Here is a 112,425-nt window from a genome sequence, read left to right as displayed (position 1 = left end):
CGGGCTGTCCTGGAAACTGATGGACACCGAGCTGGCCGACCTGCAAAGCGTGACCCCGGAAGATATCCAGAAGGCCGCACGTACTTATTTCACCCGCGAACGTTTGAGCGTCGCCCATGTTTTGCCTGAGGAGACCGCTCATGAGTGATCGTAAAAGCAGCCGCCTGATCTTTCCTGGCCTGGTCGTCGTTACCCTGATCGCCGCCAGTGCCGTGTACTTGCTGCGCCCGAGCGAATCTGTCGCCAGCCAGGCGTTGGATAAAGCTGAATCGGCCAACAAGCTACAATCCCTGGCGGAGCTGGACGGCAAGGCGCCGACCAACCGCAAGCTCGACGTGCAAACCTGGACCACCGCCGAAGGCGCCAAGGTGCTGTTCGTCGAAGCCCATGAATTGCCAATGTTCGACATGCGCATCCTGTTCGCCGCCGGCAGCAGCCAGGACGGCAACACGCCCGGCGTGGCGCTGCTGACCAACGCCATGCTCAACGAAGGTGTGCCGGGCAAGGATGTCAGCCAGATCGCCAGCGGCTTTGAAGGCCTGGGCGCCGACTTCGGCAATGGCGCTTACCGCGACATGGCGCTGGTGTCCCTGCGCGGCCTGAGCGACAGCGATAAACGCGACGCGGCCTTGGCGCTGTTTGACGACGTGATCGGCAAGCCGACCTTCCCGGCCGACTCCCTGGCGCGGATCAAGAACCAGATCCTCGCCGGCTTCGAGTACCAGAAGCAGAACCCGGCCAAGCTGGCCAGCCTTGAGCTGTTCAAGCGCCTGTACGGCGACCACCCTTACGCTCACCCGAGCGAAGGCACGCCTGAAAGCGTACCGAAGATTACCCTCGCGCAATTGCAGGCGTTCCACGCCAAGGCGTATGCCGCAGGCAACGCGGTGATTGCCGTGGTCGGCGACCTGACGCGCGCCGAGGCCGAGGCCATGACCGCCAAGGTGTCGGCATCGCTGCCCAAAGGCCCGGCACTGGCGAAAATCGCCCAGCCGACCGAACCGAAAGCCGGCCTGAGCCATATCGAGTTCCCGTCCAAGCAGACGCACTTGCTGTTCGCCCAATTGGGTATCGACCGTGCCGACCCCGACTATGCAGCCTTGTCACTGGGCAACCAGATCCTCGGCGGCGGTGGCTTCGGCACCCGTTTGATGAGCGAAGTACGTGAAAAGCGCGGCCTGACCTACGGCGTGTATTCCGGCTTCTCGCCGATGCAGGTACGCGGCCCGTTCATGATCAACCTGCAGACCCGCGCCGAAATGAGTGGCGGCACCTTGCGCCTGGTTGAAGATGTGCTGGCCGACTACCTCAAAACCGGCCCGACGCAAAAGGAACTGGACGACGCCAAGCGTGAGCTGGCCGGCAGCTTCCCGCTGTCCACCGCGAGTAACGCCGATATCGTCGGGCAGCTGGGCGCCATGGGTTTCTACAACCTGCCGCTGAGCTATCTGGAAGATTTCATGAAACAATCCCAGGCCCTGACCGTAGAGCAGGTCAAGGCTGCAATGAACAAACACTTGAGCGCCGACAAGATGGTCATCGTGACCGCCGGCCCGACGATTGCGCAAAAGCCACTACCGCCCCCCACTGATAAACCTGCCGAGCAGCCGCTCGGGGTTCCGGAGCATTAATGGCCAGTTCATCTCGCCCGAAAAAACCCGTCCACAACGTGCATAACGGTGTGGGCCAACTGCGCATCATTGGCGGTGAATGGGGCAGCCGCAAGCTGAGCTTCCCCGACGTCGTAGGCCTGCGCCCGACGCCGGACCGCGTGCGTGAAACCCTGTTCAACTGGCTCGCGCCGTACATCGGCGGGGCCAAGGTGCTGGACCCGTTCGCCGGCAGCGGCGCGCTGTTCCTGGAGGCGCTGTCCCGTGGCGCGGCCCAGGGCCAGGCGCTGGATGCCAGCAACGTGGCGGTGTCCAGCCTCAAGGAACACCTTGGCACACTGCGTTGCACCACCGGCCAGGTTCAAACTGCCGATGCGCTGCGCTACCTGGAAACCCAGGCAGCCACCGAATACGACGTGGTGTTTCTCGATCCGCCGTTCAACCAGAATCTGTTGCCGACCGTGTGTGCATTGCTGGAAGACCGCCAATGGCTGGCACCGGATGCCTGGATCTACACTGAAAGCGAGACCGCGCCTTCTACCCTCGGCCTGCCGGGCGCCTGGCGCCTGCACCGGGAGCAGAAGTCCGGGCGGGTGTATTACGCGCTGTGGCATCGGTTGGTCGAAGGTGTTGCCTGATCTGTAGTGAGTTGTTGTGGTGACAGGGCTTGCTGTGGCGAGCGGGCTTGCCCCGCGTTGGGCTGCGAAGCAGCCCCAATAAAGTCACCGCATTCTTTCAGTCGGACCGCGGGGCTTGGACCAGGGCCGCTACGCAGCCCAACGCGGGGCAAGCCCGCTCGCCACAACAGCGCGCTCACCACAGAGAGTCGTTCGCGACAGAGATTCCCATGACACCTGCCTCAGACCTCTTCAAACCCGCCTTCGGCCTCGGCAACCCCCACTTGCAAACACTGTGGGGGCCGTTGTGGCGCCCCACCACCCATATCGAACGCCAACGCGAACGCCTGTGGCTGGACGACGGTGACTTTCTCGACCTTGACTGGCACGGCCCCCATGACGCGCAAGCGCCGCTGGTGCTGGTGCTGCACGGTTTGACGGGCTCGTCCAATTCCCCCTACGTAGCCGGCCTGCAAAAAGCCCTCGCCACCCAAGGCTGGGCCAGCGCAGCGTTGAACTGGCGCGGCTGCTCGGGCGAGCCAAACCTGTTGGCGCGCAGTTACCACTCGGGCGCCAGCGAAGACCTGGCGGCGGCGATTGCCCATCTGCGTGCCAAGCGGCCTTTGGCGCCGCTGTATGCCGTGGGTTATTCACTGGGCGGCAACGTGCTGCTCAAGCACTTGGGGGAAACCGGCGCGACCTCCGGGCTGCAAGGCGCAGCGGCGGTGTCGGTGCCGTTCCGGCTGGACCAATGTGCCGACCGCATCGGCCTGGGGTTTTCGCGGGTTTATCAAAAGCACTTCATGCGCGAGATGCTGGCGTATATCCGCGTCAAGCAAAGCCGCTTTTTGCTGGACGGTCGTGCGGACGGACTGAAAACCCTGGAGTCACTGGGCTCTCTGGAGAAGATGCGCACGTTCTGGGATTTCGACGGGCGGGTGACGGCGCCGTTGCACGGTTTCCTCAGCGCCGAAGACTATTACCGTCGTGCGTCGAGCCGGTATTACTTGGGTGACATTCGCACACCCACACTGATCATCCACGCCGCCGATGACCCGTTTGTGTTCGCCCACAGCCTGCCGGAGGCCAGCGAACTGTCGGACTGCACCGAGTTTGAGCTGCTGGCCAAGGGTGGGCATGTGGGGTTTGTCGATGGCTCGTTGAAGCGCCCCGGCTATTACCTTGAACGCCGAATCCCACAATGGCTACTGTCACAACACGGTTAAAAAATGTGGGAGCTGGCTTGCCTGCGATAACGGTGGGTCAGCCAATTATCAGCTGACTGACACAGCCTCATCGCAGGCAAGCCAGCTCCCACAGTTTGATTGGGTTTGCTCAGTCGCCCGTCGCAATCCCCCGCGCCGGATCGGTAATCCACTCGCTCCACGACCCCGCATACAGCTTGCCCAGCGGGTAACCCGCCAGGCTCAGGGCGAACAGGTTATGGCACGCCGTCACACCCGAACCGCAATACGCCACCAACTTATCCGGCGAACGGCCCTGCAACTGCGCGGCGAAACGCTGTTTAAGCTGCTCAGCCGGCAGGAAGCGACCATCACTGCCCAGGTTTTCGTTGAATGCCGCACATTGCGCGCCGGGAATATGCCCGGCAATCGGGTCGATGGGCTCCACGTCACCCCGGAAACGCGGCTGGGCGCGAGCATCGATCAAGGTCATGCCCGGTTCGCCGAGGCGTTTTTGCAGGTGTTCGGCGTCCAGCACCAAGTGATTGTCCGGCGAACCGGCAAACGTCCCCGGCTCAACCACTGGCGCGTCCAGGCTCAGCGGGAAACCGGCGGCGTGCCAGGCCTTGAGGCCACCGTCCAGAATAAACACGCCATCACGTTTGCCCAGCCAGGCCAGCAACCACCACGCGCGGGCGGCATAGGCGCCAGGGCCGTCGTCATACAGCACGATGTCGGTGTCGGCATTGATGCCCCAGGCTCGCAGCTGCGTAATGAACGTGTCCGCATCAGGCAATGGGTGTCGGCCAGTCACGCCTTTGGTCACCGGGCCACTGAGGTGGCGTTCCAGGTCAGCATATTGCGCGCCTTCGATATGCCCTTCGGCATAGCTGCAAAGCCCGTAGTCCGGGTCTTCGAGGGCAAAGCGGCAATCCAGGATCACCAGCCTGCCGGCCTTCTGGCGCTCGGCGAGTTGCTGGGGGCTGATCAGTTGGGCAAGCGGCATGACGGACTCCTGTGAACAGATTCGGGAAAGGTCCTACTTCACTTCTTCCAGTGCCTGGTTCAACGGCACGTAAAACTCTTTGAACAAGGCATCCACCGCCTCTTTCGCCTGCGGCGTGACAAACCCCGCCTCCAGCACCAGCACCTGATACACCCCGCGCTTGATCGCCTCGGCGCTCAAGTGGGTGGAGTTTTCATTGGTGGTGCACAGGAAACGCACCCACGAGGTGAGGATGATCCAGGCATTGAGCGTCAGGGCTTCGGTTTGCACCGGGTCCATCGTGAGGATGCCCGCGTCGACAAACCCTTGGTAAATGGCGTTGCCCTGGGTCAGGCAGCGCTGGGAAAAACGCCGATAGCCGGTGGCCAGCTCCGGGTCGCTTTCCAGCAGGTGTTCGAGGTCACGGTGCAGGAAGCGGTAGCGCCACATTCCGGCCAGTACGGCCTGCAGGTAGAAACGTTTGTCTTCGACGGTGACCGCGCGGCCTTGGGGCGGGCGCAGGAAAGTGTCCACCAGGGCTTCATATTCGCGAAACAGCACGGCGATGATCGCCTGCTTATTGGGGAAGTGGTAGTACAGGTTGCCCGGGGAAATTTCCATATGGGCGGCAATGTGGTTGGTGCTGACACTGCGCTCGCCCTGCTGGTTAAAAAGCTCCAGGCTGGTTTGCACAATGCGCTCGCTGGTCTTTACTCGTGGTGCCATAGGGGATCAGCTTCTATACACGTGATGGGGCATCTTACGGCCTATCCTTGTTTGGATAAAACCGCATGTTGCTGCAATGACATTTGACAATTTAGAGTAATGACTCTAAAAATCCAGGCAGACCTATAACAATTGGGAACTGCGCCATGTCTGCCACCATTGCTTACCTGCAAGATTCCCAGGCGCTGGATCACCTCCAGGACCTGTTCGACGCCCAACGCCGCGCCTATGCCGCCAACCCGATGCCACCGGCGGCGCAGCGCCAGCAATGGCTCAAGGCCTTGCGCGATGTGCTCAGCGACGAACGCCAGGCCCTGATCAACGCGATCAGCCAGGACTTCAGCCACCGCAGCGCAGACGAAACCCTGTTCGCCGAACTGATGCCCAGCCTGCATGGCATTCACTACGCCAGCAAACACCTCAAAGGCTGGATGAAACCTTCCCGTCGCGCTGTAGGCATTGCCTTCCAGCCGGCGTCGGCCAAAGTCATCTATCAACCACTGGGCGTGGTCGGGGTGATCGTGCCGTGGAACTACCCGCTGTATCTGGCCATTGGCCCGTTGGTCGGTGCGTTGGCGGCGGGCAACCGGGTGATGCTCAAGCTCAGCGAGTCCACGCCCGCCACGGGTGAATTGCTCAAGACACTCTTGGCGAAAATCTTTCCCGAAGACCTGGTGTGTGTGGTGCTGGGTGAAGCCGAAGTGGGCATGGCGTTTTCCAAGTTGCGCTTCGATCACTTGCTGTTTACCGGCGCCACCAGCATCGGCAAGCACGTAATGCGTGCGGCGGCCGAACATCTCACGCCGGTAACGCTGGAGCTGGGCGGCAAATCACCGGCCATCGTTTCCGCCGACGTACCGCTCAAGGACGCCGCCGAACGCATCGCCTTCGGCAAATGCCTGAATGCCGGGCAAACCTGCGTGGCACCGGACTACGTGCTGGTGCCCGAAGATCGCGTTGAAGGCTTCGTCGAGGCCTACAGCAAGGCGGTTCGCGGGTTCTATCCGACTCTGGCCGACAACCCGGACTACACCGCCATCATCAACGAGCGGCAACAGGCCCGGCTGAATGCCTACGTCAAAGACGCCACCGACAAAGGCGCCACGCTGATTCCGCTGTACGACCAGGGCCAGGCACGGCGCATGGCCCACAGCCTGCTGCTCAATGTCAGCGATGAAATGACCGTGATGCAGGACGAAATCTTCGGCCCGGTGCTGCCGATCGTGCCGTATCGCGGCATCGATCAGGCCTTTGCCTACATCAACCAACGCCCTCGCCCACTGGCCCTGTATTACTTCGGCTACAACAAGAGCGAGCAAAACCGCGTACTCCACGAAACCCACTCCGGCGGCGTGTGCCTGAATGACACCCTGCTGCACGTGGCCCAGGACGATATGCCCTTCGGCGGCATCGGCCCTTCGGGCATGGGCCACTACCACGGCCACGAAGGCTTCCTCACGTTCAGCAAGGCCAAGGGCGTGCTGGTGAAACAGCGCTTGAACGCGGCGAAGTTGATCTACCCGCCCTATGGCAAATCGATCCAGAAGTTGATTCAAAAGTTGTTTGTTCGCTGATTCCGCCACTCACGGGATAACAATAACAATGAACCCCAGCCTGACTGAAACACCCGAATTGTCGCGGCGCGGCGTCCTCAAAATCGGCCTGTGCGCCAGCGCCTTCCTGGCCACTGCCGGGTTGGGCGCCAGCCTCAGCGGCTGCTCCAGCAGCACCCCGGCCAGCGGCTTTGCGATGCTGCGCAGCAGTGACTTGCCGTTCCTGCGCGCGGTGATCCCGGTGCTGCTCGAAGGCGCGGCCAGCGCCCAGGACGTGGTCGCCGGCATTGAAGACACCCTGAAAAAGCTCGATTACAGCCTGCAGCACCTGTCGCCGGAGATGTTCAAGCTCACCCAGCAACTGTTCGATGTACTCGGCATGGGGATTACGCGCGGGCCGTTGACCGGCATCTGGGGCAGTTGGGAAAACGCCAGCAGCGATCAGATCCGCAACTTCCTGCACCGCTGGGAAAACAGTTACCTGAACCTGCTGCGCATGGGCCAGGGCTCGCTGCTCAAGCTGGTGATCATGGCCTGGTACTTCCGGCCGCAGTCCTGGGCCCAATGCGGCTACCCCGGCCCGCCGAAGATTTAGGCCTGACAACCCGATTGGAAAATGTGGGAGCTGGCTTGCCCGCTCCCACACTGGTCGCAACTTCGTACAAAAAAAAATAAGAGTGCACTCCTATGCCCGTACCCGATCTGTTCCGCGACGGCCTGGCCCGCGGCTGGAAAACCCACAATGGCGCCGCGCTCGACAGCGACCTGACCCTGGAAGCCGACGTGGCGATCATTGGCAGCGGTGCCGGTGGTGGCACCACCGCCGAAATCCTCAGCGCTGCGGGCTACAAAGTGCTGCTGATCGAAGAAGGGCCGCTCAAGACCAGCAGTGACTTCAAGCTGCTCGAGGACGAGGCCTACGCCAGCCTGTATCAGGAAGGCATCGGCCGCATGAGCAAGGACGGCGCGATCACCATCCTGCAAGGTCGAGCCGTGGGCGGCACCACGTTGATCAACTGGACGTCGAGTTTTCGCACGCCCGACGCCACGCTTTCCCACTGGGCCAGTGAATACGCGGTGAAAGGCCACAGCAGCGCCGAGATGGCGCCGTGGTTCGAGAAGATGGAACAGCGCCTGGGCATCGCGCCGTGGGCCATCCCACCGAATGCCAATAACGATGTGATCCGCAAAGGCTGCGAAAAGCTCGGTTACAGCTGGCACGTTATCCCGCGCAACGTACGCGGCTGCTTCAACCTGGGTTATTGCGGCATGGGCTGCCCGGTCAACGCCAAGCAATCGATGCTGGTGACCACCATCCCGTCCACGTTGGAAAAAGGCGGCGAGCTGCTGTACCTGGCCCGCGCCGAACGCTTGAAATACAGCGGCGATACCATCAGCAGCCTGGAATGCGTGGCGATGGACGAACGCTGCGTGGCACCCACCGGGCGCAAGATCACGGTCAAGGCCCGGCATTACGTACTGGCGGGCGGCGGCATCAACAGCCCGGCGCTGTTGCTGCGCTCGGACGCGCCCGACCCGCATTCGCGCGTGGGCAAGCGCACGTTCCTGCACTTGGTGAACTTCTCCGCCGGGCAGTTCGATGAGGTGATCAACCCGTTCTACGGCGCCCCGCAGTCGATCTATTCCGACCACTTCCAGTGGCAGGACGGCACCACCGGCAAAATGTCCTACAAGCTGGAGGCACCGCCCTTACACCCAGGATTGGCCAGCACTTTGTTCGGCGGTTACGGCACCGGGAACGCGCTGGACATGAGCCAACTGCCCCACACCCACGCCATGCTTGCGCTGCTGCGCGATGGCTTCCACCCCGACAGCCCGGGAGGCGCCGTGGACTTGCGCGGGGACGGCACGCCGGTGCTGGATTATCAGGTGTCACCCTACGCATGGGATGGCCTGCGCCGTGCCTTCCACAGCATGGCCGAGATCCAGTTCGCGGCGGGCGCCAAGTCGGTCAAACCGCTGCACCACGATGCGCGCTACGTGAACACCCTGGCCGAAGCGCGCAGCCAGATTGACGGCCTGAGCCTGGAATTGCACCGCACCACGCTGGGCAGCGCCCATGTGATGGGCGGTTGTGCCATGGGCGAAGACCCGAAAAACGCGGTGGCCGACAGCCTGGGACGCCATCACCAACTGCGCAACCTGTCGATCCACGACGGCTCGTTATTCCCCACCAGTATTGGGGCTAACCCGCAATTGTCGGTGTATGGGTTAACCGCGCAACTGGCGACAGCCTTGGCCGAACGTCTGAAAACAGCGTGAAAAAACAGGTTATTCGCGGTGTCTATAGTGCTTTCTTATGCATAAGTTGACTTGGCCGACCGGGATGGCTGCGATACCATCCGGTTCCCCAACGGACTCCGCCAGGACGACGCGATGAACCGAGTGTTGTACCCAGGTACTTTCGACCCGATTACCAAAGGCCATGGCGATTTGGTCGAACGCGCCTCTCGCTTGTTCGACCATGTGATCATCGCGGTCGCTGCCAGCCCCAAGAAAAACCCGCTGTTTCCCCTGGAACAGCGCGTGGAGCTGGCGCGTGAGGTCACCAAGCACCTGCCCAACGTAGAAGTGGTAGGTTTCTCGACCTTGCTGGCGCACTTTGCCAAAGAGCAGAACGCCAATGTGTTCCTGCGTGGCCTGCGTGCAGTGTCGGACTTCGAGTACGAATTCCAGCTGGCCAACATGAACCGCCAACTGGCGCCGGACGTGGAAAGCCTGTTCCTCACGCCGTCGGAGCGTTACTCGTTCATTTCCTCGACATTGGTCCGTGAAATCGCCGCTTTGGGCGGGGATATCACCAAGTTCGTGCACCCGGCTGTCGCGGATGCGCTGACGCTGCGCTTCAAGAAGTAAGACCGCTCAATCGGCGCCCGCTCGCACTGCGGGCGCCAATGCGGCACAATTGCGCGCATTAGTTTTCAGATGCCCTGGCTGACGGCCCTGGCAGGAGTTTCCATGTCCCTGATCATCACCGACGATTGCATCAACTGCGACGTCTGCGAACCCGAGTGCCCGAACGCTGCGATTTCCCAGGGCGAAGAGATCTACGTGATCGACCCCAACCTGTGCACCCAGTGCGTCGGCCACTACGACGAGCCTCAGTGCCAGCAAGTGTGCCCGGTGGATTGCATTCCGCTGGATGAGGCACACCCTGAGACGCAAGAGCAGTTGATGGAGAAGTACCGGTTGATTACCGGTAAAGCCTGAGACTTTGTGGCGCCCATCAGGGCCTCATCGCAGGCAAGCCAGCGCCCACATTTGGATGTGTGAATACAGTCAAGTGTGGGAGCTGGCTTGCCTGCGATGGCTAGATCAGCCATCACACAACACTCAGCTCTGGCACTTGGGGCAAAACACACTCGCCCGCTGCCCCAACACCACATTGCGCAACTCGCTGCCGCACACCTTGCACGCCTCGCCGCCCCGCCCGTAGACGAACAGCTCCTGCTGGAAATACCCCGGCTGCCCATCACCGCCGATAAAATCGCGCAAGGTGGTGCCGCCACGCTCGATGGCCGCCGCCAACACACGCTTGATCTCAATCGCCAGCTTCAGGTAACGCCCGCGTGAAATACCGCCAGCGGCCCGACGCGGATCAATTCCGGCGGCAAACAACGCTTCCGTCGCATAGATATTGCCCACGCCCACCACCACCGCGTTGTCCATGATGAACGGCTTCACTGCCATCGACTTGCCACGGGACAGTTGAAACAGCCGCTCACCGTCAAACAAGTCGGTCAACGGCTCCGGGCCCAGGCGAATCAGCAGCTCATGATTGTGCGGGTCCTGGCTCCACAGCATCGCGCCGAAGCGCCGTGGGTCGGTGTAGCGCAGGGCCATGCCGGATTCCAGCTCGATGTCTACATGCTCATGCTTGGCCGCCGGCAGGCCGACTTCCACCAGACGCAAATTACCCGACATGCCCAAGTGGCTGATCAGCGTGCCGACTTCGGCATTGATCAACAGGTACTTGGCTCGCCGTTCCACCAACACGATGCGCTGCCCGGACAGGCGCACATCGAGGTCTTCCGGGATCGGCCAGCGCAGGCGCCGCTCACGCACGACCACACGGCTGACGCGCTGGCCTTCCAGGTGCGGCGCAATCCCGCGCCGGGTGGTTTCGACTTCTGGTAACTCGGGCATGTGTACCTCGTGAAGAAAGGGTCAGTGCGCGCCCAGTTCGCGGATCGACAACTTCATGCTTTCAAAGTCGTAGTCCGACAGGCCCACGTAATCCAGCACCAGATGGCCGATGGCATTCCACTCATGGTCCACGGTCTGGTTGCCCAGCACGCGATAGGACGAGCAGATATGCTCGGCCATCTTCAGGATCGCCAGCAGGTTTTTCAGCTGCGGATTGCGTGCCGATTCATCACTGAAAATCGCCAGGGCGTTGTGGTGGTTAGCGATGGCGTCGGTCACATGCTCCGGCAGGCGCCAGGATTTGGCTGTGTAATAACCCACCACGGCGTGGTTGGTGTTGAACGCGTTGTTCTCGGTATCGACCACACGGCAGTCGGGGCCGGCATTCGCGTAGGCTTCTTCCAGCACCGCCATGTAATTGGGGAAGCGCTTGAGCATCAACGGCACGCCGCAATCATGGAACAGGCCCAAGGCATACGCCTCGTCGACGGCTTGCGAACCGGTGCGCTTGGCCAGGGTCAGGCAGGTCATGGCCACATCCTGGGCAGTGTCCCAGAAGCGGTTGAGGGTGACGATGGTGTCGTCGCTCATCTCGCCTTTGATCGACTGCGCGTTGATCAGGTTGATGATCGAGCGGCTGCCCAGCAGGTTCACGGCGCGCTGGATCGAGGCGATTTTGTTGCTCAGGCCGTAATACGGCGAGTTGACGATTTTCAGCAAGGCGCCGGACAGGCCTGGGTCCTGGGAGATCAGCCGCGCGATCACTTCCAGGTCCGGGTCGGGCATGTACTGCTCCATCTGCAAATCCACCATGATTTGCGGTTGAGGCGGCACGCTGATGCCTTGCAGGGCCTGTTGGATCTGCTCGGCGGAAAGCTCTTGGGACATAAGTACACACTCTGGGCTAGGCGGGGATTCTAACCTCTAAGCAAAGCTGACTGACACCTCAAAAACCCGAATTGAAACCCGATCAAATGTGGGAGCTGGCTTGCCTGCGATTGCACCACCGCCGTACGTCAGATACACCGCGCCGTCTGCATCGCAGGCAAGCCAGCGCCCACATGAACCGATGCGCAACAGGTATACTCCCGCTCTTTTTTCCGGAGCGACGTCATGTCCCTGCCAAGCCTGCGTCTCAAAGCCAACGCCGATCGTCGTTTGCGCAACGGCCACCTGTGGGTCTACAGCAACGAAATCGACGTGGCCGCCACCCCACTTCACGGCTTCCAGGCAGGCGACCAGGCTATCCTGGAAGCGGCCGGCGGCAAGACCCTGGGCATCGTGGCCATGAGCCCGAACAACCTGATCTGCGCACGCCTGCTGTCGCGCGACATCAAGTTGCCGCTGGACAAGTCGCTGCTGGTGCACCGCATCAACGTCGCGCTGTCCCTGCGTGATCGCCTGTTCGACAAGCCGTTCTACCGCTTGGTCTATGGCGATTCCGACCTGCTGCCGGGCCTGGTAGTCGACCGTTTCGGCGACATCCTGGTGGTGCAGATCGCGTCGGCGACCATGGAAGCGCACAAAGAAGACGTGATCGCCGCCCTGACTCAAGTGCTCAAGCCGAGCGGCATCCTGTTCAAGAACGACTCCGCCGCACGTGACGCCGAAGGCCTCAACCGCTACGTCGAAACCGTATTCGGCCTGGTGCCGGAATGGGTCGCGCTGGAAGAAAACGGCGTGAAATTCGAAGCCCCGGTGATCCAGGGCCAGAAGACCGGCTGGTTCTACGACCACCGCATGAACCGCGCCCGCCTGGCCCCGTATGCCAAAGGCAAACGCGTGCTCGACCTGTACAGCTATATCGGCGGCTGGGGTGTGCAAGCGGCCGCCTTTGGCGCCAGTGAAGTGTTCTGCGTCGACGCCTCCGCCTTCGCCCTCGACGGCGTGGAGCGCAACGCGGCGCTGAACGGCGTTGCCGAGAAGATGACCTGCATCGAAGGCGACGTGTTCGAAGCCCTCAAAGAACTGAAAGCCAGCGAAGAACGTTTCGACGTGATCGTCGCCGACCCACCGGCCTTCATCAAACGCAAAAAAGACATGAAAAACGGCGAAGGCGCCTACCGCCGCCTGAACGAGCAAGCCATGCGCCTGCTCAGCAAGGACGGCATCCTGGTCAGCGCTTCGTGCTCGATGCACTTGCCGGAAGACGACCTGCAAAACATCTTGCTGACCAGCGCCCGCCACCTGGACCGCAATATCCAGATGCTCGAACGCGGCGGCCAGGGCCCGGATCACCCGGTACACCCGGCGATTGCCGAGACGCGCTATATCAAGAGCATTACGTGCCGGTTGTTGCCCAATAGCTAAGTAGCAAGCGCAGATCAAAATGTGGGAGCGGGCTTGCCCGCGAAAGCGGTGTATCAGGTACAGATGTTTAACCTGTTGCACCGCTATCGCAGGCAAGCCAGCTCCCACAGTTTTTTGTGCTGTGCCAGGAGCAGGCCGCGCGCCAGGCAACGCCCCTCAACGGCTTTGATTGAATTCCCCATTTCGCAGACTAGTATCGGTTTCTGGGCGACGTAAAACGCCAACAGCAGGATCGGGCGCCGCTAAGGCTCCCGGATCACGGGGGTCAGCAACATATCGCGGGTCTGCAGCTGCCGGTATCGCGGCTTGACCAACGATATGTTGCCCTCGCGGATGTCGTGGATCAGCATCTCGGTGTCCACGTGACCGCTGGGCAGTTGTGTCCATAGCAGCGGGCCGCGATCGTCCCATTGGCCTTTTTCATCCAGGGCATAAATGCGCGGGACCTTGTACTCGTTGCGAAAACTCGTCAGGGGCACCACCAGCACCTCGCTTTGGCCGTCCCCGTCGAGGTCGACCGCCCACAACACACAGCCCGACTCGCAAGGTGAGTCTGCGATCTCACTCATATCCACAAACTGCTCGCTGCCTTTGGGTTTGGGGCCGATCCATTCCAGCTCGGGCTTGGGCGCCAGAGCCCGCTCCTTGGCCAACTGCTCGTCAAAACTCAGCGACGTGTCGTCCATTCTCGCGCGCAGGGCGCGGCGCGATTCCGGGTTCAGAATGCGCTCCTGATCCACGTCCATCTGCAACTGGGCATAAGCCTGCTCGCCGGCCTTCCCCAAGCCGAAGCGCAGGTAATGGGCATCAAATGCTTCAGGGTTAGTGCGCCCATCGAGCAAACGCCGCACCTGATCGTCGGCGCTGAGCCGTATCGGGTTGAGTACCGGCGTATTCACCAACACCAACAATACGCAAAACAGCAACGCCAGTACCGGGTTGGTCACGCGCAGGTTGCTTAGCCAGGCCGGCGAACGCAAGGCCACCGCCCACATCGCCGCCAGGCCATACAAACTGCACAGCAGAGCCAGCGCCAGCGCGATGAAACGTTGCGGCGACAAGGCGTATTGCTCGACGCGCAGCCAACTGGAGTAGAACGCCAGCGCCGCGAGAATCGGCAGGCACACCACGCTGAATTCAACAAAGCGCACCAGCCACTTGGGGTATGGCCGAGGTTGCCCGCCCTCTTGAAAGACGCCATTGAGCAAGAACAGCTGGGCGCCGGCCAATACAAGTAAAATCGGCGTGGAGTAGCCCGTCGCCCAAATCCGGTCGAGGCCGGTGAAGGGCAACGTCAGGGTAAACAGCACACTGATCAGTGCGATCAACGGCAACAACAGCCCACAGGCGCCAAACAGCATGCCACGCATCTGCCCGATAACCTTTTCACTGCGCCCCGCCATGTACATACCCAGCGCGAACACCAGCGGCACGCTGAAACACATGAACGTCTGGCTCCAGAAGTGGAGCTCAAAGAATTCGATGCCCAGCATCAGGAACAGACGGCTCCAGAGCTTGAGCAACAACAGGAAAAGACCGACGAGCATCAGGGCGTACAGCACGATGAACACACTGTTCCAGGCTTGCTGAAACAGGTTCTCATACCGCCAGCGCTGCCCCTTCGCGGCGGGCCAGGCGCACAGAAAGCTGGCGCCGATGTAGCTCAGCAGCACCAGGCTGAGGCACCAGGCGTCCACCTCCCGTCGGCTAATCAGGAGGAGTTCGGCTCGATAAAAGACCCACGCCGTCATGCCGCTCATCAGCAAAATGAACGCCAGCGTAGGCAGCAAAGCGCGCCATTGCCGGGTTTTGTCCCCCAGCAGTTGCAACGTGGTCCCGCCCACCAAGGCCACGGCCATAAAGCCGGTAAACAGCGCCTGGTTCGAATTGAAGAACCGGTCGGCGTAATTAAACACCACGCCCTGAAGCAGGCCGATCAGCAGGTAAAACCCAAGAAAACGATTAAGGCCAGGCATTCCAATTCCTTTGGAGTGGGGTGAAGGCAAAGGGCCGCAAGTCTAAACAAAGCCCGTGCCCTTGGGTAATACGCCTTCACATCCCCGGTTCCCTCCCGCTGCCAGCGGTGTAGAATCGACCCTATTCATCGCCAGTCATCCCCCGGCGGGTTTATGAGCTCGAGGCCCAAGCAAGCGGCGATCCCGCGACGCGAGTGGCAACTTTTGGACACGCGGCCATTTTCTGAGTGTTCCAGACGTCAATAGAAGCTCACTCCCCATTAGTACCTGATTAGAAGTACCTGATTAGCCGCCCGGAGTGCTCCATGCCAGATTACCGCTCGAAAACATCCACCCACGGCCGCAACATGGCCGGCGCGCGCGCACTGTGGCGTGCCACGGGGATGAAAGATGACGACTTCAAGAAGCCGATCATCGCGATTGCCAACTCGTTCACCCAGTTCGTACCCGGCCACGTCCACCTCAAGGACCTGGGCCAACTGGTCGCCCGTGAGATCGAACGCGCCGGTGGCGTGGCCAAGGAATTCAACACCATCGCCGTGGATGACGGCATCGCCATGGGCCATGACGGCATGCTGTATTCCCTGCCGAGCCGCGAGATCATCGCCGACTCCGTGGAATACATGGTCAACGCCCACTGCGCCGACGCCATCGTGTGTATTTCCAACTGCGACAAGATCACCCCCGGCATGCTGATGGCCGCCCTGCGCCTGAACATCCCGGTGATCTTCGTCTCCGGCGGCCCGATGGAAGCCGGCAAGACCAAGCTCGCTTCCCACGGCCTCGACCTGGTAGACGCCATGGTGATCGCCGCCGATTCCAGCGCTTCTGACGAGAAGGTCGCGGAATACGAGCGCAGCGCCTGCCCGACCTGCGGTTCGTGCTCCGGCATGTTCACCGCCAACTCGATGAACTGCCTGGTGGAAGCCCTGGGCCTGGCCTTGCCGGGCAACGGTTCGACGCTGGCCACCCACAGCGACCGCGAGCAGCTGTTCCTGCAGGCCGGCCGCACCATCGTCGAGCTGTGCAAGCGTTACTACACCGAGAACGATGAGTCGGTGTTGCCACGCAACATCGCCAACTTCAAGGCGTTCGAAAACGCGATGACCCTGGACATCGCCATGGGCGGTTCCACCAACACCATCCTGCACTTGCTGGCCGCCGCGCAGGAAGCCGAGATCGATTTCGACCTGCGCGACATCGACCGCCTGTCCCGTCACGTGCCGCAGCTGTGCAAGGTCGCGCCGAACATCCAGAAGTACCACATGGAAGACGTGCACCGCGCCGGCGGGATCTTCTCGATCCTCGGTTCGCTGGCCCGTGGCGGCCTGCTGCACACCGACCTGCCGACCGTGCACAGCAAATCCATCGCCGAAGGCATCGCCAAGTGGGACATCACCCAGACTGACGACGAAGCCGTGCATACCTTCTTCAAGGCCGGCCCGGCCGGCATCCCGACGCAAACCGCGTTCAGCCAGTCGACTCGTTGGGACACCCTGGACGACGACCGTGAAAACGGCTGCATCCGCAGTGTCGAGCACGCCTACTCGCAAGAAGGCGGCCTGGCCGTGCTGTACGGCAACATCGCGCTGGATGGCTGCGTGGTGAAAACCGCCGGTGTGGATGAGTCGATCCATGTGTTCGAAGGCAACGCCAAGATCTTCGAAAGCCAGGACAGCGCCGTGCGCGGCATCCTTGCTGACGAAGTGAAAGAAGGTGACATCGTCATCATCCGTTACGAAGGCCCGAAAGGCGGCCCGGGCATGCAAGAGATGCTCTATCCGACGTCGTACCTGAAATCCAAAGGCCTGGGCAAAGCCTGCGCCTTGCTGACCGACGGCCGTTTCTCCGGCGGTACTTCGGGCCTGTCCATCGGCCACGCTTCGCCAGAAGCTGCTGCCGGTGGCGCGATTGGCCTGGTGCAGGATGGCGATAAAGTGCTGATCGACATTCCGAACCGCTCGATCAACCTGTTGATCAGCGATGAAGAACTGGCCGCGCGCCGGGTCGAGCAGGACAAGAAAGGCTGGAAGCCGGTCGAGAAGCGCCCGCGCAAAGTCACCACCGCGTTGAAGGCTTACGCGTTGCTGGCTACCAGTGCCGACAAGGGCGCGGTGCGTAACAAGGCGATGCTCGACGGCCTGTAAACCCCGCCCATAAAAATGCCCCGCCATGTGCGGGGCATTTTTTTGCCTGGCTAACGCTCCAACCGATCGTTCCCACGCTCCGCGTGGAAATGCCTCCGGTGACGCTCCGCGTCACGCAGTCAAGGGCGGACGCAGAGCGTCCAGGGCTGCATTCCCACGCAGAGCGTGGGAATGATCAGTACGGTGTTACTGAATCTCCTCAGGCTTCACGATTACCCAGTTCTTGTCCGCCGTCACCGGTAACCCTTCTTTGGCTTGTGCGGCAGCGTGCTTGGCCATCATGCCGTTGAGTTGGGTCATGTACTTGTCCTTGCGGTTGATCCACAGGTGGATGCCGCCCTTGGCCACGTCCACATCGTGGAACAGCATGTAGCCGTCGCTGGTCGGTGTATCACCACCAACGATCACCGGTTTTTTCCACTCGTCGATGTAGGTCAGGATCGCCGCGTGTTTGCCGGCCATCCAGGTTGCCGGGGTCCACAGGTAAGGAGTCAGCTCCAGGCCGAGGTTGGCCTTCTCGTCATATTTACCGGCGGTGATCTGTTTGCGCGCAGTGGTCAGTTCGCCGGTCTTGCGGTCCTTGAGCAGCGTGCTCACACCGATGACGTTTTCGGGTTTGACGTTGTAGCCGTACTTCGGATCGGCAGCGACCATGCGCACCAGCTCCTCGGACGCGGCGGTCATCACATACACCTCGATGCCGTTTTCCATCAGCTTGTTGAACAGCTCAGCCTGGCCGGTGAAGACTTTCGGCGGCTGCACCTCCATGTTCTTCACCACGTCACCGTCGTAATAGGTGACCGGCACCGGCTTGCCCGACGCCATCATCTCGTCGACGTAGCCCTTGAGTTCCTTGAGCGTGAAACCGGAAAAAATCTGCGCGACCCACGGGTAGCAGACCATGTCGTCGACTTCGCAGAGGCGGTAGTAATAGCTGAACAGGCTTTCCTTGTGGTCGGCGGTGTCCTTGAACGGGATCAGTTTCAGGGACGGGTCCATCGTGTCGCGGGTGATCAGGCCCTTGTTCTCCAGGTACGGCAGCAAGGACTCTTCGAGGTCGTAGCGGTAGCTGGTGTTGTCCATGTCGAACACCGCGAAGTTACCTTTGTTGGCATTCGCGGCGATCATCTTGTTCAGTTGCTCGGCGGCAGGCGCCGGCCAGTGTTTCAACTCGGTGGCGGCGAATGCCTGGCTGGCGAGGCCGAAGCAGAAGGCAGCGGCAAGTAGTGTTGGCGCGAGCTTCATAAGCGTTTTCTCCCTGAGTGAAAGACATCGACGCTAACAAATCTGTGTGACAGTTATCGCCCGAGCGCGACCGCTTGCGTCGTGATTGCGCCAAAGGCATGTGCCTGAGCGTCAAACGCTTATTCCAAAAACGACAGTCACCATTCCATATCGGTATTAAATCAATATATTTCAAGCTGTTAGCATTTCCGGTTCGCAATCGCAGGCTCACGCGATTGGCTGCCTTCTCAACGGAGCTTCAATGAATCTGCCCCTGATTCTCAACTTACTGGTGTTCGTTGCCCTGCTTTTAGGCCTGGCACAAACCCGCCGAACAAACTGGAGCCTAGCCAAAAAGGTGCTGTTCGCGCTGGTGCTCGGCGTGCTGTTCGGTGCGGCGTTGCACACTATTTATGGCGACGGAAACCCGGTGCTCAAAGCCTCGATCAGCTGGTTTGATCTGGTCGGCAACGGTTATGTGCAACTGCTGCAAATGATCGTGATCCCGCTGGTGTTCGCCTCGATCCTCAGTGCCGTGGCGCGCCTGCATAACGCCTCGTCCCTGGGCAAGATCAGCTTCCTGACCATCGGCACGCTGCTGTTCACCACCGCCATTGCGGCGCTGATCGGTATCGGCCTGACCAACCTGTTCGGCCTCACCGCCGAAGGTCTGGTGGCCGGCACCCAGGAAATGGCGCGCCTGCAGGTGATCCAGAGTGATTACGCGGGCAAGGTCGCCGACCTGAATATCCCGCAGTTGCTGCTGTCGTTCGTGCCGGCGAACCCCTTCGCCGACCTGGCCCGCGCCAAGCCGACGTCGATTATCAGCGTGGTGATTTTCGCCGCATTCCTGGGGGTTGCCGCGCTGCAACTGCTCAAGGATGACGTGGAAAAAGGCCAGAAAGTGCTCAACGCCATCGACACCCTGCAAGCCTGGGTGATGCGCCTGGTGCGCCTGGTGATGAAGCTGACGCCCTACGGCGTGCTGGCGCTGATGACCAAAGTGGTCGCCGGTTCCAACCTGCAAGACATCATCAAGCTCGGCAGTTTTGTGGTGGTGTCGTACCTGGCGCTGGGTTTGATGTTTGTGGTGCACGGCCTGCTGCTGTCGCTGGCCGGGGTCAACCCGCTGCGTTTCTTCCGCAAGGTCTGGCCGGTGCTGACCTTTGCCTTCACCAGCCGCTCCAGCGCAGCGGCCATCCCGTTGAGCATCGAAGCGCAGACCCGCCGCCTGGGCATCCCGCAATCCATCGCCGGTTTCGCCGCCTCGTTTGGCGCGACGATTGGCCAGAACGGTTGCGCCGGTCTCTACCCGGCCATGCTGGCGGTGATGGTTGCACCGACCGTGGGCATCAACCCGCTGGACCCGCTGTGGATCGCGACCCTGGTGGCAATTGTGACCTTGAGTTCAGCCGGTGTGGCCGGTGTGGGCGGCGGTGCGACCTTTGCCGCGCTGATCGTGCTGCCGGCGATGGGCTTGCCGGTGTCACTGGTGGCGCTGCTGATTTCCGTTGAGCCGCTGATCGACATGGGCCGTACGGCACTGAACGTGAACGGTTCGATGACGGCGGGCGCGATTACCAGCCAGGTCATGGGGCAGACGGATAAGGCGTTGTTGGATGCCGATGAGCATGCTGAGTTAGCGCAGGTCTAAAGCCCTGGATCGTTCCCACGCTCCGCGTGGGTATGCAGCCCAGGACGCTCTGCGTCCGTTCCTGAAGGCCGTGACGCGGAGCGTCACAGGAGGCATTCCCACGCGGAGCGTGGGAACGATCTTGATGCTCTTAGGCTTTTTCCCAAACCTCAAAGTTGTACGCCGGCTTATCACCCTCAGCCGCATTCTCGACATTCGACACCAGCGTCCACTGGTTCAAATCAAACTCGGGAAACCACGCATCCCCTTCCGGGCTCAACGCAACCCGCGTCAAATACAGGCGGTCCGCCTGCTCCAGCCCCTGCGCATACAACTGCGCACCGCCGATCAGCATCAGCTCATCCACGCCCTGCTCCAGCGCCCACGCCTCTGCGCGTTCGACTGCTGCGTCCAGTGACGGAAAAACTTCCGCACCTTCAAGCGCCAAATCGGTCTGACGGCTGACCACAATGTTCAAGCGCCCCGGCAACGGTCGGCCCAGGGAATCCCAGGTTTTGCGCCCCATGATGATCGGCTTGCCGAGCGTGGTGGCTTTGAAATATTTGAAATCCCCCGGCAAATGCCAGGGCATGCTGTTGTCGACGCCGATCACACGGTTTTCACCGAGGGCTGCGATCAGGCTTAAAGGGAGAGTTTTTTTCATGTCGACGAGAATACCAGAGCCGCGAGTCTGCGGTTATGCTCCAAGCTCACTGGCTCAACAGGACGACGCGTGACTGCACTGACCCCGCTGCACAAACTCTGGCTGACGGAAACCGTGCGCCTGCGTGAAGAACACGCCGGTCCCCTGGAAGACCTGGAAGCCAACCGCCTGGCCCGCTCCGCCGGTGGCGACTTGCCGACGCGCATCCAACAGCGCGCCCTGCAGTTGGCCGAACGCGATGGCTTGACCGCCGCCCTCACCCGCTGGCTGCAAGGTGCGCGTTTGGCGTTGGTACTGCTGGCCATCTTCGCAGTGATCAGCGGCGCCGGCCTGGCCTTTGCCGCACTGGGCAACGGTTTGACGCCGGTTAATGTGTTCTGGGCCTTGGGCAGCCTGCTCGGCTTGAACCTCATTCTGCTGTTGAGCTGGGCCTTGGGCTTGCTGTTTGCCGGCGAGCACAGCACCAGCCTCGGCCGCCTGTGGCTGTGGCTCAGCGAAAAACTCGCGCGTGACGCCAAGGCCGCACAGCTGGCCCCTGCGTTATTGCTATTGCTGCAACGCCAGAAACTCAATCGCTGGGCCGTCGGTGTGCTGGTCAACAGCCTGTGGTTGCTGGCGTTGCTCAGCGCCATGGCGATTTTGCTGACACTGCTGGCCACGCGGCGCTACGGCTTTGTGTGGGAAACCACAATCCTCGGCGCCGACACCTTTGTTGCCGTGACCCAAGCCCTCGGCAGCCTGCCTGCGCTGCTGGGCTTCAACGTGCCGACGGTCGAAATGATCCGCGCCAGCGGCGACTCGGCGCTGAATATCGAAAGCGCCCGCCAAGCCTGGGCCGCCTGGCTGGTAGGCGTGCTGCTGGTCTATGGCCTGCTGCCGCGGCTGATCCTCGCGCTGCTGTGCCTGTGGCGCTGGAAACGTGGGCGCGCGGCGCTGCGTCTGGACCTGAACTTGCCCGGCTACAGTCAACTGCGCGAGCGTTTGATGCCGAGCAGCGAACGCCTTGGCGTCAACGACGCCGCCCCCGAACAGTTGCACTCCGTGACCGGCGGCGTCAGCGAATTGGAAAGCGACGGCGCCCTGCTGGTGGCCATCGAACTGGATGACCAACACGCCTGGCCGCCCACACTGCCGGCCAGCGTTAAAAACGCCGGCGTCCTCGACAGCCGCGAATCGCGCAACAAGCTGCTGGAACAACTCACGCGTTTTCCGCCCGCGCGCCTGGCCATTGCCTGCGACCCCCGCCGCTCGCCCGACCGTGGCAGCCTGGCGTTGATCGCCGAGCTGGCCCGCAGCGCCACCGCCACCCGCGTGTGGCTGCTGCAAGCCCCGCCCGGCCAGGCGCTGGACGCTGAACGCTTGGGCGATTGGCATGCGGCGCTGCAACAGCTTGAGGTGCCCTTCGCCGACTGCGCGCCGCTGACGTGGCTGGAGACGGGTCATGACTAAGCCGCTGAAACTCGCCGTGGTCGGCCACACCAACGTCGGCAAGACCTCGCTGCTGCGCACGCTGACCCGAGATGTCGGCTTTGGCGAAGTCTCCCATCGCCCCAGCACCACGCGGCATGTCGAAGGCGCGCGCTTGTCAGTCGACGGCGAAGCCTTGCTCGAACTGTACGACACGCCCGGCCTCGAAGACGCCATCGCCCTGCTTGATTACCTGGAACGCCTGGACCGTCCCGGCGAACGCCTCGACGGCCCGGCACGTCTGGCGCGCTTTCTGGACGGCAGCGAAGCACGCCAGCGTTTCGAGCAGGAAGCCAAAGTGCTGCGCCAGTTGCTGGCCTCGGACGCCGGCCTGTATGTGATCGACGCCCGCGAGCCGGTTTTGGCCAAGTACCGCGACGAGCTGCAAGTGCTGGCCAGTTGCGGCAAACCGTTACTGCCGGTACTCAATTTTGTCAGCAGCAGTGACCACCGCGAGCCGGACTGGCGCGAAGCCCTGGCCCGCCTGGGCCTGCATGCGCTGGTGCGTTTCGACAGCGTGGCGCCACCGGAAGACGGCGAGCGGCGCTTATATGAAAGCCTGGCCCTGCTGCTGGAAAACGCGCGGCCGCAGTTGGAGCGCTTGATGCTCGACCAGCAGGCCCAGCGCGTCGCACGCCAGCAAAGCGCCGCGCAGCTGATCGCCGAGTTGCTGATCGACTGCGCCGCGTGCCGGCGCAGTGTGGTCACTGAACAGGAGCAGCAAGCTATCAGCGACTTGCGCAAAGCCGTGCGCCAGCGCGAACAAAAGTGTGTGGAAGCCCTACTCAAACTGTTCGGCTTCCGCCCACAGGACGCCGCCGCCAGCGATTTACCCTTGCTGGACGGGCGCTGGGGCGATGACCTGTTCAACCCTGAAACCCTCAAGCAACTCGGCGTGCGCGTCGGCGGTGGGATTGCCGCAGGCGCGGCCGCCGGTGCCGGTGTGGACCTGCTGGTCGGCGGCCTGACCCTCGGCGCCGCTGCGATTGCCGGCGCGATTGCCGGTGGCGCGCTGCAAACCGCGCGCAGCTACGGCAGCCGCCTGCTGGGCAAGATCAAGGGCCAACGCGAGCTGACCGTCGACGACAGCGTGCTACGCCTGCTCGCCTTGCGCCAACGCCAGTTGCTCAAGGCCCTGAACCTGCGCGGCCACGCGGCGATGCACAGCATCAAGCTCGATACGCCCCAGGACAAGACCTGGCGCGAAGGGAAACTGCCGGATGCGTTGCACAAAGCCCGTGCTCACCCACAATGGTCGTCGCTCAACCCGCACGCCAAATTGAGCCAGGCTGAGCGCCAGGAACAGGTCGAGGCACTGGCAACCCGCCTGGACGACGCGTAACGCCGTTAAACCTCATACCACGCCAAGGCCAGGAACGCGGTGCAGAGCGAGCGGATCAATTCCTTATCGGCTTGGTCAGCCACCCCGTTGCGGTCGACATCACTGCTGGTAAACGACTCCAACACCCCATCGCCATCGCCGTCATAGGCAGCGGCTTTGTAGATCAGCGACGCTCTGCCTCTTGGCGCAATGCTTTCATAAAAGTCGAGCTTTACCGCGTTCGGCCGTTGGGTTTTGCTGAAATGATCGACATAGAGGGTCAGTGCGCGCTGCGAATGGCCCTTTGAGTTAAACCAGTTGAGCTTGAAGAAGCTGTTGGCGAAGGCCTCAAGCTGACGTTTATCCACGTCCAACGCTTCAGGGTGGGCATCGGGTTTCGGATCTGCCAGCCGCAAAAAATCTACCTCCCCCTGGCCCGTCGTATCCACACCGATGAACTCGTGGATCATTTCATCCGGGCAGTCAGCATGATGCTGGTAAAACTGCAAAGTAACCGTATCAGCAGGGCCGTGGCAGCCCTTGCCGTGGGCGGTGGCTTTCAAGTAACGCATCAGTGTTGCTCCTTAGAGTTAAGAAGCAAGCACCTTAGTGATCTGCCAACCCAGGCTCTAGGCGCTGTGTCTGCGTGTTGCGTAAGGCTTGTCTACGCTGCCAGTAGCCGCGAAGCCTTGGCCCTGAGCAGTTGCAAGTCCAGCAACGGCACGTGCATTTCCTTGGCCTGTTCATCCCAGTGACGCATGCGCAGGCTGACCTGGCAGAGCGGGTCTTGCTCAAAAGCCTGGGCCTCTTCAGCGCTCATAACGCCGCCTTGATACCCCAGCGTGCGACGGCTGGCTTCACTCAACCGGGCGTAATACTCCGGCTGGCTGAAGGTCAGGTAACGCTTGGCTTGCACGTGATACTCCACCAGCTTGGCCATGCGCTCGCTGAAGCCTGCGCGGCGCAAGTAATCCGCGCCCAACCGTTCGTGGCTGACCACGCCATAACCGCCCATGTTCTCCCCGCCGTGACCGCAGAGGTGGCCGATGTCGTGGAAAAACGCCGCCAGCACCACTTCATCATCAAAGCCTTCAGCCATCGCCAGCTGCGCCGCCTGGGACATGTGTTCGATCTGCGACACCGGCTCGCCGATGTAATCCGCCGTGCCGTGCTGCTCATACAAACCGAAGATTTCGGCTATTGCCTGTTCCGGGCTCATGTTTGCGCTCCCCACAATGCGCTGATATTTCGCTCGGCCAGTGCCGGCCCCACACTCATGCCTACACCACTGTGCATCAATGCTGCGCTCACGCCCGGCGCCGCGCGCAGGAATGAAAACGGTGCCGGCCCGCGTGAGCCGTACACACCTTGCCAGCGCTCCACCACCTGGATCTTGCAGCCCAGGGTTTGCTCGGCCAGTTCGATCAACCAGTCATCAATCTGCTCGGCGTTGAACGGCGAGGCATCGCTGCCGTAGTCGTGGGAGTCGCCGATGATCAGTTCGCCATGGGGCGTCGGGCTGATCAGCAGGTGAATGCCGTGTTCATGCAAGTGCGGCGCTTCACGCAGGATCTGCGCCTGCACCGGCGCAGCTTCCGGCAGGTCGGCAAAGGCGCCGTAATGCACGCAACTCAAGCCCGTGAGCAAGGCGTGTTGCAGGTTCAGATTGATCGCGGGCCGCGCGCGCAGCATTTGCAGGCGGCAGATACTCGGGTTGAGTGCGGCAATCGATTCGGCCAGCAGGGTTTGGTAATCATGGCCGGAGCACACAATGATCTGCTCGCCGCGAAAGCTGCCTGCCGTGCTGTGCAGTTGGCCCGGTTCGACGTCGCGTACCAACGTGGAGAAGTGAAACTCCACCTTCAATTCACGGCGAAGGTAGTTGATCAGCGCCGGGATCGCTTCGCGCGAATACAACTGTTGATCATCCTTGCCGTGCAGCGCCGCGCGGTGATGACGGAACTGGCCGCCATACAAATCCCGCAGCGCCGCGCCTTGCAGCAGCTCGACGTTATAGCCGTGCGCCTGGGCGCGATCGGCGCAAAAAGCTTCCAACAAATGTTCTTCCGCCTCAGTACGCGCAAACAGGTACGAGCCATTGCGCTTGAGCTGCAAGCCGGCCACTTGCGCCCAGTCCCGCCAGATATCACGGCTTTCCCGGGCCAGGTCGAGCATCGGCCCTGGTGGTTGGCCGGTGACCAGTGCCTGGCCAAAGTTGCGCACCGAGGCGCCCAGCGGCGTGGCGCTGCGCTCGAAGACTTTGACCTTGAGGCCGCGTTTGGCGGCGGCGTAGGCGTGGGACAGGCCGAGGATGCCGGCGCCGATGACTAACAGATCACTACTCATGCGTTCCTCTCGTTCCCACGCTCCGCGTGGGAATGCATCCGGTGACGCTCTGCATCACGACGTTCAAGAGCGGACGCGGAGCGTCCAGGGCGGCATTCCCACGCGGAGCGCGGGAACGATCAATCACTGTTTTTCCGACTTACCGTCATAGCGCTTGCGCCACTCGGTCAGGATGCTGTCGCGGTTTTTCGAGGCCCAGGCGAAGTCATTCTTGATCAGGCGCTGCTCGTAGTCGGCTGGCAATTCAGTCTGCGGCTTGGCGATACCCGGCTGGGCGAGCACGGCAAAGTTGTCTTTGTAGAGGTCCATCGCCGCAGCGCTGGCGGAGAAATCAGCGAGCTTTTTAGCCGCGTCGGCGTGGGCAGTGCCCTTGATCACCGCTGTCGCTTCGATGTCCCAGCCCAGGCCTTCTTTGGGCAGGATGATGTCCAGCGGCGCGCCCTGGCGTTTCAGCTGAACCGCCGGGTATTCAAACGAAATGCCAATCGGGAATTCACCCGAAGCCGCCAGCTTGCACGGCTTGGAGCCGGAGTGAACGTACTGGCCGATGTTCTGGTGCAAGTCGTCCATGTACTGCCAGCCCTGCTTCTCGCCGAAAGTTTGCAACCAGGCACTGACATCCAGGAAACCGGTGCCGGACGACGCCGGGTTGGGCATCACGATTTTGCCTTTGTACTCAGGCTTGGTCAGGTCCTGCCAGCTCACCGGCTTGGTCAGGCCTTGTTTCTCGGCTTCGACGGTGTTGAAGCAGATGGTCGCCGCCCACACGTCCATGCCGACCCACGCCGGTGGGTTGGCGACGTCGCGGTAGTTTTTGCCGATCTTGTCCAGGTCCTTCGGCGCGTAGTTTTCCAGCATGCCTTGCTGATCGAGAATCGCCAGGCTCGAGGCGGCCAGGCCCCACACGACGTCAGCTTGCGGGCGATCTTTCTCGGCCAGCAGCTTCGCGGTGATGATGCCGGTGGAGTCGCGAACCCATTTGATCTCCACATCGGGGTTGGCTTTCTCGAAAGCCTGTTTATAAGTCTTCAACTGCTCGGCTTCGAGGGCCGTGTACACGGTCAGCTCGGTCTTGGCGAAGGCATTCAGGCTGAATGCAGTGAGTACCGCAGCGACCAGCGCCAGGGGCTTGAACATGGAACACCTCCTACAAGGACGATTATTGGCCGGGCGCGGTCTGGCGCCAGGCTTGGGAGCGGCGCAGCGCGCCACGTGAGGCCCACGCCAGCAGCAGCGAGACGCCGGCTGAGGTGAACAGGATCAAGGTAGACATGGCTGCAGCGCCGCCCACATTGCCGGCGTCGTCCATGTTCAACACGGCGACGGCGGCGAGGATGGTGTCGGGGCTGTAGAGGAAGATCGCGGCGGACACGGTGGTCATCGCCGACACAAACAGGTAGCGCACGATGTCCAGCAGCGCGGGCAGGCAGATCGGCACTGTCACGCGCAAGTAATGGCGATACAGCGGCGCCTTCAGGGACAGCGCGGCGGCCTCGAATTCACTGTCCAGTTGGCGCAGCGCCGTGGTCGCGCTCATCTGTGCAGTGGTCAAATAGTGCGCAATGGTGCACACCACCAGCAACGTCATGGTTCCGTAGAACACATGCAGCGGGTTGCCGTTGAGGTTGAAAAAGAACACGTAGCCCAGGCCCAACACCAGGCCCGGCACGGCCATCGGCACAAAGCTGAGCATGCGCAGCGCCAGGTTCAGGCCCTTCTGGGTCTTGGTTTTTTCCATCAGGTAGGCGCCGGTGAAGATCAGCACGCTGCCGATCAGTGCCGTGCACAGCGCCATGGTCAGGCTGTTGCGATAGGCCAGCCAGCCGCCGCCCGCCGTGTCTTCGAATTGATAGTGGTTGAGCGACAGCGACAGGTTGTACGGCCAGAACTTCACCAGCGACGAGTACACCGCCATGCCGAACACCAGCAGCAACACTGCGCAAATCAGCAGCACGATGGCCAGGTAGCAGCCATCACGCAGTCGCGACGGTGCCGGTTGAAATACCTGGGCGCGGCCACTCATGGAATCACCGTGACGGCGACGCAACCACGCATCGACGCCAAAGCTGAACAGCGCCGGCAGCAGCAGGACCATGCCGATCAACGCGCCGCGACCGAACTGTTGCTGGCCGACCACCGCCTTGTAGGCTTCCAGCGCCAGCACTTGGTAATCGCCACCCACCACCACGGGCACGCCGAAGTCGGTGATGGTCAAGGTGAACACCAGGCAAAACGCCGCGAACACGGCTTGGCGCGTGGCGGGCCAGGTGATGCTGCGAAACGCTCGCGCAGGGCTGGCGCCCATGCTCGATGCCGCATCGAACAGTCGCGCATCCGCCAGCGACAGCGCCGACAGCAGAATCATCAACGCGTGTGGGAAGGTGTAGATCACCTCGCCCAGCACAATGCCCCAGAAGCCGTAAATATTGTCCGAGAGCAGCCCGCGCAGCATGCCCTGGTTGCCAAACAGGTACACCAGTGCAATGCCCGGCAGCATCGACGGCGCCATCAATGGCAACAGTGACAGGCCGCGCCAGATCGCCTTGCCGGGAATCAGCGTGCGTTGCAGGGCGTAGGCAAACAGGTAGGCCAGCGGTACGACGATGGCCGCCACGCTGAGGGAAACTTTCAGGCTATTGCCCAGCAGCCAGTGGAAGTTGGCACTGGTCAGCAGTTCTCGCGCCGCGACCAGCCCACCGCCCTGCCCGGCCTCGCTGCTGAAACCACGCCAGAAGATCGCCAGTAACGGCAGCAATACGGCAATGCTCAACAGCACCAGCCACAGCAGTTTGCCGCCGAGCACAAAAAGGCGGTCGCCGTGCTCGGCGCGGGAGACTTGGCGCGGCAATGTCATCACAGCCGCCATCTCAGGCAAACACCTGCAGGCTGCGCGGCGGCAAGGCCACCCAGATGTCCTGGGCACCCAGGCGCGGCATGGCTTCAGGGGCTAATTCGGCCAGCAGCGGGTGGCCGGGCAGTTGCTCCAGTTCAAAGCTCATGCGGCAGCGGTTGCCGAGGAACGTAATTTCGCGGACTTTGGCCGGGAACAGGTTTTCTTCATGCACCGGCGGGTTGACGCTGATGGCTTCCGGGCGGCAGAACAGGCGCCCGGATTTGGCCACGCCGGCATCGTCGGCCAAGCGCATGTTCATGCCGCCGACCTGGGCGTGGCTGGCGCTGTTGCGGCTGAACGGCAGCCAATTGCCCTGGCCGACAAACTCCGCCACAAACGGCGTGGCCGGGCGGTCGTAGATTTCCTGGGGCGTGGCGTATTGCTCGACCTTGCCGTTGTTCATCACGGCAATACGGTCGGCCATCAACATGGCCTCGTCCTGGTTGTGGGTGACCATCAACGTGGTGATGCCCAGGCGCCGTTGCAGCTGGCGCAGCTCGGTGCAAAGGTGCTCGCGGACGCGGGCGTCGAGGGCCGACATGGGTTCGTCGAGGAGTAACAGCGAAGGCGCCGGTGCCAGGGCGCGAGCCAGGGCGACACGTTGTTGTTGGCCGCCGGAGAGCTGGCCGGGGAATTTCTTTTCGCTGCCAACCAGGCCGACCAGTTCGAGCATCTGGCCAACACGCTTGCGCACTTCATCGCGGCCACTGCCGGTGAGGCCGTAGCCGATGTTGGCTTCAACGGTCAGGTTGGGAAACAGCGCGTAGGACTGGAACAGAATGCCGTAGTCCCGCGCTTGGGGCGGCAGTAGGGAAACGTCGCGATTACCGAGGCGCAGCTCACCGCTGTCCTGGCGTTCCAGGCCGGCGATACAGCGCAGCAAGGTGGTTTTGCCGCATCCGGACGGGCCCAGCAGGCACACCAGTTCGCCAGCGGCGACGTCCAGGGACACATTGTCCAGCGCGGTAAAGGCGCCGAAGCGTTTCTGGATACCGCGCACCGTCATCGGCGCGCCGGGGTTGGTCAGGGCTGTGTTCATGGAGGCACCTCATCAAACTGATGAAGGCCATGCTAGAGGGGCAATGCTTCCCGGATGTGGCAGGAAGGCAAAAGGCAGTGATAGTGGTATTGGTGGATTTTGGTGTAACCGATCATTCCCACGCTCTGCGTGGGAATGCATCTTGTAACGCTCCGCGTTACGGGACGCGGAGCGTCCAGGGCGGCATTCCCACGCGGAGCGTGGGAACGATCAGCCTCAGAGGGGTGACATTTCCTGCGCTAGCCCGAGAAAAGCGGCCGGCAACCGAGCGCCTTTTCTCTCCTTGAGGCAGTACAAATACTCCGCAATCTGCGGCGCATTCTCGATGGTCAGCACCCGCAACTGCGGGTCATGGGGCACTTCCTGGCGGGCAATGATGCTGATGCCGATGTTGCGCAGCACCGCTTCGCGAATCGACTCACGGCTGCCGATCTCCAGCAGCGGCCCATAACTCACACCCGCGCCCTGCAGCATTTCTTCGGTCAGCCGCCGGGTGGTGGAACCCACTTCACGCATCAACAACGTGTGCCCGGCCAACGCATTGAGCGGCACGTGATCGAGCTTGGCCAACGGGTGATTACGGTGCACTGCCAGCACCAGCGGATCGGTGCCGAGTACGCGGCGAATCAGGCGCGGGTCTTCGAGCAGTTGCGAGGACGCAGCAACATCGACGCGGTAGTCGTCCAGCGCTTCGAGCACCTGCTGGGAGTTGCCGATTTCCACCGACACGTCCACTTGAGGCAGACGTTCGCGGAAGGCTTTGACCAGGTCGAGGATGTAATAAGGCGCCGTTGCGGCAATCCTCAAAGCACCTTGGACCTGGCCGTTGTTGCGCAGGAAAAACTCGATATCGGCTTCCTGTTGCAACAGCGCCTTGACCATCGGCAGCAGGCGCGCGCCGTCGTCGCTGACGGTGAGGCGGCGCCCGCCACGGTAGAACAACTCAACGCCGTACTGGCTTTCCAGGTTGCGAATCTGGGTGGTGACCGTGGGCTGGCTCAGGCCGAGCTTTTTCGCCGCCTGGGTAATGCTGCCCAGGCGGGCGACCATAAAAAACGCCTTCAGCTCGGCACTCAGCACACCACCCTCTCATCATCTATTTGCGCAACAGGCGCAGGCCATTGAATACCACCAGCAGGCTCACGCCCATGTCAGCGAACACCGCCATCCACATGGTCGCCATGCCCAGGAAAGTGACCGCGAGGAAGATCGCCTTGATCACCAGCGCCAGGGCGATGTTCTGCTTGAGGATACTCGACGTTTGCCGCGACAGACGAATGAATGCCGGAATCTTGCGCAAGTCATCGTCCATCAGCGCCACATCGGCGGTCTCAATGGCGGTGTCGGTGCCGGCAGCGGCCATGGCAAAACCAATCTCTGCACGGGCCAGGGCCGGCGCGTCGTTGATGCCGTCGCCGACCATGCCCACGCGGTAGCCTTGGCCGTAGAGGGTTTCGATGGCTTGCAGTTTGTCGGTGGGCAACAAGTCGCCCTGGGCCTGGTCGATGCCGACCTGGGCCGCAATCGCCTGGGCGGTGTGGGTATTGTCGCCGGTGAGCATCAGGGTTTTGATGCCCAGCTCGTGCAGTTGCTGGATGGCTTCGCGGCTGCTGTCTTTGACCGTGTCGGCCACGGCGAACAGCGCCAGCGGGCCGGATTTATCGAGCAGCAACACCACGGACTTGCCTTGTTTCTCCAGGGCGAAGAGTTTTTCTTCCAGCTCGGGCGAGCACAGGCCGAGGTCTTCCACCAAGCGGTGGTTGCCCAGGTGGTAGGTTTCGCCGTTGATATCACCACGCACGCCACGACCGGCCAGGGCTTCAAAGTTATCCACAACGTGGCTTGGCAGGTTTTTATCCACAGCCGCATTGGCAATGGCCAGCGACACCGGGTGGTCGGACCGCCCTGCCAGGCTGGCGGCCAGGGCCGGCGCGCTGTCTTGAACGGTCGGGAACAGCGCCAGGTAATCGGTTTGCACCGGTTTGCCGTGGGTGATGGTGCCGGTCTTGTCGAGGGCCAGGTAATCGAGTTTATAGCCGCCCTCCAGGTACACGCCGCCCTTGATCAGGATGCCTTTGCGCGCCGCTGCGGCCAGGCCGCTGACGATGGTCACCGGAGTGGAGATCACCAAGGCACACGGGCATGCGACCACCAGCAGCACCAGCGCGCGGTAGATCCAGTCGAACCAGGCGCCGGCCATGAACAGCGGCGGAATCAACGCCACGCCGAGTGCAAACAGGAACACGGCCGGGGTGTAGATTTTTGAGAAGCTGTCGACAAAGCGCTGGGTCGGTGCGCGTGCGCCTTGGGCCTGTTCGACGGCGTGAATGATGCGCGCCAGGGTCGAGTTGTTCGCCGCGGCGGTGACTGTGTATTCCAGGGAACCGGCCTGGTTGATGGTGCCGGCGAAGACTTTATCGCCCACACCCTTTTCAATCGGCAGGCTTTCACCGGTGATTGGCGCTTGGTCGATGGTGGATTGGCCAGCAGTAACTTCACCGTCCAGGCCGATGCGCTCGCCGGGCTTAACCCGCACGATATCGCCCAGCTCAATGCTTTTAACTTCTTTTTCGACCCAGCTGCCGTCGGCTTGCTGCACCGTGGCTTGTTCCGGGGTCATCTGCATCAAGCCGCTGATGGCGTTACGTGCACGGTCCAGGGACTTGGCTTCGATCAACTCGGCCACGGTGAACAGGAACATCACCATCGCCGCTTCCGGCCACTGGCCAATCAGCACAGCACCGGTCACCGCGATGCTCATCAGCGCGTTGATGTTCAGGTTGAGGTTTTTCAGGGCGATCCAGCCCTTTTTATAGGTGGTGAGGCCACCGCTGAGGATCGACACCAGCGCTACCAGCGCAATGACCCAGGTCGGTGCTACGCCGGTGAAATGCAGGACTTCAGCGCCTAAAGCGCCAACGCCGGACAGCGCCAACGGCCACCAGTGTTTCTTGGCGGGCGGCGCAGCGGCTGGGCTGCCTTCTTCGATGGGGTCGGCCTGCATGCCGATGGATTTGATCGCCTCGATGATCGGCGCGGTACTCGGCAAGTCATGGGTGACGCCGAGGATGCGGTTGATCAGGTTGAATTCCAGCTGCTGCACACCGGCGAGCTTGCCCAGTTTGTTCTGGATCAGCGTCTGCTCGGTGGGGCAGTCCATGGCTTCGATGCGAAAGGTGCTGAGACGCGAGCCGGCGGTCGGCGCTTCGCTCAGCGTGACCACGGCAGGCGCAACCTTGCTGGAACAGCAGGAGTCGCCATGACTGCCATGGTCGTGCTGCTTGACCGGCGTCAGTTTGGCGCCGTGGTCGTGGCTATGGTCGTGGTCATGATCATGCTTGTGATCATGCTTTTTTGGGGTGTGGATGGAATCGCTCATTCTGTCGCGTCCGTAAAGGTGCCTGTTGCCAAGTAAAGACCCTGTAGCCACTATAGGGTCAAGCACCCATTTGGAGATTGCTGCGATGAAGATCGGCGAATTGGCCAAATTGACCGACTGTCAGGTCGAAACCATCCGTTATTACGAGAAGGAAGGCCTGCTGCCGCCACCGGCACGCACCGACGCCAACTACCGTGTGTACACCCAGGCGCACACCGAGCGGCTGATCTTTATCCGCAACTGCCGCAGCCTCGACATGACGCTGGAAGAAATCCGCAGCCTGCTCGGGCTACGCGACAGCCCCCAGGACCAGTGCGAAAGTGTGAATGCGTTGATCGACGAGCATATCCACCATGTGAAAGCGCGGATCGACGGGTTGTTGGCGTTGCAGGAGCAACTGCTCGACCTGCGCCAACGCTGCGGCGGTGCGCCAGGGATGGATCAGTGCGGGATTTTGCAGCGGCTGGAGCTCAGCGGGAGTGTGGCGGCCAGTGAGGCGGAGCCTTCGCATGTGGGCAGAAGCCACGGGCATTAATTCCGCCTGGTAACCGAATACCACTGTGGGAGCTGGCTTACCAGCTCCCACATAAGCCAGCTCCCACATTTTTCACCGAGGCTGGCTTTAGATCGCCACGTCAGCCTTGATACTTGGATCAGCGTCATAGCCGACAATTTCGAAGTCTTCGAACTTGTAGTCGTAGATCGACGCCGGTTTGCGCTTGATCACCAGTTCCGGCAGCTTCTTCGGCGTACGCGCCAGCTGGGTGCGGATCTGTTCCATGTGGTTGCTGTAGGCGTGGGTGTCGCCGGTGGTAACGATGATCTCGTGGGGGATCAGGTCGCACTGCTGGGCCAGCATGTGGGTCAGCAACGCCAGCGCGGCGGTGTTGTATGGCAGGCCGAGGAATACATCGGAGCTGCGGATATACAACTGCATCGACAGGTGACCGTCATGCACGAACGCCTGGTACAGCAGGTGGCACGGCGGCAGGGCTTGCTTGCCGTTGCGGGCGTTTTCCTGCGGGCTCTTGGTTTCGTCCGGCAGGTATTCGACGTTCCAGCCGTGGAACAGGATGCGACGGCTGTTGGGGTTGTTCTTCAACGTGTCGACCATGTAGTCGATCTGGTTGATCTTGCCGCCGTCCTTGGTCGGCCAGGCGGTCCACTGTTCGCCGTACACCGGGCCCAGGTCACCGTCTTCGGTGGCCCATTCGTCCCAGATTTTCACGCCGTTTTCGTTCAGCCACTTGATGTTGGTATTGCCGCTCAACATCCAGATCAATTCGTTGGCGATGCTTTTGAAATGAAGCTTCTTGGTGGTCAGCAGCGGGAAGCCGTCGGCCAAGTTATGCCGATACTGACGGGCAAACACGGCCTTGGTGCCGGTGCCGGTGCGATCGCCCTTGGTCAATCCATTGGTCACGACGTCGTTCAGTAGTTCGAGATATTGCTTCATTTTAGTACCCGTATCGTTGAAGCCGGGGCTACGCAAAAGCCCCGGCATTCGAATTTAAAGCGCGGTGTTCTTGATGCCTTGCGGGCGATTGTACGCCCACCACAGCAGGCCCAGGCCCGCCAGGATCATCGGCATGCTGAGGATCTGACCCATGGTCAACCAGCCCCACGCCAGGTAGCCCAGCTGTGCATCCGGCACGCGGACGAACTCGACGATAAAGCGGAAAATCCCGTAGAACAGCGCGAACATCCCCGACACGGCCATGGTTGGGCGTGGCTTGCGCGAGAAGATGTACAGAATCAGGAACAGCGCCACACCTTCCAGGGCGAACTGGTAGAGCTGCGATGGATGGCGCGGCAATTGCGCCGGGTCGCTGAACGGCGGGAACACCATGGCCCACGGCACGTCGGTTGGCTTGCCCCACAACTCGGCGTTGATGAAGTTACCAATACGCCCGGCGCCCAGGCCAATCGGCACGAACGGTGCGACGAAGTCCATCAGCTGGAAGAACGACTTGCCGTTGCGGCGGCCGAACCACCACGCGGCGATCATCACGCCGACAAAGCCGCCATGGAACGCCATGCCGCCCTTCCACACTTCAAAGATCAGCGTCGGGTTGGCGATATAGGCCGGCAGGTCGTAAAACAGCACATACCCCAGACGCCCGCCGACAATGACGCCCATCGACATCCAGAACACCATGTCGGAGAGCTTCTCCTTGGTCCAGGTCGGGTCGAAACGGTTCAGGCGCCGGGAAGCCAGCAGCCAGGCACCGCCGATGCCGATCAGGTACATCAACCCGTACCAATGGATTTGCAGCGGACCGATGGCCACGGCCACCGGGTTGATCTGCGGGTAAGGCAGCATTGCGACTCCTCGTTAAATCAATAGTCATGGCGCACCGGACCATGCCGGTGTGGGATTAAGCCTGCGTTACAGCCGCAATTTCAAATTAAGAAGTTCAGACGCGCCCAATAGCCCGGCATGTTAACGGATGGAAGGCATGCGACCCAACTTCGATACGATGGAACGCCCGCCGTTGTGTGAGTAGAGTGAGGGGAAACACAAAAGGGATCGCCTGATGTGCCTGATTGTTTTCGCCTGGCGGCCGGGCCATGCCCAACCGCTGATCGTCGCGGCCAACCGTGATGAATTCTACGCCCGCCCCAGCCTGCCGCTGGCCCAATGGCCGGATGCGCCGCACATCTACGCCGGCCGCGACCAGGAAGCAGGCGGTACCTGGCTTGGCGTAAACGCCGATGGGCGGTTTGCGGCCCTGACCAATATCCGCGACCCACACCAACCACCGGCACGCAAATCGCGTGGGGAGTTGGTGGCGCGTTTTCTCAATGGTTCACTGCCAATTGACGACTATTTAGCCGACGTTAACGGCCGTTCGATTGAATATGCCGGATTTAACCTGCTGGTGGGCACGCGTGATGAGCTGTGGCATTACAACGCCAATCAGACTGAGCCGACGCGGCTGGAGGCTGGGGTTTATGGGCTATCCAATGCTGGGTTGGATACGCCGTGGCCCAAATTGCTCAAGGCCAAGGCGGCGTTGAGTGAGTTACTGGAGAACCCACAACCACAGGCCTTGCTGGATATTTTGAGTGACCCGCAGACCGCGCCGTTTGCCGACTTGCCGGACACAGGCGTGGGCTTGGCGACCGAAAGTCTGCTGTCGAGCGTGTTTATCGCCAGCCCCAGTTATGGGACGCGGGCGAGTACGGCGTTAATAGTGAATGCGGATGGGACGCGGCGGATGGTGGAGCGCAGCTTCGGGCCGCTGGGCGGACGGTTGGGTGAAGTAGAACTGAGCATTTAGCGGTAATGTTGATCGTTCCCACGCTCTGCGTGGGAAAGCATCCAGTGACGCTCCGCGTCACGCCTTCAAGAGCGGACGCAGAGCGTCCAGGCAGCATTCCCACGCAGAGCGTGGGAACGATCAGTTAGAGGGTCTTCGCCGAAGCCGGGTTGATCATCCGCGTCAGCCCCAGGTTCTTCAGCGCCAACTGCAGCGAGCTGTGGATAACTTGCGGGTTGTCGATGGTCATCAACTCCGCCAGCAAATCCTTGGCCATGCTCAGCTCAACCTGGCGCAGCATCCACTTCACCTTCGGCAAGTTGGTGGCGTTCATCGACAGGCTGTCAAAACCCATCGCCATCAACAGCACTGCCGCCGCCGGGTCGCCGGCCATTTCACCGCAGATACTTACCGGCTTGCCTTCGGCATGGGCGTCGCGCACCACGTGTTGCAGGGCTTGCAGGACGGCCGGGTGCAGGTAGTCGTAAAGATCGGCTACGCGTGGGTTGTTGCGGTCCACGGCCAGCAGGTACTGGGTCAAGTCGTTGGAGCCGACGGAGAGGAAGTCCACCTGCCGCGCCAGCTCTTTAGCCTGGTACACCGCCGCCGGGATTTCGATCATCACGCCAATCGGCGGCATCGGCACATCGGCGCCTTCGTCGCGCACCTCGCCCCAGGCGCGGTGGATCAAGTGCAGGGCTTCTTCCAGCTCGTGAGTGCCGGAGATCATCGGCAGCAGGATGCGCAGGTTGTTCAGGCCTTCGCTGGCCTTGAGCATGGCGCGGGTCTGCACGAGGAAGATTTCAGGGTGGTCAAGGGTCACGCGAATGCCGCGCCAGCCAAGGAAGGGGTTGTCTTCCTTGATCGGGAAGTAGGACAGTGACTTATCGCCGCCGATGTCCAGGCTGCGCATCGTCACCGGCAACGGGTGGAAGGCGGACAGTTGCTCGCGATAAATCGCCAGCTGCTCCTTCTCACTCGGAAACCGTTGGTTGATCATAAATGGCACTTCGGTGCGGTACAGCCCCACGCCTTCCGCGCCGCGCTGTTGCGCGCGGGCCACATCGGCGAGCAGGCCGGTGTTGACCAGCAGCGGCACGCGATGGCCGTCGAGGGTCACGCACGGCAGCTCGCGCAGCGAATCGAGCCCAAGCGCCAGCTGTTTCTCTTCTTCCACCACCTCGGCGTATTGCTTGCGCAGTACTTCGCTGGGGTTGGTAAAGACTTCGCCGCGATGCCCATCGACGATCATGTCGATGCCGTCGACCTTGGAATACGGCAGGTCCACCAGGCCCATCACCGTCGGAATGCCCATGGCACGGGCCAGGATCGCGACGTGGGAGTTACCCGAACCCAGTACCGAGACCAAACCCACCAGTTTGCCTTCCGGCACTTCGCCGAGCATGGTGGCGGTCAGCTCTTCACTGATCAGGATGGTGTTGTCGGGGTAGACCAAGTTGGTGGTGCGGTCTTCCTGCAGGTAGGCCAGCAGACGGCGACCGAGGTCACGCACATCCGAAGCCCGCTCGCGCAGGTAGGCGTCGTCCATCAATTCGAAACGGTTGACGTGATCGGTGACCACCTGGCGCAACGCGCCCTGGGCCCACTGGCCGGTCTTGATCACGGTTTTGACTTCGTTACCCAGGGACGCGTCGTCGAGCATCATCTGGTACACGTCGAACAGCGCGCGCTCTTCGGGGCGCAGTTGCGTGGCCAGCTTGGTCGACAGGTTGCGCATGTCGGCGCGCACGCCTTCCAGGGCGGTCTTGAACAGTTTGATTTCAGCGTCGATGTCGTTGACGGTCTTGTCCGGCACCACATCGAGGTCGGCCGGTGGCAGCATGACCACCGCCGTACCGACAGCGGCACCTGGCGAACCCGGTACGCCGACGAACTTGGCTTCCTGAATGCCCTTGCCCTGGCGGCCCAGGCCACGAATCGAGCCCGTGGCTTCGGCGTGGGCAATAACCCCGGCAAGCTGCGCGCTCATGGTCACGAGGAAGGCTTCTTCACCTTCGTCGAACTGGCGGCGCTCTTTTTGCTGGATGACCAACACGCCGACAACGCGGCGGTGGTGAATGATCGGTGCGCCGAGGAACGAGGCGTAGCGCTCTTCGCCGGTTTCGGCAAAGTAGCGATAACGCGGGTGATCGGCCGCGTTTTCGAGGTTCAGGGGTTCTTCACGCGTCCCCACCAGGCCCACCAGACCTTCATTGGGCGCCATGCTGACCTTGCCGATGGAGCGCTTGTTCAGGCCCTCGGTGGCCATCAGCACAAAACGGTTGGTCTCGGGGTCCAGCAGGTAAACCGAGCAGACCTGGCTGCCCATGGCTTCCTTGACGCGCAACACAATAATCCCCAACGCCGCCTTGAGATCCTTGGCGGAGTTAACTTCCTGGACGATCTTGCGCAGCGTATTGAGCATGGCTCGGGGTCGAACTCCGTCGTCAGTCGCGCGCTAAAAGGCGCGGGGCAAGCTCTTTGAGAGCGCGACGATAAACCTCGCGCTTGAATGTCACCACCTGGCCCAACGGATACCAATAACTGACCCAGCGCCAGCCATCGAACTCCGGTTTACCGGTCAAATCCATCCGCACCCGCTGCTCGTTGGAGATCAGGCGCAGGAGAAACCATTTCTGCTTCTGGCCGATGCACAGCGGTTGGCTGTGGGTACGCACCAGGCGTTGCGGCAAACGATAGCGCAACCAGCCGCGGGTACAGGCCAGAATTTGCACATCTTCACGCTCAAGGCCGACTTCTTCGTTCAACTCACGGTACAAGGCGTCTTCAGGGGTTTCGTCGGGGTTGATTCCACCTTGAGGAAACTGCCAGGCATCTTGGTTGATTCGGCGAGCCCATAGCACCTGTCCGGCATCATTCGTAAGAATAATCCCGACATTAGGACGGAAACCATCGGGGTCGATCACGGCAACAACCTCGCAAACGCATGTCGCCGCATTGTTCCACAAAGGTTGTTCCAGCGGCAACGAGGCTTCTTACCTTATGTGCACTCTTGTGAAAAGACCGTATTCTGGACGCCTTTTTACAGACTTTTCAGCGAGTAACTGCAATGCGCCTGGCTTTATTCGACTTGGACAACACGCTTCTGGGGGGTGACAGCGATCACGCCTGGGGCGATTACCTCTGCGAACGCGGGATTCTCGACGCGGTGGCCTACAAAGCCCGCAACGATGAGTTTTACCAGGACTACCTGGCCGGCAAGCTGGATAACGCCGAGTACCTGAACTTTTGCCTGGAAATCCTTGGCCGCACCGAGATGGCCCAGCTGGATGAATGGCACCGCGACTATATGCGCGACTGCATCGAGCCAATCGTACTGCCCCAGGCGCTGGAGTTGCTGGCCAAGCACCGCGCCGCCGGCGACAAGCTGGTGATCATCACTGCAACCAATCGCTTTGTCACCGCGCCGATTGCCGCGCGCCTGGGCGTTGAAACCCTGATCGCCACCGAGTGCGAAATGGAAAATGGCCGCTACACCGGGCGCAGCACCGATGTGCCGTGCTTCCGTGAAGGCAAGGTGACGCGCTTGAATCGTTGGCTGGAAGAAACCGGGTACAGCCTGGAGGACAGCTACTTTTACAGCGATTCGATGAATGATTTGCCGTTGCTGGAGCAGGTGACGCATGCGGTGGCGGTGGATCCGGACCCGAATTTGCGGGCTGAAGCTGAAAAGCGTGGCTGGCCGGTGATTACACTGCGAAGCTGATGGCCCCATCGCCGGCAAGCCAGCTCCCACATTGGGATCTATTCACCAATCCAAATGTGGGAGCTGGCTTGCCTGCGATGAAGTCACCCCGGTCCCAAGCCCTACATCGGCTTAGCCACCATCAAATAGAAAATAACCATAAACGCCAGAAACGCCGGCCAGCCCAGGCCAAACCACCAGCGCATATAGGCCGCCGCCTTGATCGGCATCGCCGTGCCATCGCGTAACGCCTGCTCCGCCATCTTGTGCACACGAATCTGCAGCCACACCACCGGCAGCCAGCAAATCCCCGCCAGGCAATACAGGCCGACGGTCCATTGCAGCCAGCTTTGCTGCATCGACCAGCCCGCCAAGTGCATCAAGCCAATGCCACTCAAGGGCTGAAACACTGCCGTGGTCGCGGTAAACGCCCAGTCGGCGAACACCAGATGTTTGAAGGTCACAGCGATGACTTCAACCTTGCCGCTGCGCCAGGCGCGCAAGGCGTAGTAGGCCGAGCCCGCGCCCAGCCCGAACAGGATGGTCGACGACAGGATATGCAGGGTTTTCAGCAGCAGGTAGGCGCTCATTGCCGGGGCTCAGTCAAAAAAGGTTCAGTCCAGAACAGCCAAAGAGTCGCAACCATCAGCACCAGGTTCTTGGCGACGGCGGCGTAGGGATCAAACCAGTAATGGGGCAGGACTATGCTGATAACCACCGTATACCCGCCCATCAACAGCAGTTGCAGGATCAACGCCCGCCTGCGCCAGCGCCTGACTAACAGCCCCAGGCCCAGCAGACCATCGCACACGGCACCGGCGATCACGGCCAGCGTCGCCCACGCGCCTTGCACGCCGGCCTCGGCGAGGATGCGCAGGCCCCAGTCGTAGCCAGGGCCGAGGCACACCGCTGCCGTGCCCAGCCAAATCAGCACCAACACCGCCAACATCAGCGGGCGGATCATGGGCTGGATGCTCTGGGCAGGCGTCGGCCAGTCTTGCAGTCGCGCGGCCAACGGCGCGGCGGTGTATCCACAAACCGAAGCCAACACGTCGGGGTCGGCCACATTGTCCTGTTGCGCCAGGGCGATGCTTTGTCGATTCAACGCCCGCCAGCCCAGAAGATCGCCCAACCCTCCGCCCAAGCCCAGCAGCGGCGCTTGCAGGTAGCGTCCAGGGCCCCAGCCCTGAGCGGTGCGCAGGTGATCAATAAGCTGCGAGAGCTTCATCGGCTCAGGCCCCACCAACGGCAAGACCATCGATTCGGCAGGCCACTGGCGCATCAAGGCGAGTACCGCGCCGACCACGTCGTCGATATGCACCGGCTGCGCCTGCGCGGTGAGGTTTAGTAATGGAATGAGCGGCAGAGGCGAAAGCCCGGCCAACCAGCCACTGCTGGCACCGCCCGCGCCCACCACCAATGAAGGCCGCAACACCACAGCGCTTATGCCCAGGCCGAGCAGGTAGTCGTCCGCCGAGCCTTTGCTGGCCAGAAACGGCAGGTCGGAGTGCGCCGAAGCGCCCAGGGCGGAAATCTGCAACACCCGCACACCACGCTGGGCGGCCAGATCAAACAGCACACGAGCGCCTCGGTCTTGCACCCGGCTCAACTCAGCCGCATCCACACTCAGCAGGCCGGCCGCATTGATCAATAAATCAACAGTCGCAGGAAATACGAAATGTTCGGGATCGACAGCCAACTGGCCTAAATCCAGCGCACGCCACTCCACGCCTGGAAAATCCAGATGTTGAGGTTTTCGAGAGGTGGCAATCACGCAATGCCCTGCTTGCTGCAAGGCGCGCAATAGATGGCGGCCCACAAACCCTGTGGCGCCGACCAGAAGTACGTTCATGAAGCTCCTTTAGACCGGCTTGGCGCCCATCAGCCCGGCAATCGCCACAAACCCCACCAGGCTGACGACCGCCAGCACCAAGGTGAAATTCAGGCTGCCGCCACCGCCCAGTCGCAGGCGATTAAGCCGAGCCACCAGCCAGAACCACGCCAGCGCCGCCACGGTATAGAGGATGCTGGAACCCAGAATCCAGGTTTGCCCCAGCGGCCAGCCGGTCAGATGCACCAGCCACCAGCCGGTAAACGGCATGCTGACCACGCAAATTCCCATCAGCAACCACACAAACGCCCACGGGCGTTGCACGGTAACCGTTGGCCCGGCGCTGCGTTTGCGCCAGGCCAGCACCGCCAGGCCGAGGCCGCTGAGCAACAGCAACACGGTGGCGGTGATGTGGACAACCTTGAGGGTGGTCAGCGTTTCCATGGTCTCGATTCCTTGATAGGCCGCTCAGTCAGCGTAGTCGCTCAACCGAGGAACAGCTGGTAAGCCGGGTTTTCGCTCTCATCCCAATACGGGTAGCCGATCTGCGTCAACGCGGCCGGCACCAGGTGGCGCTCGTCTGCCGGCACTTGCAGGCCGGCGACCACACGGCCGTCGGCCGCGCCGTGGTTGCGATAGTGGAACATCGAGATGTTCCAGCGCCCGCCCAACTTGTTAAGAAAGTTGAACAGCGCCCCCGGACGCTCCGGAAACTCGAAGCGGAACACCAACTCGTCGCTGACTTTCGCCGCATGCCCGCCAACCATATGACGGATGTGCAACTTGGCCAGCTCGTTCTCGGTCAGGTCCAGCACCGGGAAACCCTGACTGGTAAGGCTGGCGATCAGCGCGCTGCGCGGGTCGTTTTCCGGGTGCGTCTGCACGCCGACGAAGATGTGCGCCTCGCGGCCGGAGTGGTAGCGGTAGTTGAATTCGGTGATCTGGCGCTTGCCCACGGCCTCGCAGAACGCCTTGAAGCTGCCCGGCTTTTCGGGAATGGTCACGGCGATAATGGCTTCGCGGCCTTCACCCAACTCGGCGCGTTCGGCCACATGACGCAGGCGGTCGAAGTTGACGTTGGCGCCGGAGTCGATGGCCACCAGGGTTTGCCCGGTAACGCCACGGGTTTCCACGTATTTCTTGATCCCGGCCACGCCCAGCGCACCGGCCGGCTCGGTGATCGAACGGGTGTCGTCGTAGATGTCCTTGATCGCCGCGCAGATTTCATCGGTGCTGACGGTGATCACTTCATCCACATAGTCTTTGCAGATGTCGAAGGTGTGCTGGCCGATCTGCGCCACCGCCACGCCATCTGCAAAGATACCAACGGTCGGCAACACCACACGTTCGCCGGCAGCCATGGCGGCTTGCAGGCAGTTGGAGTCGTCCGGCTCGACGCCGATGATCTTGATTTCCGGGCGCAGGTATTTCACGTACGCCGCGATACCGGCGATCAGCCCGCCGCCGCCCACCGGTACGAAAATCGCGTCCAGCGGCCCAGGGTGCTGGCGCAGAATCTCCATTGCCACGGTGCCCTGCCCGGCAATGGTGTGCGGATCATCGTAGGGGTGAATGTAGACGTAGCCTTTTTCGTCGACCAGCTTCAGCGAGTAGGCCAGCGCTTCCGGGAAGGAATCACCGTGCAACACCACTTTGCCGCCACGTGAGCGCACGCCTTCGACCTTGATTTCCGGGGTGGTCTTGGGCATCACGATCGTCGCCTTGACCCCCAGCACCTTGGCCGCCAGGGCCAGGCCCTGGGCGTGGTTGCCCGCCGATGCCGTGACCACGCCGCGTGCACGCTCTTCAGCCGTCAACTGGGTCAGCTTGTTGTAGGCGCCGCGAATCTTGAACGAGAACACCGGCTGCAAGTCTTCACGCTTGAGCCAGACCTTGTTGCCCAGCCGCTCGGAGAGCTGGCGAGCGGTCTGCAAGGGGGTTTCGACGGCAACGTCGTAAACGCGCGAGGTGAGGATCTTTTTGACGTACTGTTCAAGCATCGGCGGGCATCACTGAGCAGGTTGGGCAGGGCCAAGGAGTCTAACCCAGCGTTTGGCCGGGCGACCACACGAATCCCGAGGTTTTGTTGGGTTATACTCGCCGCCCTCGATAACTCCCCGCCCGTTCCGGAGCCCGCATGACCCAGGATCAACTCAAACAGGCAGTGGCCCAAGCCGCCGTCGATTTAATCCTTCCTAAACTCGACGACAAGAGCATCGTCGGTGTCGGCACCGGTTCCACCGCCAACTGCTTTATCGACGCGTTGGCCCTGCACAAGGGCGCGTTCGACGGCGCCGTGGCCAGCTCCGAAGCCACCGCCGCACGCCTCAAGGGCCATGGCATTCCGGTGTATGAGCTCAACACCGTGAGCGACCTGGAGTTCTACGTCGACGGCGCCGATGAAAGCGACGCGCACCTGAACCTGATCAAAGGCGGCGGCGCCGCCCTGACCCGCGAAAAGATCGTCGCGGCCGTGGCCAAGACCTTCATCTGCATCGCCGACGCCAGCAAATTGGTGCCGGTACTCGGCGCGTTCCCGCTGCCGGTGGAAGTGATCCCGATGGCCCGCAGCCACGTGGCCCGCGAGCTGGTGAAACTGGGCGGCGACCCGGTGTACCGCGAAGGTGTACTGACCGACAACGGCAATATCATCATTGATGTGTTCAACATGCAGATCACCAACCCGGTGGAGCTGGAGACGCAGATCAATGCGATCGTGGGTGTGGTGACCAATGGTTTGTTCGCCGCGCGCCCGGCGGATGTGTTGTTGCTGGGCACTTCTGAAGGCGTGAAAACCCTCAAGGCCTAAAGCTCACTGCTTTGCTTTCTGTGGGAGCTGGCTTGCCTGCGATGCAAACAACTCGGTCTTTGAGCAAGATTGAGGTGCTGCCATCGCAGGCAAGCCAGCTCCCACAGGTGATCTCACCGCTCAGAAGATCCATGTAACAAAAACGCTACCTTTCGCTGCACCCCTCGCCAAAATCGTGCGCCACATCACGGCATGTCACGCCTGCATTAGTATCAAACCTGTTACAAATTACAGCCAAGCGACCCACGCGTTTAACAATGCGCCACTTCGTAATCGCCCAAGGAATAAGGCGCGCATTGTGCAATGGGTCTGGACTCGAACCTCCCTATCACCTCAAGGACGACCTTGTGATAAAGCCCCTAGCCCTCGCCATCAGCGTTGTCGGCAGCCTGCTGTCGACGCAAACCCAGGCCTACGATTACGGCCAGCACGCCAACACCACTCTGGAAAAGCTGATCAACGACTACCCCGGCCGGTATCGCGGCACCGCCAACTTCGCCGGGGCTGCAGACTGGATGCAGAGCCAGATGGGCTCGGCCTACAGCCTCAGCCGCCAGAACTTCACCTGGAACAACGGCAGTCGCGCCTCGCAAAACGTGGTGGCCTACGCCGCCGGCACCAAGCCGCAGTACGTGGTGATTGGCGCGCATTTCGACACCTACTTCGGCCGCCCGACCCTGCAAGGCCTGGACGACAACGGCTCCGGCGCCAGCGTGCTGACCGAAGTGGCGAAGAACCTCGGCGGCCTGCAATTGGAGAACGGCCTGCAGATCGTCGGCTTTGGCGCGGAAGAAGAAGGCCTGCGCGGCTCCAAGGCATTTGTCGACTCACTGAGCGCCAGCCAGCGCGCAAACATGCTGGCGATGATCAACCTCGACAGCCTGATCACCGGCGACATGATGTACGCCCACGCCGGCCAGAACAGCACCGCCAACCCGGCCTTGGCGTCATTGCGCGAGCACGCTTTCCAGATTGCCAAGGAGTTGAATATCCCACTGTTCACCAACCCGGGCCTGGACCCGCAATACCCCAAGGGCACCGGCTGCTGCAGTGATGGCGAGCCTTTTGAACCGCTGAAAATTCCGATTCTGTACATAGAAGCCACCAACTGGGAGCTGGGCGACCTCGACGGTTATACCCAGACCAACAACCCGAAAATCCCCGGCGGTTCCACCTGGCACGACCCTGCCGAAGACAACAAAGCCGTGCTCACCGACGCCTTCGGCCAGGCGCGCATCGACCAGCGCCTGCGCGATTATTCGCGCCTGCTCAGCCGCCTGGTGCTGGAGCTGACCAACGCCGACCTGATGGCCTCGACCGCTTCGGGTGGCGCGGTTGCGCGCAATATGCAGGACAATCTGCAGCGCCAGCACCAGGCCTTGGTGCGCCTGCATGATCGCCGCTGGCTGACGTTGCAGGCGGCCAGCCGCGAGGTGGGCAGCTTCGATGGAGAAGTCGGCGTGGACGGCGAATACACCCCGGACAGCGGCTTCGACAGCCCGCTGAACCGCGACGCCCGCCGCCTGGGCGTGCATGCCCTCGGCGACTATCAACTCACGTCCAGCCTGAACATCGGCGCTAGCCTGAGCTACCTCAACGGCCGCGACAAACTCGAACACCGCGGCAAACTCGACAGCGACACTTGGCAGGCCGCGGCCTATGCCTTGCTCAACGACGGCGGGCCGAGCTGGCTGGCCGGTGACCTGAGCGTCGGCCATACGCGGTTCGACGCCAAGCGCAACCTGCTGATCCAGGCCAACGGCGGCCCGGTGCTGCTCAACCAGCAACTCAGCGGCAACACCGACGCCCTGACGTTAGGCGCGCGCGTAGTGGGCGGTTATGACTTCGACTTCGGCGCGATCAAGAGCGGGCCGTTTGCCGGCCTGGATTACAGCCACTCGCGCATCGATAAATTCCACGAAAAACAGAACCTGCGCACGGCGCTGGAATACGAAGAGCAGTCTTTCGACTCCGTGGAAGCCAGCCTCGGTTGGCGTGTGCGCGGCGCGGTCGCCCTGCCCTATGGCTTGAGCCTGTTGCCTTACGGCGATATCGCCTGGGTCAGGGAGCTGGCCGACGGGCGCCTCGACGACCTGCAATTGACCGCCCACGCCGATGGCCAGGCACGCACCGCCAAATTGGGCTCTGTGGATAAAAGTTTTGGCCGCGCACAAGTCGGCAGCCAGTTGGCGATCACCCCGCAGTTGGGCGTTTACGCCGAGGTAAACAGCCGCCTTGGGCACAGCGAAGGCAGCCAGACCGGCTATTCACTGGGCGTGCAATGGCTGTTCTGATCAGGGTTTCTTGAACACGTAAAACAGGTTCGGCTCGCTGACCACGTACAGCGAGCCTTCATCATCCATGGCGATGCCTTCGGCCTGAGGCACGCGTTTTTGCAGACCATGGCGCCCGTTGAGCAGAGAAAGACTGCTTAACGGGCGACCGTCGATGTCCAGTTCCAGCACCAGAAACGACTCATCCGACAGCGCCAGCAAGTGGCCGCTGCGCTCGTCGTATTGCAGGCTCGACAGGTCGCGCACAAACAGCCCGGCATCGCGCTTGGGGTTGTTGATTACGTGCACCGAGTAGGTTTTTTCCGGCTTGAAGTGGGGGAAACCGTGGACCTCGTAGATCAGCATCGGATCGCGCTCCTTGGCCACGAACAGGCGCTTGCCCACCGAGTCGTAGGCCAGGCCCTCAAAGCCCTTGTTGCCACCGATGTGCACGCCCAGCGTCATCTGCTCCGCGTCGGCGGCGTCGAGAAACTGGGTGTCGTCATCCACATGCACTTTGATCAGCCGCTGCTGGGCTTCATCGCTGATCACGTAGATGTTGTCGCTGATGAACTCCACCGCTTCCGCATCACCAAAACCCACCAGGGGAATGCGCCGCAGAATCCTGCCGTCCAGGGACAGTTCGATCAGCTCGGCGTTTTTGTTGGTGACGGTAAACAGGCTTTTGCGAATCGGGTCGTAGGTGAGCGCCGAGACATCATCGTCGAGGCCGTCGATCACCTTGGCTTCCAGGCTGACGCGGTAATCGGCCAAGCCAATCGAGCGCTCGTCGGCGGGCTGGCGCCAGGCCTGCCAGTTAAACCACGCGCGCTCGAACAAACGGAATTGCTGTGCGACCACCCCGGCAGCCACCAGGGCGCTCAGCAACACAATGAAAAACGCGGGTTTGGGGCGGGCAAATCGACGCATCAGGGCAGCTCGAAGTCAAAAAGTGGCGAATGAATATCACGCCTGTCTGAATTTAAACTTAAACGCTGCCGGATGTGTGGCGAATGCCGCTATTGGAGAAATACTCGACGTAAACCTGGGTTATTTCTGTTTTTCGAAACGGTAAAACAGGTTCGGCTCACTGACCATGTACAACGTGCCGTCCTCATCCATGGTCACGCCTTCGGCACGCGGAATGGTGTGCTTGAGGCCGTTGAAGCCGCCGAGCAGGGTCATGAAGCTGACTTGCTCGCCCTTTTCATCCAGCTCCAGCAACAGGTGGGAGTCGGCCGACAACACCAGCAAGTGCCCGGTGCGCGGGTCGACGGCCAGGGCCGAGAGGTTGCGCATGTCCAGCTCGGTGCTGGCGACTTTTTGCTTGTCGCCCGTCAGCGTGGCGCCATCGCTTTTCCAGGTGAACAGCGCCGGTGGGCGCTCTTCGCCGAGCACGATCTGTTGGTTGCGCTTGTCCCAGGTCACGCCTTCGAAGGCTTTGTTCTGGTCCTTGGAGGGGCCCAGGTCGTAGCTTTTGAAGTCGGCGATATTCAGTTGTTGGGTGTTTGCGTCGACTTTCACCACGGTCAGGGTGTGCATGCGCTCATCGACGATGGCCATCAGGCCGTTTTCCATCACCGTCACGCCTTCCGCGTTGTTCCAGCCGTTGAGGGGCATTTTGCGCAGCACGTCACCTTGCAGGTTCAGCTCAACCAGGAAAGGGTTTTTGCCCATGACGGAAAACAGGGTTTTGGTCTGCGGGTTGTAGGACAGGTCGGAGGCCTCGTCCTTCTCCATGCCCGACAGCAACTTGGCGTCGATGACGACGTGGTAGTTCGGCAGCCACACGCTGGCTCGTCGCTCGGCCGGCGATTCAAAGCGCTCCGCCACCCACAGCACGCCACGGTCGTCCCAATGCATCAGCCAGGCAACGCCATACACAATCGCACCGGCCAGGAACAGCCAGGAATACCAGCGCAAGGCAAAGCGTGAACGGGGCTTGGGTGCAGCGGAGGGCAAAGTCACGGCCATTGAGCGCTTTTCCGGGAAGTCAGCGTTAGGTGATAGCACAGGATCAACGGGACCGCGCGCAGGAAGCTGAGAATTATCCGGATGGTGTGTGAAAAAAATGCAAAAGCAGGGATTAGCTGATCGTTCCTACGCTCCGCGTGGGAATGCCTCTTGTGACGCTCCGCGTCACGAACTAAAGGGCGGACGCGGAGCGTCCAGGGCTGCATTCCCACGCGGAGCGTGGGAACGATCGGCTCGCAGGCAGTGCTTAGCGAACGCTGCTTTCGAAGCGGCTCACGCCCGCCAATTCCAGCACCAGCTCATCACCCACATTCAACGGCCCAACACCGGCCGGTGTGCCGGTGAGGATCACGTCGCCAGCCTGCAGCGAGAAGCAGCCGGCCATGTGCTGGATCATCGGGATGATCGGGTTGAGCATCTGTGAGCTGTTGCCGTCCTGGCGCACTTCGCCGTTGATGGTCAGGCGAATGCCGATGTCGGTCACGTCGGCAAAGGTGCTGCTGACCACAAACGGTGCAATCACCGCCGCGCCGTCGAAGGACTTGGCGATTTCCCACGGCAGGCCCTTGGCTTTCAGCTCGGCCTGCTTGTCGCGCAGGGTCAGGTCCAGGGCCGGGGCGAAGCCGGAGATGGCGTCCAGCACTTCTTCACGGCTGGGCTTGGTCGACAACGGCTTGCCGATCAACACCGCGATTTCCGCTTCGTAGTGCACCGAACCGCGCTCGGTTGGAATGGCGAAGCCGCCTTCCAGCGCGACCACGCAACTGCCCGGCTTGATGAACAGCAACGGCTCGGTCGGCACCGGGTTGTCCAGCTCCTTGGCGTGTTCGGCGTAGTTACGCCCGATGCACACCACTTTGCCGAGGGGAAAGTGGATGTTGGTGCCGTCGACATACTTGTGCTGGTAGCTCATGAAACGACTCCTTCAGGGCGGTTAAACAGCGAAGATCTTGCCAGGGTTCATGATCCCGTTCGGGTCGAACACCGCCTTCACTGCCTTCATGTATTCGATTTCAACCGGCGAGCGGCTGTAGGTCAGGTAATCGCGCTTGGTCATGCCCACGCCGTGTTCGGCGGAGATCGAGCCGTTGTACTTCTGAACGGTTTCGAATACCCACTTGTTCACGGTGGCGCACTTGGCGAAGAACTCGTCCTTGCTCAGGTTTTCCGGCTTGAGGATATTCAAGTGCAGGTTGCCGTCGCCGATGTGGCCGAACCAGACAATTTCGAAATCCGGGTAGTGTTCGCCGACGATCGCATCAATTTCCTTCAAGAACGCTGGCACTTTGGAGACAGTCACCGAGATATCGTTCTTGTAGGGCGTCCAGTGGGAAATGGTCTCGGAGATGTACTCGCGAAGTTTCCACAGGTTGTGCAGTTGGGTTTCGCTCTGGCTCATCACGCCGTCCAGCACCCAGCCCTGCTCGACGCAGTGTTCGAAGGTTTCCAGCGCGTGGTTGGCGACTTCTTCGGTAGTGGCTTCGAATTCCAGCAGTGCATAGAACGGGCACTCGGTTTCGAACGGCGCCGGTACGTCGCCACGGCCCATCACTTTGGCCAGGGCTTTGTCGGAGAAGAATTCGAAGGCGGTCAGGTCGAGCTTGCTCTGAAACGCGTGCAGCACCGGCATGATCGAGTCAAAGTCGGTAGTACCAAGCACCATCGCGGTGAGGTTTTTCGGCGCCCGGTCCAGGCGCATGGTGGCTTCGACCACAAAGCCCAGCGTGCCTTCGGCGCCGATAAACAGCTGGCGCATGTCGTAGCCGGTGGCGTTCTTGATCAGGTCGCGGTTCAGTTCCAGCACGTCACCTTTGCCGGTGACCACTTTCATACCGGCCACCCAGTTGCGGGTCATGCCGTAGCGAATGACCTTGATCCCGCCGGCATTGGTGCCGATATTGCCGCCAATCTGGCTCGAACCCGACGACGCGAAGTCCACCGGGTAGTACAGGCCTTTTTCTTCGGCGACGTTCTGCAATTGCTTGGTGACCACGCCCGGCTGACACCTGGCGGTGCGGTCGGTGAGGTTCACGTCGAGAATCTGGTTCATGTAGTCGAACGACACCACCACTTCGCCATTAGCCGCCACAGCAGCAGCCGACAGGCCAGTACGGCCACCGGATGGCACCAGCGCGACCTTGTGTTCATTGGCCCAACGCACGATGGCTTGCACCTGCTCGGTGGTCTTGGGGAACACGATGGCGCTAGGCGCGGGTGCGAAGTGCTTGGTCCAATCCTTGCCGTAAGCCTCCAGGGAGTCTGCATCGGTCAGCACTTTACCGGGCTCAACCAGGGTCTTTAGCTCATCAATCAGGGCAGGATGGGTCATCGACAGAACTCTCGAACAATTCATGGTCATCCTGAGAACGCTTCACGTCGCAGGAATAGGTGTTTAGCGGGGCGCGTATGCTAGCATACCGCCCCCGCAGGACAGAGCCCAAGGGCGTTCTGCGGTGACGGCTTTCCTGCCGTCCGGGTCAGCTTAAGCGATCCGATTCCCTGCCATTTTTTTCCGGGATACAGGTTTACGCAGATGAGCAAGACTTCTCTCGATAAGAGCAAGATCAAGTTCCTTCTTCTGGAAGGCGTCCACCCATCGGCTGTCGACGTACTGAAAGCCGCTGGGTACTCCAGCATTGAGTACATCACCAGTTCTCTGCCGGAAGCCCAGTTAAAGGAAAAGATCGCCGACGCGCACTTTATCGGCATTCGCTCCCGCACTCAGCTGACCGAAGAGATCTTCGACCACGCCAAGAAACTCGTGGCTGTCGGCTGTTTCTGCATCGGTACCAACCAGGTCGACCTCAACGCAGCGCGCGAGCGCGGCATCGCGGTGTTCAACGCACCGTACTCCAACACCCGTTCCGTTGCGGAGCTGGTATTGGCCGAGGCCATCCTGCTGTTGCGCGGTATCCCTGAGAAGAACGCTTCCTGCCACCGTGGCGGCTGGATCAAAAGCGCGGCCAACTCCTTCGAAATCCGCGGCAAGAAGCTGGGTATCGTCGGTTACGGCTCGATCGGCACGCAGTTGTCCGTCCTGGCCGAAGGCCTGGGGATGCAGGTGTTCTTCTACGACACCCTGACCAAGCTGCCATTGGGCAACGCCACTCAAGTGTCGAGCCTGACCGAACTGCTGGGCATGTCCGACATCGTCACCCTGCACGTGCCGGAAACCGCTGAGACCCAGTGGATGATCGGCGAGAAGGAAATCCGCGCCATCAAGAAAGGCGGCATCCTGATCAACGCGGCACGCGGCACTGTGGTTGAGCTGGACGCCCTGGCCGACGCGATCAAGGACAAGCACCTGATCGGCGCCGCCATCGACGTGTTCCCGGTGGAGCCACGCTCCAACGACGACATCTTCGAAAGCCCGCTGCGTGGCCTGGACAACGTGATCCTGACCCCGCACATCGGCGGTTCCACTGCTGAAGCCCAAGCCAACATCGGCCTGGAAGTGTCCGAGAAACTGGTCAAGTACAGCGACAACGGTACGTCGGTGTCCTCGGTCAACTTCCCGGAAGTGGCGCTGCCGGCTCACCCTGGCAAGCACCGTTTGCTGCACATCCACCAGAACATTCCTGGCGTGATGATGGAGATCAACAAGGTCTTCGCGGAAAACGGCATCAACATCTCCGGTCAGTTCCTGCAGACCAACGAGAAGGTTGGCTACGTGGTAATCGACGTCGACGCCGAGTACTCGGACCTGGCGCAAGAGAAGCTGCAGCACATCAACGGCACGATTCGTAGCCGCGTGTTGTTCTAAGGCTTCAACGCTGCACAAAAAAGGGAGCCCTTAGGGCTCCCTTTTTTTCATCTCGACAACGCTTACTTGACGTTAACCGTAATGACTTTCGAGGCTACGGTCGGGTTGAACTGCATGTGCAGTTTGTCGCCCGCGACCAGTTGCAGCGTGTGCTTGCCTGGGGTGAGGGTCAGCTCGGTTTCGGTCTGGGCCTTGCCGTAGTGGATCACGGTGTCGGTGGCCGGGATCGGTACGCTGGCGTCAGGCAGCTCTTTCTGGTCGATCAGCAGGTGGTGGTGGCCGGTGCCTGGGTCCTGGCTGGTAGCCGGGGCCAGTTTCAGACCTTCCATGCCGAATTTGACGGTGAAGGTTTTATCCACGGTGGCGCCGTCTTTTGGCGACACGATAAAGACTTTGGCACCTTCAGGTGGCGCGCTGCGCGGAATACCGTCAGCAGCAGTGGCCAACATCGAGGCACCCAGCAGCAGGCTGGCAATCGTTGCACGGGACAATAGAGCTTTCATTCACTTCTCCAGTTTCTGCAGGAAATCTGTTGGGTTATGACAACTTCGCGACAAATTGCTGTCCAAGGCACTCAACACCATAGCAAAGCGATGCTGAATGGCGCCTCGCATTACGAATTCTTTAGGAGTGACCATGCGCTTTTCGCCTGGCCTTGTACTGTTGTTACCCCTTCTGAGTCCTTTGGCTCACGCCGAATTGATCGATGATGTGTTTGATCGCGGCGAACTGCGCATTGCCCTGGAAGCCAACACGCCGCCGTTCAACTTCAATGACGGCGACAAGCTCACCGGGTTTGAAGTGGAACTGGGCGAGCAACTGGCGAAGGAAATGGATGTGCGCCCCTCGTTCATCACCACCGATGACACCGATTTGCTGCCAGGCGTTGAAACCGGCAAATACGACGTAGCCATCAACCATATCGCTATGACTGCCGAGCTACGGGATCGTTTCGATTTCAGTGCACCCTATAAGGAAACACCTGAGCTGGCGATTCCATTCCAAAAGGGTAACCCGGCGTTCAAAAGTAGCCTGGACAAGGCGTTGCAGCACATCAAGGCCGATGGCCGACTGAAGGCGTTGACGCACAAGTGGTTCGAGTCTGAGTAAATGCGGTCAATGTGGGAGCTGGCTTGCCTGCGATAACCGTGTGTCAGCCACCCATCAGGATGCTGACCCACCGCAATCGCAGGCAAGCCAGCTCCCACACTTGATTCAGGTTCGGCCAGAGAGTTGCGTCAGCGCCTGCACCGCCTCGGGCAACTCCAGCTCACTGAACACCAACACCCCATGGCGCTTGAGCAACGCCGCCGTCACCCCTTCGCCGCTGACCTTCACACCGCTGAACGTGCCGTCATAGGTCAGCACGTTGCCGCAGGACGGGCTATTGGCCTTGAGAATGGCGATGCGGATGCCGTGGCGCTGCACCAGCGCCAATGCCTGGCGCGCGCCGTCGAGAAAGGCGGCACTGAAGTCTTCGCCGTCGGCCGTCAGCACCTGGGCGCGGCCTTCCCACACATCAATGCCCTGCCCGCCGGGAATCTCGGCGGAGGGCCGCGGCGTAGGCAAACCGCCCGACACTTCCGGGCAGATCGCAACCACACGGCCTTCAGCCTGCCACGCCGCCAGTTGGTCGAACGGGCCGCTGGCCCCGCCGTCGTAGCGCACTTTGTGCCCGAGCAGGCAGCGGCTGATCAGAATCTTTTCCATGTTTAAAACGGCTCGTTACCCCGCCGGCGAAACCAGCCGGTCAAGGACAGGCGTTCGCGCGTGGCGGGCAGGACTTCGTGGGGCACTTCACCCGACAGGAACACCACCAGGCAACCGCCCGTGGGCACCACATCGTATTCGACGCCGTCCTTGAGGTACATGCGCAGTTGGCCGCCGTGTTCGGGCAGCCACGCGTCATTCAGGTACACCACCGCCGAGACCATGCGGCGGTCATCGTCGCGAAAACGGTCCACGTGCTTGAGGTAAAACGCACCCGGCGGGTACATCGCAAAGTGGCTTTCAAAGTCTTCCAGGCCGAGGAACAAGCCACGATTCATCGCCTGGCGCAGGCTGTCCATCACGCCCATGTAGGTCTCGCAGACGGCCGCATCGCCTTCTTCCAGCCACTGGATATGGTCACCGCGAATGCCCTCGCGGATCTCCTGGGCCGGGCCGCGTCCTACAGCAGCAGGTGCCAATTCCCCCTGCGCCGCACGTTTACGGCACTCAGCCGCCAGTTCCAGGGTCAGAGCCTGGGGCAGGAAGCCGTTCTGCTGCGACCAACCTTTTTCGGCCAGGTCGTCGACAATGCGTTGCAGCAGAGGATGATCGAGGGGTATTTGCATGGCGCGCATAGTATCCATACGCCTGTAAATCCGACAGAGCCGCCGAGCGTCTGAATACACTTTAGTCAGGTGACCGATAGGATTTCTCGACAAATCCTACGCCCGACACGGACAATAGTGGCCGACTGACAGGAGTCCATATGCGTCGTTTGTTTTTTTCCTTGCTGATGTTCTGCGTTTTGCCCGCTTGGGCAGACGGCCATGACCAGTTGTACAAGGTCGCCGGCTGGGCCGAACAACGTGCGCATTTCAATGACGCCCTCACTGCCGCCCAGCAACGCTACCGCAATAGCCTGCCGCCGGCGGTGTACCAGGCGCTGGTGGACAACAGCAATAAACGCTTCGCCGCCCAGGCCGTGGACCAGCGCGCCGAGGCGCAATTGCGCAAGAACCTCGCAGACCCGAAACCCGCCCTGGCGTTTTTCCAGTCGCCGCTGGGCCGCAAGATTGTCGCCGCCGAGTTGCTGGCCACGCGCCGCGACCAGTTGGCGAAAAACGCCCAAGGCCTGCCACACATCGAGGCCGACGCCACCCGCAGCCTGATCATCGGCCACCTGGCCCAGGCGCTGCCTGCGCGCGAAGCCGGTGCGGAAGTCAGCCTGGCGATTGCCGGCGTGGCCGCCGACAGCTTGAGCCAGATGATTCCCGGCCTGTTGGGCGGCGGTCAGGCGCAGGGCATGTTGAATGGTCAGCGTGAGCGGCTGATGCAGCAGATTGGCAATGACCTGAATAACACGCTGCTGTACGTCTATCGGGATTTGTCTGACCCGGAGCTGGAGGAATTCGCCACGTTTGCGGAGTCGCCGGACGGTCGGGCGTATTACAAGGCGGCGCTGGCAGCGATTCGCGCAGGTTTGGCGGTTGGCCAAAGCACCTCAAGCCTGGCACCGTAATCATTGTGGGAGCTGGCTTGCCTGCTCCCACAGTTGAAGCGTGCTTACTTCAGATGGTCGGTGAGGTACTTGAAATACTCCTGGCGAATCTCCGCAATCTCATTCGCCAAATGATGCCTGCCACGCGGGATCATCAACACTTCAGGCTGATCAAACTTGCCCCGTAGCACCTGCAAGTTGTGCTGCCAGTCCACCGTCATGTCTTCCTCACCCTGCACAATCAGCGGCCGCCGCGGGCTGCGCGGTGCGGCTTCGATGCGCTTGATCCAGCGCGCCAGCGCCCCCACCCAGGCCGTGGGCAGTTGGCGCGGCTGCAACGGGTCGGCTTCCAGGAACGGCTTGAAATTGGGGTCATGGGTGTTTTCGCTGAAACGTCGCGCGATGCCTTTGACGAACGGCCGCAGCAAGTAATAGCTGACCTGCGACCAACCCCACGCACGCGGGCGCACCAACGGTGACAACAGGAAGGTCTTGCCCTGTGCCGGGCTGTCGGCGCCGTGATGGAGCAAATGGTCGACCACCACCGCGCCACCGGTGCTTTGCCCGAACAAGTGCCAGGGCTGCGGCAACTGCAGCGCCTCGGCCTGCGCAAACAGCGCCTGCACCACGTGCTGATACACCGCAAAATCGTCGATGCTGGCCCGTGCGCCGCTGGACAGGCCATGGCCGGGCAAATCGCAGGCAATCACCACGAAGTTCTGGTCCAGCGCCCAGTCCACCACGTTGCGGTACAGGCCCATGTGGTCGTAGAAGCCGTGGAACATGAACATTGTCGCCACCGGCGCAGGCGGCCACCACACTTGGGCGACGACCTCAAAGCCATCCACCTCAAAGCGCCCCAGACGGCTCACGGCAGGTACTTTGCGCGCGGCCAGGTCCAGCCCGTAGAAACGCTGGTAGACCCGCGCCTCGGCGCTGAGCGGTTGCGCATCCACAAGTGGCCGCAAGCTGTCGCGCAGATGATCGGGGTCAAAGCTCACAGGCATAAAGGGTTCCAGACTGACGGTGAAGATGAATATCGAGCGGTGATATTCATCTGTCAGGGCAAGCATGGCAAGCTACGCGACCTTCGAGGATTGATCTGAATGCGACAGCCCTACCGTTCCGCCCTGTTCGCCAGCCTGATCCTGGTCATCTGCGCCGGCGTACTGTGGGCGGCGTACGACTGGTTCCAGGGCCGCTACTTGCGCGCATTCAGCGAACACACGGCGGTGTTCTCCGGCGATGCCCTGCGCCTGCCCGCCGAACTCGCCGGCCCCGGCCCGATCCGCCTGGTGCACTTCTGGGACCCGGCCTGCCCGTGCAACGTCGGCAACCAGCAACACCTGGGCGAGCTGATCGAGCATTACGCACCCCAAGGCGTCGAGTTCTACGCCCTGCAAAAGGCCGGCAGCCACGGCCAGCTGCCCGACAACCTGCGCAAAATGAAAACCCTTACTACCCTGTTCGGTGCCGACCACGTGCCGGCGACCCCGGCTGTGGGGATCTGGGACCGCACGGGCAAACTTGCGTATTTCGGGCCATACAGCGAAGGGCTCACATGCAACTCCAGCAACAGTTTTATCGAGCCGATCCTGCAAGCCCTTCAGGCCGGGCGCGAGGTCGATGCCACTCATTCGCTGGCGGTGGGCTGCTATTGCGAGTGGAGCAAGGCACCAAACTGAACACAGCCTGTTCAACCGGCAAACTCCAATCACCCGAGCATTGGGCTGCTGTATCGTACGTTTTCAGCAAGATTGTAAGCGTAGGAATACATGAGCCAGTTAACCATCATCCTCTGGATGCTCAACGTTATCGTTGATACGTCCGGCCAGTTGGCTTTTAAAGCCGCCGCCTCGGCCAGCGCCGAGCATGATGGCATGGCCCACTGGAAGCACATGCTCAAGCGGCCGTGGATCTGGCTGGGGGTAATCTGCTACGTCTTCGAATTCGTGTTGTGGCTGGCGTTCCTGACCCTGGTGCCGCTGTCGGTGGGCGTGATGCTGGGCTCGATCAATATTGTCGTGATCATGATTGCCGGGCGGTTCCTGTTCAAAGAGAGCCTGAGCAAATGGCGCCTGATCGGCATCATGCTGATCGCCTGTGGTGTGACTGTCGTAGGGTTTGAATGATGAAACGCTTTTACATCCTGGGTTTTCTCGCGCTGATCATTTTCGACACCTTGGCGCAGGTCAGCTTCAAATTCGCCTCGGTGCATGCCGAGCCGCTGACCATGGACGCCGCCTGGCTGGTTCGCGTATTTGGCGCGCCGTGGATCTACGGCGCCTTCGTCGGCTATATCGGCGCCTTCTTCACCTGGATGACGTTGCTCAAATACGCCCCGGTGGGCCCGGCGTTTGCGGCCTCGCACTTGGAGCTGATCAGCGTGACGCTGATCTCTGTCTGGCTGTTCGATGACACCTTGACCCTGCCTAAAATCATCGGCGGTGCACTGATTATCGCGGGCATTCTGTGCCTGGCACGCAGCGAAGACAAAGAGAGCAAACCGGCCGAGGTCGAGCCGTTGCAGGCCCCGGTGTCATGACACGCCGATGGGAGATTCCGCCGACCGCAGGGTTGCCTTTGCGCTGGCGGGATTTGCTCGGAAGCTCCGCAGACCTGGCCGATTCGCTGGCCCGCCAATTCTCGATTCCAACGCCTGCGCTGCCCTGCTCCGGCACGGCGGCGTTGATCATCGCGCTGCGCACCTTGCAGCAGCGCATGCCCGGCCGCACCCAACTCATCGTGCCCGCCTACACCTGCCCCTTGGTGGCATTGGCCGCGCATTACTGCCCGCCGTTGCGGGTGGTGCCCTGTGATTTGCAACCGGGCGGCATTGACCTGGACGAACACCAACTCAAGCAGCTGTGCGATGAAAGCACACTGGCCGTGGTGGTCACCCACTTGGCGGGGCGCGTGGCAGATGTCGACACCGCCAAACGTATTGCTGACTCAGTCGGCGCGGCGGTCATCGAAGATGCAGCGCAAGCCATGGGCGCACTCGACGATGGCCACAGCGTCGGGCTCAAGGGCGATGTAGGTTTTTTCAGCATGGCGCTGGGCAAAGGCCTGACGACGGCCGAAGGCGGCGTGCTGTTCAGCCGCGACCCGGTGTTGCATCAGGCATTGCACCGCCAGTGCCGACACGACTTGCCCTTCAGCCTGCGCTGGGAGCTGCAACGCAGCGCCGAATTGTGGGGTTACGCTCTGGCTTACCAGCCGCGCGGTTTGCATTACGTGTATGGGATGGCGCTGCGTAAGGCGCTGGCCCAAGGCGATGAAGTGGCGGCCGTGGGCGACGACTTCTCGGTCAATGACATCCCGCTACACCGCCTCGGCGCCTATCGCCAGAAGGTCGGCGCCGCCGCGCTGGCGCGATTGCCCGATCACTTGCAGCAAGGCCGCAACCGGGCACTGCGCCGCGCCGCACGCTTGAATGCATTGCCTGGTGTATCAGTGGTGATGGACCGGCCGGGGCAGCAAGGCACCTGGCCTTTTCTGATGGTGATAATGCCGTCGGCACCTATGCGTGATGCGGCGATGGCGCAGCTGTGGACCTCAGGGCTGGGCGTGACCCGCCTGTTTATCCACACCTTGCCGGACTACCCGGCCGTGGCCCCGCTGTTGCAGCCTGGCAGCGACATAACCCAGGCCCAAACCTTCGCCACTCGCACGCTGTCGATCAGCAACAGCCAATGGCTGACGGACGCCCTCTTCGAGCAAGTATTGGCCCAGCTAAAAGCTATCGTCGCCAGCCCTCGTTGATACGCGCCACCAAACGGCTGTTCAGCTCGTTCTGCTGCTGTTGCCAGATCTGCACTTGTGCCTCAGGCAGTTCCTCCTGGCCATCGGAGGCGCTCAACCAGCGCTTGAACTTGCTTTCATAGTGATACGCCGACACATCACCGGTGACATCCGCGCCGATGATCTGGCCCTGACAGGCACTGATCAGGTCATTCAAATGCTGCTCGAGGAATTCACCCTGGTCCCAGTTGGTATTGACCACTTCGGGGCTCAACACGTCTTTATCGATGGACAAGTAAACCGGCAGCGAACGGTCTAACTGCGCCAGGAACGCGCGCATCAGCTCATCCGGGTGGCTGAACGCGCGGTTGCTGCGGCCGGCGCCGATCCAGTTCATCCAGCGCGTGTCGACGTTGACGTTCCAGTAGGTCAGCTTGCGCTTGAGCAGCGGCGACCAGTGATTCTCCCAGGCGTGGCCCAGGCCGATGTCCTGCGAGCCGATGCCCAGCACATGCACGTGCTCGACCTGCGGCAAACGGCTGGCCCAATAGACCCACGAGCCGCAATGGATGCCGAACGGGTAGCGCATGTTGTCCGGGTGGTTGTCGCAAATGACCAGCTGAAATTTCTGCTGGCTGGGCAGTCGGTTCAACAGCAGCTGGCTGAGGTGGTGATAGTCGCCGCTGCCGGTAAACACGCAGCCGTAGTCGCTGGGCATCTGCGCGTGCAGTGCGGTCTCCAGCTCTTTGAACTGCGCCCAGCGGCAGCCGAAGCGGATTTTTTCCTGCCAGGCCTGCAACGGCAAGGTGATCGCGCCGGGAATGTCGCTGACGGCGCCATCGAAATCCAGAATCAGCGGTGCTCGATCCTGGCTCATGACGCCTGCTCCTGTTGCCACTGGGCATCGCTTTCAAAGTGATGACGGAATCGATTGCCCAGCTTGCGCAACAGCGGGTTGCGCACCCAGACCAGATGGCGGGTGAAGGTAAAGTCAGCGCCGAGGCTGGCCTTGACCTGCGGGTCGGTCCAACCGGCCACGTAAAACTTCAGGCCATTGGCGACGGCGTACTCCAGGTTTACAAACCAACTGACGAAGTACAGGTTGAACTCCAGCGCCTGCGGGTAATTCAGGCCGATGTACTTGTCGAGCAGCTTGTCGCCCTCCACGTAGCAGAGGTTGTAGCCGATCAATTCATCGCAGTGCCAGTAGCAAAACACCCGCCCAGTGCTGGCGGCGTCCCTCAGCAAACCGCTGAAAAACTCCGGCGTGAGCAGGTCAAAATGGATCTCGCTCTGGTCGTAGACGGCCCGGTACAGCGCGTACAAGTGCGCCAGCCAGGCGTCATCGTTGAAGCGTGCGTCGCCGGTGTCCAGGACTTCCACACGCAATGCCTCGCGACTGCGCAATTTGCGTCGGATATTGCGCCGACGGCTGTGGGACAAACGCGCCAGGTACTCGTCGATGGTGGTGAAGTTGATCGGCACATACGCCAGCGCCTGGCCTTCGAGGCTGATGAAGCCACGCCGGGTGCAGTCATCGATCAGGTCTTGCGCATAGCGGTTGTCGGCGTCGCTGAGCAGCGGCGAGTTGCACGGCACATCTTTGATCACGGTGAGTTTGCGTTGCGGCGCGCATTCATATTGCAGCCACTGGGCGAGGTCCTGCGGCGACACGCCTTGGGGCAACGGCGAGTATTCGCTGACCGTGGTACCGACAAAACAGCTGTCGATGCGCAGCCACGCATGCCAGAAACGATACCCCGGCCAGCCACGCACGCGTTTTTCGAACTCATCGTCGGCGGTGGTCAGCAGGTCGAAGGGCGTGAAGAAGTACGGCAGGCCCTGTTCGGACAGGTGCACGTCGAAACCCACCGGCGGGTGCTGCAAAAAGCGCTCGATCAGCGATTGCGCCTCCAGGCAGCACGCGTAGGTAGCCTCGGGGCGGCTGGAGTCTGGCAGGGGTTGCGTGGCGCAAGTCATGACAAGAAGCTCAAAGATGACAGGTGGAATAGTACTGCCTATGGGGTGTTCTCCACTTGAACCTCGGCTGTCGACAAGGCACATCAGCATTTCCCTCAGCCCTCGTCAAAAACCTATTAGACTCCGCTGACTTGAAAGGTGAATGACCAAGGACCGTCCATGAAACGCAGCCTGACCGTGCTCGCTATCCTGATTGCCGCCCTCATGGCCGGCGCCGGCTGGTATGTCTACAGCAAGCAGCCCACTCGCCAGGGCACCGAAACACTGGCCAACCTGCAGGGCACGGTCACCGTGCGTTATGACGACCGTGGCGTGCCGCATATCCGCGCCGAGAACGAGACCGACCTGTACCGCGCCTTGGGCTACGTGCACGCCCAGGACCGGCTGTTCCAGATGGAGATCATGCGCCGCCTGGCGCGTGGCGAACTCGCCGAGGTGCTGGGGCCGAAAGTGCTGGAGACCGACAAGCTATTCCGCAGCCTGCGCATCCGTGAACGCGCCTTGAGTTACGTGGAACACATTGACCACGACTCCAAGGCCTGGAAAGCCTTGCAAGCCTACCTGGACGGCATCAACCAATATCAGGACAGCCACGCCAGCCCCATGGAGTTCGACGTGCTGGGCATCCCCAAGCGGCCGTTTACCGCCGAGGACACCATCAGCGTCGCCGGGTACATGGCCTATAGCTTTGCTGCCGCGTTTCGTACCGAGCCGCTGCTGACGTACGTCCGCGACCAGTTGGGCAGCGATTACCTGAAAGTCTTTGACCTCGACTGGCAACCCAAGGGCGCGCTGAACCTGGCCGCCAGCGACTGGCAAACCCTCGGTGCCATCGCCTCTCTGAGCGATCAGGCCTTGGCCGACAACGGTCTGCCGCAGTTCGAAGGCAGCAACGCCTGGGCCATCAGCGGCAGCCGCACCAAAAGTGGCAAGCCGTTACTGGCGGGCGACCCGCATATCCGTTTCTCGGTGCCGTCGGTGTGGTACGAAGCGCAGCTCTCGGCGCCGGGCTTTGAGCTCTACGGTTATCACAACGCGCTGGTGCCGGTGGCGTTCCTGGGCCACAACCTGGATTTCGGCTGGAGCCTGACCATGTTCCAGAACGATGACCTCGACCTGATCGCCGAAAAGGTCAACCCGGACAACCCCAACCAGGTCTGGTATCACGGCCAGTGGGTCGACATGACCAGCAGCGAGCAGCAAATTTCGGTCAAAGGCCAGGACCCGGTGATACTCACCCTGCGTCGCTCGCCCCACGGCCCGATCATCAATGACGTGCTCGGCGAGAGCGCCGGCAAGACACCGGTTGCGATGTGGTGGGCGTTCCTCGACACCGAAAACCCGATCCTCGAAGGTTTCTACCAACTCAACCGAGCGGACACCCTGGCCAAGGCACGCGCGGCGGCGGCCATGGTGTCGGCGCCCGGCCTGAATATCGTGTGGGCGAACGCCAAGGGTGATATCGGCTGGTGGGCGGCAGCGCAGTTGCCGATTCGCCCGGCTGGGGTGAACCCCGGCTTTATCCTCGACGGCAGCACCGCCCAGGCCGACAAGCTCGGCTTCTACCCGTTCAGCGCCAACCCGCAGGAAGAAAACCCGGCGCGCGGTTATGTGGTGTCAGCGAATGCCCAGCCGGTGTCGCCCACCGGCATGGAAATTCCCGGTTACTACAACCTGGCCGACCGTGGCCAGCAGTTGAACACGCAGCTGAGCGACAAAAGCGTGAAGTGGGACGTGAACAACAGCCAGGCCCTGCAACTGGGCACCACCACCGCCTATGGCCCGCGCTTGCTGGCGCCGCTGTTGCCGGTGCTGCGTGAGGTGGTCAAAGACCCGGCACAGCTGAAACTGGTGGAGCAGCTTGCCGCCTGGAAAGGCGACTACCCACTGGATTCCACCAGCGCCACAGTGTTCAACCAGTTCCTGTTCAACCTCACCGACGCGGCCTTTCACCCGAAACTGGGCGACGCGATGTTCAAGACCCTGCTCACCACGCGGGTGATCGATGCAGCGCTGCCGCGTCTGGCGGCCTCAGCGGACTCGCCGTGGTGGGACGGCAAGCGCGCCGACACGGTCAAGCTCGCGTGGGACAACAGCCTGGCGCATCTGAAAGCCACCTTCGGCGATGACCCGACCCAGTGGCAATGGGGCAAGGCGCACACCCTGACCCACGGCCACCCGCTGGGCATGCAAAAGCCGCTGGACAAGCTCTTCAACGTCGGCCCCTTCCCCGCCCCCGGCACCCACGAGGTGCCGAACAACCAGTCCGCCATGATCGGCCCCGCGCCGTGGCCAGTCACCTACGGGCCATCGACCCGCCGGCTGATCGACTTCGCTGACCCGGCCCACGCCCTGACCATCAACCCGGTGGGGCAAAGCGGCGTGCCGTTTGATTCGCACTATGGCGACCAGGCTGAAACCTACATCGAGGGCGGGTATGAGCAGGCGCATTTCAGTGATGAAGAAGTGACGGCGAATACGCGGGGTACGTTGAAGTTGTTGCCGGCGCGGTAAACCCGATAACTGTGGGAGCCAGCTCCCACATAAGCCAGCTCCCACATTTAGTCTGCGCGTGTGCGCATTCGCCCCGGCGCCTCGCCATAGGTTTCCTTGAACTTCTTGCTGAACGCCGCCTGGGATTGGTAACCCACCTGGGCGGCGATATCCAGCAGGCTCAGGCGCGACTGGCGCAGCAGGTTGAACGCCCGCTCCATGCGCAACTGGGTCAGCAGCACCCACGGCGACACACCCGCCACTTTCACAAACGCGCGCATGAAGGTCGCCCGCGACATGCTCGCCGCAGCCGCCAGACTATCGATGGTCCACTCATGGCCGGGCTCGGCCAGCATCGCCTGCCAGGCCTTGCTCAGGCGCTTGTCGGCGAGCAAGGCGAAGGTGCCTGCCACGGGTGCCTGGCAGGTCAGCCAAGTGCGCAGAATAAGGGTGAACAAGGCCGACGACAGCGCGTCGATAAACGAGCGCGCGCCCAGTTGCTGGCCGTCCGCCTCGCTGCGCAACAGCGCGATCAGTGCCGCCAGTTGCCCGTCGCCCTGCCATTGGCGGCTGGACACCACCAGGTACTCCGGCAACGCGCCGAACAGCAGCGACTGGCGGTTGTAGTGAAAGCTGCCACAGAGCATGTCCACTTCCACTCGCTCGCCGCCCAGGCGATGCACCGGCAGCACACCGCCTTCGATCACCGTTGGCTGCATCGGCCGGATACGCGCGCCCTGGCTGCGCAACAAATGCGTGGCGCCACTGGGCATCAGCAGGATATCGCCCGCCTCCAGCGTCACCTGCTGCCCGCCCGACAGCTCGGCGCGGCACGTGCCGCTGAGCACGATGTGGTAAGGCGCCACGCCGAGGTTTTCTGGCGCGTGGTCCAGCGCCCAGTCGCCCTGGAACTGGCAACGCAAATCCAGACTGCCGCGCAGGTTGGCCAGCGCGATAAGGGTGTCGATCGAATTCATTTGCGAGCATCGGTCAAAAAGATGAGCGGATTGAACAATAACGCCAACACCGAACAGCAGACACTGGCTTCACACCCCACCTGTTCAGGAGTTACCGCAATGTTCAATAACTGGTCCGACTTGCTGCCTACCGTGAAAAAAGCCTTTGGCGCGCTGGGCAAGAGCAACCCGAAGCTGGTCAAAGCCTACATGGCGCTGGACGAGGCTGCCGAAGAAAACAACGTACTCGACGCCAAGACCCGCGAGCTGATTTCCATCGCCGTGGCCATTACCACGCGTTGCGACGGTTGCATCGGCGTGCATGCCGACGCGGCGATCAAGGCCGGCGCGACCCGCGAAGAAGTGGCGGCAACGCTGGCCACGGCAATCTCGATGAATGCCGGCGCCGCGTACATCTACTCGCTGCGCGCGCTGGAAGCCTACGACACGCTCAAACCGGCGCCGCAAAGTTAAGCCGGAACTGTTGCGGCGTCACGCCCAGCCGGCGGTTGAACACACTGCGCATGTGCTGGGCGTCGCGAAAGCCGCATTGATAGGCCACGGTTTTGAGCGGTGCGGGGCTGCTTTCGAGCATCACCCGCGCCGCATCCACCCGCGCCCGCTCGACAAACTCCGCTGGCGTTATGCGCGCTTCACGGGCAAACACCCGGGAGAAATTGCGCGCACTCATATTGGCCGCCTTGGCCAGGTCGGCGATGGTCAAATCCCCGGTCAGGTTCGCCAGCACGTACAACTGCACCAACGCCACCGCCGAGGTGCTTTCGGCGTGGGGTGTAAGAAACGGGCTGAACTGCGACTGCCCGCCCGAACGCTGGGTAAATACCACCAAACGCTTGGCCACGCTCAGCGCGACTTCCGCGCCGTGGTCCTGGGCCAGCAGGAACAGCGACAAGTCGATACCCGCGGTGACCCCAGCCGAGGTGTAGAGGTTGCCGTCCTGCACGTAAAGGCGGTCGGCGTCGACCTGGGCCGAGGGGCACAAGCGCGCCAAGTCGGCGGCGTCGTTCCAATGGGTGGTGACGGTTTTGCCATCCAGCAAGCCGGCACGGGCCAGCATGAAGGCGCCGTTGCAGATCGAACCGAAGCGTTGCGCGCGGGCGGCGGCGGCGCGCAGCCAATCATCAAATGGCGCGCCGAAATCTTCGAAGGGCAGTTGCGGGCCACCGGCGACCAGCAGCAGGTCGTAGGCTTGCAGGGCTTCGCTGTAATGTGTGTGAGCCTGCAGCGACAAGCCGTTGGAGGCCGCCATGCTGCCGTGGACCAGGCCAAGTACTTCAAGCCGGTAATGGTCGTGCGGTGGCAAAAAACGGTTGGCCTCGCAGAACACATCCATGGGGCCGGTCACGTCCAGTGACTGGACGCCGGGGAAGATCAGGATGGCGACGGTTCTATGCATGGCGAAACCTTATGTCTGACAGGCACGAAACCCTGTGGGAGCTGGCTTGCCTGCGATGCAGGCACCTTGGTGTATCAGGTATACCGAGGTGATGCTATCGCAGGCAAGCCAGCTCCCACAGTTGACCCTGTACAACCTTGGCGCGATATCGCGCCACATTGGCCGACATCGCACCCTCGCTGCGATAGCCCTGTCGCGGGCGCGCGACCAGACTGGACTCATCGGCGCCACCCCCGGCGCTTTGTTGAGGAGAACGACCATGAGCACCACCATCGCCGGCATCCAGATCCCGGACAGCGCCTTGGCCAAGGCCACCACCGAGTACATCCGTGACGTCGAATCCGACCTGCTCTACCACCACTCCCGCCGGGTATTCCTGTTCGGCGCGTTGAGCGGTGAGCGCAAGCAACTGGCCTACAACCCGGAGCTGCTGTACGTCGGCGCGATGTTCCATGACCTCGGCCTGGTTGAAGGCCATCGCAGTGACAACGAGCGTTTCGAAGTGGACGGCGCCAACGCCGCGGCGGCGTTCCTCAAGCCTTACGGGCTGAGCGATGACGATATCGAGCAAGTGTGGCTGTCCATCGCCCTGCACACCACACCCGGCGTGCCGCAGCACCTGCGCCCGACGGTGGCGCTGGTGACTGCCGGCGTGGAAATGGACGTGCTGGGCATGGACTACGCGGCGTTTTCCAGCGTGCAGCGCGAAGCCGTGGTGCATGCGCATCCACGCGGTGAAGGGTTCAAGGAGTGCATCATCTGCGCGTTTGCCGACGGCTTGCGCCATCGCCCGCAGACCACGTTTGGCAACGTGAAGACCGATGTGCTGGTGGATCAGGAGCCGGGGTTCAAGCCGATGAACTTTGTCGAGGTGATTCGCAAGTCGCCGTGGGCCTGACCAGATCATTCCCACGCTCTGCGTGGGAATGCAGCCCTGGACGCTCTGCGTCCGCTCTTGGAAGCATGACGCGGAGCGTCACAGGAGGCATTCCCACGCGGAGCGTGGGAACGATCAGACAGGCTGCGCGGTTTAGACCGGAGCAGGCGCCCGGCGCTTGTCCGGCTGTTGCCAGCCATCTGCCGCGGCTTCTTCAATCGCTTGCTGGATGGCTTTCTTGCGGTGTTCTTCGGCGCGGCGGCTGAAGAACCACACCAGGAAGGTCACCAGCGACACCGCCAACAGAATCAGGCTGGCCACGGCGTTGATCTCGGGTTTAACCCCAAGACGTACGGCCGAGAACACTTCCATCGGCAAGGTGGTCGAGCCCGGGCCGGACACGAAGCTGGCCAGTACCAGGTCATCCAGCGACAGCGCGAACGACATCATGCCGCCCGCCGCCAACGACGGCGCGATCATCGGGATGGTGATCAGGAAAAACACCTTCCACGGCCGCGCGCCCAGGTCCATCGCCGCTTCTTCGATCGACAGGTCCAGCTCACGCAAGCGCGCCGACACCACCACCGCCACATACGCCGCACAGAACGTGGTGTGGGCGATCCAGATGGTGACAATGCCACGCTCCTGTGGCCAACCGATCATCTGCGCCATGGCCACGAATAGCAGCAACAGCGACAGACCGGTGATCACTTCAGGCATTACCAGCGGCGCGGTCACCAGGCCGCCGAACAGCGTACGGCCCTTGAACTGGCTGATACGCGTCAGCACGAACGCTGCCAACGTACCCAACGCGACTGCGGCCACCGCCGTGTAGCAGGCGATTTCCAGGGAGCGCATCACCGAGCCCATCAACTGGGTGTTGTCCAACAGGCCCACGTACCACTTGATCGACCAACCGCCCCACACCGTCACCAGTTTGGATTCGTTGAACGAGTAGATCACCAGAATCAGCATCGGCAGGTAGATGAACAACAACCCCGCCACCAGCATAAAACTCGAGAAACTGAAGCGCTTCATATCTTGCCCTCCATCTCTTTGGCTTGGCTGCGGTTGAACAGGATGATCGGCACGATCAGGATCGCCAGCATCACCACCGCCAGGGCAGACGCCACCGGCCAGTCACGGTTGTTGAAGAATTCTTGCCACAACACTTTACCGATCATCAGGGTTTCCGGGCCGCCGAGCAGTTCCGGGATCACGAACTCGCCCACCACTGGAATGAACACCAGCATGCAGCCGGCGATGATGCCGTTCTTGGACAGCGGCACGGTGATTTTCCAGAAGCTGTTGAAGGTGCTCGAACCCAGGTCGGACGCGGCTTCCAGCAGGCTCTGGTCGTGTTTGACCAGGTTGGCGTACAGCGGCAGGATCATGAACGGCAGGTACGAATACACCACGCCGATGTACACCGCGATGTTGGTGTTGAGGATCTGCAGCGGCTCGTTGATCAACCCGATGGACATCAGGAAGCCGTTGAGCAAGCCGTTGTTACTGAGGATGCCCATCCACGCATACACGCGGATCAGGATCGCGGTCCAGGTCGGCATCATGATCAGCAGCACCAGCACGGTCTGCATCTCTTTGCGCGCGCTGGCAATCGCGTAGGCCATCGGATAGCCAATCAACAGGCACAGGATCGTGCTGAAAAATGCCATCTTCAGCGAGCCCAGGTACGCGGCGATGTACAACTCGTCGTCGCCAAGCATCGCGTAGTTGCCCAGGTTGAGCACCAATTGCAGCTTTTGCTCAACGAAGGTGTAGATCTCGGTGTAAGGCGGGATCGCGACGTCGGCTTCGGCGAAGCTGATCTTCAAGACGATGAAGAACGGTAGTGCAAAGAACAGGAACAGCCAGAGGAAAGGGATCCCGATGACCACATGCCGGCCACCGGGTGTTATTCGTTGCAGCTGGCGTTTGAACTTCTTCATATTCATGAGCGAAGTACCACGCCGCTGTCGTCTTCCCACCACACATACACCTGGTCACCCCAGGTTGGGCGCTGGCCACGGCGCTCGGCGTTGGCGACGAAGGACTGCACCAGCTTGCCGCTTGGCAGTTCCACGTAGAACACCGAATGGCCGCCGAGGTAGGCGATGTCGTGCACTTTGCCGCTGGACCAGTTGTGCTCGCAGGTCGGCATTTCGGTGGTCACCAGCAGCTTTTCCGGGCGAATCGCGTAGGTCACCGACTTGTCTTCCACCGAGGTGGCGATGCCGTAGCCCACGTAGATGTCGCGGTCCAGGTCCGGGCACTTGAGTACCGCGTGGCCTTCGGCGTCGTCCACCACTTGGGTGTCGAAGATGTTCACGTTGCCGATGAACTCGCACACCAGGCGGCTGGTTGGCGTTTCGTAGATGTCGATCGGGCTGCCGATTTGGGCGATCCAGCCCAGGTGCATGATCGCGATGCGCTCGGCCATGGTCATGGCCTCTTCCTGGTCGTGGGTCACCATCACGCAGGTCACGCCCACGCGCTCGATGATTTCCACCAGCTCCAGTTGCATCTGCGAACGCAGCTTCTTGTCGAGGGCGCCCATCGGCTCATCGAGCAGCAGCAGTTTCGGGCGTTTGGCCAGCGAGCGCGCCAGGGCCACACGCTGACGTTGACCGCCCGACAGTTGATGCGGCTTGCGCTTGGCGTACTGGCTCATCTGCACCAGCTTGAGCATTTCGGCCACGCGGGCGTCGACTTCAGCCTTGGGAATCTTGTCCTGTTGCAGGCCGAAGGCGATGTTCTGCGCCACGGTCATGTGCGGGAACAAGGCGTAGGACTGGAACATCATGTTGATCGGCCGCTCGTAGGGCGGCATGTCGGTGATGTCCACACCGTCGAGGTAAATGCGACCTTCAGTTGGGCGCTCGAAGCCTGCGAGCATGCGCAGCAAAGTGGATTTGCCCGAACCCGAACCGCCGAGCAAGGCGAAGATCTCGCCTTTTTTGATTTCCAGGGACACATCGTCCACGGCAATCGTCTCGTCGAACTTCTTCGTGACCCGGTCGATTTTGACCAACACCTTTTTCGGTGTCTGGTCGCCCTCGAGGGCTTTCTTATAGGCGCCGGAGGCAACTGCCATTTACGAAACTCCCAACAAAATTTGAGGTTCGCCCAATACAGGCGAAACCTTGGATAGTTTGAGCCTTAAGCCTTACTTGCCCGTCTTGACCTTGGTCCAGCTACGGGTCATTAAACGTTGCACGTTCGGGGGTAACTCGAAGTTGACAAACGTCCGGTCGAGAACCGCCTGCGGTGGGTAAACCGCTGCGTCGGTGCGTATCGATTGCTCCATCAGTTTGTCCGCCCCTGGGTTAGGGTTGGCGTAACCGACGTAATCACTGACCTGAGCGATCACCTCAGGTTGCAGTAAATAGTTGATGAAGGCGTGGGCCTCTTTGACGTTGGCCGCGTCCGCCGGGATGGCCAGCACGTCAAACCACAAATTGCCGCCTTCTTTCGGAATCGTATAGGCGATGTTCACGCCCTTGCCCGCCTCGGCCGCACGGGCCTTGGCCTGGAACACATCCCCGGAAAAGCCTGCTGCTACGCAGATGTTGCCGTTGGCCAGGTCCGAGATGTACTTGGAAGAATGGAAGTAGGTCACATAAGGACGCACTTTCAGCAGTTTCTCTTCGGCCTTTTTGTAGTCAGCCGGGTTGGTGCTGTTGGGGTTCAGGCCCATGTAGTTGAGCACTGCCGGCAGCATTTCATCTGCCGAGTCCATGAACGAGACGCCGCAGGTCGCCAGCTTCTTCATGTTCTCCGGCTCGAACAGCACGGCCCAGGAATCGATATGGTCGATGCCCAGCACTTCTTTGACCTTATCGACGTTGTAACCGATGCCGTTGGTGCCCCACAGGTACGGCACCGCGTACTGGTTGCCCGGGTCGTTCTTTTCCAGGCGTTTGAGCAGCGCCGGGTCAAGGTTGGAATAGTTAGTCAGCAATGACTTGTCGAGCTTCTGGAACGCCCCGGCCTTGATCTGCTTGCCGAGGAAATGGTTGGACGGCACGACCACGTCGTAACCGGTATGCCCGGCGAGCAACTTGCCTTCCAGGGTTTCATTGGAGTCAAACACGTCATACACCGGCTTGATGCCGCTGGCCTTTTCGAAGTTGGCCAGGGTCTCGGAGCCGATGTAATCCGACCAGTTATAAATATGCACAGTCGGCGCGGCCTGCACGCTGACAGCCAGCGTGATACCTGCACCCACCAGCACGGCTTTGCGAAATAAAGAAATTGGCAAGTGGAGGTCCTCTTAAATAGTTGGGCCTTAAAGTTGTTGCCCGGCAACAAAACCGGCGCGCAACTTACCCTCGATAAACCGATCCGGCAAAACTTTCTGTCATTTAATTTGTGGGAGCGAGCTTGCTCGCGATAGCGGAGTATCAGTCACCCGATGTATCGACTGGTCTACCGTCTTCGCGGGCAAGCCCGCTCCCACAGGTTTTAAGGCTTATTTGCCCGATTTGATTTTGGTCCAGCTGCGGGTCATTTCACGCTGGGTTGCAGCCGGCAAGTCAGCAATGGCGTAGAGCTTGGCCTGCACATCGGCGGACGGGTAGATGCCCGGGTCGCTGGTGATGTCTTTGTCGACCAATGGGGTCGCCTTCTCGTTACCGTTCGGGAAACGTACGCTGTTGGTGATGGCCGCCATCACTTTTGGCTCCAGCAGGTAGTTCATGAACTTGTAGGCAGCATCGACGTTTTCGGCATCTTTAGGGATAGCGACCATGTCATAGAAGCTGCCGGCGCCTTCTTTCGGAATGTCGTAGGCAACCTTGACCTTGCCACCGGCTTCAGCCGCGCGGGATTTGGCCTGCTGGATGTCACCCGAGTAACCCACGGCGACGCAGATGTTGCCGTTGGCAAGGTCCGAGATGTACTTGGACGAGTGGAAGTAGCCGATCGATGGGCGCAGCTTGAGGAACAGGTCCTCGGCTTGCTTCAGGTCAGCCTTCTTCTGGGTGTCGGTCGGCAGGCCCAGGTAGTGCAATGCCACCGGCAGCATTTCGGTTGGCGAATCGAGGAAGCTCACGCCGCAGCTTTTCAGCTTGGCGAGGTTTTCCGGCTTGAGGATCGTGTCCCAGGATTCGATCTTGTCGATGCCCAGCGCGGCCTTGACCTTCTCCGGGTTGTAGCCGATGCCGATGGAACCCCACATGTACGGGAACGCGTGCTTGTTGTCCGGGTCGCTGACCGACACGGCTTTAAGCAGGGATTTGTTCAGGTTGTCGTAGTTCGACAGCTTGGACTTGTCCAGCTCCTGATAGACACCCGCCTTGATTTGCTTGGCCAGGAAGTTGTTCGACGGTACGACGATGTCGTAACCGGATTTGCCTGCCAGCAACTTGGCTTCGAGGGTCTCGTTGCTGTCGAAAACGTCGTACACCACTTTAATGCCCGACTCTTTTTCAAAGTTGGCGATGGTGTCCGGAGCAATGTAGTCGGACCAGTTATAGACATGCAGCACTTTGCTGTCTGCCTGGGCCGCGCCCGCCATTGCACCCATCAGGGACAAGGCGAGGAGTGTCTTGCCAGCGTTCTTCAAACCTAATGCCTTCATTTGGTGATGCTCCAATTTTTTCTTTTTTGGGCCACGTTCTTTAGTCGTCTCACGGCCCTTCCAAAGGGCAACAAAACAGGGCGACAGTCTGGCAAGTTCAGGGGCCGGCTTTCAACCAAAGCCCCCTTTAATACTGCTTTTTGTAACTGTCCAGACGCAGCGCCCGAAGCCGCTGCGCACTGAGCCTAGCACTTAGCCCTGCAATGCCGCCAAAGTCAGGTCCAGGCACTGGCGAGCCTTGGTCACCAGCTCGTCGATTTCCGCCTTGCTGATCACCAGCGACGGCGAAATGATCATGGTGTCGCCCACGGCGCGCATGATCAGGCCATTCTCGAAGCAGAACGTGCGGCAGATCATGCCCACACCACGGCCTTCGTAACGTTTGCGCGTGGCCTTGTCCTGCACCAGCTCAATCGCACCGAGCATGCCCACACCACGCACTTCACCCACCAAGGGGTGATCGGCCAGTTCCCTCAGACGCTTTTGCAAATACGGTGCCGTTTCGTCGTGCACACGCTTAACGATTTGTTCATCGCGCAGGATGCGGATGTTTTCCAGCGCCACTGCCGCCGCCACCGGGTGACCGGAATAGGTGAAGCCGTGGTTGAAATCGCCACCTTCGTTGAGCACCGCGACCACGTCGTCGTGCACAATCAGGCCGCCCATCGGGATGTAGCCCGAGGTCAGGCCTTTGGCGATGGTCATCATGTGGGGCTTGAGGCCGTAGAAGTCGCTACCGAACCACTCACCGGTACGGCCGAAACCGCAGATCACCTCGTCGGCGACGAACAGAATGTCGTACTTGGCGAGGATTTCCTTGATGCGCGGCCAGTAGGTCTCAGGCGGCACGATCACGCCACCGGCGCCCTGGATCGGCTCGGCAATAAAGGCACCGACGTTGTCCACGCCCAGTTCCAGAATCTTCTCTTCCAGCTGGTTGGCGGCCCACACCCCGAACTCTTCCGGGCTCATGTCGCCGCCTTCGCCATACCAGTACGGCTGGGCGATGTGGGTGATGCCCGGAATCGGCAAGTCGCCCTGCTCATGCATATAAGTCATGCCGCCCAGGCTGGCGCCGGCCACGGTGGAACCGTGGTAGCCATTCTTGCGGCTGATGATGGTTTTCTTGTTCGGCTGGCCCTTGATCGCCCAGTAGTGGCGGACCATACGCAGCATGGTGTCGTTGCCTTCCGAGCCCGAACCAGTGAAGAACACGTGGTTCATGCCGGCCGGCGCGATGTCGGAAATGACCTTGGCCAGTTCCAGCACTGGCGGATGTGCGGTCTGGAAGAACAGGTTGTAGTACGGCAGTTCTTTCATCTGCTTGGCGGCGGCGTCAGCCAGTTCATCGCGACCGTAACCGATCGCCACGCACCACAGGCCGGCCATGCCGTCGAGGATCTTGTTGCCTTCGCTGTCCCACAGGTAAACGCCGTGGGCTTTGGTGATGATCCGTGGGCCTTTCACTTTCAATTGCTTGAAGTCGCTGAACGGCGCCAGGTGGTGATCATTGCTCAAGGCTTGCCATTCACGGGTTTGCGGGTTGTTGCTGGACATACCAATCTCCTAGACTTTTTCAGGTGAGGGCGCGCCTTTCCTACGGCGCGCCCGGCGCATCAGACGGCGAAGAGCAGGAATTCCCGCTCCCACGAACTGATCACGCGCTTGAAGTTTTCATGCTCGGCCCGCTTGACCGCGACGTAGCCCGTGATGAATTTTTGCCCCAGGTATTTCTCGATGGTCTTGCTGTTTTCCATCCGCTCCAGGGCGTCTTCGATGGTCAACGGCAGGCGCAGGTTGCGGCGCTCATAACCACGGCCCACCACCGGCGCGCTCGGGTTATGGCCTTCGACCATGCCGATGTAACCGCACAACAGGCTGGCGGCAATCGCCAGGTACGGGTTGGCGTCGGCGCCCGGCAGGCGGTTTTCCACGCGACGGTTCTGCGGGCCGGCATCCGGTACGCGCAGGCCGACGGTGCGGTTCTCTTCGCCCCACTCCACGTTTACCGGCGCCGAGGTGTCGGGCAGGAAGCGGCGGAACGAGTTCACGTTAGGCGCAAACAGCGGCAGCAATTCAGGGATGAATTTCTGCAGGCCGCCAATATGATTAAGGAACAGCTGGCTCATGGTCCCGTCTTCATTGGAGAAGACGTTCTTGCCGGTGGCGATGTCGATGATGCTCTGGTGCAAGTGCATCGCGCTGCCGGGCTCGCCGGTCATCGGCTTGGCCATAAAAGTGGCGGCCACATTGTGCTTGAGTGCGGCCTCACGCATGGTGCGCTTGAACACCAGGATCTGGTCGGCCAGGGACAGGGCATCGCCGTGACGGAAGTTGATTTCCATCTGTGCCGTGCCGTCCTCGTGGATCAGCGTGTCGAGGTCCAGCTCCTGCAGTTCGCACCAGTCGTAGACGTCTTCGAACAATGGGTCGAATTCGTTGGCGGCTTCTATAGAGAAGGACTGGCGACCGGTTTCCGGGCGGCCGGAACGGCCAATCGGCGGTTGCAGCGGGAAGTCCGGGTCTTCGCAGCGCTTGGTCAGGTAAAACTCCATCTCTGGCGCCACGATGGGCTGCCAGCCTTTGTCGGAATAGAGTTTCAGAACCTTCTTGAGCACGTTGCGCGGCGACAGCTCAATCGGGTTGCCTTGCTTGTCGTAGGTGTCGTGGATCACCTGGGCGGTGGGCTCGATGGCCCATGGCACCAGGAACACCGCGTTCTGGTCGGGGCGGCAGATCATGTCGATGTCGGCCGGGTCGAGCAATTCGTAATAGATGTCGTCTTCGACATAGTCGCCGGTCACGGTCTGCAACAGAACGCTCTCGGGCAGGCGCATGCCTTTTTCGGCGATGAACTTGTTGGTCGGCGAGATCTTGCCCCGGGTGATGCCGGTGAGGTCGCCAATCATGCATTCGACTTCTGTGATCTTGTGGTCTTTCAACCAATCGGTGAGCTGGTCGAGGTTGTTACTCATAAATGCCTCTGGGCTGGGTTTCCTGGCATCCGTTAAAGGCCAGGCGTTGGTGGACGCAGCATCCGCGTCGTCTTTTCGTTCAGGGTAGGAGCTTACCTGCCATTTGCTGCAGCGTTGCATTCCTCACGCCAAAGTCGTGCAGAATCATGAGCAGCACCCCGCACGGGAGCCGCTCAGTGACAGGCACGAAGGAAATGAGGGAGCAGAAAAGAGGTCAGCCAAGGCGTCAAGAATATTGGCCGGGGCGCGGTCATTCACGAGGGAAAATTGAACGGGTGACAAGACTTGTCTGAAACAGGTTGAAGCGCCGAGTAGCGGCAGGCGAGACATGAAGCACCCCGGTATTATTGCTGTTATGGGTTTGAATCGAGCTTAGCCTTGTTCATTTTTTTACACAACACCCCCGTAAAAAATACAACACGGCCCGCTCAAGCCTGCTAGTCCCAAGCCCTTCAAACCCAAAAAACCGCCCCAAAAAGCCCCAAAAAAGGCCTCACGGCGCTTTTTTAGGGCAAAAAAGCCCTCGCTTGACTTCGGCATGCCGTTCGGGTTGACTGAAACCAGAAAAGATCAATGATTGATATTTTTAACAACAAAGGTGTTGCATCATGTCGGTACCCCCGCGTGCCGTTCAGCTTAACGAAGCGAACGCGTTCCTTAAGGATCATCCTGAGGTTCTGTACGTAGACCTTCTAATTGCGGATATGAATGGTGTGGTGCGCGGCAAGCGCATCGAACGCACCAGCCTCCACAAGGTTTACGAGAAGGGCATTAACCTGCCTGCCTCTTTATTTGCCCTGGATATCAACGGCTCGACGGTGGAAAGCACCGGCCTGGGTCTGGACATCGGTGATGCTGACCGAATCTGTTATCCAATCCCCGATACCCTGTGCAATGAACCTTGGCAAAAGCGCCCAACCGCGCAACTGCTGATGACCATGCACGAACTTGAAGGTGAACCTTTCTTCGCCGATCCTCGCGAAGTACTCCGCCAAGTTGTAAGCAAATTTGACGACCTCGGTCTGACCATCTGCGCCGCCTTCGAGCTTGAGTTCTACCTGATCGACCAGGAGAACGTGAACGGCCGCCCACAACCGCCCCGCTCGCCGATCTCCGGTAAACGCCCGCATTCGACACAGGTCTACCTGATCGACGACCTCGACGAATACGTCGACTGCCTCCAGGACATTCTGGAAGGGGCCAAAGAGCAAGGCATCCCGGCTGACGCCATCGTCAAGGAAAGTGCCCCGGCGCAGTTCGAAGTGAACCTGCACCACGTGGCCGACCCGATCAAGGCCTGCGACTACGCGGTACTGCTCAAGCGCCTGATCAAGAACATCGCCTACGACCATGAGATGGACACCACCTTCATGGCCAAGCCTTACCCAGGCCAGGCAGGCAACGGTTTGCACGTACACATTTCGATCCTGGACAAAGACGGCAAGAACATCTTTGCCAGCGAGGATCCCGAGCAGAACGCCGCATTGCGTCACGCGATCGGCGGTGTGCTCGAGACCCTGCCCGCCCAAATGGCGTTCCTGTGCCCCAACGTCAACTCCTACCGCCGTTTCGGCGCACAGTTCTACGTGCCGAACTCGCCGTGCTGGGGCCTGGACAACCGCACCGTAGCGATTCGCGTACCGACCGGCTCCTCCGATGCCGTACGTATCGAACACCGCGTGGCCGGCGCCGACGCCAACCCTTACCTGCTGATGGCTTCGGTCCTGGCAGGCGTGCACCACGGTCTGACCAACAAGATCGAACCGAACGCACCGGTGGAAGGCAACAGCTACGAGCAGAACGAACAGAGCCTGCCGAACAACCTGCGCGATGCCTTGCGTGAGTTGGACGACAGCGAGGTGATGGCCAAGTACATCGATCCCAAGTACATCGATATCTTCGTCGCCTGTAAGGAAAGTGAGCTGGAAGAGTTCGAACACTCCATCTCCGACCTTGAGTACAACTGGTATCTGCACACTGTGTAAGCAGTTGCTGCTTTAAAAAATGCCGCAGGCTTAATGGCCTGCGGCATTTTTTTGCGCTGCAATCTCGTTCCCACGCTCTGCGTGGGAATGCTGCCAGGGACGTTCTGCGTCCCAAGAGCGGACGCGGAGCGTCCAGTAAGGCGTTCCCACGCAGAGCGTGGGAACGATCATAAGGTCGCGTACAATGCGCTCTGCCTTGTAGGAGACTTCCATGACCACCCGCCCCGCCGCCCCTCGCAAACCCCGCGCCCGCAGCCAGGCCCGGATCGATGCGATCCTCGACGCCGCCCGTACCTTGCTGGCGACCGAAGGCGTGGCCAGTTTGTCGATCTACAGCGTGGCCGAGCGCGCGCAGATTCCGCCGTCATCGGTGTATCACTTTTTCGCCAGCGTGCCGGCCTTGCTGGAAGCACTGACTGCCGATGTGCACGCGGCTTTCCGCGCTGCGATTCAGGCGCCCATCGACCATGATTCACTCAAGCACTGGCGCGACCTGTCCTACATCGTCGAGCAGCGCATGCTGAGCATCTACAGCAACGACGCGGCCGCACGGCAGTTGATCCTGGCGCAGCATGGCCTTACCGAAGTGACCCAGGCGGACCGTCAGCATGATCTGGAGCTGGGGAATTTGATGCTCGAAGTGTTCAGCCGCCATTTCGACGTGCCGACGCTGCCAGCGGATGTGGATGTGTTTGCCTTGGCGCTGGAGTTGAGCGACCGCGTGTACGCGCGCTCAGTGCATCAGCACGGGCAGATTACGCCGCGCATGGCGGAGGAAGGCATGCGGGTGTTTGATGCGTATGTGGGGCTTTATTTGCCGGCGTATTTGCCTAAGCGCTGATCGTTCCCACGCGGAGCGTGGGAACGATCAGTGCAGTGATCACAACTTGGCGATCGACACCTCAGTGGACTTAACGAAGGCAATCACTTCACTGCCAATCACCAATTCCAGCTCTTTTACCGAGCGAGTCGTGATCACGGAGGTCACGATGCCGGACGCCGTCTGCACGTCGATCTCCGACAGCACGTCGCCTTCGACGATTTCCTTGATGGTGCCCTTGAACTGGTTACGCACGTTGATGGCTTTAATAGTCATGGTGTTTTTCCTTGGTGGGACAAGTGAGTTATTGAGCCCAACGCAATTGCGTAGGCAGCGGTGAAACAGGTTCGGGTTCCGGTGGCGAGCCGGGCAACGACAGCACACGGTTGAGCACTTCGGCTTCCAGCGCCGCCAGGCGATGTGAGCCGCGGGCGCGTGGGCGCGGCAGGTCGACGATCAGGTCCAGGCCAATCTCGCCGTCTTCGATCAGGATCACCCGGTCGGCAATCGCCACGGCTTCGCTGACGTCGTGGGTGACCAGCAACACGGTGAAGCCATGCTTGCGCCACAGATTTTCGATCAGTTGCTGCATCTCGATACGGGTCAGGGCATCCAGCGCGCCCAGCGGTTCATCCAGCAGCAGCAAGCGCGGTTGGTGGATCAGCGCACGCGCCAGGGCCACACGTTGCTTCTGGCCACCGGACAAGGCCGCTGGCCACTCATTGGCGCGCTCGGCCAGGCCGACCGCTTCCAAGGCTTCCAGCGCTTTAGGGCGCCAGTTGCCCTTGAGACCCAGGCCCACGTTGTCGATGATTTTTTTCCACGGCAGCAGGCGCGCTTCCTGGAACATCAACCGCGTGTCTTCAATGGCTTCGCTCAGCGGCGCGGAGCCGGCCAGCAATTCGCCGCCGCTGGCTTTGTCCAGGCCGGCGAGCAGGCGCAGCAAGGTACTTTTGCCGCAGCCGCTGCGACCGACCACCGCCACGAACTGGCCGGCCGGAATGTGCAGATCAATCTCTTTGAGGACTTCCCGCGCACCAAAGGCCTTGCGCAATTTGCGCACCGCCAGCGGAATGCCCTTGAGCAGGCGCGGAGGTTGTTGAGCGGTCATGCCACACCTCCTTTATTCACTTGGTAAGCCGGGTGCCAGCGCAACCACACACGTTCCAGGCCACGGGCGGCCAGGTCGGCCAGTTTGCCGAGGATGGCGTACATGACGATGGCCAATACCACCACGTCGGTTTGCAGGAATTCGCGGGCGTTCATCGCCAGGTAACCGATACCGGAACTGGCCGAGATGGTTTCCGCCACGATCAGCGTCAGCCACATAAAGCCCAGGGCAAAGCGCACGCCCACCAGGATCGACGGCAGCGCGCCCGGCAGGATCACCTGACGGAACAGGCTGAAACCGGACAAGCCGTAGCTGCGCGACATTTCCACCAGCGCCGGGTCGACGTTGCGGATGCCGTGGTAAGTGTTCAGGTAAATCGGGAACAGCGTGCCGAGGGCGACCAGGAAAATCTTCGCCGTCTCATCAATGCCGAACCACAAAATCACCAGCGGGATCAGCGCCAGGTGCGGCACGTTGCGGATCATCTGCACCGAGCTGTCCAGCAGGCGCTCGCCCCATTTCGACAGGCCGGTGATAAAGCCCAGGGCCAGACCGATGCTGCCACCGATCACAAAGCCCAGGCCGGCACGCCAGCCGCTGATGGCCAAGTGTGTCCAGATTTCCCCGGTGCGAACCAGGTTGATCCCGGCCTCGATCACGGCGCTCGGCGCCGGCAGGATACGGGTCGACAACCAGCCTGCCGACACTGACAACTGCCACACCGCCAGCAACAGGATCGGCAGCACCCAAGGCGCAACACGATGGCTTAATTTTTCAAAATCCATGACTACGCCTCAGCTCTGCGACGCCGCTTTGGGAAGGATGTCGTTGGCGACCATTTCGCCGAACGGGCTGACGTAACCGGCGCTTTTCGGCAGCTCGGGACGTTCGATGTCCAGGTGCGGGAACAGCAGCTCAGCCACGCGATACGACTCTTCCAGGTGGGGGTAACCCGAGAAGATGAAGGTGTCGATGCCCAGCGCCGCGTATTCATTGACGCGTGCCGCAACGGTCGGCCCATCGCCCACCAGCGCGGTGCCTGCACCGCCACGCACCAGGCCGACGCCGGCCCACAGGTTGGGGCTGACTTCGAGGTTGTCGCGGTTGCCGCCGTGCAAGGCGGCCATGCGTTGCTGGCCGACGGAATCAAAGCGCGCCAGGGAAGCCTGGGCACGCGCGATGGTCTCGTCGTCCAAGTGGGAGATCAGTTTATCGGCGGCTTTCCATGCCTCTTCGTTGGTTTCGCGCACGATCACGTGCAGGCGAATACCGAAGCGCACAGTGCGCCCAAGTTTCGCGGCCTTGGCACGCACCTGCTCGATTTTTTCCGCGACCGCAGCCGGTGGTTCGCCCCAGGTCAGGACCATTTCCACCTGTTCGGCTGCCAGGTCCTGGGCCGCTTCGGAAGAACCGCCGAAGTACAGCGGCGGACGCGGTTGCTGGATCGGCGGGTAGAGCAATTTGGCGCCTTTGACGCTGATGTGCTCGCCGTCGTAATCCACGGTTTCGCCTTCCAGCACACGGCGCCAGATGCGGGTGAATTCCACCGAGGCCTGGTAGCGCTCCTCGTGGCTGAGGAACAGACCATCACCGGCCAGCTCTTCCGGGTCACCGCCGGTGACCAGGTTGAACAATGCGCGGCCTCCGGACAAACGGTCCAGGGTCGCGGCCTGACGCGCGGCCACCGTCGGGGAAATGATCCCGGGGCGCAGGGCGACAAGAAATTTCAAACGCTGGGTCACTGGAATCAGCGAGGCGGCCACCAGCCACGAGTCTTCGCAGGATCGGCCGGTAGGAATCAGCACGCCGCCGAAACCCAGCCGGTCAGCGGCCTGGGCCACTTGCTGCAGATAACCATGGTCGACGGCGCGAGCGCCTTCGGCGGTGCCAAGGTAATGGCCGTCGCCGTGGGTAGGCAGGAACCAGAAAATATTGAGGCTCATGGAGTTGTCTCCTGAAGAAGTCGGATTACGGCGCTTTGGCAACGGCGGCGGGTGGCGTCCAGATCACGTCCTTGATGCTCAAGGGCTTGGGGATCAATTTGAGTTGGTAGAAGGCGTCGGCGATTTTCTGCTGGGCAGCGACCACTTCGGGGGTCAGGAACAGCGCGCCGTAGCCTTGGCGTTTCACCGAGGTCAGGGTGATGTCAGCCGGCAAGCCAAGCAGCGGCGCGACTTGTTCGGTGACGTCCGAAGGGTTGGCCTTGGACCATTCGCCCACCGCGCGCACTTCTTCGACCAACGCCTTGATCACTTGCGGGTGCTGTTCGGCGTACGGCTTGGTGGCCAGGTAGAACTGGTGGTTGTCGGCAATGCCGGTGCCGTCACGCAGGGTGCGCGCCTGCAGTTGTTTCTCGGCGGCGGCCTGGTACGGGTCCCAGATCACCCACGCGTCGACGCTGCCACGCTCGAACGCAGCACGGGCATCAGCGGGTGGCAGGAAGATGGTTTTTACGTCGGTGTATTTCAGGCCGGCATCTTCCAGCGCACGCACCAGCAGGTAGTGCACGTTGGAGCCTTTGTTGAGCACGATTTTCTTGCCCTTGAGCTCGGCCACGGATTTGATCGGCGAGTCTTTCGGCACCAGGATCGCTTCACTGGTTGGCGCTGGCGGCTCGTAGGCGACATACAGCAGATCGGCGCCGGCAGCCTGGGCGAACACGGGTGGGGTTTCGCCGGTGACGCCAAAGTCGATGGAGCCGACGTTCAGGCCTTCGAGCAGTTGCGGGCCACCGGGGAACTCGGTCCATTGCACTTGCACGCCTTGGGCGGCCAGGCGTTTTTCCAGGGTGCCCTTGGCTTTAAGCAGCACCAGCGTGCCGTACTTCTGATAACCGATCCGCAGGGTTTCGGCGGCCTGGGCTTGAACAATGGCGCCGAAGGACACAGCCGCAGCAAACAGTGCGACCAGACCACGACGCAAGATGACAGTGCGCATGGCGCTCTCTCCAAAAATGCGATGAGGGGGTTGGCTGCACCTGCTTGGCCGTTGGCGGCTGAGTAAGGTGAGTACTACAAAATCCGATACGGCTTAAATGCTCCAGCGAGCACTCAACAAACGTTCATTCAACACATGGGGGTCAAGCGGCTTCGGGCGACGGGCCATGGCGCCGTAGAGCGTTTCCAGGGCCTCGTGCAAACGCTGTTCGAGCACTGGCACCAGTTGGGCCTGGGCGCTGCCTTCGGCGTAGGCGATCTGGCTGTCTTCGGCAAAAATGCCGTGGAGCAATTCCTGGGCCTTGAGCGCCGACAACACCGGCTTCAAGGCGTAATCCACCGCCAGCATGTGGGCGATGCTGCCGCCGGTGGCCATCGGCAATACGATCTTGTGTGCCAGGGCGCGCTCGGGCAGCAGGTCCAGCACGGTTTTCAGTGCGCCGGAAAACGAGGCCTTGTACACCGGCGTGGCGATAACCAGGCCATCGGCGTTGGCGACTTGTTGCAGCAGGTCGATGACTTTGGGGCTGTCGAAGCGCGCGTGCAGCAAGTCTTCGGCCGGGAAGTCCCGTATCTGATAACTCACCACTTCCACGCCTTTGTCTTGCAGCCACTGACGGGTTTTTTCCAGCAAGACCCCGGAGCGGGAACGCTGACTTGGGCTGCCTCCAAGTGTTACAACCAGCATGCAGGTATTCCTTGCGCAAGTGTCGGCGGTTCGCTGTGTGGCGATGGCGCCAAGATGGGACAGACCATATCAGGTGATTTATATATCTATAAATCTTATTTTTTCATTTGTTTATTCTATAAGTGCATATCAAGATTATTAATCTCAAGGCGAAAAAAAAGGCCGTCGAAACGGCCTGAAAACCCCTGCTATGTGATTCGGTTTTAACTCAAATTCGGTGGTGCATGTACCGGCGCCATCGCGGGCAAGCCCGCTCCCACAGGGGAATGCGGTCAACTGTGGGAGCCGGGCTTGCCCGCGATAGCGGTTTGAGCCTCAGCGGTTAGGTTGTGGGGTGAGGCGCAGGTAAGGCTTCACGGCGCGATAGCCCTTCGGAAAGCGTTTCTTGATCTCTTCCTCGTCCTTGAGCGACGGCACGATCACCACTTCATCGCCGTCCTGCCAGTTGGCGGGCGTGGCGACCTTGTGGGTGTCGGTCAGCTGCAGCGAGTCGATGACCCGCAGGATTTCATGGAAGTTGCGACCGGTGCTGGCCGGGTAGGTAATCGTCAGGCGAATCTTCTTGTTCGGGTCGATCACGAACAAGGAGCGCACGGTGAGGGTGTCACTGGCATTCGGGTGGATCAGGTCATAGAGGTCCGAGACTTTACGATCGGCATCGGCCAGGATCGGGAAGTTGACAATGGTGTTCTGGGTTTCGTTGATGTCTTCGATCCACTTGTGGTGCGAGTCCACCGGGTCTACGGACAGGGCGATGGCCTTGACGCCGCGCTTGGCGAATTCGTCCTTGAGCTTGGCGGTGAAGCCCAGCTCAGTGGTGCACACCGGGGTGAAGTCAGCCGGATGGGAAAACAGCACGCCCCAGCTATCGCCCAGCCATTCGTGAAAACGAATCTTGCCGGCGCTGGAATCCTGTTCGAAGTCGGGGGCGATGTCGCCCAGTCTTAGGCTCATGGTGTGGCTCCTGGTGAGTGCTTATGGAGCCCACTGTGCATGGGTTGTGGATTATTTAAAAAGAATAAATATCGATTTATTTAGAAGATAAACGAATATTAAAAATCAATTCATTGGACGCCGGAAACGGCGAGGATCAACATCCGCTTCAAGGTTCGAGAAGGCCTTGAGACGCTGTACAAAGAGGGGATTCAGGAAGGGCTTGCGGGGGTTGAGCCCGACTTGAAAGTAAAACACCCTGCCCGGCGTTGCGCCGGGCAAGGTTTACAGTCTTACAACAGCTTCACGCTACTAGAACAGTGGCAGCGAGTAGCTGACGATCAGACGGTTTTCGTCTTGATCGCGCGCGCTGGCGATATCGGTGCGCCACATAGCGTTTTTCCAGGCAACGCCGAGGTTTTTCAACGGGCCTTCTGGAATCACGTAGGCAACAGTGATGTCACGTTCCCACTCGGACTGACCGGTGAATTCCTTACGAGCACTGTTGACAGTATCGATATCGCTGCCTTTGAGGTAGACGACACCTGCGGTCAAGCCAGGAACACCGACCTTGGCAAAGTCATAAGCGTAACGTGCTTGCCAGGTGCGCTCGCCGGCACGGGCGAACTTCTGGATTTGCATGTCAGTGGTGATGTAAGCCGACGAACCGTCGCCTTGGTTCAACCAAGGGAAGTCGCTGCTACCGTTGCTGACCTGGTAACCGCCACCGAAGGTGTGACCGGAAACGCTGTACAGGAACAAGCCGCTGTACAGGTTATTGTCGACCTTGCCTTTACCGGCGGAGAAACCACTGTAGTTACCGCTGGAGAAGTAGCTGGAAATGTCGCCGTTTTTACCGTCGTCAGTGCTGTGGAAATAACGCAGGTCAGACTTCAGTACGCCCGGGCCAATCGACCAGTTGTGGGTCAGACCGAGGAAGTGCTGCTTGTAGAAGTCTTCCAGGTTGCCGTAGTAGTACTGGGCCGTCAGGTCCTTGGTGATCTTGTAGTCACCACCGCCGTAGTAGAACTTGTTGCTGAACTTGCCTACGTTGTAGTTCGAGCTGCCGTTGGCACCACCGATGGACAAGCCTTCGTTGTTGCTGGAGTTACGGCCTTTGGCTTGTTCGATCTGACCGCCAACCAGGGTCAGGTCTTTGATGTCGTTGGTGGTAATTTGACCACCCTGGAACGTTTGCGGCAGCAGACGGCCATCGTTGGTCACGATAACTGGCAGCTTAGGTTGCAGCGTGCCCAGCTTCAGCTCGGTCTGGGAGATTTTGACCTTGCCGGTCACACCCAGGCTGGCGAAATCGTGGACAGCTTTGTTGCCGTCGCTTGGGAAGACAGTGCCGCCCGACAGCGTGCCGTTGTAGTTACCGTGGTTTTCACGGCTGGAGTCCAAGCGAACGCCATACAGGCCGATAGCATCAACACCGAACTGGACCGTGCCTTGGGTATAACCCGAGATAAAACGCAGGTCGAAGCCCTGGCCCCATTCAGCGTTCTTGCTGTGGCTGGTGGCGGAATCCGGACCATTGCGGTTGTCAGTGTTGATGTAGAAGTTACGCGCACTGAGTGTGGCGTGACTGTCTTCGATGAAACCGGCAGCGCCTGCTTGCTGAGCGATTGCGCCCAGGGTCACAGCCAACGCCAATGTTGACTTCTTCATGTACCGCTCCTCTCATTTCTAATTTTTGTATTTCTTAGGTCCTGGGTCTGACGCCCCGGATCCACAGATGCGCGATTAGCGCCAGATAGTGACTACCAAGTCAATGTAACTTTGTATGTCTACTACCTTCGTCTAACCGCAGTTGATTTGGTCCCTGCAGGGTAATGAGTTTTTCATACACCCAAAAAGAATTGTTTCATTCTTTTTCATACGATCCAGGAATAAGCCTTTGCATGAGGCGGGCCCATCAGCGTAGACCAACCGCTCCATAAGCTAATTCCTAAATGGTATTTACTCGCCTTTTTTTAGATCGATTAGTGTGGCCGTACTGTTGCATACGTCACCCACGATCAAAAAGGCGACGCCATCATGGCCAAAGGCACATCCTCCCGTCAATTTGTTACAGTTTTTGTGTCACTAATTCTTTCTTTTGGTGTCAAAGCGGCCGATTTGACCATCGGCTACCAAACCGGCATCGACCCCAGCAAGGTTCCGCAGGCCGATGGCCTTTACGAAAAGGCCATCGGCGAGAAGATCGCCTGGCGCCGATTCAACAGTGGGCCCGAGGTTGTAACCGCGATCGCGTCCGGCGATGTGCAAATCGGCAACCTGGGCTCCAGCCCCCTCGCAGCGGCGGCTTCACGCAATCTACCCATTGTGGCCTTTATCGTATCGGCGCAGATCAATGCTTCTGAAGCCTTGGTGGTACGTAACGGCAGCGGTATCGACAAACCGCAGGATCTGGTCGGCAAAACCATCGCCACACCGTTCGTCTCAACCTCTCATTACAGCCTGCTCGGCGCACTGAAGCATTGGGGGCTGGACACCAAGAAAGTCAAAGTTGTGAACCTGCAACCCGCCGAAATTGCCGCCGCGTGGAAACGTGGCGATATCGATGGTGCGTTCGTGTGGTCACCGGCCCTGGGCGAAATCCGCAAGACTGGCAAAACCCTAACAGACGCGGCCCAGGTGGGTCAGTGGGGCGCGCCGACATTTGAAGTGTGGGTGGCGCGCAAGGATTTCGCGGAAAAACATCCTGACGTAGTGGCCAAGTTTGCCAAGGTCACGCTGGATTCTTTCGCCGACTATGCCGCGCATAAAGACAGCTGGACGGTGGACGCCGAGCCGGTGCAGAAAATCGCCAAATTGACAGGTTCAAATGCCGCCGACATTCCTGAGCTTTTGGCCGGCACCACGTTCCCGGATGCCCAGGCGCAACAAACCGATGTCCTGCTTAAAGGGGGCACGGCGAAGGCGATTGGGGAGACGGCGAAGTTTTTGAAGGAGCAAGGGAAGGTTGAAACGGTGCTGCCGGACTACTCGGCCTTTGTGACCGATAAATTCATCAGCCAATAAGGTAATCAAATGTGGGAGCTGGCTTGCCTGCGATAGCATCACCTCGGTTTATCTGAAAAACCGAGTCGTCTGTATCGCAGGCAAGCCAGCTCCCACATGAGCCAGCTCTGTATTGGACAGAAAGAACGGGCTTACAGCGCCTTCTCAAAAATCTTCGAATTACGCTGATAGTTGTACAGCGACGCCCGCGCCGATGGCAGACGGTCTACGCTGCTCGGCTCAAACCCGCGCTCACGGAACCAGTGCGCTGTTCGGGTGGTGAGTACAAACAACGTCTTTAACCCCTTGGCCCGAGCACGGGTCTCGATGCGCTCCAGCAACACATCACCGCGTGCGCCATGACGATACTCCGGGTTGACCGCCAGGCACGCCAGCTCACCCGCATCCGAATCGGCGATCTGATACAACGCCGCACAGGCGATGATCATGCCTTCGCGCTCGACCACGCTGAACTGTTCGATCTCACGCTCAAGCACTTCGCGCGAACGCCGCACCAAAATGCCCTGCTCTTCCAGCGGGCTGATCAGGTCAAGCAAACCGCCGACGTCTTCAATCGCCGCTTCGCGCACCAGTTCGAATTGTTCCTGGGCCACCAACGTACCGCCACCATCACGGGTGAACAGCTCAGTGAGCAACGCGCCGTCTTCGGCGTAGCTGACAATATGGCTGCGCCCTACTCCGCCACGGCACGCTTCAGCGGCGGCATCGAGCAGTTCAGCTTGATAGTTGCTGCCCAGGCGTTGCAGGTGCGCCGGCACTTGTTGCGGGCGCAGCTCACGAACCAGGCGACCATGTTCGTCGATCAGGCCCAGGTCCGCGCCAAACAGCAGCAGCTTGTCGGCGCCCAAGTCGATGGCGGCGCGGGTGGCGACGTCTTCGCAGGCCAGGTTGAAAATTTCACCGGTGGGCGAATAACCCAGCGGCGACAGCAATACGATGGAGCGCTCGTCCAGCAGGCGGTTGATGCCCTTGCGGTCGACCCGGCGCACTTCGCCGGTGTGGTGGTAATCCACGCCTTCGAGCACACCGATCGGCCGCGCCGTGACCAGGTTGCCGCTGGCCACCCGCAGGCGCGAGCCCTGCATCGGCGAGGAGGCCATGTCCATCGATAGGCGCGCTTCGATAGCAATGCGCAGGTGCCCGACCGCGTCGATCACACACTCCAGCGTTGCTGCGTCGGTGATGCGCAAGCCTTCGTGATAAGCCGGGGTAAGGCCGCGCGCTTCAAGGCGCGCTTCGATTTGTGGGCGCGAACCGTGCACCAGTACCAGCCGCACGCCCAGGCTGTGCAGCAGCACCAGGTCGTGGACGATATTGCCGAAGTTCGGGTGTTCCACACCATCGCCGGGCAACATGACCACAAAGGTGCAGTCGCGGTGGGCGTTGATGTAAGGCGAAGCGTGACGAAGCCAATTGACGTATTCGGGCATAAAACCTGGGCCTGTAATAAAAAGCAGCCAAAAAAGGATGAATCGCGAAAGCGCACAGCGGGCTGATGGTTATCGTCGGAACAGGCTTGGCGACACGCTCGCTCTCCTTATGTACGAATGGGCGGGGGTTAATTTATGCAGGTTTCAGGCAGTAATGTTCGATCAGTTCCCGCAATAGACGCACTGTAGGCGTCAAGCGTGACATTTCGAGGTACTCGCCCGGCTGGTGGGCGCAGGCAATATCGCCAGGGCCAAGCACCAGGGTTTCACAACCAAGGCGCTGAAGATAAGGCGCTTCGGTGCCGAACGCTACTGCTTCGGCACGATGACCGGTCAATCGTTCCGCAACCCGCACCAGCTCGGCGTCTTCGGCCTGCTCGAACGGCGGTACTTCGGGGAACAGCGGCGCGTAGTCGATCTTGACCTTGTGGCGCTCAGCCAAGGGTTCGAGCTTTTGCCGGATGGCATCGCGCAGCACCTGCGGGTCCATGCCCGGCAAGGGTCGCAGGTCGAATTCCAGGGAGCATTGGCCGCAGATACGGTTGGGGTTGTCGCCGCCGTGGATGCAGCCGAAGTTCATGGTCGGTTGCGGCACGCTGAATTGCGGGTTGCGGTACTCGCGCTGCCACGCCAGGCGCAGACCGCGCAGCTCACCGATCGCATCGTGCATGGCTTCGAGGGCGCTGTGGCCCAGGCTTGGGTCCGACGAATGGCCGCTTTGGCCCAGGATGTCGATGCGCTCCATCATCACGCCTTTGTGCAGGCGGATCGGCTTGAGGCCTGTCGGCTCGCCGATCACCGCCGCGCGGCCCAACGGGCGCCCGGCCTCGGCCAGCGCGCGGGCGCCGGACATGGAGCTTTCTTCATCGCAGGTGGCGAGGATCAGCAACGGTTGTTTGAAGGGTTGGTCGAGCAAGGGCAGCACGGCTTCAATGGCCAGGGCGAAAAAGCCTTTCATGTCGCAACTGCCCAACCCTACCCAGCGACCGTCGACTTCCGTCAACTTAAGCGGATCGGTCTTCCACAGCGCGGCGTCATAGGGAACGGTATCGCTATGGCCGGCCAATACAAGGCCGCCAGGGCCGCTGCCGAAGCTGGCGAGCAGGTTGAACTTGCCGGGGCTGACTTGCTGGATGTCGATGGCGAAACCCAGGTCACCCAGCCAACTGGCGAGCAGGTCGATCACCGGGCGGTTGGTCTGGTCCAGAGACGCTTGGGTGCAACTGACCGACGGCGCGGCAATCAACGCGGCGAACTGCTCTTTCATAGTAGGTAACGGCATGCGCGGCCTCTCAACGTCCCGGATGAGCCCCACTATAGAACCATCTGCACGACACAATAAACCGTTGCGGCGCGTTGCCGGGCTCAGTCCTGTACACTGCACGACCTTGGCAGCCACTCTTTTCCCCGGCTGCGCTCCCGATCCTGGATTTTCCGGCCATGCAGAAAGAAACCGAAATCAAGCTCCGCGTCAGCCGCGAAACACTCGCCGCGCTGCGTGAGCACCCGTTACTGAAAAAACGCAACAAAAGTGGCTGGGAACGCCGTGAGTTGATGAACCAGTATTTCGACACCCCCGAGCGCGACCTGGCCCAGGCCAAAGTCGCCCTGCGCTTGCGCAAGGACGGTGATGAAATCATCCAGACCCTCAAGACCCGTGGCCAAAGCGTCGCCGGCTTGTCGGAACGTAACGAATACAACTGGGACTTGCCCAAAGCCAAGCTCGACGTGAAGAAGCTCGACGGCGAGTGCTGGCCAGAGCAACTGGCCGAGCTGGACAAAAAGACCCTCAAGCCGATCTTCACCACCGACTTCGTGCGTGAACGCGCCGAAATCGCCTGGGGTCGTGGCAAGACCAAAGTCGTGATCGAAGCCGCCCTGGACCTGGGCCATGTGGTGGTCGGCAAGCAGAAAGAAGAAATCTGCGAGCTGGAACTGGAATTGCGCGAAGGTGAACCGGCTGCCCTGCTGGAACTGGCCGCCGAGCTGGCCGCCACCCTGGCGCTGATGCCGTGCGATATCAGCAAGGCCGAGCGTGGCTACCGTCTGTATGACGCCAGCAGCTATTCGCTGAGCCTGCCGGCGCCGCAGATCCACGCCGAAATGCCGCTGGACGACGCCTTCGCCGCGATCATGTGGCACCTGCTGGGCAGCAGCCAGCGTCTGGCCGAGCAATACCGTTTCAACGGCCACTGGCGCCTGTTGCAGGACTGGGTCGACAACCTCGGTGAACTGCGCGCATTGATCGGCAGCCTCGGCCAGGCCGCTCCGCGTCAATCCACCAGCGAACTGCGCAGCGCACTCGACGCGTTGCTGGAAGACTGGCGCCCCCTGGTGCAGGCCGGTGACGACGACGAAGACATCCGCAAAGCCGCACCGGAACAATTTGTCGAAGAACTGCAAGACGTGCGCTGGGGCTTGTTCTCGCTGAACACCTCGCGCTGGCTGCTGGCCCGCACCTGGACCGCCGACCGCAACGTGCGTGGCAACCGCCAGGGCGCTGCGCAAATCACCAATTGGCTGCCACGCCTGCTGGCTGACGACGCCGTTGCCCTGCAACTGTCGCGCTATCAGCAGCAGCCGGAAGACCTGGCCGAGCAACTGCCACGCATTGAACGCATCCAGGCCTGGCTGCACCACGCGCGTCAGGTGGTGGACATCCCGGAGCTGGACCGTTTGTATGGCGAGCTGAACAAGCTGGCGGTACTGGCTAACCAGCCGATCACCGACGAGTCGCTGGATGCGCGTATGCATCAGGCGATTGCGGTGTATCAGAACCGGGCGTGGAAGACTTTGCTGCGCCTGTAATACCGCTATCGCGGGCAAGCCCGCTCCCACAGGGAATGCATTCCAATGTGGGAGCAGGGCTTGGCGGGTCGCCGCATCGCTGCGATGAGGCCAGCCCTGTCAACGCAACACTGGCAAGCTGGTGGTGGACTTGATCTCCGACAAGGCCACAATTGAATTCACCTCCTGAATCCCCGGCACCATCGACAACTTCTCGAAGAAAAACCGCTCATACGCCTCAATGTCGGAGGTTACGATGCGCAGCAGAAAGTCCACCGCCCCCATCAACACATAACACTCCAACACTTCCGGAAACCCGCGAATCGCTTCGGTGAACTCTGTGAAGTTGGATCGGCCGTGGGCGTTGAGTTTGACCTCGGCAAAAATCTGCGTGTTGAGGCCGATCTTCTTGCGGTCCAGCAGAGTGACCTGACCGCGAATCACGCCTTCTTCCTTTAGCCGCTGGATACGCCGCCAGCACGGCGATTGCGACAGGCCGACCTGCTCGGCGATCTGCGCGCTGGAAAGCGAAGCGTCCTCTTGCAGTAACGCCAGGATGCGGCGGTCGTAGGCGTCCAATTCGCTGTGCATAAAAATACCCGTGACGGTGCTTAACTTGAATTGTTTTAGTCTATTTTCTGCTGATATGGCCCATCTTAGATAAGAAATCTCCCCAGGCGAATGTAAAAATTTCTCCAGTCGAATTTGGAGAGTCAGCATGCACGCCGTCGAAACCAACCACCCTGCAACCCGCGTCGATGTGTGGGCCGTCAACAGCGCCCATTGTCAGGCGCATTATCAAATCATCGCCGAGGCAGAACCGGATGTGCTGTGCCGGGTACTTAACTATTTCGCGCTGCAGTTCCTGACGCCGCAACAGGTCAATGTGAACCGCGAAGATGACCTGTTGAACATAGAAATTGTGATGGACGGTTTGAGCTGGCACCGCGCCCAAGTGGTTGGTGAAAAGATTCGAAACCTGATCAGCGTGTGTTCGCTGGAGCTGTGGCCAGCTGATTCTTTACGGCCTGCGGCGGTGGCGGCGGCCAGCCTGTAAAAGGCTGAAATACACCCTGGGCGGCGTTTTTTCAGGGGCTGACTAGCCTGGGATTACGCCCGACGCCACCCAGGAAATCCGCATGCCCACCGCTTTGCACGATCACCCGCTGGAACTGCATAAGTTGCTGCCTGACCTGGTTGAACAGGGGCTGGTGACAGCGGACATGGCGCAACGGTTGGCGACGGAGCCCTCTATTCAACATCCTTTGGAATGCATCGCGGCGCTGGGGCCTTGCCTCGAAACGCTGACACAATGGCTTGCCGGGCATGTCGGGCAGCCTTATCTGCGTATCGACCCGCTGAATATCGACGTGGCGACGGTGGTGCCATTGATGTCCCATGGGTTTGCGCAACGCCATGCCATTCTTGCGGTGGCTGTGGATGCGCAGACCGTCACCGTCGCCAGCGCCCAGCCGTATGTCTGTGGATGGGAGACAGGGTTGGCGCAAGTGCTCAAGCGCTCGATCAAACGCGTGGTCGCCAACCCCAAGGACATTCAGCGTTGCATCGACGAGTTTTACCGGTTGGCCAAGTCGGTCAGCGGCGCGGATCAGAAGGTGGCGGTGGCGGGTAACGTCGACCTGCTCAACCTCGGCGCCGGTGACAAGGAACCGGACGCCAATGACGCGCATATCGTCAATATCGTCGACTGGCTGTTGCAGTACGCCTTCGGCCAACGGGCCAGCGACATCCATATAGAACCGTGTCGCGACCAGGGCCGGGTGCGTTTTCGCATCGATGGGTTGTTGCATGACGTCTATCAATTCCCGCCCCAGGTCACCATGGCGGTGGTCAGCCGCCTGAAAAGCCTGGGGCGCATGAATGTGGCGGAAAAACGCAAACCCCAGGACGGCCGGGTCAAGACCAAAAGCCCGACGGGCGTCGAAGTGGAACTTCGTCTTTCAACCTTGCCGACGGCGTTTGGCGAAAAACTGGTGATGCGGATTTTCGACCCACAGGTGCTGCTCAAGGATTTTGACCAGCTAGGCTTGTCGTCTGAAGACCAGCAGCGCTGGCATGCCATGACCCGTCAGGCCAACGGTATCATCCTGGTCACCGGGCCGACCGGCTCGGGCAAAACCAGTACGCTCTACACCACACTCAAGCGGCTGGCGACCCGCGAGGTCAACCTGTGCACGGTGGAGGACCCGATAGAAATGGTGGAGCCCGCCTTCAACCAGATGCAAGTGCAGCACAATATCGACCTGACCTTCGCCAGTGGCATTCGCGCCCTGCTGCGCCAAGACCCGGACAACATCATGATCGGTGAGATTCGTGACCAGGAAACCGCAGAAATGGCGATCCAGGCCGCACTCACCGGGCACCTGGTGCTGTCGACGCTGCACACCAACGATGCACCCAGCGCCATCAGCCGTTTGCAGGAGCTGGGCATTGCTCATTATTTGATCAAAGCTACGCTGATAGGGGTGATGGCGCAGCGCTTGGTGCGGCTTTTGTGCCCGCACTGCAAGCGTGCGGTGAATACTCCGGGCGATGCGCATGAGGCTGTCGGCTGCGCGCAATGCCGTGACAGCGGTTATCGAGGCCGAGCCGGGCTCTACGAAATCATGGTGGTGGACGAGAAGCTCAAGGCGCTGATCACCCCTGGCGCCGACGTGCAAGCTCTACGCCGTGCGTCGCTGGCGCAAGGCATGCACAGCCTGCGCATGGCCGGCATCGACAAAGTCAACGCCGGGCTGACAACCCTGGCGGAAGTATTACGGGTAACGCCTGGGGATTCAGATACAAATGCTTTTATTGTTGGGCCGTGAAACCGTCCTTATCTGTGACCAGACCGTTACAATCGACCGAACGTTGTTTCACTGACACCATCAGATAGGGAATCGCAATGCAGATCGGAACCGTACTGCTTCTTTTCGTGGGTTTGGCCGTGGCCATCCTGTTCATGGGTTTTAAAGTGGTGCCCCAGGGCTACCAATGGACAGTCGAGCGTTTCGGCCGCTACACCAACACCCTCAAACCCGGCCTCAACATCATCATCCCGGTCATGGACCGCATCGGTCGCAAGATCAACGTGATGGAAAGCGTGCTGGATATCCCACCCCAGGAAGTGATCACCGCCGACAACGCCACCGTGCAGATCGATGCCGTGTGCTTCTTCCAGGTGGTCAACACCGCCCAGGCCGCCTACGAGGTCAACAACCTCGAGCATGCCATTCGTAACCTGCTGCAAACCAACATCCGTACCGTACTCGGCTCCATGGAGCTGGATGCGATGCTGAGCCAACGTGACGGTATCAACGAAAAACTGCTGCGCACCGTCGATGAAGCAACAGCGCCGTGGGGCATCAAGATCACCCGGATCGAGATCAAGGACATCAGCCCACCTGCCGACCTGATGGCCGCCATGTCCGGCCAGATGAAAGCCGAGCGGATCAAACGCGCACAAATCCTGGAAGCTGAAGGTCTGAGAGCTTCCGCAATCCTGACTGCCGAGGGCAAGAAGCAGGCGCAGATCCTCGAAGCAGAAGGTGGCCGTCAAGCCGCGTTCCTGGAGTCTGAAGCCCGTGAACGTCAGGCAGAGGCGGAAGCCCGTGCAACCCAGGTGGTCTCCGAAGCAATTGCCACCGGTAACGTGCAGGCCATCAACTACTTTGTTGCGCAAAAATACATCGACGCCCTGGGTAAACTGGCCTCGGCCAACAACAGCAAAGTCATCTTGATGCCGCTGGAAGCCAGCCAAGTGATTGGTGCCGTCGGTGGTATCGGCGAAATCGTCAAGGCAACCTTCGACAACAAGAAAGGCTGAGGCCATCGCCATGTGGGATTTCCTGCAGCATCTGTCGTTCTGGGATTGGCTGGCACTGGGCACGGTGCTACTGATTCTTGAGGTGTTCGGCGCCGGTGGCTACCTGCTGTGGATGGGGATCGCCGCCGCCGCCGTGGGCGTGATCAAGTTCCTGGTTCCACCGCTCGGGCTGGAATGGCAACTGCTGCTATTCGCCGTGCTATCGATCCTGACCGCTGTGTACTGGTGGAAACGCCAGCGTAGCAGCGCCAAGGTCAGTGACCAGCCGGGGCTGAACATGCGTGGCTCTGAGCTTATCGGCCGCACCTTTATGGTGCATCAGGCGATCATTGATGGCCGGGGCAAGATAAAAGTCGGTGATAGCGTGTGGATGGCGACCGGGCCGGACAGTCCAGTAGGCGCTCATGTACGTGTCACTGGTCAGGACGGCGTAATTTTACAGGTCGAAACTGTTTAGTCAGTGATGGAACTCGGCTGGGCTATCTACAATCAAACTGTTCAGATAACCCAGTCGGAGTCACCCATCATGCGTCTCAAATATGCTGTCGCAACCCTCGCTGTGCTTTCCCTTCCTGTCGGCTCAGCCATGGCCGACAGCTTCTGGCGCAATGTCATCTCGTCCGGCGCCACTACCGGCTCGACGTACCTGACGTTCAAGGACCACAAGTTGGTTGTCGCCGCTCAAGACGACGCAGGCAGCTTTGTTGCCAGCGACGGCGGCATCCGTGGCCCATACCTGGAAGCCGCCATGCAGAAAGTACGCGCGGATAACCCTGGCTTACAAGCCACTGACATGGAATTGGCCAACGCCATCCTCGCGAAAAATGCTGTGACCGAGTAACACCGCCCCACAAAAAATGCCGCTCCTTGAGAGCGGCATTTTTTTGCGCTTTTTCCTACGATGACAGGAAGAGAGTGGCTGGCTGAAAAGGAAATGTCCTGTCGATCACTCTGCGCATCGAACACCATTCTACCGATTCCCTTTTTACCCGGTGAATCGACTCCCATGCGCAAACTCTCTTCCATGCTGCTTCTCGCCGCTATCGCGACACCTTATGCTCAGGCAGAAGGTTGGTATGGCTCGGCCAAGCTGAACAGTGCCCGCCAGAACCTTTCCAGCGCACAACTGACCAGCCCACGGGTGACTGATCGGGTGGAGGCACCTGATAGCAACAAAGCATTCACTGGCTCATTCGCTGCAGGTTATGCGTTTGCTGATGGCTGGCGCCTGGAAGGTGAATACACCACACGCAACAGCTCGACGTTCGACTCCTATTGGGCACCCTTCAATGCCAACGTCAATCGCCTGGAAGTCGACAGCCAGCGCTTGATGCTCAACGGCTATAAAAACATCCCGCTCAACGACTGGCTGTCGTTTTATGGGATGGCCGGTATAGGCATGGCGCAAATTGATGCCGAAGGTTATCAGGGCAACCCTAACCGTCAGTTCGCCAGCAACCGCCAATACAATTTCGCCTACAGCGTTGGCTTGGGTCTGGATGCCAAGGTCAGCGAAAAAGTTACCTTGGGCACCGGTTGGCGTTACGTGGACATGGGCAAGGTGGAGACCGGCTACAACACCTTCGCTAACCGCATAAACGCCCGCGACGAACAGCTCAAAGGCAAGCTCAAAGAGCAAAATGTGTTTCTTGAGGCTCGCGTCGCCTTCTGACCTGCTGCAAAAATGCCGCTGATAAAGCGGCATTTTTTTGTGCGCAACATGACGATTCATTCACGGGCGACAGGCTATATTCAGTCGAGCCGTGCAACCATGCCGGTACTGATACGCCCTTACTCATCGCCTACCTGAAACGGATGCCTTCGTCGTTATGAGCCAACAGCCCTTTCTGCCGTTCTCCAAACCTACCATCGATGAAGCCACTATCTCGGCGGTCGGCGATGTACTGCGCTCGGGCTGGATCACCAGCGGGCCGAAAGTGCAGGCATTTGAAGCGCAATTGTCGGAATACTTTGGCGGCCGCCCGGTGCGTACGTTCAACTCCGGCACCTGCACTATGGAGATTGCCTTGCGCATCGCCGGCATTGGCCCTGGCGACGAAGTGATCACCACGCCGATCTCCTGGGTCGCCACGGCCAACGTGATTCTCGAAGTAGGCGCCACGCCGGTGTTTGCCGATATCGACCCGGTCACCCGCAATATCGACCTGGCCCAAGTGGAAGCCGCGATTACCCCGCGTACCAAAGCAATCATCCCGGTCTACCTGGCAGGCCTGCCTCTGGACATGCCGATGCTGTACGCACTGGCCAACAAGTACAACCTGCGCATCGTTGAAGATGCGGCTCAGGCCTTGGGCTCCAGTTGGGATGGCGAACGTATCGGCGCCACCGGAGACTTCGTGTCGTTCAGCTTCCAGGCCAACAAGAACATCACCTCCTCGGAAGGGGGTTGCCTGGTATTGAACAATGCCGAGGAGGCCCGCCTGGCGGAAAAATATCGCCTGCAGGGCGTTACCCGTACCGGCTTCGACGGCTTGGACGTGGATGTGTTGGGCGGCAAGTTCAACATGACCGACATTGCAGCGGCCATCGGCCTGGGCCAGTTCGCGCACATCGAGAAGATCACGGCACATCGCCAGAACCTGGCGCGGCACTATTTCAAGTGCTTCGGCAGTGACTTCGAAGAGCAATATGGCGCACAACTGCCGCCAGCGGATTTCGAAAACAGCAACTGGCACCTGTTCCAGCTGGTATTGCCGGAGCGTCAGGACGGCCTGCCCGCCCGCGCGACGTTCATGGAGCAGATGCAAGCCCATGGCGTCGGCATTGGCTATCACTACCCGCCGATCCACCTGCTGAGCCTGTATCGGGCGCAGGGTTTCAAGGAAGGCATGTTCCCGGTGTCGGAGCGTGTAGGGCGTTTGATCGTGTCGTTGCCGATGTTCACAGCGATGACAGAGGCGGACGTGGAGCGGTCGGTGGCGGCGGTAAAAGCCGTGCTGAAAGCAGACTGATCATTTAAGGCTGGCACAGCACAATGTGGGAGCGGGCTTGCCCGCTCCCACATGGGTTTTGCGTTTACTCGCCGATAGCAGCTTTGTAGCCAGCAGCATCCAGCAGTTTTTCCAGATCAGCCGGGTTGGTTGGCTTGAGCTTGAAGATCCACGCGCTGTAAGGGTCGGAGTTCAGCAGCTCAGGGCTACCACTCAATTCCTCGTTGACCGCAATCACTTCGCCAGCTATTGGGGCGTAGATGTCCGAAGCAGCTTTCACCGATTCAACCACGCCAGCCTGGCCTTCAGCTTCAAACGTGGCGCCAACCTCGGCCAGCTCAACAAACACCACATCACCCAAAGCTTCCTGAGCATGGTCGGAAATACCGACGGTCACAGTGCCGTCAGCTTCCAGACGGGCCCATTCGTGACTTTCGGCAAAACGCAGGTCGGCAGGGATATCGCTCATAGTCTGTGTCCTCAAGAAGAAATGTCAGCGGCCTTAGGCCTGCCGGAAATAGTTAGATCAAGGTTTTGCCATGACGCACGAAGGTCGGTTTGACCACTCGAACCGGATACCACTTACCACGGATTTCCACTTCGGCCCGATCAGCAGTTGCCGTCGGCACACGCGCCAGTGCAATGGATTTGCTTAGCGTAGGAGAGAAACTACCACTGGTGATCTCCCCTTCGCCAACATTGGCGATACGAACCACTTGGTGAGCGCGTAAAACCCCACGTTCTTCCAGCACCAGCCCGACCAGTTTGAACTGCACACCGGCAGCCTTTTCCGCTTCCAGGGCCGCGCGGCCAATGAATTGGCGCTCGGCAGGCTCCCAGGCAATGCTCCAGGCCATGTTGGCCGCCAGGGGTGAAACCTCCTGGTGGATATCCTGGCCATACAGGTTCATGCCGGCCTCCAGGCGCAGGGTATCGCGGGCGCCCAGGCCGATGGGGGAAATACCGGCACCGACCAGGTCGTTGAAAAACCCAGGCGCTTGATCAGCGGGAAGGACAATCTCCAGGCCATCTTCACCGGTATAGCCGGTGCGGGCGATAAACCAATCGCCATCGGCCTGGCCTTCAAAGGGCTTGAGCTGGTGGATAAGCGTGCCGCGAGACTGAGTGACCAGCTCGGCGATTTTCTGCCGGGCGTGCGGGCCCTGGATAGCGAGCATCGCCAGCTCGGGCCGCTCATGCAGTTGCACTGCGTAATGCCCCAACTGCGCCTGCATCCAGGCCATATCCTGGTCACGCGTAGCCGCGTTGACCACCAGCCGGTAACCGGCTTCGGTGCGGTAGACGATCATGTCGTCCACCACGCCGCCCTGCTCGTTGAGCATGGCGCTGTAAAGCGCACGGCCGCAGCCATGCAAACGATCGACATCATTGGCCAGCAGGCGCTGGAGCCATTCCTTGGCCTGAAGGCCTGTGACATCAATCACGGTCATATGAGATACATCGAACACCCCACAGTCGCGTCGCACCTGATGGTGTTCTTCAACTTGCGAGCCGTAATGCAAAGGCATATCCCAACCGCCAAAATCGACCATTTTCGCGCCGAGGGCGAGATGCAGGTCATACAGAGGCGTACGCTGTCCCATGGGTTTCTCCTTCCGGGCTTGGCGAAGATGCGCAGAGTTGCTGTTTGCGCTGAAAGCCCTGGATTACAAGGCCTGCAGCTGCATACAGCGACTCGCTCCGAAAGACGGAGCGCACCGAATGCCGCGCATTGTAGCCGCAAGCCGTAGGACTGGCACCTAACCGATTTGTCGGGCGGAGCGTCGGATCAGGCCGATCACTGGCAACAGGCCCACCAACACCAACGTCAACGCCGGCAACGAAGCCCGCGCCCATTCACCTTCACTGGTCATTTCAAAGATCCGGACCGCCAGGGTGTCCCAGCCAAACGGGCGCATCAGCAGGGTCGCGGGCATTTCCTTGAGCACATCGACAAACACCAACAGCGCCGCGCTCAACGTGCCCGGCAGCAAGAGTGGCAGATACACTTTGCAAAACAGTCGCGGCCCACTCACCCCAAGGCTGCGGGCTGCTTCGGGTAACGACGGGCGGATTCGCGCCAGGCTGTTTTCCAGCGGCCCATAGGCCACCGCCAGGAATCGCACCAGATAGGCCAGCACCAATGCCGACAGGCTGCCCAGCAACAAGGGCTTGCCCGCGCCGCCGAGCCAGCCCGACAACGGCACCACCAGCTCACGGTCAAGGTAGCTGAACGCCAACATGATCGACACCGCCAGCACCGAACCCGGCAAGGCATAGCCGACGTTGGCCAGGCTGATGCCGGAGCGAATCGCCCGGGTCGGCGCCAGGCGGTTGGCAAAGGCCAATATCAACGCCACGCTGACCGTGATCAGCGCCGCGATGCCACCCAGATAAAGGGTGTGGACAATCAAACCGGTATAGCGCTCATCCAGATCAAACCGCCCACGCTGCCAGAACCAGGCGACCAACTGCAGCATCGGGATGACAAAGGCGCAGGCGAATACCAAACCACACCACGTGCTGGCCGCCGCTGCCTTGACCCCACGCAGGTGATACAACGCCTTGCCCCGTGGCCGCTCATTGCTCGGGCGGCTGGCCCCGCGAGCACGCCGTTCGCCGTAGAGCACCAGCATTACCACCAACAGCAACAGACTGGCCAACTGGGCGGCGCTGGAAAGGCTGAAAAAGCCGTACCAGGTTTTGTAGATGGCCGTGGTGAAGGTGTCGAAGTTGAACACCGAGACAGCGCCGAAATCCGCCAGGGTCTCCATCAATGCGAGGGCTACACCGGCACCGATCGCCGGCCGCGCCATGGGCAACGCCACGCGCCAGAACGCTTGCCAGGGCGATTGCCCCAGCACCCGCGCCGCTTCCATGAGGCCTTTGCCTTGAGCCAAAAACGCCGTACGCGCCAGCAGGTAGACGTAGGGATAGAACACCAGCACCAACACGATGATCACGCCGCTGGTGGAACGCACGCGTGGCAGGCGCAGGCCGTTGCCAAACCACTCGCGCAGCAAGGTTTGCACTGGCCCGGAAAAATCCAGCAAGCCGACAAACACAAAAGCCAGTACATAGGCCGGAATCGCGAAGGGCAACATCAACGCCCAGTCGAGCCAGCGCCGCCCAGGGAATTCGCAGAGGCTGGTCAACCACGCGAGGCTTACGCCCAGTAGCGTCACGCCGACGCCGACGCCCAGCACCAGCGTCAAGGTGTTGCCCAGCAGGCGTGGCATCTGGGTTTCCCACAGATGCGACCAGATCTGTTGATCGATGCTTTGCCAGGACAGCAACAGCACGCTCAGCGGCAGCAGCACCAGGGCGGCGACGGTGAAGACCGGCAGGTACCAGCGGCGTTGGGCGGGGTGGGCCAAGGAAAAGCTCTCTAAGAAATGATGATTTAGAAGTCACCTCGAACCAATGTGGGAGCGGGCTTGTGTGGGAGCCGGGCTTGCCCGCGATGCAGACACCTCGGTGTGTCAGTTACACCTTGGTGATGCTATCGCAGCGGTGCGACGATTCGACAAGCCAGCTCCCACACAAGCCCGCTCCCACATTTAGATCGGCGGCGTCTTACAAATTGTACTTAGTTCCAGCCAGCGCGATCCATCAACCGAATCGCTTCAGCCTGGCGCTTGCCCGCCACTTCCACCGGCAAGGTGTCAGCCACGAACTTGCCCCAGGTCGCCACTTCCGCCGACGGCGGCACGGCCGGGTTGGCCGGGAATTCCTGGTTCACATCGGCAAAGATCTTCTGCGCCTCAGGCGTGGTCATCCATTCCACCAAGGCCTTGGCGGCTTCCGGGTGCGGCGCGTGCTTGGTCAGGCCGATGCCCGACAGGTTCACGTGCACGCCACGGTCGCCCTGGTTCGGCCAGAACAGCTTCACTGCCAGGTCCGGCTTCTGCTTGTGCAGGCGGCCGTAGTAGTAGGTGTTGACGATACCCACGTCGCACTGCCCGGCGTTGATGGCTTCGAGCACGGCGATGTCGTCGGAGAACACATCGGTGGACAGGTTGTTGACCCAACCCTTGACGATTTCTTCGGTCTTGGCCGCGCCATGGGTTTCGATCAGCGTGGCGGTCAGCGATTGGTTGTAGACCTTCTTCGCTGTGCGCAGGCACAAGCGGCCTTCCCATTGCTTGTCGGCCAGGGCTTCGTAAGTGGTCAGGTCACCCGGTTTTACCCGGTCGGTGGAATAGGCGATGGTCCGCGCGCGCAGGCTCAAGCCGGTCCAGGCGTGGTTCGAAGAGCGGTATTGCAGGGGAATGTTCTTGTCGATCACCTCGGAGGTGAACGGCTGCAGGATGCCCATCTGTTCGGCTTGCCAGAGGTTGCCGGCATCAACGGTGAGCAGCAGGTCAGCCGTGGCGTTTTCGCCTTCGGCCTTGATCCGCTGCATCAACGGGGCTTCCTTGTCGGTGATGAACTTGACCTGCACGCCGGTCTTCTTGGTGTAGGCGTCGAACACCGGCTTGATCAGTTCATCGATGCGCGAGGAGTAGACCACGACTTCGTCGGCTGCCTGCACGGTGGTGCTGCCGATAAGGGTGAGTGCCAGGGCAGTCAGGAGGCGTTTGGGTGCCAACATGGGTGCGGTCTCTCATATGCAAATTGAAAGCAAATGATAGGGACTCACATTTGGTGGCGCTCGGTGCAGGCGTTACCAGATGTTGCACAGCTCTTTCCCACACGTGTTGGTATTACAAGTCAGGGCTTGGCCAGCTCCGGGAGATCGCCTGTCAAACCCAAGGCCTGGCGGACGAAGACGGCTTTGGCTTCCGGCATCTGGTCGACCAGTTTCAACCCGGCATTACGCAACCACCGTAGTGGCAGCTGATCGGCCTGGAACAACCGTTCAAAACCTTCCATCGCGGCCATCAGTGCGAGGTTATGCGGCATGCGCCGACGCTCGTAACGGCTCAGCACCTTCACATCCGCCAGGCGCTCGCCGCGTTCGGTCGCCGCCAGCAGCACCTCGGCCAGCACCGCCGCATCGAGGAAACCCAGGTTCACGCCCTGCCCCGCCAACGGGTGGATCACGTGAGCGGCGTCGCCGATCAGCGCCAGGCCTTCGGCCACATAGCGTTTGGCGTGACGTTGACGCAAAGGCACACACACACGCGGGTCGGCGCTGATCACCGTACCGAGTCGCCCTTCAAAGGCGCGCTCCAGTTCACGGCAGAAGCTGTCGTCATCCAGCGCCATCAGGCGTTCGGACTCAGCCGGTGTGGTCGACCAGACGATCGAGCACCAATCCTCTTGCCCATCGCGCACCAACGGCAGAAACGCCAGCGGGCCGGTGTCGGTAAAGCGTTGCCACGCCGTGCGCTGGTGCGCCTGGCTGCTGCGCACGCTGGTGACGATGGCGTTATGCAGGTAATCCCACTCGCGCGTGGCGGTGCCGGTCAGGCGACGTACGGCGGAGTTGGCGCCGTCGGCAGCCACCACCAGCGGCGCGCGCAGCTTGCGGCCATCGGCTAACGTCAGCAGCCATTCATCGCCGGAGCGGCGCATCTGTTCCAGGCGTGCATTGGCCAACAGGCCCAAGTCGCAGTCGTGCAGGCGGTCGAGCAAGGCATCCTGAACCACACGGTTCTCGACGATATGCCCGAGCACTTCGGCATGCACGCTGGCGGCCGAAAAGTGGATCTGCCCGGTGCCGCTGCCGTCCCACACCTGCATGTCGCCGTAAGGGCTGGCGCGCCGCGAGACGATGCCGTCCCACACGCCGAGGCGCTCAAGAATGCGCTGGCTGGCAGCCGACAAGGCGCTTACGCGGGGTTCGAAGGCCGCATCCTGGTCGAACGGTTTGACGCTCAGCGGGCTGCCATCGAGCAACAACACCTGCAGGCCACTGCCCTGCAACGCCAGCGCCAGGGCGCTCCCGACCATTCCGGCCCCGACAATCAGCACATCTGCGCGCATGTCCATGCTTTAAGCCTGCTTTGCTGGCGGCTTGCGCCGCACGTAAAGGGTTTTGTCGACCCGCGCCACCAAGGTGCCGGAGCCGTCATGAATCTGCACCTGGAGGTGAGGCAAGTATTTCTCGCCACCTTCGGTCTGCCTGCGGATCTCGTCCAGCAAGGCCTCGTCAATGGAAAACTCGGCATACACCGGGCCTTTGCCCGGCGACACAAAGTCGATGCTCGCGGCTTTGTCCCAGACGATGTAGTCGCGGCCCAGGTTTTCCATCAGCAGCAACATATAGAACGGGTCGACCATCGAATACAGGCTGCCGCCGAATTGCGTGCCGACGTAGTTACGGTTGTACCAGCCCAGTCCCATGCGCACCTTGGCATGGCGGAAGTCGGCGCTGAGTGTCTGCACCCGGATTCCAGCGCCCAGGTACGGCGGGTACAAGGACATAACCCAGCGCAACAGCCGCGCCTTGCCCAAGCGCCGGGTCAGCCAGTTACGCATCGGGGCGCGTGCCCAGGCCCATGGCCTGACGGGCGAACCAGCGCTTGGCCGGCGGCAACAGGTCCAGGCCGAGCAGGCCCATGTTCCGGCCCAAGGCCACCAACGGCTGGGCACTGCCAAACAGGCGCGTGACTTGATCGGAGAAGCCCACGGTGAGCTTCTGGTCCAAGTGCTGACGCTCGCGATAGCTTTGCAGGGTCGCCAAATCGCCCGGCACTGCCGGCCCGGCCAACAAGGCTTCGGCCAAGGCGTTCGCGTCACGCAGGGACAGGTTGAAACCCTGCCCGGCAATTGGGTGCAGGCTGTGGGCGGCGTTGCCGAGGACGGCCAGGTGCGAGCGTACTTGTTCTTCGGCTTCCACCAGCGTCAGCGGGTACAGGTGCCGCGCGCCGACTTGTTTCAAGGTGCCCAGGCGGTAGCCGAACACGCCCTGCAATTCACTGAGGAAGCTGCGCTCATCGAGGTTGGCCAGGCGCTGGGCGTCCATGCCGATGCGCGTCCACACCAGCGCGCAGCGGTTGTCCGGCAGCGGCAGCAAGGCCATCGGGCCTTCATCGGTGAAGCGTTCGAAGGCCTCACCGTTGTGGGCTTCGCTTGGGGTAATGTTGGCGATCAGCGCGCTCTGGTTGTAGGGCCGGGTTTTCACGCCGATGCCCAATTGCTCGCGCAAACCAGAGCGGCCGCCGTCGGCCAGCACTGCGAGGTCGCACTCCAGCACGGTTTCATCGTTGAGAGTCAGGCGATAGCCATCGGGCAGCGGCTCCATGCGGGTGACTTCCGCCGGGCAGCGCCAACTGACCACTTCTTTGTCCAGGCCTTGCCACAGGCACTGGCCGAGCCAGGCGTTTTCCACCACATAGCCGAGGGCAGGCACGCCCTCTTCCATGGCGGACAGGCGCGCGGTGGAGAAGCGGCCACGGTCCGACACGTGAATCTGTTTGATCGGCTCGGCGCGTCGGGAAATGTCCTGCCACAAACCCAGGCGCTGATAAATCTGCCGAGCGCCGTAAGACAACGCCGACGAACGCGCGTCGTAGCTCGGCTGGTAGCTGTCACCCGGCGCAAACGGTTCGATCAGCACGATCTTCCAGCCACGCGCCTTGGCGCCTGCCTGCAACGCCAACGCCAGGCTGGCGCCCACCAGGCCGCCGCCGATAATGGCCAGGTTGACCCGGCTCATCGGGCAGCCGCCATCAGCGCTTCAATCTCGGCGACGGTCTTGGGCACGCCGCCGGTCAGAATTTCACAGCCTTGCTTGGTCACTACCACGTCGTCCTCGATGCGTACGCCAATGCCACGCCATTTCTTCGCCACGTTCTGGTTGTCCGGCGAAATATAGATGCCGGGTTCCACGGTCAAGGCCATGCCGACTTCCAGCACCCGCCATTCGCCGCCCACTTTATATTCGCCCACATCATGCACATCCATGCCCAGCCAATGGCCGGCGCGGTGCATATAGAAGGCGCGATAGGCTTCACTGGCGATCAACTCGTCGACGTCGCCTTGCAACAGCCCCAGCTTCACCAGCCCGGCGGTGATGACACGCACCGTCGCCTCATGGGCCTGGTTCCAATGTTTGTTCGGCGCGATCTCGGCAAAGGCGGCTTCCTGGGAGGCCAGCACAATCTCGTAGATCGCCTTTTGCTCGGGCGAAAACTTACCGCTGACCGGCCAGGTGCGGGTGATATCGCTGGCGTAGCAGTCGATCTCGCAACCGGCGTCGATCAGCACCAGATCGCCGTCCTTGAGCACAGCGTCATTCTGTTGGTAATGCAGGATGCAACTGTTGCGCCCGGCGGCGACGATGGAGCCATAGGCCGGCATCTTCGCGCCGCCCTTGCGGAATTCGTAATCCAGCTCGGCTTCCAGGCTGAACTCATACAACCCGGCGCGGCTGGACTGCATCGCCTTGACGTGGGCCGCACAGGAAATTCGCGCAGCCTCGCGCATCACCTTCACTTCTGCCGCCGATTTATACAGGCGCATGTCGTGAAGCAGATGATCCAGGGCAACAAATTCGTTCGGTGGCTGGGCGCCGAGGTGCGCTTTAGAGCGGATCACGTTGATCCACTCCATCACATGCCGGTCGAATTCGGCGTTGCTGCCCATGGCCGAGTACACCCGGTCACGGCCTTCGATCAGGCCGGGCAGGATGTCGTCGATATCGGTGATGGGGAACGCGTCGTCGGCACCAAAGTCACGGATCGCGCCTTCGGTGCCGGCGCGCAGGCCGTCCCACAATTCGCGTTCGGCATTGCGCTCGCGGCAGAACAGCACGTACTCGCCGTGCTGGCGACCGGGCATCAGCACGATCACCGCTTCGGGCTCGGGGAAACCGCTGAGGTACTGGAAATCGCTGTCCTGGCGGTAAACATGCTCGACATCACGGTTGCGGATCGCCACGGCGGCGGCCGGCAGGATCGCGATGCTGTTGGGTTCCATCTGCGCCATGAGCGCCTTGCGGCGACGGGTGTATTCCGCTTTCGGGATATGGATCATGGGCAGATGGGCTTCCTTACTTAGTGCAGCGACGGCTTGGGTGCGGCGGGCTCAGCAGATTTCTTGGTCTCGGTGAACAGCAGCAGCGGCGCGACGCGCAGGTATTCCATCACTTCCATGTAGTCGCCTTCGCCGTCTTCGGACTCTTCCAGGGCGTCTTGCACCTGGGAGATCGCTGCCAGGTCCTGCAGCACTTCCTTGGCGTCGGTGCTCAGTTCCAGGCCGCCGGCGTTCACGCCAAAACCGTGGAGGAAGCCCTGGCACCATTGGCCCAGCGCGGCAGCGCGTTCGGTGAGCGGCGCGTCGTCGGTCGGCAGCAGCAGGACCACGGTGACGTCGTCACCGGTCAGCTCGCCTTTGACCATTTCTTGCAGGCCGATCAGCGCATTACGCACGTTCTCGGTCGGCTCGGTTTCCAGCAGCTCGGCCACATCCGCCAGCCAGTTGTCGGCATCAAAGCCAACACCGGTGCAACTGCGGCCCAACAGCACGCCGTGCAGTTCGGCAGGCGAGCAAGGATGACCGCTGGAGCTCAGCAGTTTGGAAAAAGCGTCGTACGGGGAGTTCTGAATAGGCATGGTGAGCTAGGCGCCAGACGGCGCAATGTCTAGAATGAAGCGCTGTATCCTAGCACCGGCAGACGTACCAAGACTATCGAGGGCGTCAGATCGTTTATCCTGCAGTTGCCATTCATCAGACAAATCCAGTGGAACCCAATGGAAGACACCGACCTGCAAGCGCTGATGGCCAGACTCGAGTTGCTAATTGATCGGGTCGAGCAACTTAAGAGTCAAAACGGACTCCTATTAGCTCAGGAAAAGACCTGGCGCGAGGAACGCGCTCACCTCATTGAAAAAAACGAAATCGCCCGGCGTAAGGTCGAATCGATGATTTCGCGCCTGAAGGCCCTGGAGCAAGACTCATGAGTTCAAGCAATAGCGTTACCGTGCAGATCCTCGACAAAGAATATTCGATCATCTGCCCCCAGGAAGAACGCAGCAACCTGGTGAGTGCTGCCCGCTACCTGGATGGCAAGATGCGTGAAATCCGCAGCAGCGGCAAAGTCATCGGCGCCGACCGCATCGCTGTGATGGCCGCGCTGAACATTACTCACGATTTGCTGCATAAGCAGGAACGGCCTGACGTGCAGGCCAGCGGCTCGACGCGCGAGCAAGTGCGTGACCTGCTGGAACGCGTCGATCTGGTACTTTCTACCGATCCAGAGCCACCCAAGGGCTGATTGCCGAGACTGTTTAAGGTATACTCGCCCCACTCCCTGGCGTGTTTGCCAGTCGGCGATGTCCCTGAGCCGATTCGCACTACCCTGGAAGTTGCACGTTGGGCTGGTGTGCATGTCCGCTAGACGGAAAGCCTTAAAGCCTACTGCATCTTCCACCTTGAACTTTCGGGTTCAAGGGCTAAGTCGACAGCGGCTCTGTCGGGGAGCCTGAATTCCCAAACTCAATGCCAGTCCCAGGACTGGCATTGTTTTATGAGCCGAAAAACCATGACCGAACCTGCGCCGCTTTCCCGTCCGCAACTTCGACGCATGTTGCGCAAAGCCCGCCGCGCCCTGACGCCGAGCGAGCAGCGCCAGGCCGCCCAAGGCCTGTATCGGCAACTGGCACAGCACCCGCTGTTTCGCCGGGCCAAACATATCTCTCTGTATCTACCGACGGACGGTGAAATCGATCCGCGCTTGCTGCTGCGCGCCGCTCAGCGCCGGGGCAAGGCGACCTATTTGCCGGTGCTCAGCGCCTGGCCACGCACCAAGATGGTATTCCAGCGCGTACGGCCTGGGGATAAGTTGCTGCCCAACCGTTTTCGCATTCTGGAGCCACGCGTGAACGCCAATCGCCAACGCCAGGTATGGGCGCTCGATCTGGTGCTGCTGCCGCTGGTGGGGTTCGATGATGTGGGTGGGCGTTTGGGCATGGGCGGCGGCTTTTACGACCGCAGCCTGGCCTACCTCGCTCGGCGCCAAAGCTGGCGCAAGCCTACGCTGCTGGGGCTGGCCCATGAATGTCAGAAGGTCGAGCGCTTGGCGCAAGCGAGCTGGGACGTGCCGCTGGCAGGCACTGTCACCGATAAGCAGTGGTATGTCGCAGAAACGTCGCTGGAATAAGCGACGCCTTGAAAAGCTGTTAACGCTTGAACGGTTGTGGCTGCTGCTGAGCCAGTTCAACGGGCGCATCGGTCTTGTTCGACCACAGGCTTTGCGCATACCCGGTGGTCACGACGCCCAGACCAAACAAAATAACCAAAATCCATAGTAAATCCGGTTTACGTTGCATCGATTGCCCCCCTTCAGGCACCTCGTACACGATGACAACAACGTTCCAAAGTAGTCCGTTGCAGCTGCGTCAAGCTTAAAAGCGGGCATTCTGCGGTAACGTGAACCAACACGCAAACCTTGGCGCCAACCGACTGTCGGTTTGTCATGGAATTGCCTGACAACTTGCCCAATGCCTTTTTCAGGAGCCCAAAAATGGCCTACTGGCTGATGAAATCCGAGCCCGACGAACTCTCCATCAACGGCCTGGAAAAGCTCGGCGAAGCCCGCTGGGATGGGGTTCGCAACTACCAGGCGCGCAATTTCCTACGTGCCATGGCCGTTGGTGATGAGTTTTTCTTCTACCACTCCAGCTGCCCCGAGCCGGGCATTGCCGGTATCGGCAAAATCATCGAGGCCGCCTACCCGGACCCGACTGCGCTGGAACCTGAAAGCCACTATTTCGACGCCAAGGCCAGCACCGAGAAAAACCCTTGGAGCGCAATCAACGTGGCGCACGTCGAGACGTTTCCAAAAGTGCTGGGCCTGGGCTATTTGAAACAACAAACCGCGCTCGCCGAGTTGCCTTTGGTGCAAAAAGGCAGCCGGTTGTCGGTGATGCCGGTGACCGCCGAGCAATGGGCAGCGGTGCTCGCCCTGCGCTGAAAAGGCAGAACCCTGCGGTCACACCTCTGGCGCATGCATCTGCGTGCCAAGCGGGTTAGGCTTGCGCTTCATTTGACCGGTATCAACGGCCCCTCGGGCGATACCGGTCAAACTAGGATGCTAATGCCGCAGGATGCAGCCATGTCTACCAACCGTTCTATGTCACGCCTATTTGCCGTTGCCCTGATCGCCCTATTACTGGGCGCCGGCGGCTTCGGTTATTGGCGATCCACCCAGGACCGCCTGCCCGCGGGCTTGAGCATGGGCAACGGGCGCCTGGAATCCACCGAAGTACAGATCGCCGCCAAGATCCCTGGGCGCCTGGCCGAAGTGCGTGTGGATGAAGGCGATAAGGTGCTCAAGGGCCAATTGCTTGCGCGCATGGACACCCGCACCCTCGAAGCTCAGCGCGCCCAGGCCGAAGCTGAAGTGCTGCGCGCCAAGGAAAACTTCGCCGCCGCCGAGGCCAATGTGCAGTTGCGCCAAAGCGAGCAACTGCTGGCCAACCAGGAACTCAAGCGCACCCAGGAGCTGTACAAGCGCGGCTTCGCCAGCAGCCAGTTGATCGACCAGCAGCAAGCGCGCCAGAACACCGGCAATGCTGCGGTGATTGCCGCGCAGGCCCAGGTCAACGCGGTGAAGGCCGCCATCGGCGCCGCCCAGGCCCAGGTGGCGCAGCTCACCAGCGAAATCGATGACAGCAGCCTGCGCGCGCCCATCGACGGCATCATCCAGTTACGCCTGGCCGAACCGGGCGAAGTGCTCGGCGCGGGCGGTCGCGTGTTGTTGCTGATTGATCCGAATGATCAATACATGAACCTTTACTTGCCGGCCTCCGTCACCGGTCGCCTGACCGTCGGCAGTGACGCGCGCATCCTGCTCGACGCCCTGCCCCAGCAGCCGTTGCCGGCCAAAATCAGTTTTGTCGCGGCCAAATCGCAGTTCACACCCAAGGAAGTGGAAACCCGCGACGAACGCCAGAAGCTGGTGTTCCGCGTCAAACTGCGCCTGACCCAACCCAGCGCCGTGCCGCAAGCCAAACCGGGCATGCCTGGCGCCGGTTATGTGCGCACGGCGGATATCGACTGGCCGGCCAATCTGCAATGACCGGCCTGGCGCTGCACGCCACCGGCATCAACCACCGCTACGGCAAGCAACAGGCACTGGTCGACATCGCCTTCAGCCTACCCGCGGGTACACGCTGCGGGCTGATCGGCCCGGATGGCGCGGGCAAGTCGAGCCTGCTGGGGTTGATCGCCGGGGTTAAAAAGCTGCAGGCAGGCCAGCTTGAGGTGCTCGGCGGTTCGATTGAAGACCGTCGCCATCGCAACAGCCTCTACCCGCGCATCGCCTTCATGCCCCAAGGCTTGGGCGGCAATCTGTATCCCGAATTGTCGATCAGCGAGAACATCCGCTTCTTCGCCACGCTGTTCGGCCTGTCGAAAGCCGATTGCGAACAGCGCATGCACAACCTGCTGCTGGCCACCGACCTCGCGCGCTTCGCCGAGCGCCCGGCCGGCAAGTTGTCCGGCGGTATGAAACAGAAGCTCGGTTTGTGCTGCGCGCTGATCCACGACCCGGACCTGCTGATCCTCGACGAACCCACTACCGGCGTCGACCCACTGTCGCGCCGACGTTTCTGGGAACTGGTCGACAGCGTACGCCGCGAGCGCCCGCAACTGACGCTGCTGGTGGCCACGGCCTACATGGAAGAGGCCGAACAGTTCGAGCATTGCCTGATGCTCGATCGCGGCAAGCTCATTGCCGACGGCCTGAGCAGTGAGCTGGCAGCCGCAACACCCAGCGGCAAACTGGATGAAGCCTTCACCCACTTCCAGGGCGACAGCGCCCATAACAACCAGCCACTGGTGATTCCGCCACGCGAAAGTGGCAATACCGACATCGCCATCGAAGCTCACGACCTGACCCTGCGCTTTGGTGATTTCACGGCAGTGAACAAGGTCAGCTTCGCGA

The 112,425-nt window shown here is 60.8% G+C and carries 109 protein-coding genes and 1 other RNA gene (2 of these 110 running past the window's edge); 47 read left to right on the top strand and 63 right to left on the bottom strand.

Features of this window, described 5'->3' with window-relative positions; translation table 11 throughout:
- The 4 genes from L8I05_RS15555 to L8I05_RS15540 form a co-directional block, all read left to right on the top strand.
- Positions 1 to 148 carry the end of a pitrilysin family protein gene (locus tag L8I05_RS15555; protein WP_242169973.1) on the top strand. The gene continues 1,208 nt to the left of window position 1, outside the view, so the window shows 148 of its 1,356 coding nt (coding positions 1,209-1,356); the start codon falls outside the window, past its left edge; the stop codon is at positions 146 to 148.
- Positions 141 to 1,631, top strand: a complete 1,491-nt coding sequence (locus L8I05_RS15550) for a pitrilysin family protein (protein WP_197626484.1) — start codon at positions 141 to 143, stop codon at positions 1,629 to 1,631. Before L8I05_RS15555 ends, L8I05_RS15550 begins: the two co-directional genes overlap by 8 nt.
- Entirely contained in the window at positions 1,631 to 2,248 is a 618-nt protein-coding gene (gene rsmD / locus L8I05_RS15545; RefSeq protein WP_159960682.1) for a 16S rRNA (guanine(966)-N(2))-methyltransferase RsmD, read from the top strand. The genes L8I05_RS15550 and rsmD overlap by 1 nt, the downstream gene beginning before the upstream one ends.
- Positions 2,249 to 2,457: 209 nt before the next feature.
- Complete coding sequence (locus L8I05_RS15540; RefSeq protein ID WP_242169970.1) at positions 2,458 to 3,453, top strand: hydrolase; 996 nt, start codon at positions 2,458 to 2,460, stop codon at positions 3,451 to 3,453.
- A gap of 109 nt (positions 3,454 to 3,562) precedes the next feature.
- On the opposite strand, the gene L8I05_RS15535 is transcribed toward L8I05_RS15540, so the two are convergent.
- On the bottom strand, positions 3,563 to 4,417 hold the full coding sequence (locus L8I05_RS15535; protein ID WP_242169967.1) for a sulfurtransferase: 855 nt from the start codon (positions 4,415 to 4,417) through the stop codon (positions 3,563 to 3,565).
- A gap of 33 nt (positions 4,418 to 4,450) precedes the next feature.
- Complete coding sequence (locus tag L8I05_RS15530) at positions 4,451 to 5,122, bottom strand: TetR/AcrR family transcriptional regulator (protein WP_177017833.1); 672 nt, start codon at positions 5,120 to 5,122, stop codon at positions 4,451 to 4,453.
- A gap of 146 nt (positions 5,123 to 5,268) precedes the next feature.
- Between L8I05_RS15530 and L8I05_RS15525 the strand changes: the two genes are divergently transcribed.
- From L8I05_RS15525 to L8I05_RS15505, 5 genes are all read left to right on the top strand, one after another.
- Entirely contained in the window at positions 5,269 to 6,696 is a 1,428-nt protein-coding gene (locus L8I05_RS15525) for a coniferyl aldehyde dehydrogenase (protein ID WP_197626480.1), read from the top strand.
- A 28-nt stretch (positions 6,697 to 6,724) separates the two neighbouring features.
- Positions 6,725 to 7,270 (top strand): twin-arginine translocation pathway signal protein, encoded by a 546-nt coding sequence (locus tag L8I05_RS15520; RefSeq protein ID WP_242169963.1) that lies wholly within the window; start codon positions 6,725 to 6,727, stop codon positions 7,268 to 7,270.
- Positions 7,271 to 7,362: 92 nt separating this feature from the next.
- Entirely contained in the window at positions 7,363 to 8,958 is a 1,596-nt protein-coding gene (locus L8I05_RS15515) for a GMC family oxidoreductase (RefSeq protein WP_242169960.1), read from the top strand.
- Positions 8,959 to 9,072: 114 nt separating this feature from the next.
- Positions 9,073 to 9,552, top strand: coding sequence for a pantetheine-phosphate adenylyltransferase (coaD, locus tag L8I05_RS15510; protein WP_003176711.1), 480 nt, complete (start codon positions 9,073 to 9,075; stop codon positions 9,550 to 9,552).
- 102 nt (positions 9,553 to 9,654) lie between these two features.
- Complete coding sequence (locus L8I05_RS15505) at positions 9,655 to 9,906, top strand: YfhL family 4Fe-4S dicluster ferredoxin (RefSeq protein WP_038444187.1); 252 nt, start codon at positions 9,655 to 9,657, stop codon at positions 9,904 to 9,906.
- 123 nt (positions 9,907 to 10,029) lie between these two features.
- Here L8I05_RS15505 and mutM read toward each other — a convergent pair whose 3' ends face one another.
- Both mutM and L8I05_RS15495 read right to left on the bottom strand, forming a co-directional pair.
- Positions 10,030 to 10,842: a bifunctional DNA-formamidopyrimidine glycosylase/DNA-(apurinic or apyrimidinic site) lyase gene (gene mutM / locus L8I05_RS15500; RefSeq protein WP_159960696.1), complete on the bottom strand. Its 813-nt coding sequence runs from the start codon at positions 10,840 to 10,842 to the stop codon at positions 10,030 to 10,032.
- 21 nt (positions 10,843 to 10,863) lie between these two features.
- Positions 10,864 to 11,676, bottom strand: a complete 813-nt coding sequence (locus L8I05_RS15495) for an HDOD domain-containing protein (RefSeq protein WP_242170044.1) — start codon at positions 11,674 to 11,676, stop codon at positions 10,864 to 10,866.
- Between the two features lie 279 nt (positions 11,677 to 11,955).
- Between L8I05_RS15495 and L8I05_RS15490 the strand changes: the two genes are divergently transcribed.
- Positions 11,956 to 13,152 (top strand): class I SAM-dependent rRNA methyltransferase, encoded by a 1,197-nt coding sequence (locus L8I05_RS15490; RefSeq protein ID WP_003213799.1) that lies wholly within the window; start codon positions 11,956 to 11,958, stop codon positions 13,150 to 13,152.
- Positions 13,153 to 13,394: 242 nt separating this feature from the next.
- Here L8I05_RS15490 and L8I05_RS15485 read toward each other — a convergent pair whose 3' ends face one another.
- Positions 13,395 to 15,128, bottom strand: coding sequence for a DUF4153 domain-containing protein (locus L8I05_RS15485; RefSeq protein ID WP_242169956.1), 1,734 nt, complete (start codon positions 15,126 to 15,128; stop codon positions 13,395 to 13,397).
- A 305-nt stretch (positions 15,129 to 15,433) separates the two neighbouring features.
- On the opposite strand from L8I05_RS15485, the gene ilvD reads away from it, so the two are divergent.
- The gene (gene ilvD / locus L8I05_RS15480) at positions 15,434 to 17,275 is read left to right on the top strand and encodes a dihydroxy-acid dehydratase (protein WP_159960700.1); all 1,842 of its coding nucleotides are present in this window, start codon (positions 15,434 to 15,436) and stop codon (positions 17,273 to 17,275) included.
- A 186-nt stretch (positions 17,276 to 17,461) separates the two neighbouring features.
- On the opposite strand, the gene L8I05_RS15475 is transcribed toward ilvD, so the two are convergent.
- Positions 17,462 to 18,520, bottom strand: coding sequence for a haloacid dehalogenase-like hydrolase (locus L8I05_RS15475; protein ID WP_242169953.1), 1,059 nt, complete (start codon positions 18,518 to 18,520; stop codon positions 17,462 to 17,464).
- A 241-nt stretch (positions 18,521 to 18,761) separates the two neighbouring features.
- On the opposite strand from L8I05_RS15475, the gene L8I05_RS15470 reads away from it, so the two are divergent.
- Positions 18,762 to 20,153, top strand: a complete 1,392-nt coding sequence (locus tag L8I05_RS15470) for an L-cystine transporter (protein WP_159960702.1) — start codon at positions 18,762 to 18,764, stop codon at positions 20,151 to 20,153.
- A gap of 130 nt (positions 20,154 to 20,283) precedes the next feature.
- On the opposite strand, the gene L8I05_RS15465 is transcribed toward L8I05_RS15470, so the two are convergent.
- Entirely contained in the window at positions 20,284 to 20,796 is a 513-nt protein-coding gene (locus L8I05_RS15465) for a dihydrofolate reductase (RefSeq protein WP_242169950.1), read from the bottom strand.
- Positions 20,797 to 20,865: 69 nt separating this feature from the next.
- On the opposite strand from L8I05_RS15465, the gene L8I05_RS15460 reads away from it, so the two are divergent.
- Positions 20,866 to 22,245, top strand: coding sequence for a DUF2868 domain-containing protein (locus L8I05_RS15460; protein WP_242169947.1), 1,380 nt, complete (start codon positions 20,866 to 20,868; stop codon positions 22,243 to 22,245).
- A complete protein-coding gene (locus L8I05_RS15455; protein WP_242169945.1) occupies positions 22,238 to 23,605 on the top strand; it encodes a DUF3482 domain-containing protein in 1,368 nt (455 codons plus the stop codon). Before L8I05_RS15460 ends, L8I05_RS15455 begins: the two co-directional genes overlap by 8 nt.
- Positions 23,606 to 23,610: 5 nt before the next feature.
- Here the strand turns inward: L8I05_RS15455 and L8I05_RS15450 are convergent, their stop codons facing one another.
- The 8 genes from L8I05_RS15450 to L8I05_RS15415 form a co-directional block, all read right to left on the bottom strand.
- A complete protein-coding gene (locus L8I05_RS15450; RefSeq protein WP_242169942.1) occupies positions 23,611 to 24,156 on the bottom strand; it encodes a hypothetical protein in 546 nt (181 codons plus the stop codon).
- A gap of 92 nt (positions 24,157 to 24,248) precedes the next feature.
- Positions 24,249 to 24,803, bottom strand: coding sequence for a phosphonate degradation HD-domain oxygenase (locus tag L8I05_RS15445; protein WP_242169939.1), 555 nt, complete (start codon positions 24,801 to 24,803; stop codon positions 24,249 to 24,251).
- Entirely contained in the window at positions 24,800 to 25,930 is a 1,131-nt protein-coding gene (locus L8I05_RS15440; protein ID WP_242169936.1) for a TIGR03364 family FAD-dependent oxidoreductase, read from the bottom strand. The genes L8I05_RS15445 and L8I05_RS15440 overlap by 4 nt, the downstream gene beginning before the upstream one ends.
- A gap of 123 nt (positions 25,931 to 26,053) precedes the next feature.
- Positions 26,054 to 27,067 (bottom strand): putative 2-aminoethylphosphonate ABC transporter substrate-binding protein, encoded by a 1,014-nt coding sequence (locus tag L8I05_RS15435; RefSeq protein ID WP_242169933.1) that lies wholly within the window; start codon positions 27,065 to 27,067, stop codon positions 26,054 to 26,056.
- A gap of 22 nt (positions 27,068 to 27,089) precedes the next feature.
- On the bottom strand, positions 27,090 to 28,796 hold the full coding sequence (locus L8I05_RS15430) for a putative 2-aminoethylphosphonate ABC transporter permease subunit (RefSeq protein WP_242169931.1): 1,707 nt from the start codon (positions 28,794 to 28,796) through the stop codon (positions 27,090 to 27,092).
- 1 nt (position 28,797) lies between these two features.
- Positions 28,798 to 29,862, bottom strand: a complete 1,065-nt coding sequence (locus L8I05_RS15425) for a putative 2-aminoethylphosphonate ABC transporter ATP-binding protein (protein ID WP_177017816.1) — start codon at positions 29,860 to 29,862, stop codon at positions 28,798 to 28,800.
- 216 nt (positions 29,863 to 30,078) lie between these two features.
- Complete coding sequence (locus L8I05_RS15420; protein WP_159960717.1) at positions 30,079 to 30,942, bottom strand: LysR family transcriptional regulator; 864 nt, start codon at positions 30,940 to 30,942, stop codon at positions 30,079 to 30,081.
- A 16-nt stretch (positions 30,943 to 30,958) separates the two neighbouring features.
- Positions 30,959 to 33,241, bottom strand: a complete 2,283-nt coding sequence (locus tag L8I05_RS15415) for a heavy metal translocating P-type ATPase (protein WP_242169929.1) — start codon at positions 33,239 to 33,241, stop codon at positions 30,959 to 30,961.
- Positions 33,242 to 33,326: 85 nt separating this feature from the next.
- Here L8I05_RS15415 and cadR point away from each other — a divergent pair, with 85 nt between their 5' ends.
- Positions 33,327 to 33,776, top strand: coding sequence for a Cd(II)/Pb(II)-responsive transcriptional regulator (cadR, locus tag L8I05_RS15410; protein ID WP_159960721.1), 450 nt, complete (start codon positions 33,327 to 33,329; stop codon positions 33,774 to 33,776).
- Positions 33,777 to 33,863: 87 nt separating this feature from the next.
- Here cadR and L8I05_RS15405 read toward each other — a convergent pair whose 3' ends face one another.
- Both L8I05_RS15405 and lgt read right to left on the bottom strand, forming a co-directional pair.
- Positions 33,864 to 34,697 carry a thymidylate synthase gene (locus L8I05_RS15405; protein ID WP_106575719.1) on the bottom strand — a complete coding sequence of 278 codons (834 nt, stop codon included), beginning with the start codon at positions 34,695 to 34,697 and terminating at the stop codon, positions 33,864 to 33,866.
- A gap of 54 nt (positions 34,698 to 34,751) precedes the next feature.
- Positions 34,752 to 35,564, bottom strand: a complete 813-nt coding sequence (gene lgt, locus L8I05_RS15400; protein ID WP_159960723.1) for a prolipoprotein diacylglyceryl transferase — start codon at positions 35,562 to 35,564, stop codon at positions 34,752 to 34,754.
- Positions 35,565 to 35,778: 214 nt separating this feature from the next.
- Here lgt and L8I05_RS15395 point away from each other — a divergent pair, with 214 nt between their 5' ends.
- On the top strand, positions 35,779 to 36,525 hold the full coding sequence (locus L8I05_RS15395; protein ID WP_242169928.1) for an NRDE family protein: 747 nt from the start codon (positions 35,779 to 35,781) through the stop codon (positions 36,523 to 36,525).
- 124 nt (positions 36,526 to 36,649) lie between these two features.
- Here L8I05_RS15395 and ptsP read toward each other — a convergent pair whose 3' ends face one another.
- A complete protein-coding gene (ptsP, locus tag L8I05_RS15390; protein ID WP_159960727.1) occupies positions 36,650 to 38,929 on the bottom strand; it encodes a phosphoenolpyruvate--protein phosphotransferase in 2,280 nt (759 codons plus the stop codon).
- 22 nt (positions 38,930 to 38,951) lie between these two features.
- Positions 38,952 to 39,431: an RNA pyrophosphohydrolase gene (locus L8I05_RS15385; RefSeq protein ID WP_003176750.1), complete on the bottom strand. Its 480-nt coding sequence runs from the start codon at positions 39,429 to 39,431 to the stop codon at positions 38,952 to 38,954.
- Between the two features lie 143 nt (positions 39,432 to 39,574).
- Here L8I05_RS15385 and L8I05_RS15380 point away from each other — a divergent pair, with 143 nt between their 5' ends.
- The gene (locus L8I05_RS15380; RefSeq protein WP_177017813.1) at positions 39,575 to 40,231 is read left to right on the top strand and encodes an HAD family hydrolase; all 657 of its coding nucleotides are present in this window, start codon (positions 39,575 to 39,577) and stop codon (positions 40,229 to 40,231) included.
- A gap of 101 nt (positions 40,232 to 40,332) precedes the next feature.
- On the opposite strand, the gene L8I05_RS15375 is transcribed toward L8I05_RS15380, so the two are convergent.
- Genes L8I05_RS15375 through ilvA form a run of 4 tightly spaced genes read right to left on the bottom strand, consistent with a single transcriptional unit; the run spans position 40,333 to position 44,041 of the window.
- Entirely contained in the window at positions 40,333 to 40,800 is a 468-nt protein-coding gene (locus L8I05_RS15375) for a DUF2269 domain-containing protein (protein WP_242169926.1), read from the bottom strand.
- Positions 40,797 to 42,062 carry an SDR family oxidoreductase gene (locus L8I05_RS15370; RefSeq protein WP_242169925.1) on the bottom strand — a complete coding sequence of 422 codons (1,266 nt, stop codon included), beginning with the start codon at positions 42,060 to 42,062 and terminating at the stop codon, positions 40,797 to 40,799. The genes L8I05_RS15375 and L8I05_RS15370 overlap by 4 nt, the downstream gene beginning before the upstream one ends.
- 9 nt (positions 42,063 to 42,071) lie before the next feature.
- Positions 42,072 to 42,485 (bottom strand): DUF2269 family protein, encoded by a 414-nt coding sequence (locus L8I05_RS15365; protein ID WP_242169923.1) that lies wholly within the window; start codon positions 42,483 to 42,485, stop codon positions 42,072 to 42,074.
- A gap of 41 nt (positions 42,486 to 42,526) precedes the next feature.
- A complete protein-coding gene (ilvA, locus tag L8I05_RS15360; RefSeq protein WP_242169921.1) occupies positions 42,527 to 44,041 on the bottom strand; it encodes a threonine ammonia-lyase, biosynthetic in 1,515 nt (504 codons plus the stop codon).
- A gap of 137 nt (positions 44,042 to 44,178) precedes the next feature.
- On the opposite strand from ilvA, the gene rpiA reads away from it, so the two are divergent.
- Both rpiA and L8I05_RS15350 read left to right on the top strand, forming a co-directional pair.
- The gene (gene rpiA, locus L8I05_RS15355; protein ID WP_159960739.1) at positions 44,179 to 44,850 is read left to right on the top strand and encodes a ribose-5-phosphate isomerase RpiA; all 672 of its coding nucleotides are present in this window, start codon (positions 44,179 to 44,181) and stop codon (positions 44,848 to 44,850) included.
- A gap of 347 nt (positions 44,851 to 45,197) precedes the next feature.
- Positions 45,198 to 47,144: an autotransporter domain-containing protein gene (locus tag L8I05_RS15350; RefSeq protein WP_242169919.1), complete on the top strand. Its 1,947-nt coding sequence runs from the start codon at positions 45,198 to 45,200 to the stop codon at positions 47,142 to 47,144.
- On the opposite strand, the gene L8I05_RS15345 is transcribed toward L8I05_RS15350, so the two are convergent.
- From L8I05_RS15345 to L8I05_RS15330, 4 genes are all read right to left on the bottom strand, one after another.
- On the bottom strand, positions 47,145 to 48,053 hold the full coding sequence (locus L8I05_RS15345) for an SdiA-regulated domain-containing protein (protein ID WP_242169917.1): 909 nt from the start codon (positions 48,051 to 48,053) through the stop codon (positions 47,145 to 47,147).
- A gap of 120 nt (positions 48,054 to 48,173) precedes the next feature.
- Positions 48,174 to 49,097, bottom strand: a complete 924-nt coding sequence (locus L8I05_RS15340; RefSeq protein WP_242169915.1) for an SdiA-regulated domain-containing protein — start codon at positions 49,095 to 49,097, stop codon at positions 48,174 to 48,176.
- Positions 49,098 to 49,344: 247 nt separating this feature from the next.
- Positions 49,345 to 50,010, bottom strand: coding sequence for a fumarylacetoacetate hydrolase family protein (locus tag L8I05_RS15335; protein WP_064454596.1), 666 nt, complete (start codon positions 50,008 to 50,010; stop codon positions 49,345 to 49,347).
- Between the two features lie 21 nt (positions 50,011 to 50,031).
- Positions 50,032 to 51,426 carry an FAD-binding oxidoreductase gene (locus L8I05_RS15330; protein WP_242169913.1) on the bottom strand — a complete coding sequence of 465 codons (1,395 nt, stop codon included), beginning with the start codon at positions 51,424 to 51,426 and terminating at the stop codon, positions 50,032 to 50,034.
- Between the two features lie 204 nt (positions 51,427 to 51,630).
- On the opposite strand from L8I05_RS15330, the gene serA reads away from it, so the two are divergent.
- Complete coding sequence (gene serA / locus L8I05_RS15325) at positions 51,631 to 52,860, top strand: phosphoglycerate dehydrogenase (RefSeq protein WP_010167810.1); 1,230 nt, start codon at positions 51,631 to 51,633, stop codon at positions 52,858 to 52,860.
- A gap of 62 nt (positions 52,861 to 52,922) precedes the next feature.
- On the opposite strand, the gene L8I05_RS15320 is transcribed toward serA, so the two are convergent.
- Positions 52,923 to 53,363, bottom strand: a complete 441-nt coding sequence (locus L8I05_RS15320; RefSeq protein ID WP_159960749.1) for a DUF4399 domain-containing protein — start codon at positions 53,361 to 53,363, stop codon at positions 52,923 to 52,925.
- A gap of 133 nt (positions 53,364 to 53,496) precedes the next feature.
- On the opposite strand from L8I05_RS15320, the gene L8I05_RS15315 reads away from it, so the two are divergent.
- Positions 53,497 to 53,970 carry a transporter substrate-binding domain-containing protein gene (locus L8I05_RS15315; protein ID WP_242169911.1) on the top strand — a complete coding sequence of 158 codons (474 nt, stop codon included), beginning with the start codon at positions 53,497 to 53,499 and terminating at the stop codon, positions 53,968 to 53,970.
- Positions 53,971 to 54,075: 105 nt separating this feature from the next.
- Here L8I05_RS15315 and L8I05_RS15310 read toward each other — a convergent pair whose 3' ends face one another.
- Positions 54,076 to 54,570 (bottom strand): DUF523 domain-containing protein, encoded by a 495-nt coding sequence (locus L8I05_RS15310; RefSeq protein WP_242169909.1) that lies wholly within the window; start codon positions 54,568 to 54,570, stop codon positions 54,076 to 54,078.
- A gap of 2 nt (positions 54,571 to 54,572) precedes the next feature.
- A complete protein-coding gene (locus L8I05_RS15305; protein ID WP_177017970.1) occupies positions 54,573 to 55,205 on the bottom strand; it encodes a 2OG-Fe(II) oxygenase in 633 nt (210 codons plus the stop codon).
- A 131-nt stretch (positions 55,206 to 55,336) separates the two neighbouring features.
- Between L8I05_RS15305 and L8I05_RS15300 the strand changes: the two genes are divergently transcribed.
- Positions 55,337 to 56,089, top strand: coding sequence for a DUF2059 domain-containing protein (locus tag L8I05_RS15300; protein ID WP_242169907.1), 753 nt, complete (start codon positions 55,337 to 55,339; stop codon positions 56,087 to 56,089).
- 44 nt (positions 56,090 to 56,133) lie between these two features.
- Here L8I05_RS15300 and L8I05_RS15295 read toward each other — a convergent pair whose 3' ends face one another.
- Positions 56,134 to 57,075 carry an alpha/beta hydrolase gene (locus L8I05_RS15295; protein ID WP_242170041.1) on the bottom strand — a complete coding sequence of 314 codons (942 nt, stop codon included), beginning with the start codon at positions 57,073 to 57,075 and terminating at the stop codon, positions 56,134 to 56,136.
- 99 nt (positions 57,076 to 57,174) lie between these two features.
- On the opposite strand from L8I05_RS15295, the gene L8I05_RS15290 reads away from it, so the two are divergent.
- The 4 genes from L8I05_RS15290 to L8I05_RS15275 all read left to right on the top strand — a co-directional run bounded on the left by L8I05_RS15290 (position 57,175) and on the right by L8I05_RS15275 (position 59,833).
- The gene (locus L8I05_RS15290; protein ID WP_242169903.1) at positions 57,175 to 57,753 is read left to right on the top strand and encodes a DUF6436 domain-containing protein; all 579 of its coding nucleotides are present in this window, start codon (positions 57,175 to 57,177) and stop codon (positions 57,751 to 57,753) included.
- Between the two features lie 90 nt (positions 57,754 to 57,843).
- The gene (locus tag L8I05_RS15285; protein WP_053258538.1) at positions 57,844 to 58,200 is read left to right on the top strand and encodes an EamA family transporter; all 357 of its coding nucleotides are present in this window, start codon (positions 57,844 to 57,846) and stop codon (positions 58,198 to 58,200) included.
- Positions 58,200 to 58,613, top strand: a complete 414-nt coding sequence (locus L8I05_RS15280) for an EamA family transporter (RefSeq protein ID WP_159960761.1) — start codon at positions 58,200 to 58,202, stop codon at positions 58,611 to 58,613. The genes L8I05_RS15285 and L8I05_RS15280 overlap by 1 nt, the downstream gene beginning before the upstream one ends.
- Entirely contained in the window at positions 58,610 to 59,833 is a 1,224-nt protein-coding gene (locus L8I05_RS15275) for a DegT/DnrJ/EryC1/StrS family aminotransferase (protein ID WP_242169899.1), read from the top strand. Before L8I05_RS15280 ends, L8I05_RS15275 begins: the two co-directional genes overlap by 4 nt.
- Here L8I05_RS15275 and L8I05_RS15270 read toward each other — a convergent pair.
- Both L8I05_RS15270 and L8I05_RS15265 read right to left on the bottom strand, forming a co-directional pair.
- Positions 59,811 to 60,689, bottom strand: coding sequence for a hypothetical protein (locus L8I05_RS15270; RefSeq protein WP_242169897.1), 879 nt, complete (start codon positions 60,687 to 60,689; stop codon positions 59,811 to 59,813). The two genes, L8I05_RS15275 and L8I05_RS15270, sit on opposite strands and share 23 nt — an antisense overlap.
- Positions 60,686 to 61,792 carry a GNAT family N-acetyltransferase gene (locus L8I05_RS15265; RefSeq protein ID WP_242169893.1) on the bottom strand — a complete coding sequence of 369 codons (1,107 nt, stop codon included), beginning with the start codon at positions 61,790 to 61,792 and terminating at the stop codon, positions 60,686 to 60,688. Before L8I05_RS15265 ends, L8I05_RS15270 begins: the two co-directional genes overlap by 4 nt.
- 159 nt (positions 61,793 to 61,951) lie before the next feature.
- On the opposite strand from L8I05_RS15265, the gene L8I05_RS15260 reads away from it, so the two are divergent.
- Positions 61,952 to 64,306 carry a penicillin acylase family protein gene (locus L8I05_RS15260; RefSeq protein WP_242169889.1) on the top strand — a complete coding sequence of 785 codons (2,355 nt, stop codon included), beginning with the start codon at positions 61,952 to 61,954 and terminating at the stop codon, positions 64,304 to 64,306.
- Positions 64,307 to 64,353: 47 nt separating this feature from the next.
- On the opposite strand, the gene L8I05_RS15255 is transcribed toward L8I05_RS15260, so the two are convergent.
- Positions 64,354 to 65,262, bottom strand: coding sequence for an AraC family transcriptional regulator (locus tag L8I05_RS15255; protein WP_242169886.1), 909 nt, complete (start codon positions 65,260 to 65,262; stop codon positions 64,354 to 64,356).
- Between the two features lie 99 nt (positions 65,263 to 65,361).
- On the opposite strand from L8I05_RS15255, the gene L8I05_RS15250 reads away from it, so the two are divergent.
- A complete protein-coding gene (locus L8I05_RS15250; protein WP_197626448.1) occupies positions 65,362 to 65,715 on the top strand; it encodes a carboxymuconolactone decarboxylase family protein in 354 nt (117 codons plus the stop codon).
- On the opposite strand, the gene L8I05_RS15245 is transcribed toward L8I05_RS15250, so the two are convergent.
- Positions 65,693 to 66,658 carry a GlxA family transcriptional regulator gene (locus L8I05_RS15245; RefSeq protein WP_242169883.1) on the bottom strand — a complete coding sequence of 322 codons (966 nt, stop codon included), beginning with the start codon at positions 66,656 to 66,658 and terminating at the stop codon, positions 65,693 to 65,695. The two genes, L8I05_RS15250 and L8I05_RS15245, sit on opposite strands and share 23 nt — an antisense overlap.
- Positions 66,659 to 66,917: 259 nt before the next feature.
- Here L8I05_RS15245 and L8I05_RS15240 point away from each other — a divergent pair, with 259 nt between their 5' ends.
- Complete coding sequence (locus L8I05_RS15240) at positions 66,918 to 67,556, top strand: HD domain-containing protein (protein WP_197626446.1); 639 nt, start codon at positions 66,918 to 66,920, stop codon at positions 67,554 to 67,556.
- Positions 67,557 to 67,688: 132 nt separating this feature from the next.
- Here L8I05_RS15240 and L8I05_RS15235 read toward each other — a convergent pair whose 3' ends face one another.
- From L8I05_RS15235 to L8I05_RS15205, 7 genes are all read right to left on the bottom strand, one after another.
- A complete protein-coding gene (locus tag L8I05_RS15235; protein ID WP_242169881.1) occupies positions 67,689 to 68,573 on the bottom strand; it encodes an ABC transporter permease subunit in 885 nt (294 codons plus the stop codon).
- Positions 68,570 to 69,490, bottom strand: coding sequence for an ABC transporter permease subunit (locus L8I05_RS15230; protein ID WP_017139530.1), 921 nt, complete (start codon positions 69,488 to 69,490; stop codon positions 68,570 to 68,572). The genes L8I05_RS15235 and L8I05_RS15230 overlap by 4 nt, the downstream gene beginning before the upstream one ends.
- Positions 69,487 to 70,629: a polyamine ABC transporter ATP-binding protein gene (potA, locus tag L8I05_RS15225; protein ID WP_003195240.1), complete on the bottom strand. Its 1,143-nt coding sequence runs from the start codon at positions 70,627 to 70,629 to the stop codon at positions 69,487 to 69,489. The genes L8I05_RS15230 and potA overlap by 4 nt, the downstream gene beginning before the upstream one ends.
- A gap of 72 nt (positions 70,630 to 70,701) precedes the next feature.
- On the bottom strand, positions 70,702 to 71,796 hold the full coding sequence (locus tag L8I05_RS15220) for a polyamine ABC transporter substrate-binding protein (protein WP_242169878.1): 1,095 nt from the start codon (positions 71,794 to 71,796) through the stop codon (positions 70,702 to 70,704).
- A gap of 210 nt (positions 71,797 to 72,006) precedes the next feature.
- On the bottom strand, positions 72,007 to 73,101 hold the full coding sequence (locus L8I05_RS15215) for a polyamine ABC transporter substrate-binding protein (RefSeq protein WP_197630005.1): 1,095 nt from the start codon (positions 73,099 to 73,101) through the stop codon (positions 72,007 to 72,009).
- Between the two features lie 207 nt (positions 73,102 to 73,308).
- Positions 73,309 to 74,673 (bottom strand): aspartate aminotransferase family protein, encoded by a 1,365-nt coding sequence (locus L8I05_RS15210; RefSeq protein WP_242169876.1) that lies wholly within the window; start codon positions 74,671 to 74,673, stop codon positions 73,309 to 73,311.
- Between the two features lie 59 nt (positions 74,674 to 74,732).
- Positions 74,733 to 76,091, bottom strand: coding sequence for a glutamine synthetase family protein (locus L8I05_RS15205; RefSeq protein ID WP_083356224.1), 1,359 nt, complete (start codon positions 76,089 to 76,091; stop codon positions 74,733 to 74,735).
- 608 nt (positions 76,092 to 76,699) lie between these two features.
- Between L8I05_RS15205 and L8I05_RS15200 the strand changes: the two genes are divergently transcribed.
- Entirely contained in the window at positions 76,700 to 78,076 is a 1,377-nt protein-coding gene (locus tag L8I05_RS15200) for a glutamine synthetase family protein (protein ID WP_010207341.1), read from the top strand.
- A 211-nt stretch (positions 78,077 to 78,287) separates the two neighbouring features.
- Positions 78,288 to 78,917 (top strand): TetR/AcrR family transcriptional regulator, encoded by a 630-nt coding sequence (locus tag L8I05_RS15195; protein ID WP_242169874.1) that lies wholly within the window; start codon positions 78,288 to 78,290, stop codon positions 78,915 to 78,917.
- A 39-nt stretch (positions 78,918 to 78,956) separates the two neighbouring features.
- Here L8I05_RS15195 and L8I05_RS15190 read toward each other — a convergent pair whose 3' ends face one another.
- The 8 genes from L8I05_RS15190 to L8I05_RS15155 all read right to left on the bottom strand — a co-directional run bounded on the left by L8I05_RS15190 (position 78,957) and on the right by L8I05_RS15155 (position 86,235).
- Positions 78,957 to 79,172 carry a TOBE domain-containing protein gene (locus tag L8I05_RS15190; protein WP_003213899.1) on the bottom strand — a complete coding sequence of 72 codons (216 nt, stop codon included), beginning with the start codon at positions 79,170 to 79,172 and terminating at the stop codon, positions 78,957 to 78,959.
- 28 nt (positions 79,173 to 79,200) lie between these two features.
- Positions 79,201 to 80,007, bottom strand: a complete 807-nt coding sequence (gene ssuB / locus L8I05_RS15185; protein ID WP_159960787.1) for an aliphatic sulfonates ABC transporter ATP-binding protein — start codon at positions 80,005 to 80,007, stop codon at positions 79,201 to 79,203.
- Positions 80,004 to 80,792 carry an aliphatic sulfonate ABC transporter permease SsuC gene (gene ssuC / locus L8I05_RS15180; protein ID WP_242169872.1) on the bottom strand — a complete coding sequence of 263 codons (789 nt, stop codon included), beginning with the start codon at positions 80,790 to 80,792 and terminating at the stop codon, positions 80,004 to 80,006. The genes ssuB and ssuC overlap by 4 nt, the downstream gene beginning before the upstream one ends.
- Positions 80,793 to 80,801: 9 nt before the next feature.
- Entirely contained in the window at positions 80,802 to 81,950 is a 1,149-nt protein-coding gene (ssuD, locus tag L8I05_RS15175; protein ID WP_242169870.1) for an FMNH2-dependent alkanesulfonate monooxygenase, read from the bottom strand.
- A gap of 25 nt (positions 81,951 to 81,975) precedes the next feature.
- Entirely contained in the window at positions 81,976 to 82,944 is a 969-nt protein-coding gene (locus L8I05_RS15170; protein WP_242169868.1) for a sulfonate ABC transporter substrate-binding protein, read from the bottom strand.
- A gap of 93 nt (positions 82,945 to 83,037) precedes the next feature.
- Positions 83,038 to 83,631, bottom strand: a complete 594-nt coding sequence (gene ssuE / locus L8I05_RS15165) for an NADPH-dependent FMN reductase (protein WP_159960795.1) — start codon at positions 83,629 to 83,631, stop codon at positions 83,038 to 83,040.
- 315 nt (positions 83,632 to 83,946) lie between these two features.
- Positions 83,947 to 84,585 carry a peroxiredoxin gene (locus tag L8I05_RS15160; RefSeq protein WP_071485090.1) on the bottom strand — a complete coding sequence of 213 codons (639 nt, stop codon included), beginning with the start codon at positions 84,583 to 84,585 and terminating at the stop codon, positions 83,947 to 83,949.
- Between the two features lie 291 nt (positions 84,586 to 84,876).
- Positions 84,877 to 86,235, bottom strand: coding sequence for an OprD family porin (locus L8I05_RS15155; protein ID WP_242169866.1), 1,359 nt, complete (start codon positions 86,233 to 86,235; stop codon positions 84,877 to 84,879).
- 369 nt (positions 86,236 to 86,604) lie between these two features.
- On the opposite strand from L8I05_RS15155, the gene tauA reads away from it, so the two are divergent.
- On the top strand, positions 86,605 to 87,591 hold the full coding sequence (gene tauA, locus L8I05_RS15150) for a taurine ABC transporter substrate-binding protein (protein ID WP_242169863.1): 987 nt from the start codon (positions 86,605 to 86,607) through the stop codon (positions 87,589 to 87,591).
- A gap of 131 nt (positions 87,592 to 87,722) precedes the next feature.
- Here tauA and argA read toward each other — a convergent pair whose 3' ends face one another.
- Both argA and argE read right to left on the bottom strand, forming a co-directional pair.
- Entirely contained in the window at positions 87,723 to 89,021 is a 1,299-nt protein-coding gene (gene argA, locus L8I05_RS15145) for an amino-acid N-acetyltransferase (RefSeq protein ID WP_159960799.1), read from the bottom strand.
- Between the two features lie 133 nt (positions 89,022 to 89,154).
- Positions 89,155 to 90,303, bottom strand: coding sequence for an acetylornithine deacetylase (argE, locus tag L8I05_RS15140; RefSeq protein ID WP_177017785.1), 1,149 nt, complete (start codon positions 90,301 to 90,303; stop codon positions 89,155 to 89,157).
- Between the two features lie 158 nt (positions 90,304 to 90,461).
- Between argE and L8I05_RS15135 the strand changes: the two genes are divergently transcribed.
- Entirely contained in the window at positions 90,462 to 91,829 is a 1,368-nt protein-coding gene (locus L8I05_RS15135; RefSeq protein WP_242169860.1) for a CYTH domain-containing protein, read from the top strand.
- A gap of 99 nt (positions 91,830 to 91,928) precedes the next feature.
- On the opposite strand, the gene L8I05_RS15130 is transcribed toward L8I05_RS15135, so the two are convergent.
- On the bottom strand, positions 91,929 to 92,399 hold the full coding sequence (locus L8I05_RS15130) for an Lrp/AsnC family transcriptional regulator (RefSeq protein ID WP_003195279.1): 471 nt from the start codon (positions 92,397 to 92,399) through the stop codon (positions 91,929 to 91,931).
- 127 nt (positions 92,400 to 92,526) lie between these two features.
- Between L8I05_RS15130 and L8I05_RS15125 the strand changes: the two genes are divergently transcribed.
- The 7 genes from L8I05_RS15125 (at position 92,527) to L8I05_RS15095 (ending at position 98,609) form a co-directional block, all read left to right on the top strand.
- Entirely contained in the window at positions 92,527 to 92,865 is a 339-nt protein-coding gene (locus L8I05_RS15125; protein WP_242169857.1) for a hypothetical protein, read from the top strand.
- An 82-nt stretch (positions 92,866 to 92,947) separates the two neighbouring features.
- Positions 92,948 to 94,639 carry a GspE/PulE family protein gene (locus L8I05_RS15120; RefSeq protein ID WP_242169854.1) on the top strand — a complete coding sequence of 564 codons (1,692 nt, stop codon included), beginning with the start codon at positions 92,948 to 92,950 and terminating at the stop codon, positions 94,637 to 94,639.
- A 77-nt stretch (positions 94,640 to 94,716) separates the two neighbouring features.
- Positions 94,717 to 95,637, top strand: coding sequence for an SPFH domain-containing protein (locus tag L8I05_RS15115; RefSeq protein WP_024077991.1), 921 nt, complete (start codon positions 94,717 to 94,719; stop codon positions 95,635 to 95,637).
- Between the two features lie 10 nt (positions 95,638 to 95,647).
- Positions 95,648 to 96,094: an NfeD family protein gene (locus L8I05_RS15110; protein ID WP_159960807.1), complete on the top strand. Its 447-nt coding sequence runs from the start codon at positions 95,648 to 95,650 to the stop codon at positions 96,092 to 96,094.
- Positions 96,095 to 96,163: 69 nt separating this feature from the next.
- Entirely contained in the window at positions 96,164 to 96,478 is a 315-nt protein-coding gene (locus L8I05_RS15105) for a DUF2388 domain-containing protein (RefSeq protein ID WP_003176799.1), read from the top strand.
- A 165-nt stretch (positions 96,479 to 96,643) separates the two neighbouring features.
- A complete protein-coding gene (locus L8I05_RS15100) occupies positions 96,644 to 97,309 on the top strand; it encodes an outer membrane beta-barrel protein (protein ID WP_242169852.1) in 666 nt (221 codons plus the stop codon).
- Between the two features lie 157 nt (positions 97,310 to 97,466).
- The gene (locus L8I05_RS15095; RefSeq protein ID WP_177017782.1) at positions 97,467 to 98,609 is read left to right on the top strand and encodes a DegT/DnrJ/EryC1/StrS aminotransferase family protein; all 1,143 of its coding nucleotides are present in this window, start codon (positions 97,467 to 97,469) and stop codon (positions 98,607 to 98,609) included.
- A gap of 64 nt (positions 98,610 to 98,673) precedes the next feature.
- Here L8I05_RS15095 and gcvH read toward each other — a convergent pair whose 3' ends face one another.
- The 9 genes from gcvH to L8I05_RS15050 form a co-directional block, all read right to left on the bottom strand.
- On the bottom strand, positions 98,674 to 99,057 hold the full coding sequence (gcvH, locus tag L8I05_RS15090) for a glycine cleavage system protein GcvH (protein ID WP_242169848.1): 384 nt from the start codon (positions 99,055 to 99,057) through the stop codon (positions 98,674 to 98,676).
- 52 nt (positions 99,058 to 99,109) lie between these two features.
- Complete coding sequence (gene gcvT, locus L8I05_RS15085; protein ID WP_242169845.1) at positions 99,110 to 100,192, bottom strand: glycine cleavage system aminomethyltransferase GcvT; 1,083 nt, start codon at positions 100,190 to 100,192, stop codon at positions 99,110 to 99,112.
- 156 nt (positions 100,193 to 100,348) lie between these two features.
- Positions 100,349 to 101,965 (bottom strand): iron ABC transporter permease, encoded by a 1,617-nt coding sequence (locus L8I05_RS15080; RefSeq protein WP_159960817.1) that lies wholly within the window; start codon positions 101,963 to 101,965, stop codon positions 100,349 to 100,351.
- 212 nt (positions 101,966 to 102,177) lie between these two features.
- Positions 102,178 to 103,182, bottom strand: coding sequence for an extracellular solute-binding protein (locus tag L8I05_RS15075; RefSeq protein WP_159960819.1), 1,005 nt, complete (start codon positions 103,180 to 103,182; stop codon positions 102,178 to 102,180).
- 119 nt (positions 103,183 to 103,301) lie between these two features.
- On the bottom strand, positions 103,302 to 104,519 hold the full coding sequence (locus L8I05_RS15070; protein ID WP_174245690.1) for a 2-octaprenyl-3-methyl-6-methoxy-1,4-benzoquinol hydroxylase: 1,218 nt from the start codon (positions 104,517 to 104,519) through the stop codon (positions 103,302 to 103,304).
- Positions 104,520 to 104,528: 9 nt separating this feature from the next.
- Positions 104,529 to 105,014 (bottom strand): DUF4442 domain-containing protein, encoded by a 486-nt coding sequence (locus L8I05_RS15065; RefSeq protein ID WP_242169842.1) that lies wholly within the window; start codon positions 105,012 to 105,014, stop codon positions 104,529 to 104,531.
- Complete coding sequence (gene ubiH, locus L8I05_RS15060; protein ID WP_177017778.1) at positions 105,007 to 106,194, bottom strand: 2-octaprenyl-6-methoxyphenyl hydroxylase; 1,188 nt, start codon at positions 106,192 to 106,194, stop codon at positions 105,007 to 105,009. Before ubiH ends, L8I05_RS15065 begins: the two co-directional genes overlap by 8 nt.
- The gene (gene pepP / locus L8I05_RS15055) at positions 106,191 to 107,513 is read right to left on the bottom strand and encodes a Xaa-Pro aminopeptidase (protein ID WP_242169838.1); all 1,323 of its coding nucleotides are present in this window, start codon (positions 107,511 to 107,513) and stop codon (positions 106,191 to 106,193) included. Before pepP ends, ubiH begins: the two co-directional genes overlap by 4 nt.
- A gap of 20 nt (positions 107,514 to 107,533) precedes the next feature.
- The gene (locus L8I05_RS15050) at positions 107,534 to 108,091 is read right to left on the bottom strand and encodes a YecA family protein (RefSeq protein ID WP_017135268.1); all 558 of its coding nucleotides are present in this window, start codon (positions 108,089 to 108,091) and stop codon (positions 107,534 to 107,536) included.
- A gap of 138 nt (positions 108,092 to 108,229) precedes the next feature.
- On the opposite strand from L8I05_RS15050, the gene L8I05_RS15045 reads away from it, so the two are divergent.
- From L8I05_RS15045 to L8I05_RS15030, 4 genes are all read left to right on the top strand, one after another.
- On the top strand, positions 108,230 to 108,439 hold the full coding sequence (locus tag L8I05_RS15045) for a TIGR02449 family protein (RefSeq protein WP_003177365.1): 210 nt from the start codon (positions 108,230 to 108,232) through the stop codon (positions 108,437 to 108,439).
- Entirely contained in the window at positions 108,436 to 108,753 is a 318-nt protein-coding gene (locus L8I05_RS15040) for a cell division protein ZapA (RefSeq protein ID WP_003213956.1), read from the top strand. The genes L8I05_RS15045 and L8I05_RS15040 overlap by 4 nt, the downstream gene beginning before the upstream one ends.
- 30 nt (positions 108,754 to 108,783) lie before the next feature.
- Positions 108,784 to 108,962: non-coding RNA, 6S RNA (gene ssrS / locus L8I05_RS15035), on the top strand.
- Between the two features lie 58 nt (positions 108,963 to 109,020).
- Complete coding sequence (locus L8I05_RS15030) at positions 109,021 to 109,638, top strand: 5-formyltetrahydrofolate cyclo-ligase (RefSeq protein WP_242170038.1); 618 nt, start codon at positions 109,021 to 109,023, stop codon at positions 109,636 to 109,638.
- Between the two features lie 19 nt (positions 109,639 to 109,657).
- Here the strand turns inward: L8I05_RS15030 and L8I05_RS15025 are convergent, their stop codons facing one another.
- Positions 109,658 to 109,807 carry a hypothetical protein gene (locus tag L8I05_RS15025; protein ID WP_010207387.1) on the bottom strand — a complete coding sequence of 50 codons (150 nt, stop codon included), beginning with the start codon at positions 109,805 to 109,807 and terminating at the stop codon, positions 109,658 to 109,660.
- Between the two features lie 194 nt (positions 109,808 to 110,001).
- Here L8I05_RS15025 and L8I05_RS15020 point away from each other — a divergent pair, with 194 nt between their 5' ends.
- The 3 genes from L8I05_RS15020 to rbbA all read left to right on the top strand — a co-directional run.
- The gene (locus L8I05_RS15020) at positions 110,002 to 110,451 is read left to right on the top strand and encodes an EVE domain-containing protein (RefSeq protein WP_159960829.1); all 450 of its coding nucleotides are present in this window, start codon (positions 110,002 to 110,004) and stop codon (positions 110,449 to 110,451) included.
- Between the two features lie 141 nt (positions 110,452 to 110,592).
- A complete protein-coding gene (locus L8I05_RS15015) occupies positions 110,593 to 111,558 on the top strand; it encodes a biotin/lipoyl-binding protein (RefSeq protein WP_177017777.1) in 966 nt (321 codons plus the stop codon).
- On the top strand, positions 111,555 to 112,425 hold the 5' portion of the coding sequence (gene rbbA / locus L8I05_RS15010) for a ribosome-associated ATPase/putative transporter RbbA (protein ID WP_242169835.1). Its footprint extends 1,847 nt past the window's final position; only the first 871 of its 2,718 coding nucleotides appear in the window; it begins with the start codon at positions 111,555 to 111,557; its stop codon lies beyond the right edge, outside the window. The genes L8I05_RS15015 and rbbA overlap by 4 nt, the downstream gene beginning before the upstream one ends.

Source organism: Pseudomonas sp. MONT-RG-20F-20-E-7-02 (assembly GCF_022662395.1).
In the GTDB taxonomy this organism is placed as follows: domain Bacteria; phylum Pseudomonadota; class Gammaproteobacteria; order Pseudomonadales; family Pseudomonadaceae; genus Aquipseudomonas.
The sequence above is the reverse complement of the archived record's forward strand: the minus strand, read 5'-3'. Positions and strand labels throughout refer to the sequence as shown.

Bases quoted from the DNA above. Each gene is read 5' to 3' on its own strand.
- L8I05_RS15380 (WP_177017813.1), top strand. From the start codon at position 39,575: ATGCGCCTGGCTTTATTCGACTTGGACAACACGCTTCTGGGGGGTGAC.
- L8I05_RS15050 (WP_017135268.1), bottom strand. From the start codon at position 108,091: ATGCCTATTCAGAACTCCCCGTACGACGCTTTTTCCAAACTGCTGAGC.
- L8I05_RS15290 (WP_242169903.1), top strand. From the start codon at position 57,175: ATGCGACAGCCCTACCGTTCCGCCCTGTTCGCCAGCCTGATCCTGGTC.
- ssuD (WP_242169870.1), bottom strand. From the start codon at position 81,950: ATGAGCCTCAATATTTTCTGGTTCCTGCCTACCCACGGCGACGGCCAT.
- argE (WP_177017785.1), bottom strand. From the start codon at position 90,303: ATGCCGTTACCTACTATGAAAGAGCAGTTCGCCGCGTTGATTGCCGCG.
- rpiA (WP_159960739.1), top strand. From the start codon at position 44,179: ATGACCCAGGATCAACTCAAACAGGCAGTGGCCCAAGCCGCCGTCGAT.
- L8I05_RS15270 (WP_242169897.1), bottom strand. From the start codon at position 60,689: ATGAGCCAGGATCGAGCACCGCTGATTCTGGATTTCGATGGCGCCGTC.
- L8I05_RS15260 (WP_242169889.1), top strand. From the start codon at position 61,952: ATGAAACGCAGCCTGACCGTGCTCGCTATCCTGATTGCCGCCCTCATG.
- L8I05_RS15345 (WP_242169917.1), bottom strand. From the start codon at position 48,053: ATGCGTCGATTTGCCCGCCCCAAACCCGCGTTTTTCATTGTGTTGCTG.
- gcvH (WP_242169848.1), bottom strand. From the start codon at position 99,057: ATGAGCGATATCCCTGCCGACCTGCGTTTTGCCGAAAGTCACGAATGG.
- L8I05_RS15135 (WP_242169860.1), top strand. From the start codon at position 90,462: ATGCAGAAAGAAACCGAAATCAAGCTCCGCGTCAGCCGCGAAACACTC.
- L8I05_RS15110 (WP_159960807.1), top strand. From the start codon at position 95,648: ATGTGGGATTTCCTGCAGCATCTGTCGTTCTGGGATTGGCTGGCACTG.
- L8I05_RS15230 (WP_017139530.1), bottom strand. From the start codon at position 69,490: ATGAATATGAAGAAGTTCAAACGCCAGCTGCAACGAATAACACCCGGT.
- L8I05_RS15445 (WP_242169939.1), bottom strand. From the start codon at position 24,803: ATGAGCCCGGAACAGGCAATAGCCGAAATCTTCGGTTTGTATGAGCAG.
- cadR (WP_159960721.1), top strand. From the start codon at position 33,327: ATGAAGATCGGCGAATTGGCCAAATTGACCGACTGTCAGGTCGAAACC.
- L8I05_RS15525 (WP_197626480.1), top strand. From the start codon at position 5,269: ATGTCTGCCACCATTGCTTACCTGCAAGATTCCCAGGCGCTGGATCAC.
- ilvD (WP_159960700.1), top strand. From the start codon at position 15,434: ATGCCAGATTACCGCTCGAAAACATCCACCCACGGCCGCAACATGGCC.
- L8I05_RS15115 (WP_024077991.1), top strand. From the start codon at position 94,717: ATGCAGATCGGAACCGTACTGCTTCTTTTCGTGGGTTTGGCCGTGGCC.
- L8I05_RS15100 (WP_242169852.1), top strand. From the start codon at position 96,644: ATGCGCAAACTCTCTTCCATGCTGCTTCTCGCCGCTATCGCGACACCT.
- L8I05_RS15395 (WP_242169928.1), top strand. From the start codon at position 35,779: ATGTGCCTGATTGTTTTCGCCTGGCGGCCGGGCCATGCCCAACCGCTG.
- coaD (WP_003176711.1), top strand. From the start codon at position 9,073: ATGAACCGAGTGTTGTACCCAGGTACTTTCGACCCGATTACCAAAGGC.
- L8I05_RS15265 (WP_242169893.1), bottom strand. From the start codon at position 61,792: ATGACTTGCGCCACGCAACCCCTGCCAGACTCCAGCCGCCCCGAGGCT.
- L8I05_RS15550 (WP_197626484.1), top strand. From the start codon at position 141: ATGAGTGATCGTAAAAGCAGCCGCCTGATCTTTCCTGGCCTGGTCGTC.
- ubiH (WP_177017778.1), bottom strand. From the start codon at position 106,194: ATGAGCCGGGTCAACCTGGCCATTATCGGCGGCGGCCTGGTGGGCGCC.
- L8I05_RS15125 (WP_242169857.1), top strand. From the start codon at position 92,527: ATGCACGCCGTCGAAACCAACCACCCTGCAACCCGCGTCGATGTGTGG.
- L8I05_RS15250 (WP_197626448.1), top strand. From the start codon at position 65,362: ATGTTCAATAACTGGTCCGACTTGCTGCCTACCGTGAAAAAAGCCTTT.
- L8I05_RS15240 (WP_197626446.1), top strand. From the start codon at position 66,918: ATGAGCACCACCATCGCCGGCATCCAGATCCCGGACAGCGCCTTGGCC.
- potA (WP_003195240.1), bottom strand. From the start codon at position 70,629: ATGGCAGTTGCCTCCGGCGCCTATAAGAAAGCCCTCGAGGGCGACCAG.
- L8I05_RS15365 (WP_242169923.1), bottom strand. From the start codon at position 42,485: ATGGAAACGCTGACCACCCTCAAGGTTGTCCACATCACCGCCACCGTG.
- ssuE (WP_159960795.1), bottom strand. From the start codon at position 83,631: ATGCTGGTTGTAACACTTGGAGGCAGCCCAAGTCAGCGTTCCCGCTCC.
- L8I05_RS15475 (WP_242169953.1), bottom strand. From the start codon at position 18,520: ATGAAGCTCGCGCCAACACTACTTGCCGCTGCCTTCTGCTTCGGCCTC.
- serA (WP_010167810.1), top strand. From the start codon at position 51,631: ATGAGCAAGACTTCTCTCGATAAGAGCAAGATCAAGTTCCTTCTTCTG.
- L8I05_RS15105 (WP_003176799.1), top strand. From the start codon at position 96,164: ATGCGTCTCAAATATGCTGTCGCAACCCTCGCTGTGCTTTCCCTTCCT.
- L8I05_RS15190 (WP_003213899.1), bottom strand. From the start codon at position 79,172: ATGACTATTAAAGCCATCAACGTGCGTAACCAGTTCAAGGGCACCATC.
- L8I05_RS15285 (WP_053258538.1), top strand. From the start codon at position 57,844: ATGAGCCAGTTAACCATCATCCTCTGGATGCTCAACGTTATCGTTGAT.
- L8I05_RS15205 (WP_083356224.1), bottom strand. From the start codon at position 76,091: ATGAGTAACAACCTCGACCAGCTCACCGATTGGTTGAAAGACCACAAG.
- L8I05_RS15520 (WP_242169963.1), top strand. From the start codon at position 6,725: ATGAACCCCAGCCTGACTGAAACACCCGAATTGTCGCGGCGCGGCGTC.
- L8I05_RS15425 (WP_177017816.1), bottom strand. From the start codon at position 29,862: ATGAACACAGCCCTGACCAACCCCGGCGCGCCGATGACGGTGCGCGGT.
- L8I05_RS15025 (WP_010207387.1), bottom strand. From the start codon at position 109,807: ATGCAACGTAAACCGGATTTACTATGGATTTTGGTTATTTTGTTTGGT.
- argA (WP_159960799.1), bottom strand. From the start codon at position 89,021: ATGCCCGAATACGTCAATTGGCTTCGTCACGCTTCGCCTTACATCAAC.
- L8I05_RS15015 (WP_177017777.1), top strand. From the start codon at position 110,593: ATGTCTACCAACCGTTCTATGTCACGCCTATTTGCCGTTGCCCTGATC.
- L8I05_RS15235 (WP_242169881.1), bottom strand. From the start codon at position 68,573: ATGAAGCGCTTCAGTTTCTCGAGTTTTATGCTGGTGGCGGGGTTGTTG.
- L8I05_RS15295 (WP_242170041.1), bottom strand. From the start codon at position 57,075: ATGCCTGTGAGCTTTGACCCCGATCATCTGCGCGACAGCTTGCGGCCA.
- L8I05_RS15435 (WP_242169933.1), bottom strand. From the start codon at position 27,067: ATGTTCAAGCCCCTGGCGCTGGTCGCTGCGGTACTCACTGCATTCAGC.
- L8I05_RS15065 (WP_242169842.1), bottom strand. From the start codon at position 105,014: ATGCGTAACTGGCTGACCCGGCGCTTGGGCAAGGCGCGGCTGTTGCGC.
- rsmD (WP_159960682.1), top strand. From the start codon at position 1,631: ATGGCCAGTTCATCTCGCCCGAAAAAACCCGTCCACAACGTGCATAAC.
- ssuC (WP_242169872.1), bottom strand. From the start codon at position 80,792: ATGGATTTTGAAAAATTAAGCCATCGTGTTGCGCCTTGGGTGCTGCCG.
- L8I05_RS15045 (WP_003177365.1), top strand. From the start codon at position 108,230: ATGGAAGACACCGACCTGCAAGCGCTGATGGCCAGACTCGAGTTGCTA.
- pepP (WP_242169838.1), bottom strand. From the start codon at position 107,513: ATGATCCATATCCCGAAAGCGGAATACACCCGTCGCCGCAAGGCGCTC.
- L8I05_RS15440 (WP_242169936.1), bottom strand. From the start codon at position 25,930: ATGAGTAGTGATCTGTTAGTCATCGGCGCCGGCATCCTCGGCCTGTCC.
- L8I05_RS15375 (WP_242169926.1), bottom strand. From the start codon at position 40,800: ATGAGCGCCTACCTGCTGCTGAAAACCCTGCATATCCTGTCGTCGACC.
- L8I05_RS15370 (WP_242169925.1), bottom strand. From the start codon at position 42,062: ATGAACGTACTTCTGGTCGGCGCCACAGGGTTTGTGGGCCGCCATCTA.
- L8I05_RS15415 (WP_242169929.1), bottom strand. From the start codon at position 33,241: ATGAGCGATTCCATCCACACCCCAAAAAAGCATGATCACAAGCATGAT.
- L8I05_RS15275 (WP_242169899.1), top strand. From the start codon at position 58,610: ATGACACGCCGATGGGAGATTCCGCCGACCGCAGGGTTGCCTTTGCGC.
- L8I05_RS15120 (WP_242169854.1), top strand. From the start codon at position 92,948: ATGCCCACCGCTTTGCACGATCACCCGCTGGAACTGCATAAGTTGCTG.
- lgt (WP_159960723.1), bottom strand. From the start codon at position 35,564: ATGCTGCCTTACCCGCAGATCAACCCGGTGGCCGTGGCCATCGGTCCG.
- L8I05_RS15280 (WP_159960761.1), top strand. From the start codon at position 58,200: ATGAAACGCTTTTACATCCTGGGTTTTCTCGCGCTGATCATTTTCGAC.
- L8I05_RS15040 (WP_003213956.1), top strand. From the start codon at position 108,436: ATGAGTTCAAGCAATAGCGTTACCGTGCAGATCCTCGACAAAGAATAT.
- L8I05_RS15340 (WP_242169915.1), bottom strand. From the start codon at position 49,097: ATGGCCGTGACTTTGCCCTCCGCTGCACCCAAGCCCCGTTCACGCTTT.
- L8I05_RS15450 (WP_242169942.1), bottom strand. From the start codon at position 24,156: ATGCGTTACTTGAAAGCCACCGCCCACGGCAAGGGCTGCCACGGCCCT.
- L8I05_RS15455 (WP_242169945.1), top strand. From the start codon at position 22,238: ATGACTAAGCCGCTGAAACTCGCCGTGGTCGGCCACACCAACGTCGGC.
- L8I05_RS15245 (WP_242169883.1), bottom strand. From the start codon at position 66,658: ATGCATAGAACCGTCGCCATCCTGATCTTCCCCGGCGTCCAGTCACTG.
- L8I05_RS15490 (WP_003213799.1), top strand. From the start codon at position 11,956: ATGTCCCTGCCAAGCCTGCGTCTCAAAGCCAACGCCGATCGTCGTTTG.
- L8I05_RS15315 (WP_242169911.1), top strand. From the start codon at position 53,497: ATGCGCTTTTCGCCTGGCCTTGTACTGTTGTTACCCCTTCTGAGTCCT.
- L8I05_RS15330 (WP_242169913.1), bottom strand. From the start codon at position 51,426: ATGACCCATCCTGCCCTGATTGATGAGCTAAAGACCCTGGTTGAGCCC.
- L8I05_RS15485 (WP_242169956.1), bottom strand. From the start codon at position 15,128: ATGCCTGGCCTTAATCGTTTTCTTGGGTTTTACCTGCTGATCGGCCTG.
- ptsP (WP_159960727.1), bottom strand. From the start codon at position 38,929: ATGCTCAATACGCTGCGCAAGATCGTCCAGGAAGTTAACTCCGCCAAG.
- L8I05_RS15075 (WP_159960819.1), bottom strand. From the start codon at position 103,182: ATGTTGGCACCCAAACGCCTCCTGACTGCCCTGGCACTCACCCTTATC.
- L8I05_RS15405 (WP_106575719.1), bottom strand. From the start codon at position 34,697: ATGAAGCAATATCTCGAACTACTGAACGACGTCGTGACCAATGGATTG.
- L8I05_RS15430 (WP_242169931.1), bottom strand. From the start codon at position 28,796: ATGGCGGCTGTGATGACATTGCCGCGCCAAGTCTCCCGCGCCGAGCAC.
- L8I05_RS15155 (WP_242169866.1), bottom strand. From the start codon at position 86,235: ATGAAGAAGTCAACATTGGCGTTGGCTGTGACCCTGGGCGCAATCGCT.
- L8I05_RS15070 (WP_174245690.1), bottom strand. From the start codon at position 104,519: ATGCGCGCAGATGTGCTGATTGTCGGGGCCGGAATGGTCGGGAGCGCC.
- L8I05_RS15335 (WP_064454596.1), bottom strand. From the start codon at position 50,010: ATGAGCTACCAGCACAAGTATGTCGACGGCACCAACATCCACTTTCCC.
- L8I05_RS15020 (WP_159960829.1), top strand. From the start codon at position 110,002: ATGGCCTACTGGCTGATGAAATCCGAGCCCGACGAACTCTCCATCAAC.
- L8I05_RS15305 (WP_177017970.1), bottom strand. From the start codon at position 55,205: ATGCGCGCCATGCAAATACCCCTCGATCATCCTCTGCTGCAACGCATT.
- L8I05_RS15505 (WP_038444187.1), top strand. From the start codon at position 9,655: ATGTCCCTGATCATCACCGACGATTGCATCAACTGCGACGTCTGCGAA.
- L8I05_RS15210 (WP_242169876.1), bottom strand. From the start codon at position 74,673: ATGTCCAGCAACAACCCGCAAACCCGTGAATGGCAAGCCTTGAGCAAT.
- L8I05_RS15540 (WP_242169970.1), top strand. From the start codon at position 2,458: ATGACACCTGCCTCAGACCTCTTCAAACCCGCCTTCGGCCTCGGCAAC.
- L8I05_RS15255 (WP_242169886.1), bottom strand. From the start codon at position 65,262: ATGAATTCGATCGACACCCTTATCGCGCTGGCCAACCTGCGCGGCAGT.
- L8I05_RS15465 (WP_242169950.1), bottom strand. From the start codon at position 20,796: ATGAAAAAAACTCTCCCTTTAAGCCTGATCGCAGCCCTCGGTGAAAAC.
- L8I05_RS15320 (WP_159960749.1), bottom strand. From the start codon at position 53,363: ATGAAAGCTCTATTGTCCCGTGCAACGATTGCCAGCCTGCTGCTGGGT.
- L8I05_RS15170 (WP_242169868.1), bottom strand. From the start codon at position 82,944: ATGCGCACTGTCATCTTGCGTCGTGGTCTGGTCGCACTGTTTGCTGCG.
- gcvT (WP_242169845.1), bottom strand. From the start codon at position 100,192: ATGGGACAGCGTACGCCTCTGTATGACCTGCATCTCGCCCTCGGCGCG.
- L8I05_RS15515 (WP_242169960.1), top strand. From the start codon at position 7,363: ATGCCCGTACCCGATCTGTTCCGCGACGGCCTGGCCCGCGGCTGGAAA.
- mutM (WP_159960696.1), bottom strand. From the start codon at position 10,842: ATGCCCGAGTTACCAGAAGTCGAAACCACCCGGCGCGGGATTGCGCCG.
- L8I05_RS15195 (WP_242169874.1), top strand. From the start codon at position 78,288: ATGACCACCCGCCCCGCCGCCCCTCGCAAACCCCGCGCCCGCAGCCAG.
- L8I05_RS15535 (WP_242169967.1), bottom strand. From the start codon at position 4,417: ATGCCGCTTGCCCAACTGATCAGCCCCCAGCAACTCGCCGAGCGCCAG.
- L8I05_RS15030 (WP_242170038.1), top strand. From the start codon at position 109,021: ATGACCGAACCTGCGCCGCTTTCCCGTCCGCAACTTCGACGCATGTTG.
- ssuB (WP_159960787.1), bottom strand. From the start codon at position 80,007: ATGACCGCTCAACAACCTCCGCGCCTGCTCAAGGGCATTCCGCTGGCG.
- ilvA (WP_242169921.1), bottom strand. From the start codon at position 44,041: ATGCTTGAACAGTACGTCAAAAAGATCCTCACCTCGCGCGTTTACGAC.
- tauA (WP_242169863.1), top strand. From the start codon at position 86,605: ATGGCCAAAGGCACATCCTCCCGTCAATTTGTTACAGTTTTTGTGTCA.
- L8I05_RS15300 (WP_242169907.1), top strand. From the start codon at position 55,337: ATGCGTCGTTTGTTTTTTTCCTTGCTGATGTTCTGCGTTTTGCCCGCT.
- L8I05_RS15470 (WP_159960702.1), top strand. From the start codon at position 18,762: ATGAATCTGCCCCTGATTCTCAACTTACTGGTGTTCGTTGCCCTGCTT.
- L8I05_RS15130 (WP_003195279.1), bottom strand. From the start codon at position 92,399: ATGCACAGCGAATTGGACGCCTACGACCGCCGCATCCTGGCGTTACTG.
- L8I05_RS15160 (WP_071485090.1), bottom strand. From the start codon at position 84,585: ATGAGCCTAAGACTGGGCGACATCGCCCCCGACTTCGAACAGGATTCC.
- L8I05_RS15530 (WP_177017833.1), bottom strand. From the start codon at position 5,122: ATGGCACCACGAGTAAAGACCAGCGAGCGCATTGTGCAAACCAGCCTG.
- L8I05_RS15095 (WP_177017782.1), top strand. From the start codon at position 97,467: ATGAGCCAACAGCCCTTTCTGCCGTTCTCCAAACCTACCATCGATGAA.
- L8I05_RS15310 (WP_242169909.1), bottom strand. From the start codon at position 54,570: ATGGAAAAGATTCTGATCAGCCGCTGCCTGCTCGGGCACAAAGTGCGC.
- L8I05_RS15200 (WP_010207341.1), top strand. From the start codon at position 76,700: ATGTCGGTACCCCCGCGTGCCGTTCAGCTTAACGAAGCGAACGCGTTC.